Source organism: Pasteurella atlantica, assembly GCF_963693435.1.
Lineage (GTDB): Bacteria > Pseudomonadota > Gammaproteobacteria > Enterobacterales > Pasteurellaceae > Phocoenobacter > Phocoenobacter atlanticus.
This window is the reverse complement of the sequence record NZ_OY856306.1, coordinates 1326446-1441788: the sequence shown is the minus strand read 5'-3', so window position 1 is coordinate 1441788 and position 115343 is coordinate 1326446. Positions and strand designations below refer to the sequence as shown.

General features: G+C 34.1%; 102 protein-coding genes, 5 tRNA genes, 2 pseudogenes and 3 CRISPR repeat arrays (2 of these 112 running past the window's edge). Of the genes and pseudogenes, 50 read left to right on the top strand and 59 right to left on the bottom strand.

Translation table 11 applies throughout. From position 1 onward, the window contains the following. The 9 genes from leuA to leuD form a co-directional block, all read left to right on the top strand. Positions 1 to 1140 carry the 3' portion of a 2-isopropylmalate synthase gene (gene leuA / locus U9966_RS06760; RefSeq protein ID WP_306347143.1) on the top strand. The gene continues 423 nt to the left of window position 1, outside the view, so the window shows 1140 of its 1563 coding nt (coding positions 424-1563); the start codon falls outside the window, past its left edge; its stop codon occupies positions 1138 to 1140. A gap of 2 nt (positions 1141 to 1142) precedes the next feature. Then, on the top strand, positions 1143 to 2219 hold the full coding sequence (leuB, locus tag U9966_RS06755; protein WP_306347144.1) for a 3-isopropylmalate dehydrogenase: 1077 nt from the start codon (positions 1143 to 1145) through the stop codon (positions 2217 to 2219). Then, a complete protein-coding gene (locus U9966_RS06750; protein WP_306347145.1) occupies positions 2203 to 2367 on the top strand; it encodes a hypothetical protein in 165 nt (54 codons plus the stop codon). The genes leuB and U9966_RS06750 overlap by 17 nt, the downstream gene beginning before the upstream one ends. Before the next feature lie 89 nt (positions 2368 to 2456). Next, positions 2457 to 2843 (top strand): hypothetical protein, encoded by a 387-nt coding sequence (locus U9966_RS06745; RefSeq protein ID WP_306347146.1) that lies wholly within the window; start codon positions 2457 to 2459, stop codon positions 2841 to 2843. Between the two features lie 46 nt (positions 2844 to 2889). Beyond that, positions 2890 to 3603, top strand: a complete 714-nt coding sequence (locus U9966_RS06740; protein ID WP_306347147.1) for a hypothetical protein — start codon at positions 2890 to 2892, stop codon at positions 3601 to 3603. A 142-nt stretch (positions 3604 to 3745) separates the two neighbouring features. Further along, the gene (locus U9966_RS06735) at positions 3746 to 4003 is read left to right on the top strand and encodes a hypothetical protein (protein ID WP_306347148.1); all 258 of its coding nucleotides are present in this window, start codon (positions 3746 to 3748) and stop codon (positions 4001 to 4003) included. Positions 4004 to 4118: 115 nt separating this feature from the next. Next, the gene (locus U9966_RS06730; protein WP_306347149.1) at positions 4119 to 4880 is read left to right on the top strand and encodes a hypothetical protein; all 762 of its coding nucleotides are present in this window, start codon (positions 4119 to 4121) and stop codon (positions 4878 to 4880) included. A gap of 77 nt (positions 4881 to 4957) precedes the next feature. Continuing rightward, on the top strand, positions 4958 to 6376 hold the full coding sequence (gene leuC / locus U9966_RS06725; RefSeq protein ID WP_306347150.1) for a 3-isopropylmalate dehydratase large subunit: 1419 nt from the start codon (positions 4958 to 4960) through the stop codon (positions 6374 to 6376). Between the two features lie 39 nt (positions 6377 to 6415). Beyond that, on the top strand, positions 6416 to 7021 hold the full coding sequence (gene leuD, locus U9966_RS06720) for a 3-isopropylmalate dehydratase small subunit (RefSeq protein ID WP_306347151.1): 606 nt from the start codon (positions 6416 to 6418) through the stop codon (positions 7019 to 7021). Between the two features lie 201 nt (positions 7022 to 7222). After that, a CRISPR array of direct repeats spans positions 7223 to 7910; the repeat unit is 28 nt; unit sequence GTGAACCATCGTGTAGATGGCTTAGAAA. Between the two features lie 73 nt (positions 7911 to 7983). Further along, positions 7984 to 8556: a CRISPR direct-repeat array (repeat unit 28 nt; unit sequence GTGAACCATCGTGTAGATGGCTTAGAAA). A gap of 33 nt (positions 8557 to 8589) precedes the next feature. Here leuD and U9966_RS06715 read toward each other — a convergent pair. After that, entirely contained in the window at positions 8590 to 9882 is a 1293-nt protein-coding gene (locus U9966_RS06715; protein WP_211596956.1) for a citrate synthase, read from the bottom strand. A gap of 235 nt (positions 9883 to 10117) precedes the next feature. Here U9966_RS06715 and icd point away from each other — a divergent pair, with 235 nt between their 5' ends. Both icd and acnB read left to right on the top strand, forming a co-directional pair. Beyond that, positions 10118 to 11368, top strand: a complete 1251-nt coding sequence (gene icd / locus U9966_RS06710; protein ID WP_306347152.1) for an NADP-dependent isocitrate dehydrogenase — start codon at positions 10118 to 10120, stop codon at positions 11366 to 11368. A gap of 121 nt (positions 11369 to 11489) precedes the next feature. Then, complete coding sequence (acnB, locus tag U9966_RS06705; RefSeq protein WP_306347153.1) at positions 11490 to 14096, top strand: bifunctional aconitate hydratase 2/2-methylisocitrate dehydratase; 2607 nt, start codon at positions 11490 to 11492, stop codon at positions 14094 to 14096. Between the two features lie 249 nt (positions 14097 to 14345). Then, positions 14346 to 15155: direct repeats of the CRISPR family, unit length 28 nt; unit sequence GTTAACCATCGTGTAGATGGCTTAGAAA. Between the two features lie 183 nt (positions 15156 to 15338). On the opposite strand, the gene U9966_RS06700 is transcribed toward acnB, so the two are convergent. From U9966_RS06700 to aroA, 5 genes are all read right to left on the bottom strand, one after another. After that, on the bottom strand, positions 15339 to 16109 hold the full coding sequence (locus tag U9966_RS06700) for a metal-dependent hydrolase (protein WP_306347154.1): 771 nt from the start codon (positions 16107 to 16109) through the stop codon (positions 15339 to 15341). A 1-nt stretch (position 16110) separates the two neighbouring features. Next, complete coding sequence (locus tag U9966_RS06695) at positions 16111 to 16773, bottom strand: hypothetical protein (protein WP_306347155.1); 663 nt, start codon at positions 16771 to 16773, stop codon at positions 16111 to 16113. A 160-nt stretch (positions 16774 to 16933) separates the two neighbouring features. Continuing rightward, the gene (locus U9966_RS06690; RefSeq protein WP_306347156.1) at positions 16934 to 17422 is read right to left on the bottom strand and encodes a YcxB family protein; all 489 of its coding nucleotides are present in this window, start codon (positions 17420 to 17422) and stop codon (positions 16934 to 16936) included. Between the two features lie 305 nt (positions 17423 to 17727). Then, the gene (locus tag U9966_RS06685; protein ID WP_306347157.1) at positions 17728 to 18993 is read right to left on the bottom strand and encodes a hypothetical protein; all 1266 of its coding nucleotides are present in this window, start codon (positions 18991 to 18993) and stop codon (positions 17728 to 17730) included. A gap of 161 nt (positions 18994 to 19154) precedes the next feature. Further along, positions 19155 to 20447, bottom strand: a complete 1293-nt coding sequence (gene aroA / locus U9966_RS06680; RefSeq protein ID WP_306347158.1) for a 3-phosphoshikimate 1-carboxyvinyltransferase — start codon at positions 20445 to 20447, stop codon at positions 19155 to 19157. Positions 20448 to 20749: 302 nt separating this feature from the next. Between aroA and U9966_RS06675 the strand changes: the two genes are divergently transcribed. Genes U9966_RS06675 through U9966_RS06665 form a run of 3 tightly spaced genes read left to right on the top strand, consistent with a single transcriptional unit; the run spans position 20750 to position 24887 of the window. Continuing rightward, entirely contained in the window at positions 20750 to 22525 is a 1776-nt protein-coding gene (locus tag U9966_RS06675) for an ABC transporter ATP-binding protein (RefSeq protein WP_306347159.1), read from the top strand. Then, the gene (locus U9966_RS06670) at positions 22522 to 24246 is read left to right on the top strand and encodes an ABC transporter ATP-binding protein (RefSeq protein WP_306347160.1); all 1725 of its coding nucleotides are present in this window, start codon (positions 22522 to 22524) and stop codon (positions 24244 to 24246) included. The genes U9966_RS06675 and U9966_RS06670 overlap by 4 nt, the downstream gene beginning before the upstream one ends. Before the next feature lie 14 nt (positions 24247 to 24260). Further along, entirely contained in the window at positions 24261 to 24887 is a 627-nt protein-coding gene (locus tag U9966_RS06665; RefSeq protein WP_306347161.1) for a class I SAM-dependent methyltransferase, read from the top strand. Between the two features lie 165 nt (positions 24888 to 25052). On the opposite strand, the gene tsaB is transcribed toward U9966_RS06665, so the two are convergent. The 16 genes from tsaB to U9966_RS06585 all read right to left on the bottom strand — a co-directional run bounded on the left by tsaB (position 25053) and on the right by U9966_RS06585 (position 38437). Further along, complete coding sequence (gene tsaB / locus U9966_RS06660) at positions 25053 to 25751, bottom strand: tRNA (adenosine(37)-N6)-threonylcarbamoyltransferase complex dimerization subunit type 1 TsaB (protein WP_306347162.1); 699 nt, start codon at positions 25749 to 25751, stop codon at positions 25053 to 25055. 18 nt (positions 25752 to 25769) lie between these two features. Beyond that, positions 25770 to 26843: a 3-deoxy-7-phosphoheptulonate synthase AroG gene (gene aroG / locus U9966_RS06655; RefSeq protein ID WP_306347163.1), complete on the bottom strand. Its 1074-nt coding sequence runs from the start codon at positions 26841 to 26843 to the stop codon at positions 25770 to 25772. Between the two features lie 14 nt (positions 26844 to 26857). Beyond that, positions 26858 to 27796: a tRNA pseudouridine(55) synthase TruB gene (gene truB / locus U9966_RS06650; RefSeq protein WP_306347164.1), complete on the bottom strand. Its 939-nt coding sequence runs from the start codon at positions 27794 to 27796 to the stop codon at positions 26858 to 26860. A 2-nt stretch (positions 27797 to 27798) separates the two neighbouring features. After that, entirely contained in the window at positions 27799 to 28182 is a 384-nt protein-coding gene (rbfA, locus tag U9966_RS06645; protein WP_211597495.1) for a 30S ribosome-binding factor RbfA, read from the bottom strand. Positions 28183 to 28317: 135 nt separating this feature from the next. Further along, positions 28318 to 30831, bottom strand: a complete 2514-nt coding sequence (infB, locus tag U9966_RS06640; protein WP_306347165.1) for a translation initiation factor IF-2 — start codon at positions 30829 to 30831, stop codon at positions 28318 to 28320. 20 nt (positions 30832 to 30851) lie between these two features. Next, positions 30852 to 32333, bottom strand: a complete 1482-nt coding sequence (nusA, locus tag U9966_RS06635; RefSeq protein WP_211597493.1) for a transcription termination factor NusA — start codon at positions 32331 to 32333, stop codon at positions 30852 to 30854. 12 nt (positions 32334 to 32345) lie between these two features. Next, on the bottom strand, positions 32346 to 32807 hold the full coding sequence (gene rimP / locus U9966_RS06630; RefSeq protein ID WP_211597492.1) for a ribosome maturation factor RimP: 462 nt from the start codon (positions 32805 to 32807) through the stop codon (positions 32346 to 32348). Positions 32808 to 33007: 200 nt separating this feature from the next. Continuing rightward, positions 33008 to 33084, bottom strand: a tRNA-Met gene (locus tag U9966_RS06625). Positions 33085 to 33168: 84 nt separating this feature from the next. Next, a complete protein-coding gene (locus U9966_RS06620; RefSeq protein WP_306347166.1) occupies positions 33169 to 34008 on the bottom strand; it encodes a putative RNA methyltransferase in 840 nt (279 codons plus the stop codon). A gap of 275 nt (positions 34009 to 34283) precedes the next feature. Then, entirely contained in the window at positions 34284 to 34457 is a 174-nt protein-coding gene (locus U9966_RS06615) for a hypothetical protein (protein ID WP_306347167.1), read from the bottom strand. Between the two features lie 139 nt (positions 34458 to 34596). Next, positions 34597 to 35418, bottom strand: a complete 822-nt coding sequence (locus tag U9966_RS06610; protein ID WP_306347168.1) for a DUF5984 family protein — start codon at positions 35416 to 35418, stop codon at positions 34597 to 34599. Positions 35419 to 35507: 89 nt separating this feature from the next. After that, complete coding sequence (locus U9966_RS06605) at positions 35508 to 36266, bottom strand: IS5 family transposase (RefSeq protein WP_306347169.1); 759 nt, start codon at positions 36264 to 36266, stop codon at positions 35508 to 35510. A gap of 174 nt (positions 36267 to 36440) precedes the next feature. Next, complete coding sequence (locus tag U9966_RS06600) at positions 36441 to 37247, bottom strand: hypothetical protein (RefSeq protein WP_306347170.1); 807 nt, start codon at positions 37245 to 37247, stop codon at positions 36441 to 36443. Beyond that, positions 37244 to 37738 carry a hypothetical protein gene (locus U9966_RS06595; protein WP_306347171.1) on the bottom strand — a complete coding sequence of 165 codons (495 nt, stop codon included), beginning with the start codon at positions 37736 to 37738 and terminating at the stop codon, positions 37244 to 37246. Before U9966_RS06595 ends, U9966_RS06600 begins: the two co-directional genes overlap by 4 nt. 89 nt (positions 37739 to 37827) lie before the next feature. Further along, on the bottom strand, positions 37828 to 38148 hold the full coding sequence (locus tag U9966_RS06590; protein WP_306347172.1) for an EamA family transporter: 321 nt from the start codon (positions 38146 to 38148) through the stop codon (positions 37828 to 37830). Between the two features lie 64 nt (positions 38149 to 38212). Beyond that, a complete protein-coding gene (locus tag U9966_RS06585) occupies positions 38213 to 38437 on the bottom strand; it encodes a DUF2798 domain-containing protein (protein WP_090923231.1) in 225 nt (74 codons plus the stop codon). 100 nt (positions 38438 to 38537) lie between these two features. Here U9966_RS06585 and U9966_RS06580 point away from each other — a divergent pair, with 100 nt between their 5' ends. Continuing rightward, positions 38538 to 39437: a LysR family transcriptional regulator gene (locus U9966_RS06580; RefSeq protein ID WP_306347173.1), complete on the top strand. Its 900-nt coding sequence runs from the start codon at positions 38538 to 38540 to the stop codon at positions 39435 to 39437. Positions 39438 to 39488: 51 nt separating this feature from the next. On the opposite strand, the gene dapB is transcribed toward U9966_RS06580, so the two are convergent. From dapB to U9966_RS06545, 7 genes and pseudogenes are all read right to left on the bottom strand, one after another. Continuing rightward, complete coding sequence (dapB, locus tag U9966_RS06575; RefSeq protein ID WP_306347174.1) at positions 39489 to 40301, bottom strand: 4-hydroxy-tetrahydrodipicolinate reductase; 813 nt, start codon at positions 40299 to 40301, stop codon at positions 39489 to 39491. A gap of 64 nt (positions 40302 to 40365) precedes the next feature. Continuing rightward, entirely contained in the window at positions 40366 to 42804 is a 2439-nt protein-coding gene (locus U9966_RS06570; RefSeq protein WP_306347175.1) for a hypothetical protein, read from the bottom strand. Positions 42805 to 43049: 245 nt separating this feature from the next. Beyond that, complete coding sequence (locus tag U9966_RS06565) at positions 43050 to 43745, bottom strand: hypothetical protein (protein WP_306347176.1); 696 nt, start codon at positions 43743 to 43745, stop codon at positions 43050 to 43052. A 93-nt stretch (positions 43746 to 43838) separates the two neighbouring features. After that, positions 43839 to 44840 (bottom strand): hypothetical protein, encoded by a 1002-nt coding sequence (locus U9966_RS06560; RefSeq protein WP_306347177.1) that lies wholly within the window; start codon positions 44838 to 44840, stop codon positions 43839 to 43841. 86 nt (positions 44841 to 44926) lie between these two features. Further along, positions 44927 to 45841 (bottom strand): N-acetylmuramic acid 6-phosphate etherase, encoded by a 915-nt coding sequence (gene murQ, locus U9966_RS06555; protein WP_306347178.1) that lies wholly within the window; start codon positions 45839 to 45841, stop codon positions 44927 to 44929. Between the two features lie 53 nt (positions 45842 to 45894). Beyond that, positions 45895 to 46744: pseudogene (locus U9966_RS06550) on the bottom strand (BRO-N domain-containing protein). A gap of 145 nt (positions 46745 to 46889) precedes the next feature. Next, positions 46890 to 48014, bottom strand: a complete 1125-nt coding sequence (locus U9966_RS06545) for an anhydro-N-acetylmuramic acid kinase (protein WP_306347179.1) — start codon at positions 48012 to 48014, stop codon at positions 46890 to 46892. 224 nt (positions 48015 to 48238) lie between these two features. Between U9966_RS06545 and U9966_RS06540 the strand changes: the two genes are divergently transcribed. Further along, complete coding sequence (locus U9966_RS06540) at positions 48239 to 48706, top strand: Dps family protein (RefSeq protein ID WP_306347180.1); 468 nt, start codon at positions 48239 to 48241, stop codon at positions 48704 to 48706. Between the two features lie 192 nt (positions 48707 to 48898). Next, positions 48899 to 50335, top strand: a complete 1437-nt coding sequence (gene ptsG, locus U9966_RS06535; protein WP_306347181.1) for a PTS glucose transporter subunit IIBC — start codon at positions 48899 to 48901, stop codon at positions 50333 to 50335. A gap of 168 nt (positions 50336 to 50503) precedes the next feature. Here the strand turns inward: ptsG and U9966_RS06530 are convergent, their stop codons facing one another. The 6 genes from U9966_RS06530 to U9966_RS06505 form a co-directional block, all read right to left on the bottom strand. Further along, positions 50504 to 50965 (bottom strand): NTF2 fold immunity protein, encoded by a 462-nt coding sequence (locus tag U9966_RS06530; RefSeq protein ID WP_306347182.1) that lies wholly within the window; start codon positions 50963 to 50965, stop codon positions 50504 to 50506. An 86-nt stretch (positions 50966 to 51051) separates the two neighbouring features. Then, positions 51052 to 51507 (bottom strand): NTF2 fold immunity protein, encoded by a 456-nt coding sequence (locus U9966_RS06525; protein WP_306347183.1) that lies wholly within the window; start codon positions 51505 to 51507, stop codon positions 51052 to 51054. A 98-nt stretch (positions 51508 to 51605) separates the two neighbouring features. Beyond that, positions 51606 to 52055, bottom strand: coding sequence for an SMI1/KNR4 family protein (locus U9966_RS06520; protein ID WP_306347184.1), 450 nt, complete (start codon positions 52053 to 52055; stop codon positions 51606 to 51608). A gap of 3 nt (positions 52056 to 52058) precedes the next feature. Continuing rightward, a complete protein-coding gene (locus tag U9966_RS06515; RefSeq protein ID WP_306347185.1) occupies positions 52059 to 52514 on the bottom strand; it encodes a hypothetical protein in 456 nt (151 codons plus the stop codon). A 71-nt stretch (positions 52515 to 52585) separates the two neighbouring features. Then, entirely contained in the window at positions 52586 to 53086 is a 501-nt protein-coding gene (locus U9966_RS06510) for a hypothetical protein (protein ID WP_306347186.1), read from the bottom strand. Between the two features lie 214 nt (positions 53087 to 53300). Further along, positions 53301 to 55124 carry a WG repeat-containing protein gene (locus U9966_RS06505; RefSeq protein ID WP_306347187.1) on the bottom strand — a complete coding sequence of 608 codons (1824 nt, stop codon included), beginning with the start codon at positions 55122 to 55124 and terminating at the stop codon, positions 53301 to 53303. 253 nt (positions 55125 to 55377) lie between these two features. On the opposite strand from U9966_RS06505, the gene gpt reads away from it, so the two are divergent. From gpt to U9966_RS06490, 3 genes are all read left to right on the top strand, one after another. Then, complete coding sequence (gene gpt / locus U9966_RS06500) at positions 55378 to 55842, top strand: xanthine phosphoribosyltransferase (RefSeq protein WP_306347188.1); 465 nt, start codon at positions 55378 to 55380, stop codon at positions 55840 to 55842. Between the two features lie 75 nt (positions 55843 to 55917). Further along, on the top strand, positions 55918 to 56538 hold the full coding sequence (gmk, locus tag U9966_RS06495) for a guanylate kinase (RefSeq protein ID WP_306347189.1): 621 nt from the start codon (positions 55918 to 55920) through the stop codon (positions 56536 to 56538). Positions 56539 to 56575: 37 nt separating this feature from the next. Continuing rightward, positions 56576 to 57340, top strand: coding sequence for a glycosyltransferase family 2 protein (locus U9966_RS06490; protein ID WP_306347190.1), 765 nt, complete (start codon positions 56576 to 56578; stop codon positions 57338 to 57340). Positions 57341 to 57614: 274 nt separating this feature from the next. Here the strand turns inward: U9966_RS06490 and ispA are convergent, their stop codons facing one another. The 3 genes from ispA to U9966_RS06475 all read right to left on the bottom strand — a co-directional run bounded on the left by ispA (position 57615) and on the right by U9966_RS06475 (position 59277). Next, positions 57615 to 58508 carry a (2E,6E)-farnesyl diphosphate synthase gene (gene ispA, locus U9966_RS06485; RefSeq protein ID WP_306347191.1) on the bottom strand — a complete coding sequence of 298 codons (894 nt, stop codon included), beginning with the start codon at positions 58506 to 58508 and terminating at the stop codon, positions 57615 to 57617. Between the two features lie 12 nt (positions 58509 to 58520). Then, the gene (gene xseB / locus U9966_RS06480) at positions 58521 to 58745 is read right to left on the bottom strand and encodes an exodeoxyribonuclease VII small subunit (RefSeq protein ID WP_090922879.1); all 225 of its coding nucleotides are present in this window, start codon (positions 58743 to 58745) and stop codon (positions 58521 to 58523) included. An 85-nt stretch (positions 58746 to 58830) separates the two neighbouring features. Next, complete coding sequence (locus U9966_RS06475) at positions 58831 to 59277, bottom strand: Lrp/AsnC family transcriptional regulator (RefSeq protein ID WP_306347192.1); 447 nt, start codon at positions 59275 to 59277, stop codon at positions 58831 to 58833. A 184-nt stretch (positions 59278 to 59461) separates the two neighbouring features. Here U9966_RS06475 and U9966_RS06470 point away from each other — a divergent pair, with 184 nt between their 5' ends. From U9966_RS06470 to U9966_RS06440, 7 genes are all read left to right on the top strand, one after another. Then, the gene (locus U9966_RS06470; protein ID WP_306347193.1) at positions 59462 to 60385 is read left to right on the top strand and encodes a DMT family transporter; all 924 of its coding nucleotides are present in this window, start codon (positions 59462 to 59464) and stop codon (positions 60383 to 60385) included. A 228-nt stretch (positions 60386 to 60613) separates the two neighbouring features. Next, complete coding sequence (locus tag U9966_RS06465; protein WP_306347194.1) at positions 60614 to 61279, top strand: Bax inhibitor-1/YccA family protein; 666 nt, start codon at positions 60614 to 60616, stop codon at positions 61277 to 61279. A 73-nt stretch (positions 61280 to 61352) separates the two neighbouring features. Beyond that, on the top strand, positions 61353 to 61691 hold the full coding sequence (locus U9966_RS06460) for a TusE/DsrC/DsvC family sulfur relay protein (RefSeq protein ID WP_211599022.1): 339 nt from the start codon (positions 61353 to 61355) through the stop codon (positions 61689 to 61691). 10 nt (positions 61692 to 61701) lie between these two features. Continuing rightward, positions 61702 to 63690: an exodeoxyribonuclease V subunit alpha gene (gene recD / locus U9966_RS06455; protein ID WP_306347195.1), complete on the top strand. Its 1989-nt coding sequence runs from the start codon at positions 61702 to 61704 to the stop codon at positions 63688 to 63690. A 297-nt stretch (positions 63691 to 63987) separates the two neighbouring features. Then, positions 63988 to 64650 (top strand): hypothetical protein, encoded by a 663-nt coding sequence (locus U9966_RS06450; RefSeq protein WP_322631689.1) that lies wholly within the window; start codon positions 63988 to 63990, stop codon positions 64648 to 64650. A 16-nt stretch (positions 64651 to 64666) separates the two neighbouring features. Then, positions 64667 to 65173, top strand: coding sequence for a DUF2301 domain-containing membrane protein (locus tag U9966_RS06445; RefSeq protein ID WP_306347197.1), 507 nt, complete (start codon positions 64667 to 64669; stop codon positions 65171 to 65173). Positions 65174 to 65197: 24 nt separating this feature from the next. Beyond that, positions 65198 to 66550 (top strand): aldehyde dehydrogenase, encoded by a 1353-nt coding sequence (locus U9966_RS06440; protein ID WP_306347198.1) that lies wholly within the window; start codon positions 65198 to 65200, stop codon positions 66548 to 66550. Between the two features lie 59 nt (positions 66551 to 66609). On the opposite strand, the gene U9966_RS06435 is transcribed toward U9966_RS06440, so the two are convergent. Beyond that, entirely contained in the window at positions 66610 to 68004 is a 1395-nt protein-coding gene (locus U9966_RS06435) for a DASS family sodium-coupled anion symporter (RefSeq protein WP_306347199.1), read from the bottom strand. A 289-nt stretch (positions 68005 to 68293) separates the two neighbouring features. Between U9966_RS06435 and htpG the strand changes: the two genes are divergently transcribed. Further along, positions 68294 to 70180: a molecular chaperone HtpG gene (htpG, locus tag U9966_RS06430; RefSeq protein WP_306347200.1), complete on the top strand. Its 1887-nt coding sequence runs from the start codon at positions 68294 to 68296 to the stop codon at positions 70178 to 70180. 329 nt (positions 70181 to 70509) lie between these two features. On the opposite strand, the gene U9966_RS06425 is transcribed toward htpG, so the two are convergent. The 7 genes from U9966_RS06425 to mukF all read right to left on the bottom strand — a co-directional run bounded on the left by U9966_RS06425 (position 70510) and on the right by mukF (position 83052). After that, positions 70510 to 73467, bottom strand: coding sequence for a type III restriction-modification system endonuclease (locus U9966_RS06425; RefSeq protein WP_306347201.1), 2958 nt, complete (start codon positions 73465 to 73467; stop codon positions 70510 to 70512). A gap of 1 nt (position 73468) precedes the next feature. After that, positions 73469 to 75373 carry a DNA methyltransferase gene (locus tag U9966_RS06420; RefSeq protein ID WP_306347202.1) on the bottom strand — a complete coding sequence of 635 codons (1905 nt, stop codon included), beginning with the start codon at positions 75371 to 75373 and terminating at the stop codon, positions 73469 to 73471. A gap of 55 nt (positions 75374 to 75428) precedes the next feature. Continuing rightward, positions 75429 to 75671, bottom strand: a complete 243-nt coding sequence (locus tag U9966_RS06415; RefSeq protein WP_322631688.1) for a hypothetical protein — start codon at positions 75669 to 75671, stop codon at positions 75429 to 75431. A gap of 130 nt (positions 75672 to 75801) precedes the next feature. Further along, positions 75802 to 80310, bottom strand: a complete 4509-nt coding sequence (gene mukB / locus U9966_RS06410; RefSeq protein ID WP_407675168.1) for a chromosome partition protein MukB — start codon at positions 80308 to 80310, stop codon at positions 75802 to 75804. Beyond that, entirely contained in the window at positions 80310 to 81056 is a 747-nt protein-coding gene (gene mukE / locus U9966_RS06405; RefSeq protein WP_306347203.1) for a chromosome partition protein MukE, read from the bottom strand. The genes mukB and mukE overlap by 1 nt, the downstream gene beginning before the upstream one ends. Positions 81057 to 81276: 220 nt before the next feature. Beyond that, entirely contained in the window at positions 81277 to 81618 is a 342-nt protein-coding gene (locus U9966_RS06400; RefSeq protein ID WP_306347204.1) for a DUF2853 family protein, read from the bottom strand. A gap of 99 nt (positions 81619 to 81717) precedes the next feature. Then, positions 81718 to 83052 (bottom strand): chromosome partition protein MukF, encoded by a 1335-nt coding sequence (gene mukF, locus U9966_RS06395; RefSeq protein ID WP_306347205.1) that lies wholly within the window; start codon positions 83050 to 83052, stop codon positions 81718 to 81720. A 228-nt stretch (positions 83053 to 83280) separates the two neighbouring features. Between mukF and U9966_RS06390 the strand changes: the two genes are divergently transcribed. Beyond that, positions 83281 to 83643 carry a hypothetical protein gene (locus U9966_RS06390; protein ID WP_306347206.1) on the top strand — a complete coding sequence of 121 codons (363 nt, stop codon included), beginning with the start codon at positions 83281 to 83283 and terminating at the stop codon, positions 83641 to 83643. A 9-nt stretch (positions 83644 to 83652) separates the two neighbouring features. Continuing rightward, the gene (locus U9966_RS06385; protein WP_306347207.1) at positions 83653 to 83916 is read left to right on the top strand and encodes a hypothetical protein; all 264 of its coding nucleotides are present in this window, start codon (positions 83653 to 83655) and stop codon (positions 83914 to 83916) included. On the opposite strand, the gene U9966_RS06380 is transcribed toward U9966_RS06385, so the two are convergent. After that, positions 83906 to 84481 carry an IS630 family transposase gene (locus tag U9966_RS06380; protein WP_322631687.1) on the bottom strand — a complete coding sequence of 192 codons (576 nt, stop codon included), beginning with the start codon at positions 84479 to 84481 and terminating at the stop codon, positions 83906 to 83908. The two genes, U9966_RS06385 and U9966_RS06380, sit on opposite strands and share 11 nt — an antisense overlap. Continuing rightward, positions 84384 to 84746 carry an IS630 transposase-related protein gene (locus U9966_RS06375; protein WP_306347869.1) on the bottom strand — a complete coding sequence of 121 codons (363 nt, stop codon included), beginning with the start codon at positions 84744 to 84746 and terminating at the stop codon, positions 84384 to 84386. The genes U9966_RS06380 and U9966_RS06375 overlap by 98 nt, the downstream gene beginning before the upstream one ends. Before the next feature lie 130 nt (positions 84747 to 84876). On the opposite strand from U9966_RS06375, the gene U9966_RS06370 reads away from it, so the two are divergent. Continuing rightward, a complete protein-coding gene (locus U9966_RS06370; RefSeq protein WP_306347453.1) occupies positions 84877 to 85353 on the top strand; it encodes a hypothetical protein in 477 nt (158 codons plus the stop codon). A gap of 30 nt (positions 85354 to 85383) precedes the next feature. Further along, positions 85384 to 85581: a hypothetical protein gene (locus tag U9966_RS06365; RefSeq protein ID WP_306347452.1), complete on the top strand. Its 198-nt coding sequence runs from the start codon at positions 85384 to 85386 to the stop codon at positions 85579 to 85581. Positions 85582 to 86274: 693 nt separating this feature from the next. Here U9966_RS06365 and U9966_RS06360 read toward each other — a convergent pair. The 3 genes from U9966_RS06360 to U9966_RS06350 form a co-directional block, all read right to left on the bottom strand. Then, positions 86275 to 87393 (bottom strand): hypothetical protein, encoded by a 1119-nt coding sequence (locus U9966_RS06360; protein ID WP_306347451.1) that lies wholly within the window; start codon positions 87391 to 87393, stop codon positions 86275 to 86277. A 21-nt stretch (positions 87394 to 87414) separates the two neighbouring features. Then, positions 87415 to 87576 (bottom strand): hypothetical protein, encoded by a 162-nt coding sequence (locus U9966_RS06355; RefSeq protein WP_306347450.1) that lies wholly within the window; start codon positions 87574 to 87576, stop codon positions 87415 to 87417. A 78-nt stretch (positions 87577 to 87654) separates the two neighbouring features. After that, on the bottom strand, positions 87655 to 88875 hold the full coding sequence (locus U9966_RS06350) for a pyridoxal phosphate-dependent aminotransferase (protein ID WP_306347449.1): 1221 nt from the start codon (positions 88873 to 88875) through the stop codon (positions 87655 to 87657). 379 nt (positions 88876 to 89254) lie between these two features. Here U9966_RS06350 and U9966_RS06345 point away from each other — a divergent pair, with 379 nt between their 5' ends. Continuing rightward, positions 89255 to 90541, top strand: a complete 1287-nt coding sequence (locus U9966_RS06345) for an isochorismate synthase (protein WP_306347448.1) — start codon at positions 89255 to 89257, stop codon at positions 90539 to 90541. A 59-nt stretch (positions 90542 to 90600) separates the two neighbouring features. Here the strand turns inward: U9966_RS06345 and U9966_RS06340 are convergent, their stop codons facing one another. Continuing rightward, on the bottom strand, positions 90601 to 91620 hold the full coding sequence (locus U9966_RS06340; RefSeq protein ID WP_211597420.1) for a Fe(3+) ABC transporter substrate-binding protein: 1020 nt from the start codon (positions 91618 to 91620) through the stop codon (positions 90601 to 90603). 187 nt (positions 91621 to 91807) lie between these two features. Between U9966_RS06340 and menC the strand changes: the two genes are divergently transcribed. Further along, positions 91808 to 92788 (top strand): o-succinylbenzoate synthase, encoded by a 981-nt coding sequence (menC, locus tag U9966_RS06335; RefSeq protein WP_306347447.1) that lies wholly within the window; start codon positions 91808 to 91810, stop codon positions 92786 to 92788. Between the two features lie 20 nt (positions 92789 to 92808). Here the strand turns inward: menC and U9966_RS06330 are convergent, their stop codons facing one another. Both U9966_RS06330 and U9966_RS06325 read right to left on the bottom strand, forming a co-directional pair. Then, positions 92809 to 93408, bottom strand: coding sequence for an aminotransferase class IV family protein (locus U9966_RS06330; RefSeq protein ID WP_306347446.1), 600 nt, complete (start codon positions 93406 to 93408; stop codon positions 92809 to 92811). Further along, on the bottom strand, positions 93386 to 94357 hold the full coding sequence (locus tag U9966_RS06325) for an aminodeoxychorismate synthase component I (protein ID WP_306347445.1): 972 nt from the start codon (positions 94355 to 94357) through the stop codon (positions 93386 to 93388). The genes U9966_RS06330 and U9966_RS06325 overlap by 23 nt, the downstream gene beginning before the upstream one ends. 173 nt (positions 94358 to 94530) lie before the next feature. Here U9966_RS06325 and U9966_RS06320 point away from each other — a divergent pair, with 173 nt between their 5' ends. From U9966_RS06320 to U9966_RS06305, 4 genes are all read left to right on the top strand, one after another. Next, complete coding sequence (locus U9966_RS06320; RefSeq protein ID WP_306347444.1) at positions 94531 to 96468, top strand: ABC transporter ATP-binding protein; 1938 nt, start codon at positions 94531 to 94533, stop codon at positions 96466 to 96468. 53 nt (positions 96469 to 96521) lie between these two features. Beyond that, positions 96522 to 97421 carry an RHS repeat domain-containing protein gene (locus tag U9966_RS06315; protein WP_306347443.1) on the top strand — a complete coding sequence of 300 codons (900 nt, stop codon included), beginning with the start codon at positions 96522 to 96524 and terminating at the stop codon, positions 97419 to 97421. Between the two features lie 223 nt (positions 97422 to 97644). Then, positions 97645 to 99060, top strand: coding sequence for an OmpA family protein (locus U9966_RS06310; RefSeq protein WP_306347442.1), 1416 nt, complete (start codon positions 97645 to 97647; stop codon positions 99058 to 99060). Positions 99061 to 99072: 12 nt separating this feature from the next. Continuing rightward, complete coding sequence (locus tag U9966_RS06305) at positions 99073 to 99771, top strand: hypothetical protein (protein WP_306347441.1); 699 nt, start codon at positions 99073 to 99075, stop codon at positions 99769 to 99771. Positions 99772 to 100462: 691 nt separating this feature from the next. Here U9966_RS06305 and U9966_RS06300 read toward each other — a convergent pair. Continuing rightward, entirely contained in the window at positions 100463 to 102007 is a 1545-nt protein-coding gene (locus U9966_RS06300) for a BapA/Bap/LapF family prefix-like domain-containing protein (protein WP_306347440.1), read from the bottom strand. Between the two features lie 563 nt (positions 102008 to 102570). Between U9966_RS06300 and hldE the strand changes: the two genes are divergently transcribed. The 12 genes from hldE (at position 102571) to U9966_RS06240 (ending at position 109587) form a co-directional block, all read left to right on the top strand. Continuing rightward, positions 102571 to 103995, top strand: coding sequence for a bifunctional D-glycero-beta-D-manno-heptose-7-phosphate kinase/D-glycero-beta-D-manno-heptose 1-phosphate adenylyltransferase HldE (gene hldE / locus U9966_RS06295; protein WP_306347439.1), 1425 nt, complete (start codon positions 102571 to 102573; stop codon positions 103993 to 103995). Positions 103996 to 104061: 66 nt separating this feature from the next. Beyond that, positions 104062 to 104991: a peptidylprolyl isomerase gene (locus U9966_RS06290; RefSeq protein ID WP_306347454.1), complete on the top strand. Its 930-nt coding sequence runs from the start codon at positions 104062 to 104064 to the stop codon at positions 104989 to 104991. A gap of 183 nt (positions 104992 to 105174) precedes the next feature. Further along, a complete protein-coding gene (gene recA, locus U9966_RS06285) occupies positions 105175 to 106287 on the top strand; it encodes a recombinase RecA (protein WP_306347438.1) in 1113 nt (370 codons plus the stop codon). A gap of 65 nt (positions 106288 to 106352) precedes the next feature. After that, positions 106353 to 106796, top strand: a complete 444-nt coding sequence (recX, locus tag U9966_RS06280; RefSeq protein ID WP_306347437.1) for a recombination regulator RecX — start codon at positions 106353 to 106355, stop codon at positions 106794 to 106796. Beyond that, positions 106789 to 107094: a N(4)-acetylcytidine aminohydrolase gene (gene yqfB, locus U9966_RS06275; RefSeq protein ID WP_306347436.1), complete on the top strand. Its 306-nt coding sequence runs from the start codon at positions 106789 to 106791 to the stop codon at positions 107092 to 107094. Before recX ends, yqfB begins: the two co-directional genes overlap by 8 nt. Positions 107095 to 107105: 11 nt before the next feature. Then, positions 107106 to 107633 carry a DNA topoisomerase family protein gene (locus tag U9966_RS06270; RefSeq protein WP_306347435.1) on the top strand — a complete coding sequence of 176 codons (528 nt, stop codon included), beginning with the start codon at positions 107106 to 107108 and terminating at the stop codon, positions 107631 to 107633. Beyond that, positions 107633 to 108187 (top strand): L-threonylcarbamoyladenylate synthase type 1 TsaC, encoded by a 555-nt coding sequence (tsaC, locus tag U9966_RS06265; RefSeq protein ID WP_306347434.1) that lies wholly within the window; start codon positions 107633 to 107635, stop codon positions 108185 to 108187. The genes U9966_RS06270 and tsaC overlap by 1 nt, the downstream gene beginning before the upstream one ends. 3 nt (positions 108188 to 108190) lie before the next feature. Then, entirely contained in the window at positions 108191 to 109009 is an 819-nt protein-coding gene (gene aroE / locus U9966_RS06260; protein WP_306347433.1) for a shikimate dehydrogenase, read from the top strand. 164 nt (positions 109010 to 109173) lie between these two features. Continuing rightward, positions 109174 to 109250 (top strand) — tRNA-Met (locus U9966_RS06255). 18 nt (positions 109251 to 109268) lie between these two features. Further along, positions 109269 to 109353, top strand: a tRNA-Leu gene (locus U9966_RS06250). 28 nt (positions 109354 to 109381) lie between these two features. Continuing rightward, positions 109382 to 109456: transfer RNA gene (locus U9966_RS06245), tRNA-Gln, on the top strand. 56 nt (positions 109457 to 109512) lie between these two features. Next, a tRNA-Gln gene (locus U9966_RS06240) sits at positions 109513 to 109587 on the top strand. 179 nt (positions 109588 to 109766) lie between these two features. Here the strand turns inward: U9966_RS06240 and parC are convergent. The 4 genes and pseudogenes from parC to asd form a co-directional block, all read right to left on the bottom strand. Beyond that, entirely contained in the window at positions 109767 to 112016 is a 2250-nt protein-coding gene (gene parC, locus U9966_RS06235; RefSeq protein WP_306347432.1) for a DNA topoisomerase IV subunit A, read from the bottom strand. A gap of 94 nt (positions 112017 to 112110) precedes the next feature. Continuing rightward, positions 112111 to 112194: pseudogene (locus U9966_RS10245) on the bottom strand (MutS N-terminal domain-containing protein); the annotation flags it as partial. 219 nt (positions 112195 to 112413) lie between these two features. Next, entirely contained in the window at positions 112414 to 114396 is a 1983-nt protein-coding gene (locus U9966_RS06230; protein WP_306347431.1) for an exoribonuclease II, read from the bottom strand. Positions 114397 to 114870: 474 nt separating this feature from the next. After that, a protein-coding gene (gene asd, locus U9966_RS06225; protein ID WP_306347430.1) for an aspartate-semialdehyde dehydrogenase crosses the window boundary here: on the bottom strand, positions 114871 to 115343 show its end. It continues 637 nt past the right edge of the window; only the last 473 of its 1110 coding nucleotides appear in the window; its start codon lies beyond the right edge, outside the window; it ends in the stop codon at positions 114871 to 114873.

Here is a 115343-nt window from a genome sequence, read left to right as displayed (position 1 = left end):
GAAGATGCCGGTAGAACAGGGATTGATAATATTTGTCGTATTGTAGAAACTGCCATTAATGCTGGAGCGACCACTATTAATATTCCGGATACCGTTGGTTATTGTTTGCCAATGGAATATGGTGATATTATCAAAAATGTAATGAATCGTGTACCTAATATCGATAAAGCCATTATTTCAGTGCATTGTCATAATGATTTAGGTATGGGAACGGCCAATTCTTTAACGGCAGTGCAAAATGGCGCAAGGCAAATTGAATGTACTATTAATGGAATTGGGGAACGTGCCGGTAATACCGCTTTGGAAGAAGTGGTAATGGCAATTAAAACAAGACAAGAATTATTTAAAGCAGATACTCGAATAAAAACACAAGAAATTCATCGAGTTAGCCAGTTAGTCAGTCAGCTTTGTAATATGCCAATTCAACCTAATAAAGCGATTGTGGGTGAAAATGCCTTTGCACACTCCTCTGGGATCCATCAAGATGGAATGGTTAAACATAAAAATACTTATGAAATTATGTCACCACAAACCATTGGATTGAAAAAAGAAAAATTAAATTTAACGGCTCGTTCAGGCAGATCGGCGGTTAAAAATCATATGGATATAATGGGCTATAAAGAAAACGAATATGATTTAGATAAACTTTATACCGCATTCTTAAAATTAGCCGATAAAAAAGGACAAGTTTTTGATTATGATTTAGAAGCACTTGCCTTTATTGATATGCAACAAGGGGAAGAAAATCGCTTAAATTTAGATGTCATCACCTCTCAAACAATGAGCCAACTCCCCGCTTCCGCTTTTGTCCAAGTTGAATTAGATGGTAAAAAATACAGTGATGTATCTAATGGTGGTAATGGTCCTGTTGATGCAGTATTTAATACTATTTTAAAAATTACAAGGTTAGATCTCACTGTTAAAAGTTATAACCTAACCGCTAAAGGCGAAGGAGCGGAAGCCTTAGGGCAAGTGGATATTATTGCAGAATATAATAACCGCAAATTTCACGGTGTCGGTTTAGCTACGGATATTGTGGAAGCATCAGCAAGAGCATTAATTCACGCCATTAATGCCATTTACCGCTCTCAACAAGTCGCCGATTTAAAACTTGAATCCACTAAATTACAGGAGAAATAAAAATGACAAATTATAATGTTGCAATATTAAGCGGTGATGGTATCGGTCCTGAAGTGATGCAAGAAGCGATTAAAGTATTAGATACTGTTCAAAATAAATTCAACTTTAAACTAAATTATCAATATTTTGATGTAGGCGGAATTGCCATTGATAAGCACAATACCCCGTTACCTGATGAAACATTAATAGGGTGTAAAAACAGTGATGCCATTTTATTTGGTTCTGTCGGTGGTCCAAAATGGGAAAACTTACCTCCTGAACAACAACCAGAAAGAGGGGCATTACTCCCCTTGCGTAAATATTTTGAATTATTCTGTAATTTACGTCCAGCAACTTTATATAAAGGATTAGAAAACTTCTGCCCTTTACGTGCAGATATTGCACAACGAGGTTTTGATATCGTTACTGTACGAGAATTAACAGGCGGAATTTATTTCGGACAACCAAAAGGACGAGAAGGCACAGGGCAACAAGAAAAAGCCTTTGATACTGAAATTTATTACCGCTATGAAATTGAACGTATCGCCCGTATTGGATTTGAAACAGCAATGAAAAGAAAAAAGCACTTAACATCTGTTGATAAAGCCAATGTTTTGACAAGTTCTGTATTATGGCGTGACATTGTCACTGAAATATCGAAAGAATACCCTGAAGTTACCCTCGATCATATTTATATTGATAATGCCACAATGCAATTAATCAAACAGCCTGACTTTTTTGATGTACTGCTCTGCTCTAATATCTTTGGGGATATTATTTCCGATGAGTGTGCAATGATTACAGGCTCAATGGGAATGTTGCCATCAGCAAGTTTAAATGAAAAAGGTTTTGGATTATATGAACCTGCAGGTGGATCCGCTCCTGATATTGCAGGAAAAAATATTGCCAACCCTATTGCACAAATTTTATCATCAGCAATGATGTTACGTTATAGTTTCAATCTTAATGATGCTGCAACTGCGATTGAAAATGCGGTGCAAGATGTTTTACAACAAGGCTATCGTACTGCAGATTTAACGGATAATACGACTGCTATCTCGACCAGTGAAATGGGGGATCTGATTGCTGAAAATATTTAAACCAGCAATTATTAAAGAATGGATTGATGATGAAACTAAAACAGCAAGATGCCCTTACTGTGATATTGATAGTGTGATAGGAGAAAAATCAGGCTATCCTATTACAAAAGCATTTTTACAAGAAATGTATGATTATTGGTTTGTATAAAATATTACAACATATCTGCTAGATATATGTGAACTATGGAATATGAAAAACCATTATTAACAAATCTTGTTAAAATTAAAGGAAAAAATATGAAAGAATGGATAGTACATACAAAGAAAAATATACCTGAAATATTTGAATATGATAATGGGGAAATTGATAACCCTATGATGTTATGGATTGAGTTACATTGTTTATTTGATACTGCTGTCAGTACAAAGAATGAAGATTTAATAAAAAGAATTTTTCAAGAGGTGCATTATTATGAAACCTATGAAAATAATCCTAATGGTGATGATTTTAGTACAGCTGTTTGCCTAGCCTTTACCGAGCATTTATTAGATAAGGAAAATTATATTCCTTATGTTTTAAAATATATAAGCAGACAAAAATTTATTAAATATAAAGCACTTTTAACCTACCATAATGATGAAAAAAAATATTTAAACGTTTTGAAACAATATACAGGTAAGTAAAAATAAGCAATTAGATTTTTATAAAAATTTGCAAATAGGCATATAAATGAAATTAAATAATAAAAACTTAAATCAAAAATGGCTAGATTATAATAATGCTAGACTTACAGGAAACAGAAAAAAAGCAAGTGCGTTACTAAATAGTTTTATTACTACTCTTTTACAAAATGATGAAGAAGTGATTGAAAATTTTGTTCATCAAATCTGCTCTATTGTATTAAAAAATAATACTTTTTTATCTACTAATAGCATTGAGGTTGCAAGGGCTGAAGTTAGAATACAGCACCCTCTTTTTCAAAAGGTGCTTATTCCTGTATTTATAAAAAAATATAAAGAAAATGATCCATTATATATAAGATGGATTGCACAGATGGAACAGTTTTTTTATTCAGACCACAAAACAACTAACTATTTTTTAGAAGCAATTAATATTGATAGTACATTACAAGATGCAGTGATGTTTTCAAGAGAAACAAATCAGTATGAAGAAACAAAATGTAGATATTTTGAAACAGATTATTTCTTAAAAAAGTCATTTGAGCTTAAACCTGATCAAGAAGTATTAGATTTAATTTTAAAAAGAATGTTAAGAAATATTGATTACTTGACCCACGAATTACCCTATTTACTTACAGATTTAGATGATTTCATAAAAATTATCAATGAATTTAAATATTTTAGTGAACAATCAAATAGTAAAGAAAAATGGAAAAGGCAAATTGAAGAATGGGAAAATATTGCTGATAACTTGAAGACGTAGGGACAAAGCATGCCTTGTCCATGTGAACAATAATTACCATCATATCGATAAAATAGCGGTTAGATTTTTGTATAATTTTACAAATAAATTAAAATTTTTTGTATGTAAAAACTAAATAGATACTTAATAAGAATACAATAAAATGAAACTAGAAGAAATTAAAAAGAAGGCTATTGAATTAGGTAAACTTGATAAGAAAGAGTTAAATAAATATGTAGCAATACTATTTGATCAGAAAAATGTTTCATTTTTAGGGTGTATTGAGTTTGTGCGAATTAATCAAGGTATGTCTCTTTTCAATGCTAAAAAATTATTTTTTGAGTTAGACTTTTTAACAGATGATAAAAAAATACAATTAACATCTTCTCTAGAAATTATGAAAAGTGAATATAAAGAATAGTATAGTTAAATATTTAGAATAAGAACAGGGCATGCCCTGTTCCTACGAGCAATAAAACTACCTTTAGCAGTAACAAGCGGTATGATTTTTATAAAAATTTGTAAAAGGAAGGATAATGAATACAAACTATCAAGAGCAGTATATTGCAATTTCAGCTGAGTTTAGAAAAAGTAAACGATCTAATGAAAGTATAGAAAAATTGTATGATTTACTTTATGAACTTGAAAAAAGAGAAAGAAACGAACAAGAACATAAGATTTTGTCTTATATATATTCCCTTTTAGAATATCATCAATCTGCTTATGAAATATATAAACCACTAGTAGATTTAAAAGACAAAAAAGATATTGCATATTTGTATAAATTACAAAGTAAAGCAAAATCACATGGAAATAATTTTAAAATTAAAGATATTCGTAAATACAGAAGAAAAATTGAGCAAGTAAATTTATCACTTGATGATTTTAAGTTTGATTCAAAATTTACATTTCGATTTTGTGCAGATGCTAATAAATATCTAATAGTAAAAAATATTATAATTTTTAATAAGATTTTAAAGGCTAAAAACTTTGAACTTTGGGTTTATGAAAATAACACCCTTGAAAATTCAATAGAGAAAATTATTGATTATATTATTTGGCTTGGTAACTGCAAAAATGAACTAATTGATTTTTATAACTTAAAAATGGCTGAAGATACAGAACAAGCAGATAATAATTGGTTTGATACTTTAGATATTTATGGACTAAGAATTAGTTTAAGTGAAACAGGTAATATATCAGCATTTATTTCTGTTGGAGATACTTTTTTTGAAGACCATATTTTAGATATAGAAATAGATGATAAAAATATTGTAGATATGAATTATGATGGCTAATTTTTATCAACTATAAATAGCGGTTACATTTAATCAAAAATTTACAAAATACAATTAAAAGATAACAAAGGAAAAATATGACAAACACACAATATAAAACACTTTATGAAAAACTTTTTGACGCACACGTTGTGCGTGAAGTAGAGGGGGAAACGCCTTTAATTTATATTAATCGCCATTTGGTTCACGAAGTCACCAGCCCACAGGCGTTTGATGGCTTACGCTCAATGGGGCGTGAGGTTCGTCAGCCCTCTAAAACGGTGGCGACGATGGATCATAATGTGCCAACGGATAGCCGTGATTTAATGGGCAGTGGCGAAATGGGTTATCTGCAAATGATTGAGCTTGAAAAAAATAGCCAAGAATTTGGGGTGACGCTCTATGATATTAATCACCTTAATCAAGGCATTGTACACGTTATGGGACCAGAACAAGGGCTTACCCTTCCCGGAATGACGATTGTTTGTGGCGATTCTCATACCGCAACACACGGTGCATTTGGTGCATTGGCCTTTGGTATTGGTACTTCAGAAGTTGAACACGTTTTAGCGACACAAACCATTAAACAAGCCCGTGCTAAAACAATGAAAATTGAGGTTGTCGGACAGGTAAACAAAGGTATTACGGCTAAAGATATTGTACTCGCCATTATTGGAAAATTAACGATGGCTGGAGGCACTGGTTATGTAGTCGAGTTTTGTGGTGAAGCTATTGAAAGCCTTTCAATGGAAGGACGAATGACGGTGTGTAATATGGCCATTGAGTTAGGGGCAAAATCAGGCTTAATTGCGCCTGATGAAACAACCTTTAATTACTTAAAAGGTCGCCCTTCTTCACCAAAAGGCAAAGAATGGGACGAAGCGGTTGAGTATTGGAAAACATTACACAGTGATAAAGAAGCAACCTTTGATAAAGTGGTTACATTGCAAGCCAGTGATATTCAGCCACAAGTAACTTGGGGAACCAATCCAGGGCAAGTAATTGGAATTGAAGAAACCATTCCAAATCCTGCTGATGTTAATGATATTATTGAACAACAATCTGTAAAAAAAGCATTGTCCTATATGAATTTACCTCATAGCAAAAAAATGACAGAAATCAATATTGATAAAGTCTTTATCGGCTCTTGCACCAATGCTCGAATTGAAGATTTACGAGCAGCTGCTGCAGTCGCAAAAGGACGAAAAGTAGCAAATAACGTGACAGCGTTGGTCGTTCCAGGATCAGGATTAGTCAAAGCCCAAGCTCAACAAGAGGGATTAGATAAAATCTTTTTAGAAGCTGGGTTTGAATGGCGAGAACCAGGTTGTTCAATGTGTTTAGCAATGAACAATGATCGCTTAGAAGCAGGCGAACGCTGTGCCTCAACCAGTAATCGAAACTTTGAGGGACGACAAGGACGAGGTGGTCGCACCCATCTTGTTAGCCCTGCAATGGCAGCTGCGGCGGCAGTTTATGGTAAATTTGTCGATATTCGCCAAATCGAATTATTATAATAAACAAGCGATAAGTTAATAGGAAAAAGGAAAAGAATAATGACAAGAAAATTTACACAGCATACAGGTTTAGCGGTACCACTTGATATTTCAAATGTGGATACTGATGCGATTATTCCAAAACAATTTTTGCAAAGGGTTACCCGTTCAGGATTTGGTAAAAACTTATTCCACGAATGGCGTTTTTTAGATGACGAGGGATTAATCCCTAACCCTGATTTTGTACTCAACTTCCCTTGCTATAAAGGTGCATCCATATTACTTGCAAGGGAAAATTTTGGCTGTGGATCATCAAGAGAACACGCTCCTTGGGCATTAGATGATTACGGTATCCGAGCGATTATCGCCCCAAGCTTTGCCGATATTTTTTATGGAAACAGCCTAAACAATCAACTACTCCCTGTTAAATTAACCCATCAAGAAGTCGATGGTTTATTTAATTATGTGATTAAAAATGAAAATGCTCAAATTACCGTTGATCTAGAAAATCAAACCGTGACAGCAGGAACACTGCTCTATCATTTTGAAATTGACTCTTTCCACCGTAACTGTTTACTCAAAGGGTTAGATAGCATTGGTCTAACGTTACAGCATAACGATAAAATTGAAGAATATGAAAAAAATATCCCTAGTTTTTTAAGGTAATAGCAACTTAAAGTAATATTTGCAAATTTTTGATAACATCATACCGCTTGTATTTCTGATTTATCAAAATACCCTTTATTTTTAGCTATTTTAAAATCACTTTATTATCAACAAGTTACAAAAATAGCTAAAAAAAGGGTATTTTTGCTATTTTTTCACTTCAGATATTGCAAAATAAGGATTTTATGAATAAAATCTCTAGTGAACCATCGTGTAGATGGCTTAGAAAGTTTTCCGTAAAAATTGTGAACAATTTTTCCTGTGAACCATCGTGTAGATGGCTTAGAAATGATTTTTTCAAAGAAAAAAGCGGTTTATTTTGTGAACCATCGTGTAGATGGCTTAGAAATGAATATGCACAAAAAAATAGTATAAATTTAAGTGAACCATCGTGTAGATGGCTTAGAAATTTCGGACACTCTAACGTACGCACGCAAATATGTGAACCATCGTGTAGATGGCTTAGAAAACTAATTACAGCATGGTTAAATATTGCAATGCGTGAACCATCGTGTAGATGGCTTAGAAAATTTGCATATTACCCCAATTGTAATTACCTGCGTGAACCATCGTGTAGATGGCTTAGAAATTAATTCAAGTCGCAGAAACATTGGGATCCATGTGAACCATCGTGTAGATGGCTTAGAAATTCTGTTTCAAATATCATTGTTCTTTCTCTGTGTGAACCATCGTGTAGATGGCTTAGAAAAGAAGGTGAAAAATTACCTAGACCAGTTTTAGCGTGAACCATCGTGTAGATGGCTTAGAAAATTTGACTATGATGAATGGTTTGATTATTCAAGTGAACCATCGTGTAGATGGCTTAGAAAGTATTGCGATGAAAACAACACGGCTTTATCTGTGAACCATCGTGTAGATGGCTTAGAAACGAAAGGCTCGTTTGATAAAGCAGGGCGTTTTGTGAACCATCGTGTAGATGGCTTAGAAAACATACTTTGGCATGTGAACCATCGTGTAGATGGCTTAGAAAAGCTAAGCCTTGTTCCATTGCGTATTGTATTTGTGAACCATCGTGTAGATGGCTTAGAAAATACTTCGGCACTGCCACATACTTCGGCATTGGTGAACCATCGTGTAGATGGCTTAGAAATACTACCAACACCTGTCGATTTGCTTTCTGTTGTGAACCATCGTGTAGATGGCTTAGAAAGATTAAAAAAGGGGGTAAGAGAAGGTGAAAAAATGTGAACCATCGTGTAGATGGCTTAGAAATGTCGCCCAGCAAATAGCAACAGAACCAATCAGTGAACCATCGTGTAGATGGCTTAGAAATGCCCTCTTCTACTGCACGCTTATTAACTTCGTGTGAACCATCGTGTAGATGGCTTAGAAACGATAATTTCTAATGTATGGGTTTAAATTGATAGTGAACCATCGTGTAGATGGCTTAGAAATGAAGAACATAAAAGCAAGAAGCATAAAGCGTGTGAACCATCGTGTAGATGGCTTAGAAAAACGGCGGGGCGTTTATTTTAGCACCGCAGAAGTTAACCATCGTATAGATGACTTAGAAATAAAAAAGGTCGCCATTATGACGACCTTTTTTATTATTCTGTTTTATCAATTGGTGGAAAATCTCGTTGTACTTCACCTGTATAAATTTGGCGAGGACGTACAATTTTAAATCCATCTTCTTGTTTATACATTTCTTTCCAATGTGCTATCCAACCAACCGTTCTTGCTAATGCAAACATTACCGTAAACATTGAGGTTGGAATACCAATCGCTTTTAGGATAATGCCTGAATAAAAATCAACATTTGGATAAAGCTTGTGATCAACAAAATACGGATCTTCTAGGGCAATACGCTCTAATTCCATCGCAACATCTAAAATTGGTGTAGAAATATTAAGCTCACTTAACACTTCGTGACAAGTTTGACGCATTACTTTAGCTCGAGGATCATAACTCTTATACACACGATGCCCGAACCCCATCAAACGGAATGGGTCATTACGATCTTTTGCTTTGGCAATATATTCAGGAATACGATCTACAGTACCAATTTCTTCCAACATATTAATACAAGCTTCATTGGCACCGCCGTGAGCAGGCCCCCATAATGATGCAATACCTGCCGCAATACAAGCAAATGGATTTGCACCAGAAGATGCCGCTGTTCGAACAGTCGAAGTTGAGGCATTTTGTTCGTGATCGGCGTGAAGAATAAAAATACGATCTAATGCTTTTTCAAAGACAGGGTTAACTTTATATTCTTCACAAGGTGTGGCAAACATCATATGTAAAAAATTACCAGCATAAGAAAGGCTATTTTTAGGATACATAAAAGGCTGACCAATAGAGTATTTATAGCACATTGCAGATAGTGTTGGCATTTTAGCCAATAATCGAACTGCTGTTAACACTCTATGCTCCTCATCAGAAACATCCATTAATTCGTGATAGAATGCGGCTAATCCACCAACGATACCACACATAATCGCCATTGGATGAGCATCTCGACGAAATCCATTAAAAAAGCGTGAAATTTGTTCGTGAATAATATGGTGATTTTTTAATTGATCACGAAACGTAATATATTGCTCTTTAGTTGGTCGTTCACCAAATAATAATAAATAAGAAACTTCTAAATAATCCCCATTCATTGCTAATTGATCAATTGGGTAACCTCGGTGTAAAAGTACGCCATTATCACCATCAATATAAGTAATTGCAGATTTACACGATGCGGTAGACATAAAGCCTGGGTCAAAAGTAAATAGTTTATTTTTAACTAATGATTGTACATCAACTGCTTCATAACCTAATGTTCCCTTATGAATGTCTAATTCAAAACTTTTACCTTCTGGTAACGATAATACTGCTTTTTTTGTTGTCATCACTCCCCCTGTAATATGTTTACATATTGTTATTAAATTGTTGCAATATTTTTAACCTATCATTATTTGTACAAATAAAAAAGGGTTTTTTATTAAAAACTAGACATTCTTCAAAAAAATGACAAAAAAAGAGAATAAAATAAGAAAAAGTAAAGAAATAAAATGTTAAAAATGTTAAATTCAAGTTGAAATGTTTATTAATTAAACTAAATTTTATTAATGAGGACACTAAAATATGCAAACAAAAGTAATTATTCCACAAGGTGAAAAAATTCAATTAACTCCGCAAGGCAAATTACAAGTCCCTAATAATCCGATTATTCCTTTTATCGAAGGAGATGGTATTGGCGTTGATGTAACCCCTGCAATGCAAACTGTTATTGATGCGGCAGTTCAAAAGGCTTATGGTGGAGAGCGTAAGATTTCTTGGATGGAAATTTATGCAGGTGGAAAAGCAAATGAAGTTTATGGTGAAAATACTTGGTTACCAGAAGAAACATTAGATCTTATTCGTGACTATCACGTTGCCATTAAAGGTCCTTTGATGACCCCTGTGGGTGGTGGTATTCGTTCTCTAAATGTTGCAATGCGTCAAGGATTAGATTTATACAACTGCTTACGCCCTATTCGTTATTATGACGGTACACCAAGCCCTGTAAAACACCCTGAAAAAGTAGATATGGTTATCTTCCGTGAAAACTCAGAAGATATTTACGCAGGTGTTGAATGGGTAGCGGGTTCAAATGAAGCGGATAAAGTCATTAAATTCTTACAAGATGAAATGGGGGTCACCAAAATTCGTTTTACTCAAGACTGTGGCATTGGTATTAAACCCGTTTCTAAACAAGGTACACAACGTCTTGTTAAAGCCGCATTACAATATGTAATTGATAATGATCGTGATTCTTTAACCCTTGTTCACAAAGGGAATATTATGAAATTTACTGAAGGGGCATTTAAAGAGTGGGGATATGAAGTTGCGAAAGAGTTTGGTGGTGTAAAAATTGACGAAACAGGCGAATGGCAATACTTGATCAACCCTAAAACAGGTAAAAAAATTATTATTAAAGATTGTATTGCAGATGCATTTTTACAAGAAATTTTACTTCACCCAACGCAATATGATGTGATTGCTACCTTAAACTTAAACGGTGACTATATTTCCGATGCACTTGCTGCACAAGTAGGGGGGATTGGGATTTCACCAGGAGCCAACATTGGTTTTGAATCGGCGATTTTTGAAGCAACACACGGTACAGCCCCTGCCATTGCAGGACAAAACAAAGGTAATCCTGGGTCACTTATTTTAAGTGGTGAAATGATGTTACGTCATTTGGGTTGGACAGAAGCCGCGGATTTAGTCGTAAAAGCGGTATCACAAACCATTGTAAATAAAACCGTTACTTTTGATTTTGCAGAAATGCTAGAAGAGGCAACATTACGTTCAACCTCTGAATTTGCTCAAGATATTATTACTAATATGTAAGAGCTTTTTACAAGCGGCCTTTTTATAAGCGGTAAGAAATGTGGGAATTTTTGCAAAAATAATCTTACTGCTTGATTTTAATTGATTATCTATTTTTAACCCTAAAACAAGGGAGTTTTTTATGACAAATTTTTTAGACACCTATCAACAACACGTTGATGAACGAGCCGCAGAAGGTATCATTCCTCAACCCTTAAATGCGGAACAAACCGCTCAATTAGTTGAATTACTTAAACAACCGCCACAAGGCAAAGAAGAGTATTTGCTTTCACTCTTGGAAAATCGCATTCCAGCAGGGGTTGATGAAGCCGCTTATGTTAAAGCCTCTTTTCTTTCTGCTATCGTTAATAATGAAGTCTCCTCACCCCTTATTTCTACACAATATGCGGTTGAATTATTAGGTACAATGCAGGGGGGATACAATATTGAGCCATTATTAATGGCGTTAGATAATGATACATTAGCCCCTGTGGCAACAAAGGCGCTCTCCTCTACTCTTTTAATGTTTGACGCCTTTCACGATGTATCAGAGCGAGCGAAAAAAGGCAATGCCTTTGCACAACAAATTTTAGAGTCTTGGGCAAATGCAGAGTGGTTTTTATCTCGTCCTAAATTAGCCGAAAAAATTACCGTAACGGTATTTAAAGTAACAGGTGAAACCAATACCGATGATCTCTCCCCTGCTCAAGATGCGTGGTCTCGCCCTGATATTCCACTGCACGCTAAAGCAATGCTGAAAAATAGCCGTGATGGAATTGTCGCAGATAAAGAGGGTGAAATAGGTCCATTAACCTTAATCGAAGAATTAAAACAAAAAGGCTTTCCGCTGACTTATGTTGGTGATGTCGTTGGAACAGGATCTTCTCGTAAATCAGCAACCAATTCCGTATTATGGCATATGGGAGAAGATATTCCTTATATTCCAAATAAACGTGCTGGCGGTGTAGTATTAGGCGGTAAGATTGCACCTATTTTTTTCAATACCCTTGAAGATGCAGGTGCATTACCTATTGAAGTGGATGTGAGCAAATTAGCGATGGGTGATATCATTGATATTTATCCTTATGAAGGCAAAATTTGTAAACATAATAGTGATGAAGTCTTAGCTGAATTTACCTTAAAAACTCAAATTTTATTAGACGAAGTACGTGCTGGTGGACGTATTCCATTAATTATTGGACGTGGCTTAACTCATAAAGCACGTATGGAATTAGGATTACCTGAAAGCGATATATTTTTAAAACCACAAGATGTGGCAAGCAGTAAAAAAGGTTTTACCCTTGCACAAAAAATGGTAGGAAAAGCCTGTGGTGTAAAAGGTATTCGCCCTAATCAATATTGTGAACCAATGATGACTTCTGTTGGCTCTCAAGATACTACAGGACCAATGACCCGTGATGAATTAAAAGATCTTGCTTGCTTAGGCTTTTCTGCAGATTTGGTTATGCAATCTTTTTGTCATACCGCTGCCTATCCAAAACCCATTGATGTAAACACACATCATACCCTTCCTGATTTTATTATGAATCGAGGCGGTGTTTCACTTCGCCCCGGTGATGGTGTTATTCACTCGTGGTTAAACCGTATGTTACTCCCTGATACTGTCGGAACAGGCGGTGATTCACATACTCGCTTCCCTATTGGTATCTCATTTCCTGCTGGCTCTGGTTTAGTCGCTTTTGCTGCAGCAACAGGAGTAATGCCGTTAGATATGCCAGAATCTGTATTAGTACGTTTTAGTGGAGAAATGCAACAAGGCATTACATTGCGTGACCTTGTTCACGCTATTCCTTATTATGCAATTCAACAAGGATTATTAACCGTTGAAAAAGCAGGTAAGAAAAATATTTTCTCAGGGCGTATTCTGGAAATTGAAGGTTTAGAACACTTAAAAGTAGAACAAGCTTTTGAACTTTCAGATGCCTCAGCAGAACGCTCTGCAGCCGCTTGTACCATTAAACTGGATAAAGAACCAATCATTGAATACCTAAATTCAAATATTGTGTTACTCAAATGGATGATTTCAGAAGGCTATGGTGATGCGCGTACCCTTGAACGTCGTATTAAAGAAATGGAAAAATGGCTCGCTAATCCAGAATTAATGGAAGCGGATGAAGATGCAGAATATGCTGCGGTGATTGATATCGACTTAAATGAAATCAAGGAACCTATTCTCTGTGTACCTAACGATCCTGATGATGCTCGCCTACTTTCTGAAGTGCAAAATACGGGCATTGATGAAGTCTTTATCGGTTCTTGTATGACCAATATTGGACATTTCCGTGCAGCAGGTAAACTTCTTAATCAATTTGAAGATGTGATCCCAACTCGTTTATGGATTGCTCCTCCAACAAAAATGGACGCAGCTCTACTGACAGAAGAAGGCTATTACAATATTTATGGTAAGAGTGGTGCAAGAATTGAAATGCCGGGTTGTTCGCTCTGTATGGGTAACCAAGCTCGTGTAGAAGCAAAATCCACAGTCGTTTCAACCTCAACGCGTAACTTCCCTAACAGACTAGGACAAGGTGCTAATGTTTACCTCTCTTCTGCAGAACTCGCTTCTGTAGCCGCTATTTTAGGTAAATTACCAACTCCTGAAGAATATCAATCTTATGTAGCAAATTTAGATAATGATAAAGAAGATACTTATCGTTATTTAAACTTTGATAAAATAAGCAGTTATACCGATAAATCAGATACGGTTATTTTCCAATCTGAAGTATAATCTCTCTCAATAAAAGCCATATTTTTCATAAAATATGGCTTTCTATTTCAAATAGTTGCAAATTCTAAACAAAATCATACCGCTTGATCATTAAAATATTTTTATAGAACATAAAAATACCCTTTATTTTTAGCTATTTTAAAATCACTTTATTATCAATAAGTTATAAACACACTCAAAAAAAGGGTATTTTTGTTATTTTTTCACCTTAGATATTGAAAAATCAGGATTTTGCGAATAAAATCTCTAGTTAACCATCGTGTAGATGGCTTAGAAAATAAAAAGAAATAGCTGAAGCTTCATCTCTGTTGTTAACCATCGTGTAGATGGCTTAGAAATATTCCATAAATAGATAAGTATATTATAAAAAGTTAACCATCGTGTAGATGGCTTAGAAAGCTTAATTCAAGAGCATTAATTTCTAAATCTAGTTAACCATCGTGTAGATGGCTTAGAAATTTACAAAAACAGTTCCCCGAAATTGTGGATTGTTAACCATCGTGTAGATGGCTTAGAAATCTGGATGCTGGGCTGTCTGTAATTGCTAGTCGTTAACCATCGTGTAGATGGCTTAGAAAAATTGGGGCGTAAAAAAGGTACATAACTCTATGTTAACCATCGTGTAGATGGCTTAGAAAATTTCGGTAAGAAATGGTCACGTTTATAGACTGTTAACCATCGTGTAGATGGCTTAGAAATGACTGGCGTCTTCACTACGATCAGAGACATAGTTAACCATCGTGTAGATGGCTTAGAAATCTATGACACAAACAGCCGCACAATTTGAAGAGTTAACCATCGTGTAGATGGCTTAGAAAATCATTCTTGTTACGCCCAATACATCAGCCACGTTAACCATCGTGTAGATGGCTTAGAAAAGATGTAACAGAACAATTTACACGCCCTGAGCGTTAACCATCGTGTAGATGGCTTAGAAAACCAGAAGAAATAGAAGAACCTGAAAGATCTAGTTAACCATCGTGTAGATGGCTTAGAAATTGTTGTGTGTAACAAGAACAAGTATTTTTTTTGTTAACCATCGTGTAGATGGCTTAGAAACAAGAACTATTAATTCACGATCGCGTTTTCCTGTTAACCATCGTGTATCTACCGCTATAATTGTAAGTTTCTTTTGAGAACCATCGAAATATTGAAAAAAAGCACTTATGCTTCGACAGGCTCAGCAACCGTACTTCTGAACAACTCAGCAATCGTACTTTTTTATAAATTTGAAATAGCTAACTAAAAATAAATTTTCAACTGATTATCAAACCTTTCCATTATGTTATACAACCACTCCCCTAATATCTCTTTTTGAATTTGTTTCGATTTTTGTTCAAACTGAGCATAGTTTTTGGAATAACCTGAATAAGCAAAACTAACATCACGAGTTTTAACCTGAAAAATCACACAAGCAAAACCAAGTATAAAAATACTTGTAGTGACTTTTCTAAGATCAAAACGAATAAAGTTTCGGATAAAAGTAAAAAGCAGATTAAGGAGCACAATACTCAACACAATCAGAAAAAGATCGTAATTATTCCACCACCAAATATCACCTGTGCCACCAATATAATTATTTGACGGGAAAAAGAAGTTTACCCCACCCCAAGTAGAAGCAGGGGTTGGCATATCTTCAAATAAGTGCATTAAAAACGCACAGAAAAAACTGACCATTAAGAATTTACTTTTATTCAACGAACTAAAAAGTGTATTTAGTAACCCCACTATCATAGCAAACAATAAAGCCGCCATCGCACTATGCATAAAAGCGTGGTGTGAATACCAATATTTTGCGGAATAAATCACCTTGCCACTAACAGGAAGATTAAAAAACGCACCTATTGTAGAATCAAATTGCGACCATAAACTGATTACATCAGAATCAGGCAATGCTCCCGCCAACCCTGAAAGTAATACAATTCCTGTTTTGTGCTTAAATCCTTTAGGTGAAAAGCTTGATACCACTGTACCAACGGCGATACCAGATAAAGTATGAGTTAGAATATCCATTTTATTTTCTCCCTTCTGTATTTAACACTTTATAAAGAATACTAAAAGCAATTAAACACGCAAACAATGGCACACTTGCATCAGAAAGCACAACTTCCCAAATTGCTTCTTCTGAGAAAGTTGACCAACAAGCAACTCGATAAGTAAATTCATATTTGTGTATAAAAATCCAATATACCCCTAAAAAGAGAGTCAGAACATAATAGCTAAATTTAGGTTTAAAAATCCATTGCAGTAATAACACAACGATAAATTGTATCGGTAAATATAAACAAACAGCCGTAAAAATAGTGTCGCTTTTTTCTAAATCAATACAAGATAAGTTATTTGGAATAAAACCAATTATATAGATAGCCCCTATAATAAAGGTTACAAGTCCAATTTTTACTGCTCTACTTTCAGTTTTATTGGTTTTAGAATGGAGAAAAAAGCGTATGATTAAAATCAAAATTAATAGGATTAAAAGATAAAATCCATACTCGTCAAAAGGGGCTGAACTTCTCACATATTCACCTTTATGACACATAACATCTTTTATCCCTAAAAATTGCTTTAATGCACTGTTTTTACAGGCTACAAAAGGCGTAATTACAATCCATAAAACCAGAGGGATAACCAAAATGGTGAGAATTTTAGATATTAGGGTGAATATTTTTATGTGCATTGTATTTACTCCCATATTTTAAATATCTTATAAGATATCACAACTTTTAATACAACATCCAAACAATCATAAAGTTTAAAGTGTACTTTAAACTTTTTTGAATTTTTTTAAAGTCTATATAAAATAATTTATTTTCAAACATCTATTTTTTAGAAAGAAATTACAGATTATCATTATTTATTCTCTGAATGATCAAATTTAGATCTTCTGTATTTCTGAAGCAGTTTTTTTGTAGATAAATACTAATTCCATTTTCAGGTATTAGAATTAAACCTCTTTCAGTCATAACAAAATTTGAGATAAAATCCCAATTCATTTTAGCATTCCCAAATTCACTACAGGTTTCAATACCTTCATCACTGAATATAATCTGAATTGTATTATTAAGAGCTTTACTTTCTAACCTTTCTTTTAGCCATTTTTGTTTTGAAGAATAATAGTCATAAATTCTAATGATTCCAAAGATCAACAACCCAATACTGAGATAATAATATTCCTTATAAAAAATATAGGTAAGGACGCTCATTATAATTGCCATTATGCCAATTAACTGTTCATATTTTCTTAATTTACTTTTATATTTCAACCATTCTGCGTAATATTCTAAATAGTATTCCTTGTTTATATGTTGAGTTATTTGAATGTTCATATTTATGAGCCTTTGTTTATTTGCTTACTATTATCATTAATTATTTTTAAATCAATGATATATAGTACTCAATGTTTAGATTTACTCAATCTGTATTAAAGTAACAAGAATAAAAAAACAAGCGGTACGATTTTGGTTGAAAGTTTAAAATATTCTATTAAAAGCTCCTTTGGGAAATTCTTTTATGATTTGTAGTGTGTAATTATTTTGTATCTGCTATTCATTTTTTACATTTTAATAAGAAAATTCAGAGCTTATTGACGAGTAGTGAAATGAGTTCGATAAAAATATCTTATTGAAATTAACTATGGTAATCCATGCATTACTAACTCTTTATATGCAGATAAAAATGCACCTCGGTGAGAATGACTCCAACCGATTTTTGAATTTATAAAACGTTCCATCCAAACTATCCGGTTGGATATTTGATTTGATATTTTCTTAGAAAACGGAGCTGTAATTTCTGGTAATGCTCCTAGAGTTGAAACAACTCCCATTAAAGTACCTGTTGTAGGTCCTCCCAATAAAGAAAGCCCATTTGCCATTTGCCATATAGAACCCGATAGATCTTTTGACTCAAACCATTTCTTGTCTTCTTTTAACTGAGAAGTGAATTCACTCTTTAATTTGAGGGCTATTTCCACTATTTCTTCTGCATGTAGTATGAGTTTTTCGGGATCGTCAATATCCACTGACTCTTTGACCCCCTTGAGAAGAGCATCATATCCATCACAAAAGCCTATTGATAACAATTTTTCCCTAATAGTCAAAACATCCGTAAAACTCAACGAATCTAGCCTACTTTTAGATATTTTTACAGCTGAATTAATATTGCTAAAAACAGCCTCTACATACACATCCCAAAAAATAGAATCATCAGATAAAATATTATCAATACCAGATATATTTATATCAGTAATACTAGACTGAGGAAAGTGCCCCTCTGAATCAACAGTTCTAGCTCCTGACATCCTATAAACCAAATTTCCATATTCATTCAATGAGCTACCTAGTATTTTTCCATATTTTTTAGTTGCTTTAATTAGATGCTCACGACGTAAATACTGATTTATTTCTTCATGTAGTAAAAGATCTAAAAGATAGTCCTTTATCTCCGATGCCACAACATCATTAAGATGAGTACTCTTTCTCAAAACAGAATTAGATCGAACCAAAGCATCAAAAACTCTATCTGTAAACCAACTAGAATTAAAATCTATATCCCAAACCATAATTTTCGAGGTGTTTTCAATAAAAAAACCTCTATCAACTTTAGAATACTCTCTTTTGGCATTAAAAAAACCTGTAATGTCCCCATAATCATATCTTATCGCTGGGATTATAATTCCTTGATTAAGAGCATCGACTAACCCTTCATTTTTTCTGATTATATCACTCCACTCAGAATGAAAAATTGATGACGCGCCTATTACAATCCATTTTTTAGTCAACAGCTGTAGTTTCAAGCTTCTTAACGCATCCAATCTACATGTTGATTTATCTCTAGGATCTAGATCCGTAAAAAAAGACCTTGGCCCTTCAAGCATTCCTGGCGACAATATCTGATTCATAAACTTTACCTTAGCAATTTCTAACAGTTTTAGTTCTCAAACCAAGTCATAAATATAACATATTTGCTCATTTTACCCTTTAAAAAATCAAAATCAATATAACTTTTAACCTAGAAAATATACATTATTAAATATATCTACATTGACTTTTTTAAGTAAACCTAACAACAAACCCTCTTAAACTCCTCAAAAAAACTCGGAAAAGTTTTTGCCGTACAGTCAGGATCTAAAATGGTTACAGGGGTATTTGATAATGCAATCAACGAAAAACACATTGCCATTCGATGATCATCATAAGTTTCAATTTCAGCCTGTTTAAACTGCTCTAATGCTAAAGGTTGAATACGGATAAAGTCTTCGCGCTCTTCTACTTCTGCTCCTACTTTACGTAATTCTGTTGCCATTGCGGTTAAGCGGTCGGTTTCCTTAACTCGCCAATTATAAATATTACGAATAACGGTTTCCCCTTTAGCAAAAAGAGTGGTGGTTGCAATGGTCATCGCAGCATCAGGAATATGGTTCATATCCATATCAATGCCCTTTAACTCCCCTCTTTCTACTTCCACAAAATCACTTCCCCACGTGACTTTTGCCCCCATTTCTTCTAATACATCGACAAACAAGCGGTCACCTTGAATCGAATTTTTACAAATTCCAGTGACTTTAACTTTACCTTTAATGGCAGCTGCTGCTAAAAAATAAGAGGCTGAGGAAGCATCGCCTTCAACTAAATATTGGTTTGGTGAAATATAGTGCTGATTGCCTTTTATATGGAATTTTTGGTAATTATCATTTTGCACCGTTACACCAAAATCTTTCATCATTACGAGGGTAATATCAATATAAGGTTTAGAAACTAAATCACCGATAATTTCAATTTCTAAATCTCCCTCAACAAGAGGTGAAACCATTAAAAGTGCGGTTAAAAACTGACTGGAAATCGAACCGTCAATCTTAACTTTTCCACCTTGCAAACCACTATTTTGAATTGCAATAGGAGGATAGCCATCATTCTCTAAATATTCAATTTTAGCCCCAATTTGACGTAATGCATCCACTAAATGAAGAATAGGACGCTCTTTCATACGAGGTTCACCTGTTAGCACGATTTCGGCATCTTTATTGCCTTTTAGACATAGTGCAGCCGCTAATGGACGCATTGCCGTTCCTGCATTTCCCAAAAATAGCGACAAACCATTTTGTATACCAAATGCTCCACCCACACCGTGAATTTCACATACTGTTTTATCATCAGAAAGTTGGTATTTTACCCCTAACTCTTTTAACGCATTCAGCATATATCGAGTATCATCGCTGTCTAACAGATTGGTGATTTTAGTTGTTCCAGTGGCTAATGCGGAAAGTAATAACGCACGGTTAGATAGGCTCTTAGAGCCAAGTAAATTAATTTCTCCGTCTATTTTGGAGATTGGGGAAAGGGTTAGTTTTTTCATTTTTCTCTATACTATTTGATATTGTAGAGACGTAGCATGCTACGTCTCTATGCCATTTATATTTAATTTATCATTAATCCAATTTTAAAATAGGTTCTGTTATTTGATCAAAGGATTTTTCATTTCTAATGATATGTTTATGAAATCAATATTACCACAAAAATTCTAGCTTTAAGAAACTTGTTAGGTATTGCAAATAAGAATAAATATTATTTATAATAAAAAAATAAATCATTCTTATTTTTTACTGAAAAAAATTCAATCATTTTAAATAAAATCCTAAACTTGAAAATGGAGTTTTTATGAAAACAAAACCACATTTACTTAAAAGATTAACACCTTATATGGGTGAGAAAAAATATTTACTCGCCACATCTTTGGCATTATCTGCAATTTCTGCAACATTAGGTTTATTACCCTTTGTTTTTCTTTGGTTAATTGCCAAAGAGTTATTTGCCTCCCAACCTGATCTCAGTAATGTAGGTTGGTATGCTGGGGGAACATTGGGATCTGCCCTGTTGGCGATGTTACTCTATTTTTTAGCCTTAACTTCTTCACATCTTGCTGCTTTTCGTACAGAAGTCGGTATGCGAAAAATAGGTATGCAACGCATTATGAATATGCCTTTAGGCTTTTTTGATCATAATCAAAGCGGTAAAATACGTAAAATTATTGATGATAATGCCAGTCAAACTCATACTTTTTTAGCACATCAATTGCCCGATTTATCTGCAACTATTATCGCTCCTCTGCTTATGTTGTTACTAATGCTTGTAATTGATTGGCAATTGGGACTAGTTTCATTAATCCCAATTGCCTTAGGATTTATCTCAATGAGTTTTATGATGAGTAAAAGTGGAGAAGAATTTCGTCAAAAATATATGGATCACCTTGAAGAAATGAGCAGTGAATCTGTTGAATATGTACGTGGTATTCCAATAGTAAAAACATTTGGACAAAGTGTCTATGCCTTTACTCGTTTTGTAGATAGTATTACTCGCTATAAAGAAACGGTTTATACTTACACCCTTTTATTTCAAAAACAAATGGCATTTTATACTGTCATTATGCAATCTGCTGCATTTTTTCTTGTACCATTTACGCTATTTTTTATCAGCAATGACAACCTTGGACAAACACTGAGTAATATCATTTTTTACCTACTTATTGCACCTAATTTTACTTTGTTATTTATGCGTAGTATGCAGTTTCAGCATTTTACTAGTGTAACAAAACAATGTCTTGATCACTTTGATACTATTTTAGACTATCCTGAGATGACATTTGTCCCTGAAAGCGAAATGCCAAAAACGTTTGATGTAGAATTTAAAAATGTAGTGTTTGCCTATGATGGTAGCGATCGTAACGCAGTAGATGGCATCAGTTTTACTATTAATGCAGGTGAAACTGTTGCACTTATTGGTACATCAGGAGGAGGAAAAACCACTATTGCACGTTTATTAGCACGTTTTTGGGACGTAAAATCAGGGGAGATATTGATAGGTGGACAAAATATTAAGACCTTATCTCGCCAAACATTAATGAATTGTATTGCTTTTGTATTTCAAAATACGAAATTATTTAAACTATCTCTAAGGGATAATATTACCTATGGCAAAACAAATGCGAGTGAAAGTGAAATTGATCGAGCCATTGATTTATCTCAAAGTCGTGAAATTATTGATAATCTACCAGAAGGATTAGAGACTCAGGTTGGAAAAGAAGGAATTTATTTATCAGGTGGTGAACAACAACGTATCGCTTTAGCAAGAGCAATTTTAAAAGATTCACCCATTGTACTTTTAGATGAAGCTACTGCCTTTGCTGATCCTGAAAATGAACATCTTATTCAACAGGCTTTACAAGAACTCAGTAAAGGAAAAACCACATTAATGATTGCACACCGTTTAACGACTGTGCAACAGGCAGATAAAATTTTAGTGATTGATAATGGTAAAATTGTACAAAGTGGTACACATTCACAGCTTCTTACTGAAGGTGGATTATATCAACAAATGTGGAATGAATATCAACAAGCAATAGATTGGAAACTTGATAATGTAGGAGGTGCAAAATGATTAAGTTTTTCCAGAACCATTTTGCCCTTAGTGAAACAGGTGCAAAAGACTTACGTACCGCTATTTTCTGGCGTACCTTATTAAATTTAAGTATGATGTTACCTGTCGTCCTTACATTTACTTTTTTACAAGATTATTTAGGGCTACTCAAATCAGAAACGCTACCATCATACGGCATCTTATTTTATCTTATTTTTGCATTATGTGCTTTTTTAGTAATGTACAGTTTAGCTTATATTGATTACGAAAAGTGTTATACCAAAATATACAATGAAAGTGCTGACCGTCGTATTAAATTAGCCGAAACCCTACGCCAACTACCTATGGCATTTTTTGGTAAAAAAGATACCGCCGATTTAAGCTCTCTAATTATGGAAGATGCCACCCAAATAGAAATGCTGTTTTCTCACGCTGTACCTCAGATTTTTGCCGCAGCCATCAGTATGAGCGTAATGGGCTTATCAATGTTCTTTTACGATTGGCGAATGAGTTTGGCAATATTTTGGGTCGTCCCTGTCGGTTTTTTGGTATTTTATTTATCTAAACAAAAAATGCAACGCAATCACGATGTTATCTATGCTCAACGACTGCTAATAAGTGAACAAATCCAAAATGGTATGGATATGGTGCAAGAGATTAAATCTTATAACCAAGAAACCCACTATTTAGACACTCTCAATCAAACCCTAGATGAATATGAGAATAAATTGATTAATCTTGAATTGCTCGGAGGTGCTTTATTAAATATCTCTTACTCTATGCTAAAACTTGGATTACCGAGTGTCATTATCATTGGTGCGTGGCTATTTTCTCAAGATACTATCAGTCTATTCACCTATTTAGTTTTTTTAATTCTTGTTGGACGTATCTATGACCCATTTATAGATGTAATGAACCATTTTGCATTGTTACTGTATCTTAATGTTCGTATTAAGCGTATGAAAGAAATGGACGCAATGCCAAGACAAACAGGGAATAAAACATTTAATCCAACTCATTTTGATATTGAATTTAAGGCTGTTAATTTTAGCTATCAAACAGGAATGAAAACTTTACAAGATGTTAGTTTTGTCGCAAAACAAGGAGAAGTCACTGCTCTGATTGGTCCTTCAGGTGGAGGTAAAAGTACTGTTGCCAAACTTGCAGCTCGCTTTTGGGATATAGATAGTGGTGAGATCTTATTGGGTGGTCAAAATATCAGTGAGATTGAACCAGAAGTATTGCTTGCTCATTTTGCTATCGTATTTCAAGATGTTGCACTATTTAATAGTACTATAATGGAAAATATTCGTCTTGGTCGCAAAGATGCAACAGATGAAGAAGTGAAAGAGGCAGCTCGTATTGCACAATGTGTTGAATTTATTGAACGTTTACCACAAGGCTATGACACCCTTATCGGTGAAAATGGTGAAAAATTGTCAGGAGGTGAACGTCAGCGTATATCTATTGCACGTGCATTACTAAAAGATGCGCCTGTTATTTTGCTAGATGAAGCCACCGCTAGTCTTGACGCTAGAAATGAATGCAAAATTCAACAAGCTATTAGTGCGTTAATAAAAAACAAAACGGTACTTATTATTGCTCACCGTATGCGTACTGTTGTTAATGCCGATAAAATTGTGACAATTAAAGCAGGGCAAGTAGTTGAAACGGGTACACCTGAAATCTTAAAAACACAAAATGGCGTATTTTCAATGATGTTAAAAGCACAAAATAATTAAATACAGAGGTAAAAATGGAAAAAGATTGGTCTCCAATAGCAAAAAAATTTGATAAGTTTCAACACTATATTGCAGGTGAAGAAACAATCTCTCAAATTATAGCAAAACTTTCACAGCTAAAAGAATTAGGAAATGTCGTAGAATTTGGTTGTGGCACGGGTCATTACACTAAAATGTTAGCCACTAACTGTAACACAATTTTAGCCACTGATATTTCAGAACAAATGATTGAAATTGCTAAAACAAACTTAATTGAATTTGACAATATAAGTGTACAACAAACTAATTGTTACTCAACTAACCTTGCTGAAAGTAGCTACGATACGGTATTTATGGCAAATTTAATTCACGTTGTTAGCCAACCTGAAAAAGCCCTAGCCGAAGCATATCGTTTATTAAAACCAAATGGTAAATTGATTATAGTTTCATACACAACAGATGGTATGACCTATATTAACATTCTCAAAATGATCTACCGATATTTAAAAGTATTTGGCAAACCACCAAAAGGAGGAACAAAGTTTGGTTTAAATACACTTATAAATTTTGTGAATATTCACCGATTCAGTGTTGAAGAAGCTAAACTACTAGGTGATAAACAAAGTAAAGCAATGTTTGTAATAGCTAAAAAATCATCTTAATTATCTATAATAAAACCCCAAAAGTTATATTAAACTTTTGGGGTTCGTAAAATTACTCACTTCTTAATATTTATACTGTACACCTAACAATAGTTAATTTAGCTACAAAATATAGCGGTTACATTAAATCCAAAATTTGCAAATTAGACATAAAGTTAATTTACTCTACTGTTTATTAGGCAACTTCTTCCAAGTTACTTCATTCCTTAAATAAATTGGTTCAATATCTAACGCCCTTTGCGTATTTCCTTTTACTAATTCAATTTGAGCTAAAGGCAACATAAACTCAGCCTGTGGCAGAGTTATATCTGTTTCGGTTACCTCTAAATTACTCTCTTTAAACTGAGAATAAGCATTCCAGCCAGTACCCACTACCACACAATTTTGTATTTTACTTTGTTGAATTTGCTCAATGGCTTTTTCAGGGGTACAAACTTGTTCTTGAATTACCTCTTTCCAACCATTTTCTGTTTTGGTTAGCTGTGAGAAATAAACCTCGTTCATTCTTGCATCAATTAAACAAATTACATTTTTTGCACCAAGCTGTTGATAGGCTTGTTGTGCCATTGTGGTTAGGTTTGAAACAGGGATAACAGGTAAATTTGCACCAAAAGCTAAGCCTTGTGCAACACTGACACCAACGCGTACCCCCGTGAAACTACCTGGTCCACGTCCAAATGCAAGGGCATCAACTTCGGATAATTGAATATTGGCATTGTTTAATAGTTCATCAACCATAGGTAAAATGCGTTGTGTATGACTACGAGGGCTTAATTCATTCAAAGTGGTAATTTTCTCTTTATGCAACAAAGCCACAGAACAGGATTCTGTGGCAGTATCTATCACTAAAATTGTTTTCAACATTTTTTGACCTATTCTAAATTATTTTGCTCTATTTTTACGACGTATTGCAACGGCGTCTGCAAGTTGGAATAAGATTTTTTCACTGTCTTCCCAATTAATACAAGCATCTGTCACACTTTGTCCATAAGTAAGCGCTTTGCCATCAATTAAATCTTGACGCCCCTCGACTAAATGACTTTCAATCATTACACCTGAAATCAAATCAGAACCTTGTGCTATTTGATTTGCAATATCATCACTGACGGCTAATTGACGTTTAAATTGTTTTTGACTATTGGCGTGGCTAAAATCTACCATTACGTGAGGTCTAAAATTTGCTTTTTTAAGTTCATCACACGCATTTTTAATCGATTGTTCATCATAATTTGTACCATTACTTCCCCCACGTAAAATAATATGACAATCAGGGTTTCCTGCGGTCGATACAATGGCAGAATGCCCAAATTTGGTAACGGATAAAAAATGATGAGGTGCTTTTGCTGATGCAATGGCATCTAAAGCGACTTGTACTGAACCATTGGTTGCATTTTTAAAACCCACAGCACAAGATAATCCTGACGCTAATTCACGATGAACTTGTGATTCTGTGGTTCTTGCACCAATTGCTCCCCAGCTCATAAAATCGGCTAGATATTGAGGGGTTATCATATCTAAAAACTCTCCTGCAGTAGGAACTGTCATATCATTAATGTCAGAAAGTACCTTGCGAGCAATACGTAACCCATCATTTAAAGAGTAAGTTTCATTTAAATAAGGATCGTTAATCAGCCCTTTCCAACCCACAGTAGTACGAGGTTTTTCAAAATAGACTCGCATTACTAATTCTAAATGTTGGTTAATTCGTGGATTGGCTCTCATTTCTTTGATTTTTTCTGCATAATCTAATGCCAGTTGATGATGATGGATAGAACAAGGACCAATTACAACCAATAAACGATCATCATTACCTTGTATAATATTATGGATCGTATCACGTGCTTTTTCTACAGTATTTGCTGCAATATCACTTGCTGGTAAGCTTTCTAATAATGCCACTGGAGGAAGTAATTGTTCAATATTTTTTATTCTAATATCATCATTTCTGTACATCATTATGCTATCTTTCCTTATTCTTTTATATTGTGATTAATATTAACCATTCTATTTGGTCTAAGAACATTATTCTTATCTATTTCTGCTATACCTAAAAAGTAATGATTATCTGAAAATAAACGAACTAGCCCATAAATTTGCTGATCGTTCATCAATTTTAAGCGTTGTCCAAATCCAATTGCTTTAGTTTGTTCTGCATCTAAATCAATTTTTGGCAAATTCGCCACTGCACTGTCTACGGGCAATAAATGTTGATCTAAAAGAGTTAAATCATCTTGCTCGCTAAGTTGTTGTAATTCGTCCCAAGTCATCATTTTATTTTTAGGATAATTAGCAACCCCAGTTCTTCGCAACACTGTCACGTGTGCACCACAACCTAAAACTTCGCCTAAATCATCAACCAAAGTACGAATATAAGTCCCTTTTGAACAATGCACTTCTAAGGTTAAATAAGGGGCTTCATAGCTGATAAATTTTAGCTCAAAAATCGTGATTGGACGTGCTTCACGTTCAACGGTAATTCCTGCTCTGGCATATTCATACAAAGGTTTTCCATTATGTTTCAATGCTGAAAACATTGTTGGCACTTGTAAAATATCGCCTCTAAACTGTGTTAAAGCATCAATAATCTGTGATTGTTCAACATTTATCCCACGAATTTGCACAACCTCACCCTCAGCATCAGAACTATCCGTTCTTTCACCCAATTTTGCCGTGACAACGTATCGCTTATCGGAGTCTAATAAAAACTGTGAAAACTTGGTTGCTTCGCCTAAACAAATTGGTAACATACCTGTGGCTAATGGATCTAATGCCCCTGTATGCCCTGCTTTATTTGCTTTAAATAGACGTTTTACTTTTTGTAAAATATCATTAGAGCTCATTCCCTGAGGCTTATCTAATAAAAAAACACCGTGAATATCCCTGCCCTTTTTAGTTGGTCTTCTACCCACGATTATTCCTCTGTTGTGCTTTTTTGCTTATCTTTACGAATAACATCACTCACAAGGTTAGACATACGCATACCTTCAACCAACGATTGATCATAGAAGAAACGAAGCTCTGGAACAATACGTAAACGCATTGCTTTCGCAACGAGATTACGAATATAGCCTGATGCTTGATTTAAACCTTCTAAGCCACGCTCAACTACACTATCATCTTCATCAAATAAGAAAGTAACAAATATTTTTGCATAAGCAAGATCTCGACTAATTTCAACATCTGAAACAGTTACCATTCCAACTCGAGGATCTTTCACTTCTCGTTGTAAAATAATTGCCACTTCTTTTTGTAATTCCTGTGCAACTCGGTCTGATCGTGTAAACTCTTTCGCCATTTTTTTATATCCTTTTGTTAGCAAACAAGCGGTAAGATCTTATAAAAAATTTGCAAATTTTTTGATAAATCTAACCGCTTATATATTGTTAAAATATATCATAGACAAGGCGTGCCTTGTCTCTACACATATTTTTTAGATTGAACGTTGAATTTCAATAATTTCAAAGACTTCGATTTGGTCGCCAACTTTAACATCATTGTAGTTTTTCACGCCCATACCACATTCCATATTACTACGAACTTCTGCAACATCATCTTTAAAACGACGTAATGAATCTAATTCACCTTCAAAGATAACAATATTATCACGTAATACACGAATTGGATTGTTACGTTTTACAATACCTTCGGTTACCATACAACCTGCGATCGCACCAAATTTAGGGTGACGGAATACATCACGCACTTCAGCTAAACCGATAATTTCTTGTTTAAACTCAGGTGCAAGCATACCGCTCATCGCCGCTTTAATTTCATTTAATAATTCATAAATGATTGAATAATAACGTAAATCTAAGTTTTCGGTTTCAATTACACGACGAGCAGATGCATCAGCACGTACGTTAAATCCTAAGATAATTGCATTTGATGCCGCGGCAAGGGTTGCGTCTGTTTCTGTGATACCACCAACACCAGAACCAACAACTTTTACTTTCACTTCTTCCGTTGAAAGTTCAACTAATGCTTGACTAATGGCTTCAACTGAACCTTGAACATCGGCTTTAACAATAACGTTTAACTCCGCTACATCGCCTTCGGTCATATTCGTAAACATATTTTCAAGTTTTGCTTTTTGCTGACGAGCAAGTTTCACATCACGGAATTTACCTTGACGATATAAAGCCACTTCACGTGCTTTTTTCTCATCACGTACAACGGTTGCTTCATCCCCTGCTGCTGGCACGCCAGAAAGACCTAATACCTCAACTGGGATTGAAGGACCTGCAGATTCAATGGTTTTACCATTTTCATCACGCATTGCACGCACACGACCGTATTCAAAGCCACAAAGTATGATATCACCTTTGTTTAAAGTACCTGATTGAACAAGGATTGTTGCTACTGGACCACGACCTTTATCTAAGTAAGATTCAATGACCACTCCGCTTGCCATACCTTCTTTAACTGCCGTTAATTCAAGTACTTCTGATTGTAATAAAATAGCATCTAATAATGCGTCAACGCCCGTACCTTGTTTTGCTGATACGTGTACAAACTGAATATCACCACCAAATTTTTCAGAAACCACTTCATATTGTAATAATTCTTGCTCAACACGATCAGGATTTGCTTCTGGTTTATCTACTTTGTTTACTGCAACAACTAAAGGAACTTCTGCCGCTCTTGCGTGCTGAATTGCCTCAATTGTTTGTGGCATTACACCATCATCTGCAGCAACAACAAGGATAACGATATCCGTTGATTTAGCGCCACGTGCACGCATTGAAGTAAAGGCGGCGTGTCCCGGTGTATCCAAGAAAGTAACCATTTTACCGTCATCAGTTTCAACGTGATAAGCACCGATATGCTGTGTAATACCGCCAGCTTCGCCATCAGCAACTTTTGCTTTACGAATATAATCAAGTAATGAAGTTTTACCGTGATCTACGTGTCCCATAATGGTTACTACTGGTGCTCGATTTACTTTTTCAAGATTTAAATCACGATCACTCATTAACGCTTCTTCAAGTTCGTTCTCTTTACGAAGTACAACTTTGTGACCCATTTCTTCTGCAACAAGTTGTGCCGTTTCTTGGTCAATCACTTGGTTAATGGTCGCCATTGCCCCCATTTTCATCATCGTTTTAATGACTTCGGTTGCTTTGATTGCCATTTTATTTGCAAGCTCTGCAACAGTGACGGTTTCGCCAATAACCACATCACGAGTAACCGGTGCTGCAGGTTTAGTAAAGCTTTGTTGAATAGACGAATTGCCTTTTTTCACATTACGCTTACCTTTACCCAGTTTTAAATTACCTTTTTGACCACGACTTTGATTACGGCGATTTTCTTCTCGTTCATTCTTTTTAGAATCTTCATTAATGACTTTCTTCGTTTTTTTACGCCCTTTACTTTCACTTTTACGCTCTGAATCAAATTCAGCTTCACGAGCATAATCTGAAGTAAAACGAGCATCTTCAAATTCTTCTATTTTTTCTGTTTTGACTTCATCTTGAGTCATTTCGGCTAAACGACGAGCTTCCTCCGCTGCTTTTTTTGCAGCTTCTTCTGCTTTTTTAAGAGCAAGTTCTTCTTGTTTACGACGAAATTCCTCTTCTTCTTTTGATTTTGTCGTTTTTTTATCCTCTGCTTTTACCGATTTTTTAGTCTTTTTAGGCGTAGCGTCTGCGTTTACTTTTGCTTCTTTATCTGCTTTTTCTTTCTTCGCTTTAGCTTTTTCTTCCGCTTTCAATTTTGCTTCTTTTTCGGCTTTTAATTTTGCTTCTTTTTCTGCTTGTTCTTTAGCTTTTGCTTCTTCTAACTCTTTCTGTTTTGCAGCTTTAACTGCTTCTACATCAATTTTACGAGATTTACGTACTTCAACTTGAACTTTTTTGGCTTTTCCACCCGTAGTTGTCGCACTTACTGTCGTTTTAGTACGACGTTGTAAACTTAATTTTTTAGGTGCTTTTTTTTCTTCTGTCATTTTAATTCTCCTTACAGTGATTAACTAAACCAGCAAATTTCACGTGCTGCCATAATTAACTCACCTGCTTTTTCTGATGATAATTCTTCAATATCAGCTAAATCATCAGTACCCTGCTCAGCTAATTCTTCTAATGTAACAATGCCTTTTTCAGCTAGCTTAAATGCGATATGACGCTCCATACCTTCAAGATTTAATAATTTATCTTCAATATGTGCATCTTCTAACATTTTTTCTTCAAGCATTACTTGTTTAGTAATAGCTGTTTTGGCTCGCTCTTGCAACTCTTCAACCAAATCTTCATCTTCAAGCCCCTCAATTGTTGTCACTTCGTCAATAGGTACATAAGCAATTTCTTCTAGTGATGAAAAACCTTCATCAATAAGAAGTTGTGCGAAGTCATCATCAATCTCAAGTGCTTCCATAAATAGATGAAGAATTTTATCATCTTCTGCTTGATGTTTTTTATCAAGATCTTTTATGGTCATCACATTTAAAGTCCAACCGGTTAATTGTGTGGCTAAACGTACGTTTTGACCATTACGACCAATTGCTTGTGCAAGTGCTGTTTCTTCTACTGCAATATCCATTGTATGTGTATCTTCATCAACAACAATAGATGCAACATCAGCAGGAGCCATCGCATTAATCGCAAACTGTGCTGGATTGTCATCCCAAAGTACGATATCTACGCGTTCACCACCTAATTCGTTACTAATCGCTTGAACTCTTGCACCACGCATACCTACACAAGCACCAACAGGATCAATACGTTTATCATTACTCTTCACTGCGATTTTTGCACGAGATGCAGGATCACGAGCAGCACCTTTAATTTCAATTAATTCTTCACCAATTTCTGGTACTTCTAGTCTGAATAACTCTTCAAGCATTACAGGTTTTGAACGAGTAACAAATAATTGAGGTCCTTTTGAATCTGGCTTAATTTCATAAAGAACACCACGTACTCTATCTCCTGGGCGAAGATTTTCACGAGGTAACATATCTTCTCGCACAATAACCGCTTCAGCTTGATAACCTAAATCTAAAATAATTTGCTCACGGTTTACTTTTTTAACTGTACCATTAATAATTTCACCTAATTGTGAACGGAACTGTTCAATCACTTTATTGCGTTCAGCTTCACGAATTTTAGTTGTAATTACCTGACGTGCGGTTTGCATTGTAATACGATCAAATGGAATTGAATCAATTTCATCTTCCATCACATCACCTACCTGAATAGTTGGATCATCATATTGAGCTGCTTCAATACTCATTTCACGAGTTGTATTATGTACTTCTGTAACCACAGTCCAACGTCGAAATGTTTGAAAATCACCTGTTTTACGATTAATCACTACTCGGACATCAACATCTAATTCTTTTTTCTTTCTTGTTGAAATTGCCAATGCCATTTCTAAGGCTTCAAAAATTGCTTCTTTTGGTAGCAATTTTTCGTTAGAGACAGCTTCTGCTGCCAATAAAATCTCTTTACTCATTTTAAATACCTTTTAAAAATTAAAAATTGGAACTAAATTTGCTTTCTGAATGTTACCAAATGCAAAGTTTTGCATTTCATTCTCAACCTTTAATGTGACTAAATCATTCTCAACACTAACTAACTCGCCCTGCCATTTACGACGATCAAACATTGGAATACGTAGATGTATAATTACATCTCGTCCAATAAAACGTTGATAATGCTCTGGAGTAAATAGTGGACGATCCAAACCAGGAGAGGAAACCTCTAGATTATACTTATCACTAATTGGATCTTCAACATCAAAAATAGCACTTACTTGACGGCTCACACTACTACAATCTTCTACAGTTACGCCGTCTTCTTTATCAATATAAATACGAACAGTTAAAAAATGTCCTGCTCTCTGTGTTTCAATGCCTACTAACTCAAATCCCATTGCTTCAATAGAAGTTTGCGTTAGTTCTTGTAGCTTTTGCTCTAATGTAGCCAAAGATACCTCCTAATAATTAAATATAAAAAAAGAGCTATATAAGCTCCTTCTTAGAAAAATAGTCAAATATTTATTATGACCTTGTTTAATTCCTACAAAAAAGCCCCAACACATTGTTTGGGACTTTTTAAAATATGTTTTTACCTTGTTCTAATAAAAACAAAGCCCATTTTCAAACAAGAAAATGAGCTTAAAAAAGCTGGTTGCGGGGGCTGGATTTGAACCAACGACCTTCGGGTTATGAGCCCGACGAGCTACCAAGCTGCTCCACCCCGCGTCTGATAGGGAATGATTATAGTCATTTTTTTTATTAATGCAAGTATTTTATAGATATTTTAAAAAATTTATTTTCTCTCATTTTCTAAGCATTGTGTTGATAAACTCGTAACTGAACATCAACATCAATCTCCAACTCATTAAGTTGCTGAACAGCGACTTTTCCTTCGTACGTTGCTCGATACAAATGAGGCGTCATTATCATTAGTTGTGAAAGCTGAGTTTTATTAAGTAATGTATAGTAGCTTGTATAATCTTTTTTAATACAACGAAACAAAGACTCATTTAATAATGGTTTTTCACGAAAAGGTTTAATCATCGGATAGATCACTTTTCTTAAAGATAACAAGTGTTTTTCTCCTGCATCAAGGGTAACCATATAACCATTTGGTTTTAATACACGAGCAAATTCTTCAGCCACTTCAAAACCAAATGCACTAATTAAAATATCCACGCTATTATCTGCTAATGGAATATGGGCATTGCTTGCCGTAAGCCATAGTGCTGAAAAATTTGCCGATTTTGCTGCTTTTTGAACCGCAAATTTAGAAATATCCCAACCAATAAACTGACCACCATTATTATGAAAATAGTCTAAAGTAGGGAAACAAAGTCGTTGAACTTGACGCAAATAATAACCTTCACCACAACCTGCATCAACAATAACCTTCGGTTCTCCTTGTGTCAATTTCATTACTGTTTTTGCCAATAATTCAGTAATAGGTGAATAAGCTCCACTTTCTAAAAAATTATGGCGTTCATTTACCATTTCACGGCTATCACCCGGTGATTTACTACGTTTTTGATTGACTAATAATAAATTCAGATCCCCTGCTTTTCCTTGATCAAAGCAATGATTATTCTCACAACGATATGATTTTTCAGATAGGTTTAATTTAGTCTTACAATGGGGACAGATCAGCATAAAATTCTCATAGATACAATTCATAATTTAGCATTATCCTACAATTTGAAATAACTCGCTAATTTTTATTGTTATTTTTTTATATTTTAACTAGGTAAACTTAAAACCTTCATTAATGGGAAGTTCTTAAATTAAAATGCGCTTGCCCTGTTATAAAAATACGTTGTAGTGTCTAATTAACAATATTCGTTTGATATATCAACCCATATTTTGAGATGTAGAATGCTACGTTTCTACTTTATTCATCAAGCTTTATAAGTATAAATTATTGATTTTTAATCACTACTCTGTTGTTTTTTATTTATTCTTTTTCTCAAAAAATAGACCAAAACACGCAACCCAATTAATAAAGGCAATAAAGCAACAAGCACCATACTAATTAGCACAATATAAACCACAGACATTGCTGCACCTAAACCACCACCGCCTAATACAGTTTGACAGATCATAGTTTGTAATCCTAAAAAATGCCGAAGATCTGCATATTCACAAGTATAAAAATCAAATGTTTCATAGCAATAAAATAGTGTAAAAAGTATGTATAAAATAACCGCTATCTTTGAGACTATATCTAATATTTTAGTGAATTTATTCATTTTTATAGTTTTCCGCTATTTCACTTAAAACTTGTTGGTATATTTGCTCAATTTCTTCATTATTTTCCTCTATATTTTTATCCAGAAAAGCAAGATCATTTAAATAAGCTTGTTTAATATCTGGATATCTTTTTGCTAAATCTTTATTGATTTTTAAATGTCCCCAATCTGTTTTTAGTGCATTTTCAATTTGAACTTCCATTGCCTTTATAAATTTATCAAAAAATCGTTTTACTTCTTCAACAAAATCAATGTAAGGCATTTCATAAATACCACTGTCCGCTTCCCATAATGGAATACCAATTTCATTTTTAATTTCACAATCCCAAATAACTTTTATTTTATCTTTGTGTCTAAAAAAATAAAGACAAGGTGAGCCTGTTGGAGGATACTCTGATAGCATTCTGCCATAACATAAATTTGATATTTTATGATAGTATGGGATAAAAGCATTATAACGTTCTTCATTTTCATCTTCGTATATTGCAAAATACTCATTCAGTACATTGTTAAATTTTACAACATCCTCCAAATTATTAAATAAATCATACAATTTCTTTGAAAGGCTTTTGCAAATAAACTCAAATAGATTAGAGAAATATACAGTAAAAGTATCAAGTTGATAATCAACAAATTTATCATCAGTTTTCCAATGTTCCATTATGTTTTGGGAATAAATAAAAAGTCTTTTTTCATTTATTTCTATCCATAAATCACCATCGGTTAAGTCTAACCAACTAACTGTATAATTATCTAAATAAGACAAATCTTGTTTTATTTCTTCTATAGATTTTAATCTAAAATATATTCGCATATTTATTCCTAAGTGTTAGGTAACCATAATAAGTAGTCAGGACAATTGCATACTTTAACTAGGGCGTGTTGAACTTTTAAGTACATTTTTTATTCAACTATTACTTTTAACCATTTCATACAACACGCCAAAATTATTACACTCTCATAATTCCATTGCGTCTTGTCATACCTAGTTGCAACGGCTCTATAACGTTTTAAATAAGCAAAAGCATTTTCCACAAGATGGCGATATTTATATAAGCACCAATCCATATCATGATTGCCTATTTTTGAATTTTGCTTTCTTGGAATTACTGGTTTTGCCTTTTTATTTGTTTTGATAATCTCTCTTAATTCTTGGCTATCATATCCACGATCAGCAATAATATGCTCACTATCAGGAATAAGCTCTAATAAATGTACCGCTTCTTTACTATCGTGTACTTCTCCGCCTGTTAGCGTAAAATCAATAGGATTACCACAGCTATCAACTGCTAAATGTAATTTAGTTGTATTTCCTGCTACACTTTTCCCTATTGCTTGGTTACCACCCTTACCTGTTGCATCTTGATGAGCCTTAACAATACTACCATCTATAAAAACCCATTCTAAATCAAAGTGTTGATTAAAAAAAGAAAGTAATTTTTTTATAATTCCTTTTTTTGACCAAATATTAAATCGCTTAAAAACAGTATTCCATTTACCAAAGTAAGAAGGTAAATCTCGCCAAGGGATCCCTGTTCTAATTCGATATAAAATTCCTTCAACTGTTTTTCTATGTTCAGCTTTTTTATAAATTCTTCCTGTGCAAAAAAGAAAATTGTATAGCTTATTCCATTGATTATCTGTTAAAATTGTTCTAGGCAACGTAATTCTCCGTTTAGTTGATTTTAGCGAATTTATTATAACAGATTTTTACGTTGCTTGTTTTTTATACTCAAAAGTTCAACACGCCCTATTAATTTTTTAAATAATAATAACAATTCCCCCCACCCTAGCCCTCCCCCGCAAGCGGAGGAGGGAATTTTATACCCAATCTCTTTACACTACCCTTATCGTTTTAACTTTAAAATCCTCTTTCCATTTAGAATAATCAAAATTATATCTTTCTTGAAATGCTGTTGTTTCCCAATACATCATAAGTGCATAATTATGCTCCATCAATAATGATTTATGTTTATCAATCTCACTGAGTTCATCAATAATTTTTTTCATCGTATGATAGTTTGGATTTTCTTTTGTTCCCCCAAATTTAAAATCAAGATTATTTCTATGAATAATCAAAGGGTGATTTTTTATTTTCTCAAAAGGGCGGAGAGATTTGAGCATTCGAATAGCATTTTGAGATGGAAAACCAAAGCTCCAATTAGATAGTATCGAATTAATAACCGCTTGTTGATATGCTAATTCATTATCCATTCTTTTATATAATGAAGCTAACTTGCACCAAACTTCGCTAATTTCTGAACAGCTATTAACACTTTTTATATAATACTCTACAGCTTGTTTGAGCTTATTTTGTTTTAAACATTCATCACCTTTTTTCAAAAAGTAATTAATAAAGTTTTTATCCTCAATCTCCACGTCTTCCCAACCATAATCACTTATTTCCCACCATTCTAAAAATTTATCTAAATTTGAAAAAGCAGGAATAAGCTTTCCTTCATCGTGATACATCTGACAAACAATGGGTTCCTGAATGTGTTCTTTTCCATATTCCCAATACAGTCCAAAACAGTCTCCACCGCATTCGCCCTCATAAAATGTTAAAAAGCCATCTAATGGATAACAACCTGTATTTATACTTGTATCTAAACTAATTTCATTAATTCTGTTTGGTAGCTTCATTTATTTTTTCCAAATATTGAATGATTACGTTGATAAGTATCAATTAAATTTTTAGTAATAACATTTGCCATTAGCAAACCTTCCATATCCTCTGTTTCCAAAATGCTATCTTCATCATCTGAATATTTATGACAAAAATTGAGTAAATCTAAAAAATCATAGCCGTTCTTATTTTTATCTATTAAATGATTCTCAAAAAATGCTATATTTTCAATGATAATTTTATTTAACTCATTTAAAAACTGCTCTATTTCATTTTTTATCAGTATGTTAGATTGTGTGATTATTGCTATTAATTCTTTAACTAAAAAGGGGGCTAAATAGCTGACTCCCCCTTGATGTTCGATTTCCAATTTGATTTTCTCAAAAGCTTCTCTTTGTTGATTGAGGCTTCCTGTTTTCAATATATGCAAATCATTTACTACAAAATCGCCTGTGTGATACCACCCAAAAATAGAATGCCAACTGTTTGAATTTTCTATATTTTTCATTTGATTTATTCCTATTTTGATTTACCAAACAAGCGGTAAGATTTTAATCACTTTTTGCTATTTTCTAGATATTATATCGCTTAACACGATCAATATTCACGTTTTAAATTAATTCGATGTGCATTCATAAAAACAGTTAATCCCACCAAAATAATCAACATTGCAATTCCTTTATATATCCCTATCTGTTCATCAAAAAAGAAGTAAGTTGAACTAATGCCTGCGATAGGTACCAATAAAGATAGTGGGGCAACCGATGTAGCAGGGTATTTTTTCATTAAATTATTCCAAAGAATATAACTTAGAATGGCAATAATATAAGCTTGAAATAATACCGAAAACCACGCTTTACCGTCCATTGTTTGCGGTAGGCTAGTAAAAGGCTCACTACCTTTGACTAAAATAGTCATCACAAAAATAGCGGGTAATGAAAATACCGATTAATAAATCATTACGTGCAAATTTCACTAATTGCTATTCCTTAATTCCAAAGACTTTCTTGCTGAATTTCATTACAGGTGTTGCTAAAATCAGTACACAAATAAAAGCGGCAGGAAAAGCCAATCCCCACGCTTTTAACCAACGCCAAACAAAGTCATCGACAAAACCGATATTTATCCAAGTCACCCAAAAAGTCATCATCATTGATAATAAAAAAGACATTATTGCTGTATTAAATAACTTAAATTTAAGATTCATTTTTTACTCCTTTATATCCTATTATTTAATTTATCCTATCATAACATCATACAAAAATGATAGAATAGCAATAATTTAAAACTTAAATTCCATTTTTGAAATGCTTAATGATTTTTATTTATTTGTTCTTATTACCGAAGCAGGGAGTTTTCAACAAGCAGCTAAACAAGAAAATATCCCCGCTGCAACGCTTACTCGACGCTTACAAAAATTAGAAGATAAACTTGGCTGTAAATTATTACACCGTAGTCCAAGAGGGATAACATTAACCGCAGAGGGAGAGATTTATCTTGATAAATGTCAGCCTCTCATTGAAAAGTTACAGCAAAACATTCAAGATATTCAACAAAATAACAATCAAACAAAAGGTACAGTACGAGTATTAGCACCGATAAATTTATCTGTTGTATTAGCGGATTTTTGGTCTGATTTTTTAATACAATATCCTGATATTAATTTGATCTTGTCACTTAATAATCGTAATGATAACTTCTTGGAACAAAGTGCTGACATCGCTTTGCGTGTTGGTAAACAAAAAGACAGTAATCTAATACAAAAACACTTAGCAACTATGCCTATGTGTATTGTCGCCAGTGAAAAATATTTACAAAATAATCCGCGGATACAATGCCCTAATGATCTACTTAATCATCAATGGATTGCCTCCCAACCATTATCACCTATAATTGATTTAGCCCATAAACATAATAATGAAAAAACACAAATTAGCTTGCACAATATAGTTCATAATACAAATACAAGATTGCAAGTAAATGAAATTCGTTTGTGCGTATCTTTGGCAAAACGTGGTTTAGGATTAACTTATGTACCAGAAATTCTATGTAAAAAAGAGCTACAACGTGGCGAATTAGTTCGTATTTTGACTGAATGGCAACCACCCAGTCGAGATATTTATGCCGTATGGCACACGCAAAAATATCTGCCGATACGAGTACGTGTACTTATTGATGCGTTAATGGATTATTTTAATCATTTCTAACGACAATGCACGCATTGTCCGCTACAGTCGTTATGTTTTATTTTAGGTAAATTATAATTTATCTAACCCCAATACATCGGTCATATCAAACAATCCTTTTTCTTTTGTGGTAAGCCATTTGGCTGCTCGCACAGCACCATTTGCAAAAGTCATACGACTAGAGGCTTTGTGAGAAATTTCTACTCGCTCCCCTTCATCGGCAAACCAAACGCTATGCTCTCCTACAACATCACCTGCACGGATAGTCGCAAAACCAATTTCATCACGCTTACGCTCCCCTGTAATCCCTTCACGAGCAAATACACCATGCGTTTTTAAATCACGATCTAACACTTTGGCAATATGCTCGCCCATTGAAAGAGCCGTGCCTGATGGAGCATCAACTTTATGGCGATGATGGGCTTCAATCACTTCAATATCACAATAATCACCCATAACTTTGGCTGCTTTTTCCAGTAGTTTAAACACTAAATTCACCCCTACGCTATAATTTGAGGCAAATACAATTGGAATATTTTTAGCTGCATTTTCAATGGCTTGTTTACCCTCATCATCAAACCCAGTGGTACCGATCACCATTTTTTTATTATTAGCAACACAAAATGCAATATGCTCTAAAGTTCCCTCAGGGCGAGTAAAATCAATTAATAAATCAAATTTATCTGCTTGAGACTTAAGATCATCAGAAACAGCAATTCCTAACGTACCCACTCCCGCTAGTTCTCCGACATCCGTTCCAACCAATGATGAACTTTTACGTTCAAACGCTGCCCCAATAGTGACGTTGTCACCATTATTAATTGCACAAATCAGCTGACGTCCCATTCTTCCGCCAGCTCCTACTATTGCTATTCTTAATGTCATCATTTTTTCCTTAATAAATTTTGTAAATTTTTAAATAAATGTTACCGCTTATACTTAGTATAATTTATTGACTCATAAAATGCTTAAAATACGAACAGCTAGACTGTAACTGCTTAACCGTGTAGGTATCAGCATACTCTTTTTTCAAGATATTAAAATAAGTTCTAAATTTCTCATTTTTTATACGTTTAAACAGTGCTTCATCATCGGTATTTTTTTGTTTACCTTCCCACTTATAATATTTTCCCTGTTCGGCACTAGCGAGTTGGAATAATATAATGGCTTGTTGCTCTTTGTCTTTGGTTAAAGTAAGGGCTTTTTTATAATAAGTGATAGCTTTGTCAAAAGCATTTTCATCTATCTGTTTTTCCCATCTATTCCAATATCTACCATAATAATATCTTGGTTTTTCTTGCTTTTTATAAAAACCATATCGCCAATAATTACCATTAGAAAAGTTAGCAATAAATAATTGTCGGAAATAACCTAGCTTTGAGGTGTTGTATATCATATTACCGATAAGTTGGTTCGCGTGACCTGCTCTTTCATCATTGCCTTTGGCGATTTCTTGTAATTTGACTAATATTTCTGCTAACTCAACTTTATTCATCAATGGCTTGTCTTTAATAAAATCAAAATCTCGAATAAATATTGGCAAAGTCATAGTATGGGAAACACTCCCATTAAAATTCTCTACTCGATTTTGTCCAAAAATAGCATTAGAAATATTATTAAATCTGTCATATTTTTTTAAATCCATATAAGTGGACTTCATTTCCTTACCATCTTGATAATATTCATAAGTGGTTGGTACGAAACCATCGGTATTTTCTACTTGTTTATAATGTTGTAATGCTTTAGAAAAATGACCATTACGCATTGCATTATCGCCATATAAAAAATTAAATAAAGACACTGGCGAAGCAACGTCCATATTTCTCATTAAAATTTGCTGTTCAAAATCAGTTTTATCGGTTTTTTGATAAAATTTATCCACTTCTTTGGTCAGCTCATTATCCTGCACCGATAACAAATCAGAAAGTATATTTTGCATTAAGAAAGATTTACCCAATTCTCCTTGAATAAAGTATCGGTTTGCCAAAATATCCATCACAAACTCAGCTGTGCTTGGGATTTGTACATAGCCATATTCATTCTTTTTCCATTCAAAAATATCGGCATACTCATTCATTAAATGCTCTTCGAAAGACTTATTAATGACAGGTTGTGAAACAATATCATTTAACATTTTAAGTGTACTAATTTGCTGCTGATAAGCTTTGTTATCGGTTTTAATTTGATTTAATCGCTCACTTGATGACTGATATTTTTGCTGTAAAAAATCTAAATAAGCCAGTGAAATGCCCCAAAAAGCTTTATCATCAGCCATTTGATATAACTGCGCTGTCAAAGATTGTAACTCATTTAATTGCTGAACAAATTGTGAATTATGATCATCGTCCTTTAATGGCAGGCGATTATCTTTTTGCTTATTTGCTTTATTACTAGGATATTTTTCTAAAAAATGCCATTCTAATTGGAGTATTGCTCGTGCCTGCAATACCTTTAACACTTCTGAATTCGGATTGAGTGCATAGATTTTTTTCATCATTGGCAGTTGATTATTAAAAGATTGATAAGCTAATAAGAAATACACCATTTCTTTTTCAGTGTCGTTTTTGGCTTTTGCTAACAAAGTATTAAAATCGTTATCACTGCTAAATTGCATTGAGCTAAATGCACTGTCTTTGTGTTTTTTGGTATGTAAAAATACTTGAAAAAATAAGTAGTTTGCTTTGTCTTTTTGCCCTAAACCATTCAATGCTCCTGCATATTGATCAAGTGCTAAATAATAGGGTGCGGTTTTTAAATTTAGTGGTTCAACGTATTCTTCAAAGGCTTGCACCGCCTCAGTAAATTTCAAATTATAATGATGAAAACGTACTAACTGATAGCCGTAACGTAATTTAATACGATTATCATCTGCTCGTTTATACCACTTGATTAAATCTGCCACCGTTTTTTCATAATTCAAATTCTCAACGGTTTTTACATCACTCCAATCATCTCTAGTGATAAGGTGCATATAGGGTTGTAAATACTTGGCTTCAATCAAGTAATTAATGCCTGTATAGTGATCATAAATAAAATTATGATCTAATTCTTTTATCCCAAATTTTGCTAATTTCCCACTATCCTTCCAATCCTCTAAATCCTCAATCGTTGCTTTATAAACAAGATTTTTAGTTTGCTCATAAGTGAGTTTATTATCAAAATAGGCTTGCCAATCATCAATATTTTCATCAGGAATAGTGATTTTTTCATTATGATAAAAAGATGGACTTGATTCGTATAAAAATGGGGTAAATGCCTTATCGGTAATAATATCTTGGGCAAATAAATTGAAATAAAGATCATCGAAATCAATATAATTACCACCACAAGCAAGAACCTGTTGTGAGAACGCCACACCTAGTAGCAAAGAAAGGAGTTGTTTTTTCATTGTTTTTCCTTTTTCAGATTAGTTTTGTTAGTGGAGAGGATATATGCTTGCTCCCACTACATCAATATTTATCCCGTGATGACAGGGTATGCCCTGTCGCTTGTATCTTGCCAGCTTATTCAGTTAAACTAGTAAATTGGATAGGCAATGGGTAAAGTGAACTTGGCTTGTCGCTTGTATCTAGTACTAACAGAACATACTCTATCGCTATATTTTTCGTATATATAATGTATTCTCTATGAAATCTAATCTTCTAATACATCAAAATATGTATTTTCAGTACAATTTTCCAATTGATACAATTTATCTATTTTTATTTTACTCCAAATCGTTTTGGGATTATCTTCTGTATCCGAAAATTCATTTCCACCTGTTGTAATAGCTTTCTTTTTAGTCAGAAAATTAATACTCAGTTCACTTTTATTACCACTTGCTCTATGTATTTCAAAATGCTCAAAACCGATAAGTTCAAATTTTTTATTTTGGTAGCGAAATTTATATTTAGCATTATTAACATACCAAGAACCGCAAGATAGCCAATAATTAAAAGGAACTACCAGTATTCCATTATTAATTCCAATCTTATTTAGCGGATCTTCTCGGCAAGAGTTGTTAGCATCATTTTCACTTGGAACAAATCCTTTTAGATTTTTTTCAACAAGTACATATTTATTTTGCTTGTTAAAAAATATCATTATGCCTCGTGGGTTTGTATTGAGATAATCCCGACCAAATGAGGTGTTTTTTATAATTTTATTTGGATCTTTTTCCTCAATAATTAAAACCAAATCATCTGTTTTATCTTTATTTAAATCGCCCTTTACTTCTTGGATAATTTTCCAGTTTTTAGGAATAACATCTTTAATGCTGTTTTCTTGTGCCATTACAGGATAACATACAACACATAATGTAAAACATAATTTGATTATATGCTTTTTCATTTTTTATCTCCTTGTATCAGTATAGTACGAGTAAATCAAAAAATTTATGCTAACAAACTTACTAAGTCATCCATAGTAGTATTGTTCGTTTTTTCATAACGACAACTCTCTTCCATCAACAAACCTTGAATCTAAATGATAGTAAATAATATCGTATTTTCCAATTTTTTTATTTAGAAAATCAACCACTTGTTGCAATTGTTGTGGCGAGATTTCTTCTACTTTTATACGAAAACCTTTGTTTAAGAAAAAGCCAAAATAAAAGTTGTCTTGTAAGACTTCTACTTCATTATTCCCTAATTTCTTAAAGTTTTTATTTTCTAAGCTTTGTTTATTTAATGCATTGATAAGTTTATGTTTACCTAAATGGTTGGTCACAATGCCCCACGAATAAATCGGCAAAGCAACGGTGATATTTTCAATCGGATAATCATCAATATTTTTCAGGTAGTTTTTTAACAGTGCCACATCTAAAATCGAATTTTTATCGCTATTCTTTAAGGGCGATGAGGTGGAATAACACATCAAAAAGACTTTGTTCACAGGGGGAACACCTGTGTTGTCTTTGAATTTGACTTGGTGCAGTCGCAGAGTAATGGAAATTTCTTTGCCTGTGATTTTTTGTAGTATTTGCAGAAACTTAAAATAATCATCACGAGTGCCAGCCGTCCAGTCGCAATCAATTTGAATTTCATCGGCAGTGTGCAGTCCAAAACGCTGAGACTTTTTCTCAATGGTATCCGCGATTTTTTGAGCTAACTGATTAAGCTCTTTATCGGTAATATATAAAAAAGTACGATTGGTAATAAACACAACGGGAACAATTCGTTTATCGGTCACAAAACTTTGTTGCTTAACCACCGAAGCTAATGCCTGAAACTTCCCTGCTCGTTTATCCACATCAAAATAGCGAACATAGAGTTTATCGTCAGCGTTCTGCAATGCTTGATGCTCGGCATTGTTTAGAGTTAAATTTGTTCGCCAGTAGTAAAATGAATAAGGATGTGACTCTTGCTTACAAGCTGATAAACACAGCAAGCAAAAAAGAGAGAAAAATTGCCATTTTAAATGGGTTGTTATTGCTTTTTTTATCATTATTATTAGATTTATGGGTTAAATTGAGTGAATAGTATCAAAAAATAAAGTGGTAGAGTAGATAAAACACACGAATTTTTATAGTCTCAAGAAGCCATCGCTTGTCTTAACCTGCCCTGATTATTTTCTAACAATAATTTTGCTTGGTCTTTTGGTAAACCACTTAAAATTATCATAATAGCTAATTTGGAATGATTCTCTGCCTCTTTTAATACTTGTTCAGCCTGCTCTTTTTCACATTCTGTGGCTTGCATTACAATTCGTATTGCCCGTGCTCTTAATTTTTCATTGGTTGCTTTTACATCAACCATTAGATTTTGATAACATTTTCCCATTAATACCATACTGGCTGTTGTGAGCATATTTAATACTAATTTTTGTGCGGTACCTGATTTCATTCGACTAGAACCCGTTAACACTTCTGCTCCCACTATGGTTTCAATCGTAACATCAGATACTTCTGCCATTTTACTGTTTGGATTACTCACAATCGCCACTGTCGTTGCACCTAATTGTTTTGCATAGGCTAAACCACTCACCACATAAGGTGTTCGACCACTTGCGGCTATGCCAACTAGAATATCATTTGCTGAAAATTGAATATGCTGTAAATCTTCAATACTGGCTGTTTGACTATCCTCTGCTCCTTCAACTGCATTACAAATCGCACGCTCACCACCTGCAATAATTCCCTTAACCATTTCCGATGAAACCCCAAAAGTCGGCGGACATTCAGACGCATCAAGTACACCTAAACGCCCACTTGTCCCTGCACCAATATAAATTAATCGCCCTCCTTTTTGGAAAGCATTCACAATTTTTTCAACGGCTAACGCAATCTGTGGCAAAGATTTTTCTATCGCTACAGGCACTTTTTTATCTTCATTATTGATAATTGTCACAATTTCCAGTGCTGAAAGCTGGTCAATATCGTATGAATTTGGATTACGTTGCTCGGTTATCATCTGAGCCAGTGAATTTAAAAGGTTTTGTTGTGTCATTTTGTTTTCTCTATAGTAAATAAGCGGTATGATTTTATTAAGAATTTGCAATTTTATGATTTATTATCTTTGTCTGTAATTTCCACAACATCATTAATCAACTTTGCAAAATCAAGTGCATTTTTAGAGGTAATTACAGGTTTTCCACTGTCTTTTTCAATTTCTTTACGAGCATTACCTGCAATATTGCCCCCTCGTTTTGCCACTTTTTTATTTTCATCTAAACCAATAGGATTGTGGATATTAGTCAGTTCTGTCGTAGTGGCTTCTGCTAACATATTTAACACTAATTCTAAGGTCGACATATTATCTCTTAAATTTTCTTTTTTGAGATTTTTAAACTCTTTATATTCTCTTGTAGTCATTCCAGACCAAGCTTTTGAGATTTCATTTGTTAAAATTGCAAATTCCCTCCCTGCTTGAACGTTATGCTCTTGCCAAGTATCTGTTAATTCCTTTCTGACTTGTATTGCTTGAAGACGTTGATTGATCCATTCTTTTATACCCTTTTTTCAAATAGGTTTGTAATGCTCTATCTATCGCTAATTCAGGATCGATAATTTCATCAATTCTTTCTTTTCCAACCTTCGCTAGCCACATTTTAAATGGCTCTGCTTTTGGGGAAGGAATAGATTGAATGAGCCTAAAAATACCTTGCACACTAGCAGATTGAATTTTTCTTTTTTTTCCATCTAATGCTATCATCTGAAGTGGGGTACAAATTGTACCCCACTTTAAATTAAGTTCACTGTCTCTACTTCTTAGTTTTTTAATATATTGCTTTGGATCTTTACTTTCCGTTAATACCTGAACAACATCAACAATAGAAAAGAACCATTCTTCTTTTTCTTCATCCCACACTGAACGGATCTGACTGTCTTCAAATAATTTAATTTCATTCATTAATCACTTTCCTTCTATTTCTCTTTCCATAAGTTAGATCACACGTCGACAAATTGTCGACAACTCAAATTTGTTTTCATATTATAGACACAAGATCTATCAGCCCCCACATACAATACTTAAAAACTCGATCCAACTCACAAAATCACTTAGGATAAATCACCCCTAAACTCACCGCCTTTGTTGCCCCTGTTACACTTGGCATATTAGAGGGCAAATTGTGTATGCGTTGATAAGCTAACCACGCAAAAGCGACAGCTTCCACATAATCAATATCTAAACCATAATTCGTTGTCGTGCCAACATTCCATTGCGGTAATAATTCTTTAAAACCTTGCATAATAAGAGGATTTTTTGCCCCTCCTCCACACACCAATAAGCGACAGGGTAACGATTTGATTTCTAACTTTAATAATTCTTGAACGGTACTTTGAATAGTAAATTCAACTAATGTACGTTGAATATCTTGAGGTAAACAAGCGGTATGATGTTGTTCAAAATTTGCAATTTTTTGCTCTAACCATTGTAAGTTAAACTGCTCTCTCCCTGTACTTTTTGGTGGGAGTTGTTTAAAAAATGGCTCATCTAACAAAGTGGCTAACAACGATTGATTCACTTGCCCTGTTTTCGCCCATTCGCCATTCTTATCATAAGATTTATTAAAGTGCTTACCAATCCAAGCATCTAATAAAAGATTGCCTACTCCTGTATCATAACCAATCACCGCTTGATCAGGAATTAAAACAGAAATATTACTAATTCCACCAATATTTAAAACAACAGTTGCAAATTTTGGATCAAAAAAGACCGCTTGGTGAAAGGCAGGAACCAGTGGTGCACCTTGTCCACCAAATGCCATATCTTTACGTCGAAAATCAGCAATAGTCGTAATCCCTGTTTTTGCAGCAATAATATTAGCGTCACCAATTTGAGTGGTAAAAGGATAAGCGGTTTGTGGCGAATGCCAAACGGTTTGACCGTGACAACCCACGGCTTCAATCTGCTCAGCTTTCAAATGATTAAGATTTAAAAATTGATTGATTGCATCCGCATACAACATACCCAAACGATGGTCTAACTCCCCTAATTGCTGTAATGAGGTTTCTCCTTGTAAACACAAAGTTAAAAGTGACTGACGTAACGCTTCTGGCATAGTGACAAAATGACTGGCTTTTAAAACAGGCCATGAAGTAGAAAAATCGACCAATGCCAAATCCACCCCATCTAAGCTGGTACCAGACATTACACCGATATAATATTTAGGTTGCATATAGTTTTATCTCTAATATGTTTATTTTCTGAATTATAGAATAGTATGTCTTTTTTAAAAACATATTAATACCTATTGTTTTATTGATTTTAATTGCTAATAACTATTAAATTGATAGCTGGTAAATTTTAAGAGCAAATATATAATGCTCCCAACTTATCGATATTTGCCGTATGCGAATATCAATTCATTTATCAAATTAACTTTTAAATAAGGAAAAGAGTATGATTAATAATATCGGTTTAAATACCCAATCATCAAACGATATCGCCATTGAATTAAATCAACTGCTAGCGAGCTATCAAGTATTTTATACAAATGTACGTGGCTACCACTGGAATATTAAAGGCGTAAACTTTTTTGAATTACATACAAAATTTGAAGAAATTTACAGTGACTTAGTGATTAAAGTTGATGAAATTGCAGAGCGAATTTTAACTTTAGGACAAACCCCAAATAACGCATTTTCACAATATTTAAACGCGTCTCGCATTAAAGAAGATATTGCGGTAAGCGATGCAAAAGGCTGTTTAGCTGGAACATTAGTAGGTTTTCAAATTTTGTTAAAACAACAGCGTGAAGTAATGGAAATGGCAGCTCAAACGAACGATGAAGGAACTGCCTCACAAATGAGTGATTATATTAAAGAGCAAGAGAAACTCATTTGGATGCTTTCCGCTTCTGTTGCCTAATCCGTATTCAAAACCGAGATACACCACGAGCAATAAGTGTTTTTATTGCTCATTTTTCGTTTTGTTTTTATAACTACTCTTAAAAAAAACAACATCTCTTTTGCAAATCCTTTCCTTTTAACATATTATTGCGTCCTCAACAGAATGTTGAGTTATTTTTGACATTTTTTAATTTAAAACAAGGATTTTTATATGTTTAACAACCTTTTTGCCAATTTACAAAAAATTGGTAAAGCGTTAATGCTACCTGTATCAGTGTTACCTGTTGCAGGTATTTTACTCGGTGTTGGTGCAGCACACTTTTCTTGGATGCCTGAAATTGTTTCAAATCTGATGGAACAAGCGGGTGGTTCAGTATTTGGACAAATGCCACTTCTGTTTGCTATTGGTGTTGCACTTGGTTTTACTAATAATGACGGTGTAGCGGCATTAGCAGCTGTTGTCGGTTATGGTATTTATGTTGCTACCCTTAAAGTAATGGCGGGTGTTATTGGTGTTGAAGCTATTGACACAGGTATTCTTGGCGGACTTTTAGCAGGTTCAATTGCAGCTTGGTCATTTAATCGTTTCTACCGTATTCAATTACCAACTTACTTGGGTTTCTTTGCGGGTAAACGTGCTGTACCTATTATTACTGGTTTCTTAACTATTTTCTTAGGTGTTGCTCTTGCATTCATCTGGCCTCCTATCGGTAATGGAATCAAAGCATTCTCTTACTGGGCTGCGGTACAAAATCCTGAAATTGCATTCGGTATTTATGGATTGATTGAACGTGCGTTAATTCCATTTGGTTTACACCACATTTGGAACGTACCTTTCTTCTTTGAAGCGGGTACTTGTGTGGATGTAACTGGTAAAGAATTACACGGTATTGTTACTTGTTTTGTTTCAGCATCAGAAGCAAGCCGTACACCTGAAATGAACTTCTTCGGTCAAATGGCTGGTGGTTATATGTTCAAAATGTTCGGTCTTCCAGCTGCGGCAATCGCAATTTGGCACAGTGCTAAACCTGAAAACCGTATCAAAGTGGGTGGTTTAATGGTTTCTGCTGCCTTAACTTCATTCTTAACAGGCATTACAGAGCCAATTGAATTCTCATTCTTATTCGTTGCACCAATCCTTTATGTGGTTCACGCATTCTTAGCAGCAAGTGCATATTTTGTTACTAATGCACTCGGAATTGTTCACGGAATGACATTCTCACACGGTTTCATCGACTTTACGGTATTATCTTCAAACTCACACAAAATCTTATTATTAGTAGGTGTTGGTTTAATTTATGCCGCTATTTACTACACTGTATTCAGAGTATTAATCAAAGCATTAAACTTAAAAACACCTGGTCGTGAAGACGAAGCTGATGAAGCTGAAGTTGAACACGTTGAGCATTCTTTAATGGCTCAAGAGCTTGTTAAAGCCTTTGGTGGTAAAGATAATATTGCCAACCTAGATGCGTGTATTACTCGTTTACGTGTTTCTGTAAAAGATATTGAAACTGTTGATCAAGCTCGCTTAAAAGAGCTAGGTGCAGCAGGTGTTATTGTGGTTAAAGGTGGTGTTCAAGCTATCTTTGGTACAAAATCAGATATTCTTAAAACTGAAATGGATGATTGGATTAAAGCACACTAATCTCGTTCTATAATTGAAAAAGCTGATAGCTGAAAAGTTATCGGCTTTTATTGAGACTATAAAAAATGTACTTAAAAGTTCAACACGCCCTATCCTTTTGCAAATTTTTGAATAAATGTAACCGTTTTGCTTTGTTGCTGCTATTTTAACTTAGCCAAGACGCTATATTTAAAGAGACCTGCTCAACCATTTACTTTCGCTTGTAGAAAAACTCTCTTTTTTATCAAACCTCCATTCCCCTTTTTTGAATACGATGGTATAGCGGAAATTATGTTTAAATCCATCTAGTTGATTAGTATAGATATGATATTTGTTTTTATTAATTCTCTCTATTTTTTCAATAGGTTGAGTATCTATGGCATACTCAGGGGGCGTTGAGCACATTAAAGATGCCATTCTACCAGACTTCAGTTTTAATATTCTTTCTGTGCAATATTTAGAATATATAGCCTCTAAACCATTTCTTCTTACTTCTCTCGATTTTTCGATATCATCATCTGTTAAATCTTCTTTACTCGAAAGCTCATCACTAATAGCCCTATTTTTCAATTCCCATTTATTCATCTCATTAATAAATGCAATTAATTTATTTGTGATCAGTGCAACTGTTTCAGTTTCATTGTTTTCCATAAATACTCCTTATTGTTAACTCGCCAAATTAAAAATAATCTAAACCAAATTTAACGGTTAGTTATTGTTATTATCTGTACGAAGAGTTAAAAAGACGAGTTTTCCCATTTCTCTTCACCAAACCACTCTTTTTTATCTAATCGCCATTCACCTTTTTTAAATATTAATGTATAACGAAATTTAAGTTTAAACCCATCTAACTGATTAGTATAAATACGATATTTATTTTTATTCACTTGTTCAATTTCTTGAATTGGTTGAGTATCAACGGCATATTCGGGAGGGGTGCAACAATCTAAAGACGCCATTCTTCCATATTTTCTTTTAAGTTCTCGTTCCGTACAGTATTTAGAAAATATCGCCTCTAAACCATTTCTTATTACTTCTCTTGATTTTTTGACATCCTCGTCTGTTGGGTTTTCCTTACTCCAAACCTCCGCTCTAATCTCCTTATTTTTTAATTCCCATTTATTCATTTCATCAATAAATGCAATTAACTTATTTGTAATCAGTTCAACTGTTTTGGTTTCATTGTTTTCCATAAATACTCCTATTAATATTTAAAGGGTTGTTTGATTTCATCACGCCCTTCCATTCTTGCAAATTTTTGAATAAATGTGACCGCTTGTTTTTATTCATTTTAGGCTCTTAACATTGATAAAAACGCTTTAAAATTTTCTGCTACATAAACAATATAAGGTTTATCTTCATCAGACTCTTCGTGAAGCCATAATACAATTCGAGGATCATCCGTATTTTCAAAATCAAAGCATAAAAAATCCCCACCAAAACAAGCAGCAAAAGGACACAAATATTCATTTAATCTGTCAAAGATTTGATTAAAAACGATTGCGACATCATACCAGCCTAATGGATTCTCTTTATAGTCATCGACAAAAGATAAAAATCGCTCTACCACTTTTTCATTATCTCCAAGCGTAAAAAATTTCTCAATCGGTTCTCCACCATTATTTTGTGCCATAAAATCAAGGTATTCTTGAGTAAATGTGAGTTCTACCTCTTGTTCAACAAGAGCAATATGCTCTTTACTGGCAGGTTTTACCCCTGTATTTTTCTTAAAATGTATCATTTTTTAATTCTCTAATTGATATTCATATAACTCTAATGCTAGCTCCCTCACCTCATCATTGTATCCAGAATTTTGAGCAATATTTTCTAATAGTGGAAGGTATTTTTTCTTTTCGTCCACATCTAATGAATTTATATGCCGATATAGTAACAATAACGTATTTTTCGAGCCAGTTTTAGTATTAATTTCAATCAATTTTGAATCATAAATGGCATAGTCAGGTGCATCAATACTTTCTATTAAATGAATAAAAGAAAAGTTTTCTTGCATATCTGAAGGACTACGCTCAATAAAACCAAATAACGCATCAATTAAATCCTTTTTTTGCTGTTCCGTTAATGGGTCAATCTCCTCTAAATCTAGAGCAATTTCATCAAAAAATTCTGTGACATCAATATCATAGTCATCAATAGTGGTATCAATATTAAAGTTATTGATTTTTAAAAGTATTTGTTGCATTGTTTATTCACCTTACTGTGTTATTTTGCAAATTTTTGATAATATGTTACCGCTTGTTTTTTACATTAACATCAAGGACTTTGCGTAATAGCAATCTCTATTTTAAAGTCTTTGATATACTCTCGTTGCTTGATAGTTTTCCCTAAATAATCATAAATCCCTGACATATCAAAACTTAAACCTAATCCTAGATTTTTGTTATCGAGTTTATGCAATTTCTCTATTTTTTCTGCAGGGAAATCTACGCCTAAATAACTCGAAGTACTTAGCACACATAGCCCAGCGTGACACTCTTGCCATTGCATTTTAGGAATAGCATATTTCTTGGCAAAGTAATCTTCTACACTTTCTGAATCTTGTGCCTTTATTTTATAGGTTGCTCGAACGAGTTCTATTTGACCATTAACCACCTCACAACCCTCAAAATGTAATTTATTTGCAATATTTTGAGGCGTGTTTGCATATTCTTTCAGCAAATCACTACATTGGATTAGTGAGTTATCTTTATTCAAATACATTAGGCTCATTCCTAAAAATAATGTGGATAAGATTAGTACTAACGTCTTTTTCATTTTTATTTCCCCTTATTTATAGCGGGTAGATTGTGTTGAAAATTTGCAAATTTTTGAATTGATGTGACCGCTATATTTTTTATATCTATCGCTTAATATGATTGCTGAGTTTGTCAAAGTATCGAAATGTTAAGTGTTTATAGCTTCCCTAATCAGTGAGCGTTCTCTTATACTTCGATAGGTTCAATAACCGAGAACGCTTATTTACTCACAATCACTTCTCTACTTTTCTCTCATAAAGCTTCTTCCCTTTATTATCATAGACGCTCCAAATACTACCTTTATAAGCTACAAAAAAATCATTATCTAGCATTTTTAAATCATCATATTTTGGTGGTACAATTTCTTTTTTCTGGGTAAGATTTAGCACGCCTGCACCATCATTACTTCTCACAAAAAGGTACTGTTGCTCTTTTTCGGTAAAACCATTTAATAATTCATTATACTTAGGCTCAATGGCGATTTTTCCTGTTTCTTTGTCTAAAAAACCAACATTAAACGCTTTGGTAGAAATAGTAAGAAGATTATCTGGAATAAAACGTCTATTAACACTTTTATAAATAGTAAAACTTGGTTCTGTAACGACATTACCTTTAAAATCCATCACTCCCCAATCACTTACCTTTCCTAATCCAAATAAGGTTTTTTTCCTAAAAAGTAATTTATCATCAGAAAGATATCGCATACTTTCATAATCAAAATCTAATACTGTTCTTTTATTGTTATCAATTAATCCCCAGTTGCCTTTTTCTTTCTTCACAGCCAATAGATTAGAAGAAAGCACAAAACCCTTTTCATATTCAGCTAAATTTATTTTATTACCCGCTAAGTCCATTCTCCCTTTGTCTTTATCATTAAGCTCATAAAAAAACATCGGTGGAGAAAACCAGAGTCTTTTATAAATCGCTGGGGCTATTACTTTCCCCGTCGTATCATAGGCGCCATATAAGCTGTCAGCAGTAGCGACTTTAATAAAACCACCTTCCATTTTAGAAATATAAGGATATTTCACTGGAATGATTTCTTTCCCTTCTTTGGTAAACAAACCATACAACTCACCTTTCTTCACTTCTAAAAGATCTTTAAAATCATAATCACCAGCAATATCATCATAGTTATTATTAACAAATAGCTCTTTAAATTCTCTATTTATGATCTTAGTTTTACCATTTAATTTAAGCTCAACTAAGTCCTTAGTTCTATCAACCAAGCCTATATCTTGATATTTTGGAGGAATAATTTCTGTTAGATTTTTATCTAAAAATCCTTCTCGATTATCTAATCGAATAAGCGCAATATCTTTGGAAAAAGCTGAGTAATTATAATTTTTAATTTCATCATATTGTGCTTTTAAAATAATTTTACCCGTTTTATCCATTATTCCCCATAGGCGTTGTTGCGTTTCAAAGGCAATATAGCCCATATCTAAGACTCTAAAATTACTATACAAACAAGGTACTACTTCTTGTCCATTTAGATCAATAAAACCAAGTTTGTCATACCCTTTTTTTACTTCAGCTAAGTCAAATTTATTAAATTTTCTAATCTCTTTATACTTTCCAACAGGAACTAAAACTTTATTAGTTGTGGTGTCAATCAACGCATACTTATTATAGTCTTTATTTTCTATTTTCCTATTTTTATAGATCACATCGTTTTTATTAACTTCAACTTTATTACCTTTATGATCGACTAAATAATATTCCCAGTTATCATGATCTTTTAATTGCACCAATTTATCATCATAAATATCGATAAAACGATGATTAGTTTCTAATACAACCTTTCCATCATTATCAGTAAATGTAACTTTATTTTCTGTTCTACTAATAATTACATCATCAAATATGGCTATAATCTCACCATCCATCAAAGGAGTCATCAACTTACCTGCTTTATCAAGCACACCAATTTGATTGTTTTTATACACGACTAAATGATCATCAATAGAATCGATGTCCTCATAAGGTAAAAAAATCGTTGCTTGGCTAACAGAGATAGCACTCAACATTAGGGTTGTTAATAATAATTTTTTCATTTTTTAATCTCCGATTTTTATTAGCGGTGGTAACCTCATCCTTCACAACCTAATAACAAAATAACTCAAGTACATAGTTTACATTTTTTTTAAATATATACATAGTAATTCACAATAGGAATAAACAAATGATAGATAAAATAAAACTTAAAAACATCACTAGAAAAAATCTCTATTTTCAGGTATTCTTACGCCAATTTTATTTTAATGGTAGTGTTAATAAAACTACCCCTACCTACTTCTAGGAGATTTTATGAGTGAAAAGTATGTCGTCACTTGGGATATGTTCCAAATGCACGCTCGCAAGTTATCAGAAAAGTTACTCCCTGCATCACAATGGAAAGGTGTTATTGCTGTTAGTCGTGGCGGATTATTTCCTGCTGCAGTTATTTCTCGTGAGCTTGGACTTAGACACGTAGAAACAGTATGTATTGTAAGTTATGAAGATCACTATAAACAAAGTGACGAGTTAAGAGTACTACACGCACCAGAAGGTGATGGTGAGGGTTTTATTGTTGTAGATGATTTGGTTGATACTGGAAATACTGCTCGAAAAATCCGTGAAATGTATCCTAAAGCTCGCTTTGTTACTGTATTTGCAAAACCTGCAGGAGCACCTTTGGTTGACGATTATGTGATTGATATTCCTCAGAATACGTGGATTGAACAACCTTGGGATTTAGGTTTGTCTTTTGTTCCACCTTTGGCGAGAAAATAATTATTTTTTCATTTTTAATATTTTACATATAGAAACAGGGTTACCCTGTTTCTGCGTATTGAACACAAAATTATTATGACATTAGGTAACCTCTATATTGTATCTGCACCAAGTGGTGCTGGAAAATCTTCACTAATTAATGCATTACTTACTGATTTACCTCGTAGTGAAGTACAGCTTTCTGTTTCTCATACCACTCGTACTCCTCGTCCAGGTGAAGAAAACGGTATACATTACCACTTTACTACTCAAGCAGAATTTAAAAATCTCATCGAAAGACAACATTTTTTAGAATGGGCTGAAGTTTTTGGAAATTACTATGGTACTTCATTACCAATGATAGAAAAAAGCCTTGAACAAGGTATTGATGTTTTTTTAGATATCGATTGGCAAGGTGCAAAACAAATTAAGCAAAAAGTACCAAATGCGAAAACTATTTTTATCCTCCCTCCTTCAAGACAAGAATTACAAAAACGCTTAATCGCACGAGGGCAAGATTCTGAAGAAGTAATTGCTAAACGGATGGCACAAGCGGTATCGGAAATGAGCCATTACAATGAATTTGATTACGTAATTATAAATAATGACTTTCAGACTGCACTAAATGATTTGAAAAGTATTTTAACCGCAGAACGTTTACAGCAAAGCTCCCAAGCGGTACGTTATAAACAACTTCTTGCAAATTTATTGGCTTAAAACCTAAAAATAGTCAATATTAAAATAGGAATAAATTATGCCAACACTTAGCATTGCGATGATCGTAAAAAATGAACAGGAAAATTTAGCCCAATGTTTAGATAGTGTAAAAGACTGGGTGGATGAAATTGTCATTTTGGATTCAGGCAGCACCGACAAAACAGAACAAATTGCCAGTGAATATGGGGCAAGATTTTATAGCCATACGGATTGGCAAGGTTTTGGTAAGCAACGTCAGATAGCACAGCAGTATGTCACCAGCGATTATGTCTTTTGGATTGATGCTGATGAGCGAGTTACCCCAGAATTAAAACAATCTATTATTCAAGCAGTCAAAGAGAATAAACCCAATACAGTATATAAAATTGGACGTTTAAGTGAAGTATTTGGGCGTAAAATCCGTCATAGTGGTTGGTATCCTGATTATGTGGTTCGCCTATATAAAACTGATTTTGCTCATTATGGTGATGAACTTGTTCACGAAAAAGTACATTACCCTAATGATACTCAAGTAGTAAAATTAGCAGGTGATTTATTACACTTTACTTATAAAGATATTCATCATTATTTAGTAAAATCAGCAAGTTACGCCAAGGCTTGGGCAGAACAGAAAGAAAATGCAGGTAAAAAAGCGACTTTATTACAGGGTATAACACACGCCTTAGGGTGCTTTGTTAAAATGTATATTTTAAAAGCAGGTTTCTTAGATGGAAAACAAGGTTTACTACTTGCTCTGCTTTCTACTCATTCTACCTTTGTGAAATATGCCGATTTATGGGTAAGAACCAAAGAGAAAAGATAAATAATAAGTTCAAGCGGTAAGGTGCGAGCAACTTTTAAACTGTGTAACTGCACCTTAGTTAAAGATAATCAGCTAAGCGATCATCAAAATCAATCACGAACTGATTTCGTGCTAATTTACACCCCATAATTCAGTATCTCTAACTCTATTGGAGATGAGATTTTATCTTGTTTATTTTAAAGTGAAATAATAAAAATTCTTTTTTCCACGCATAAGTCTGCAAGCTCCTCTTTTTAAATCACTTTGGACTCTATTTCTCTAAAATTTATAGTTTCTAACTTTCTCTATTAACAATAAAATCAGCTAACGCCTTTAATTCCGAGGTATCAAAAGGAAGTTTATCTAACGCATTTACCCCTTGTTGATAAAGACTTTGAGCTTTAGCCTTTGCGCCATCTAAGCCTAATAATTTGGGATAGGTACTTTTATTTAACGACTCATCAGCACCAACTGTTTTTCCGATTTTATCGGTATCACCAATAATATCTAAAATATCATCTTGAACCTGAAAAGCTAAACCTATCGCCTTAGCATAGTCAATTAATGATTGCTTAATTTGTGGGTCATTAGCATACTCAGACACATTTAATCCCATTAAAATCGATGCCTCAATTAATGCCCCTGTTTTATTACGATGAATATATTTTAACGCTTCAATCTCTACACTTTTATTTTCTGCCAACAAATCCAAACTTTGCCCTAAACACATTCCTTTGGCACCTGCTGAATGAGATAAAATCTGAACTTGTGCCACCTTTTGTGATGCGGTGAGATGTGGATCTTGAGTAATCAACTCAAAAGCAAAACTTTGAAGTGCATCTCCGGCTAAAATTGCTGTCGCATTATCAAAAGCGATATGACAGGTTGCTTGCCCTCTTCTTAATTCATCATTATCCATTGCAGGTAAATCATCGTGAACTAAGGAATAGGCGTGAATAGCTTCTATCGCTGCTGCACTATGATCTAGCTTCTCTAATGACACTCCCAATAATTTACCTGTGGTATAAACTAAAAAGGGACGAATACGCTTGCCACCGAGTAATACCGCATAACTCATTGCTTCACCAAGAGGCGACTGCTCGTTTTTATAAATACTTAACTGTTTATCTAAAAACTGGTTTACTCGTTGTTGCTTTTCAATTAAATCTAAAGAAAGAGAATATTGCATCGTTCATCCATATTATTGATAGTCTGATAATTCACTATGTTCATCTTTTTGCAGTAAAATTTGAATACGTTGCTCTGCTTTTTGTAAATGCTCCTGCCCTTTTTTAACCAGTTTCACTGCAGTTTCAAATTCACTTAATGCTTCTTCAAGAGGTAAATCCCCTGCTTCTAAATGGGTCACAATATCCTCTAATTGCTTTAGGGTTGTTTCAAAATCTTGTTGTGGTTTCTTTGCCATCTTTACTACCTATTTTGATAAATTTATTTGCTAGCGGTTATTTTACTTGAGAAATTTGCAAATGTGGATTTTTTATTGGGTTAATTTAAGAAAAACTGGTTTCAATATCTAAAAATTGATTACTCACAATTGCTGATTTTATAATAGAGGTATTGGTCATCGCAATTTGTGAAATGGGTGATAAACAATCGTCCAGCTCTGTTACTGATTTAATTAGCAGTTGGCAAATAAAAGCATCATCTCCCGTCACTTTATAGCACCAACTGATATTATTCATCTCTTGAATTAAAGCTTCAACCCGTTGTAAATAACTCGGCAGTGGTCTAATACGGACAATAGCAGATAGATTATACCCCAACGACTGCCAATCTATCACTGTTGTATAATTTTGAATAGTACCGTTAGATTCCAACTTTTTGACACGTTCCGCACAAGTCGGTTGTGAGAGATGTATTTTTTGACTGATTTCTTTCACTGTTATACGTGCATTGTCGTGTAATAATCTTAAAATTTTAATATCATAATTATCCATTGTTATACCCTACCTTATTCGTATTTCTTTTTATTATCCCATAAAATTTATTTAATAAATACAAATGCACAAATTTTATTATAAAAAAAGGATTTTAACTCTAATTATGTAATTTATTGTATTCATATCTTTGTGTCTCCTGTTTATACTAATTTCTACTATTTTTTACACAATTGGAGATACAATGCAAGAATTAACCTATATAAAAAAACAACAACGTGGCTTAATCGAAATGCTACTTGCAATGATCATCTGTGGGACAATTGGTCTGACCGTCGTGTTATCAGGAGAAGAAGCGTCAAATTTGATTTTTTTCCGTTGCTTATTTGGTTCATTGGTCTTAGGTTTTATCTGTTTTTACAAAGGATTATTTCAATCGACCACATATACTAAAGTCTTTTGGGTTTCATCCTTAATCGGAGGGATTGCACTACAATTAAATTGGTATCTGCTATTTTCAGCTTATAACAATGCCTCCATCGGTGTAGCCACAACGGTTTATAATACCCAACCTTTTATGATGGTCTTTATTTGTACATTACTCTTTAAAGAAAAAATCACCAAATCTATCCTATTTTGGTTATTAGTTTCTTTTATTGGGTTATATCTTATATCGTCAACTAAAGTGGGAGTAATTGAGACTTATGATGTTTATATTGTAGGGATTTTACAAGCTTTAGGTGCAGCTACGTTATATGCAGTTGCCTCTGTTTCGGCTAAATATTTAGTTGGATTTTCGCCAATACTAATTGCATTCTTTCAAATGGCATTAGGCATCCTTGTCTTTTTTCCCTTTGCAAAATTTGAGATTTTTTCCACTTCAAATTTTCAAGAAATAACGGCAACTATCACACTCGGTGTGGTACACACAGGTTTGATGTATATTTTGCTATACGGTGCAATACAAAAATTAGAGGCATACAAAGTGGCTTCACTCTCTTTCTTATACCCTGTATTAGCCTTGTTAATTGATAGATTTTATTTTGATGTGCATTTAGTGGTCGTACAAGTTGTGGGTATTTTATTAATATTTTTAGGTGCAGCAGGGATTAATTTACGAGGTTTTATTGATACTTTTTTGAAAGATCAGAGTAAGAGCCGTTCTTGAAGCTTGTTACCCCCCCCTCCTAACCTCCCCCCGCAAGCGGAGGGAGGAATATTGTATAACCATAATATGAACTAAAAATTCCCTCCTCCGCTTGCGGGGGAGGGTTAGGGAGGGGGGGATTTGCGGTATCCCTGTTTAAATAACTAAATTGCCTCGTATTTTATTGACTTTTTACTCAATTATCGTTAACTTAACGCTAAATTTAATGTTGTAACTCAAGGAGATTTTATGCAACAAAATCGTATTGTCACTAATACAAGAGAACAATCTGTTTTAAGTACGAATAAGGTTCTACGCAACACTTACTTTTTACTCTCATTAACCCTTGCATTCTCAGCAGCAATGGCATTTGTAGCAATGGTAACCAATGCTCCAATAATGTCCCCTTGGATCTTATTAATTGGTTTTTATGGTCTACTTTTCTTAACCAATGCAACCGCTCGTAGTGGATTTGGAATTGTGAGTGTTTTTGCCTTAACAGGTTTTATGGGTTATACACTGGGTCCAATTATCAATATCTATTTAGGAGCAGGATTAGGTGACGTTGTCACACTTTCCTTCGCAGGAACTGCTGGTGTATTCTTAGCATGTTCAGGCTATGTATTAACCACTAAAAAAGATATGTCTTTCCTTTCAGGAATGATGTTTTCGCTCTTTATTGTGTTAATTATTGGAATGATTGCCAGTATCTTTATGCAAATTCCAGCATTACATTTAGCCCTTAGTGCATTATTTATCCTTTTCTCAAGCGGTGCTATTTTAATGACCACAAGTCGCATTATTCACAATGGTGAAACTAATTATATTTTAGCGACTGTTGAATTATATGTTGCTATCTATAATATTTTTGTGAGTTTGTTAAATATTCTAGGTGCATTACGTGGTGATGACTAATTATTAAGATTAGCTATCGATAATTATTGAAATATTAAGGCGAATGTTTATTCGCCTTTTTGGTTTTTAGAAAATGACAAATTTTATTGAATTTAATCAACAACAAATCCCAACAGATAATGAAGGTTACTTGAAAAATCTTTCTGATTGGTCGCCTGAATTAGCCGAAACCATTGCCCAAAATGAAGAGTTAGTTTTAACTGATGAACATTGGGAAATCATCAATGTAGTACGTGAATTTTATCAAGAGTATAATACTTCACCAGCTATTCGTATGTTGGTCAAAACCTTAGCCAATAAATTTGGACAAGAAAAAGGCAGCAGCCGTTATTTACAACGCCTATTTCCTAATGGACCTGCCAAGCAAGCCACTAAAATTGCTGGACTACCAAAACCTGCAAAATGTTTATAAGGTAAAAAGAATGTTGTGTTTATTAGAATGTTTGAAAGAACAAAAAATTATCAGTGAATTGGATTATCAGTTTGCAAAAATGATTAACCAAAAACAACAGCCTTATGGATATAGCCAACAAGTGCAAGATCTAGCTATCTTTTTGAGTGCTTTTGTTTCTTATAACGTAATGCAAGGTAATACTGCTCTAGATCTTCATTCTCCCCTAGCCAATAATCCTTTTGGTCTAAAAAACAAAAATTTAGAAGAAGACTTTTATAATCAAATTTTGCAAAAAATAGGAAATATCACACCGCTTGATTGGCAAAATATATTACAACATCATATTGCCTTTAGTGATAATCCATCAAAAGTGGCACCAATGTTGTTTCAACATAACCTACTCTATTTTTATCGCTATTGGCAATCAGAAAACCGTATTGTCAGTTATCTTAAACAAGCGGTCACTTTTGAACAAGAATTTGCAAAAAATGATCTTAATCGTACCGCTTTAACACAACTTTTTACGGAACAAACACCGCATATTGATTGGCAGAAAATTGCTGTTGCAACTGCATTAACTAAAAATTTCACCCTTATTTCAGGTGGACCAGGAACAGGAAAAACCACGACTGTGGTTAAAATTTTGCTTGCCTTACAGTTAAAACAACAGTATTCAAATTTACCCCCACTTAATATTAAACTTGCTGCCCCAACAGGAAAAGCGACCGCTCGTTTAAAAGAATCTATCAGTGCTAATTTGGCAAGATTTCCCTTTTCTGATGAGCTGAAAGCTCAAATTCCGACAAATGCATTGACACTACATCGTTTACTTGGCATTAATCCAATGAGTGATATGCCAAAATATAATCAACATAATCCATTATATTTAGATGTCCTCGTCGTGGATGAAGCCTCAATGATTGATTTATCCCTAATGGAAAAAATGATCAATGCCTTAAAACCCAATGCTCATTTAATAATGCTAGGAGATAAAGATCAGCTAGCATCTGTTGAAGCAGGAGCCATAATGGGAGAGCTTGGCACTTTTATTACCAAGGGTTATTCAGCAAAACATTGTCAATATTTAACTCAAAATACGGGTTATACATTACTTCCTCAACAGGATAATCCCCCAATTATTGGTGACTCACTGTGCCATTTAAGGCACAGTTTCCGTTTTAATCAAAATGCAGGAATTGGTGAAATTAGCCGAACAATAAACAGCCAGCAAGCGGTTACATCTTGGCAACTTTTTACAAAATTTACTGATCTTGATTTAATTGAATACCAAGCTGCCACACAGTTTAGTGAAAAATCAAAATGGATAGAACACAATGTTAAGCTAATTGTAGACAAAGCAGTGAGCTTATATGAAAGCTATTTAAAATTAGTAAAACAACGCACAGAAACCCCTTCAGCAGTTAATGTTGAAGATATTTTTAATACGTTTAATAAAATACGCTTGCTCTCAGCCCTGCGGGTGGGTGAATTTGGGGTAGAAAAATTAAATGAGCGTATCGCTCAAGCATTACTTAAAGCAGGTTTAATACATTTTCACCATAGCCGTGAAAACTATCTTGGCAAACCCATTATGATTACAGAAAATATCCCTCAGGCTCATATTTACAGTGGCGATATAGGATTAATATTAGCCGATGAAAACGGTAAGCCATATGTTTATTTTGAAACGCAAATTAACAACCAACCTCACAGTATTACCCCTAACCGCTTACCAAATTACGAAACAGCTTACGTAATGACTGTACACAAATCTCAGGGCTCTGAATTTAAGCATACTGTACTTATTTTACCGTTAAATTATTCACCAATTATCACCAAAGAATTGCTTTATACTGCGGTTACTCGTGCAAAAAAACACTTTACCCTCTTTAGCAATGAAAAAGTATGGAAACTGGGTGTGAATAGTAAAATTCAGCGACAAAGTGGTTTGGCGAAACAGCTTACCTTCCCCCCTCCTAGCCTCCCCCCGCAAGCGGAGGGAGGAATAATTACATAATTAAAATCCCCTCCGTCACAAGTGGAGGAAGAAATAAACATAACTAAAATTCCCTCCGTCACAAGTGGAGGAAGAAATAAACATAACTAAAATTCCCTCCTCCGCTTGCGGGGGAGGGCTAGGGTGGGGGGATATAAAAATTAATAGTTAAAAATATATATTCATCTTGGGAAAATAACACCATTGGTATCCTCTTGTATCTTTGGTATTATGGTAACTTCTATTCAAAATAGGTAAGAAATACAATAAAATTAGAGTGAAGAATAGTTAATACAATATATAAATAATAGGGTTAAAATGATGGAATATAAAATGACACAAGAATATCTAAAATTCAGAAAATGCTTTAATTCAGAGCAAGCAATAGAATTAAAAAACTTACTTGAACAAGAGGGAATTAATGTAACTCTTGTTGATAATCTTCCTGCAGATTTAACAGGAAACAGTTTAAATAATCAGCCAGAAATTCATTTAAAACCTATTGATTTTAAACGTGCCGAGCAAATCATAGAAAAGGATGCAGAAAGAAGAATTGAGTATATTGAAGATGATTATTACCTATTTGACTCTCCAAATGAAGAGCTCTATGAAATACTATTAAAACCTGATGAATGGAATGCATTTGACTATACATTAGCTAAAAGAATTTTAAAGGATCGAGGCAAATATATTGAACCTGAGCTGTTAATAAAATTAAAAGAAAAAAGATTAGAGGAATTAGCACAACCTAAAGAACACCAAGCCCTTCTTATTACTGTTGGTTATATCTTTGCATTTTTAGGTGGGATTTTTGGTGTATTGATAGGATATTTATTATGGAAAACCAAAAAAACATTACCAAATGGAAAAATGGTTTACATCCATTCTGAAGAAAATAGAAAACAAGGAAAACAAATATTTTATATTGGATTAGTAGTCACTATCACCGTTTGTATTTATAGAATAATACACTTCTCTTAAATTAAAAGGACATTTTATGGCAGATCCACATATCAAATCCCCAATGGATTATTTAGACTACTTAACCGTGATTGTTTATCGTTGTGGTTTTGTTTTAGCTGGGATGATGGTTTTATTACTCCCTTATCAACCCAATATTGCTCAAATAGGCATATTAGTCGCAGCTGTTTGTTGTGCGTCATCATTGCATATTTATTTAAAATCTTTTCGACTACTCTTACAATGTGCAACTTGGATTGCTTTGTTATGTCAAATTCTCGGCTTTGAAGCACTTGCTCTAGGTGGAACATTGGTCACCTTAGGAGGTTTGGCGTTTAAAGAATATTTCTGTTTTAAAGTGCCTTTGCTAAATTTACAACCTCTTTTTGTTGCATTGTTATGGTTTGCTATACAACTTAATATCTTGCTTGCTACTCAAATTATTTCAGTTATTGTCGGAGGCTTATTTATTATATTAGCCATTCAAAAATGGCGAATGCCTTTACATTTTGATATTGGAGATAAAACTAAGTATCAAATATAATAATTTATAATTGGATAATTAACTATGAATATTGCAACTATTATAGAACAACAAAAAATCTTTTTTAATTCCAATCAAACAAAAGAGATTACATTTAGAATTTCACAGTTAAAAAAATTAAAGCAGATCCTAAAACAAAATGAAGCTCAAATTTACCAAGCCCTTGAGAAAGACTTAGGTAAACCTAAATTTGAGAGCTATTTAACAGAATTATCCATACTTTACTCAGAGCTTAATTTTTTCATAAAAAATATTAAAAAATTGAGTAAACCACAGAAAGTTGCAACAAACTTAGCTAATTTCCCTGCTAAAAGTTATCGTATTCCTGAGCCATTAGGAACAATCCTTGTAATAGGTGCGTGGAACTACCCTTTACAACTCGCTTTACTGCCCGTACTCAGTGCTTTAGCAACAGGGAATACTGTTGTATTAAAACCCTCTGAATTAGCCCCTTATACGTCACAAATCATAGCTGATCTGATCAATTCAAATTTTGATAAAAACTATTTTTATGTCTATCAAGGTGGTGTAGCTGAAACAACAGAATTGCTTTCCTATCGTTTTGATAAAATTTTCTTTACTGGAAGTAGTGAAGTTGGACGAATTGTTTATCGGGCTGCGGCTAAATATTTAACTCCTGTTACTCTAGAGCTTGGAGGAAAAAGTCCTGCTTTTGTATTTGCTGATTGTGATTTAGAGGTAACCGCAAAAAGGTTAGTTTGGGCAAAATGTTTAAATGCAGGGCAAACCTGTGTTGCACCAGATTATGTGCTAGTAGAAAAATCCATCGAAACTGCTTTTTGTGAAGCAATAAAATCAGAAATGCAACAAAGATATCTCAATTCACAGGTTAAGATAATTAATGAAAAGCACTTAGAACGAGTAATCAACTTAATTGATAAAGAAAAAGTTTTTTATGGTGGAGAAATAAATAGACAAAATTGCACCATTTCACCTACCATTTTAACCAATGTGAGTTTTAATGATGAAATAATGCAGCAGGAAATTTTTGCACCTGTTTTGCCAATCATCACCTTTGAAGATTTAGATCAGACTATTACTCAAGTAAAACAATATGAAAAGCCGTTATCTTGCTATATTTTTTGCAAAAATAAGAAAATAACTACCCGCTTATTAAATGAAATTTCTTTTGGTGGCGGTGCGATTAATGATGCTTTGATGCATTTATCCAATCATCACTTACCTTTTGGAGGTGTTGGCTTTAGTGGAATGGGAAGTTATCACGGTAAAGCTGGATTTGAGTGTTTTTCTCACTATAAAAGCATTCTTGAAAAACCCTTTTGGTTTGAAAGCGATCTAAAATATCCGCCTTATACAACATTAAAACAGAAAATTTTACATTGGATTACAAAATAAATTGCAGAGGGTAATAACTACTCCTCTGCAAAAATTATTTTAAATGAAAATATGTCTAATTATAGCCAGAATAAATAAGCAACACTGGCAATAATAAAGATACACATAATATTTAACCAGAAACCAATTTTCAGCATTTCACGTTGTTTGATTAATCCTGTACCAAATACAATGGCATTTGGCGGAGTGGCGACTGGCAACATAAATGCACAAGACGCACCTAAACCGATAATTAATGATAGCCCTACAACTGGCATATTTAATGCCTGTGCAATAGAAATAAAGAGCGGTACTAATAATGCGGCACTGGCGGTATTGGAAGCTACCTCAGTTAAGAAAATAATGAAAGCAGCAACAAGTAATCCAACTAAGAAGAAATGCCCGCCTTCCATCATAAATACCACACCATCAGCCAATACTTTACTTGCTCCAGTTTTTCCTAAAACCGAACTCAGTGTAATGCCGCCACCAAAGAGCATTAATACGCCCCACTCGGTATTTTTTTGAATCTGCTCCCAAGTTGTGACTCGAGTAATACAAACCAATACTGCGGCAAAAAGTGCCACCATTCCATCAAATTTAGCAATTTTTCCTTCAATACCCAATAATCCTGAAAGTAATGGATTAAGATAACGACCAAATACCCAACATAGTGCAATCGCAACAAAAATAACTAAAGTGGTAATACGTTGACGGTTTAATTTGATTTCTTCAAATTGGTGTTCAAAGGTTTTGTTTAAATTTGGTTTTAGTAACACATAAAGCACGCCCACCATTAATGGAAGTAACATTACTACCATTGGTAAGCCGTAGCCCATCCACTCAGAGAAAGACATTTTTAATTGAGAAACCACGATTGCATTTGGAGGACTACCCACAGGTGTTCCCATTCCGCCAATACTGGCACTATAGGCGATACCAAGCAATACAAAAACATAAGTACTATGATTTTGCTCTTTATCCATTTGGCTTAAAATACCCATTGCAAGAGGCAACATCATTGCCGTTGTTGCAGTATTACTGATCCACATTGAAAGAAAAGCCGTTACACCAAATAAGTATAAAACCGCAATCAATAAATTACCTCGTGCTAAGGTCATAATTTTATTGGCAATTAAGCGATCCAATTTTTGAATATGTAACGCAGTGGCCAATGCAAAACCCCCAAAGAAGAGGAAAATGGTTGGAGATGCAAAGCTTGCTAATGCTGCTTTTGACTGGACAACACCTAAGCCCACTGCCATTATAGGCACGAGTAAGGCTGTTACTGTTACGTGTAACGCTTCTGTTAGCCATAACACCGCAATAAAAGCCAATAGTGCTAACCCTTTATTCTCTGCTGCAGAAAATGGTAAAAAATTTAAAAGTGCAAAAAATAGTACAATATCTACTAATAAAATAATCGTATTTCGCCAAGACCTTGTAGTCTCAAAATGTAATTGTGTTTTAGGCATATAATTCCCCCCTTAAGATAAAAATGCATTACCAATATTAGTAAAAATTAGTTTAAATTAAAATGAGTTTGTTGCAAAAATGTGACGTCTGTCTAATTATTGTTTTATTTTTATTCCTAAATTATTAAATTTATTAAAATATTGCAAAATACAATCTGTCATATTTTGATAAAATTTATAAAAAAAACCTTGAAACAATGACTATAATCCCCATTTACTTAATACCCAAGCGGTCACATTATTTTAATTTTTTGCAAAATTTTTCAAATATCAATTTAAGAGGATAACAATGAGTACTAATCAAGAAACTCGAGGCTTTCAATCAGAAGTTAAACAACTATTACAATTAATGATTCACTCACTTTATTCAAATAAAGAAATATTTTTACGTGAGTTGATTTCAAACGCTTCGGACGCAGCGGATAAACTGCGTTTCAAAGCCCTTTCAGATACGTCACTTTATGAAAATGACGGCGAATTGCGTGTGCGAGTGAGTGTTGATGAAACCTTAAATACTATCACCATCAGCGATAACGGAATCGGTATGAGCCGTGAGCAAGTGATCGAGCATTTAGGAACAATCGCCAAATCAGGCACCAAAGAATTTTTAAATTCACTCGGCACAGACCAAGCGAAAGATAGCCAACTTATCGGACAATTTGGGGTTGGGTTCTATTCTGCCTTTATCGTGGCGGATAAAGTCACTGTAAAAACCCGAGCAGCAGGCTTAACCGCTGAACAAGGGGTAATTTGGGAATCGGCGGGCGAAGGCGATTACACCGTTGCAGATTTAGAAAAACCAACACGTGGAACAGAGGTGATTTTACATCTACGTGAAGAAGAAAAAGAATTTTTAAACGAGTGGCGTTTGCGTAGCATTATCAGTAAATATTCGGATCACATCGGCTTACCTGTTGAAATTCAAGCGAAAGATTTTGATGATGAAGGCAATGAAAAAGGCACTAAATGGGAAAAAATCAACAAAGCCCAAGCCCTATGGACTCGTGCAAAAAGTGATGTTTCTGATGAAGAATATAAAGAATTTTACAAACATATCAGCCATGACTTTGCCGAGCCTTTGACTTGGTCACACAACAAAGTGGAAGGTAAACAAGAATATACTAGCTTGCTTTACGTTCCTTCAAAAGCCCCATTTGACCTATTCCAACGTGATCAAAAACACGGCTTAAAACTTTATGTACAACGTGTCTTTATTATGGACGATGCCGAAGTCTTTATGCCAAATTATTTACGTTTTATGCGTGGTTTATTAGATTCAAACGATCTACCATTAAACGTGTCTCGTGAAATTTTACAAGATAATAAAACCACGACTGCATTGCGTAACGCTTTAACAAAACGTACCTTGCAAATGCTTTCAAAACTGGCGAAAGACGATAAAGAGCAATATCAAACGTTCTGGAATGAATTTGGTTTAGTGTTAAAAGAAGGCGTGGGCGAAGATCAAGCAAACAAAGAAAAAGTGGCGGAATTATTGCGTTTTACTTCAACCCATTCAGATAGCAGTGTGCAAAATATTGCTCTTGCTGACTATATTGAACGAATGAAAGAAGGACAAAAAGCGATTTACTTCTTAACCGCAGATAGCTACCAAGCCGCAAAAAACAGCCCACACTTAGAGCTATTTAACAAAAAAGGCATTGAAGTGTTACTGCTTTCCGATCGTATTGATGAATGGTTAATCAGCTACTTAACCGAGTTCCAAGACAAGCCATTACAAAGCATTACCAAATCTGATTTAGACTTAGGCGACTTAGCAGATAAAGAAGACGAAGCACAACAAAAAGCCCAACAAGAAGAGTTTGGTTCATTCTTAGAAAGAGCAAAAACTTACTTAGGCGATCGTGTAAAAGATGTGGTATTAACCCACCGCTTAACCGACACACCTGCGGTTGTTTCAACAAATTCTGATGAAATGGGTACGCAAATGGCGAAACTTTTTGCTGCAATGGGACAAAAAGCACCTGAAGTTAAATATACTTTTGAGCTAAACCCAGATCACACAATGGTTAAACATATTGCAGACATTGCCGATGAAACGCAATTTAATGAATGGATTGAGTTATTATTAGAACAAGCATTATTTGCAGAACAGGGTACATTAGAAGACCCAACATCATTTATTAAACGAATGAATAAATTGTTAAGTGTTTAATTTATAAGGATTTTCGTAGGGGCGGCATTAGCAAACGTAGTTTGCGTATATCCGCCCGTTATCGCTCCTGTTCGTGATAATAAACTTGTTTCGCTCAAACAATATTTTTATACTAAAACAAGCGGTCACTTTCTTTCAAAAATTTGCAAAAAATTGGGAGAAAGTGACCGCTTTATTATTTTGCGTAAAATAGCTAAAAATCATAGTTGAATATAGCTTATTACCATTGAATTTATGTCATTACAACTACAAGCAGGCAAGCTTAATAATAGTGCAGATAAAATAACTATTGTTTTGTTGGTAATAGGTTTTATACTGTCTTGCTCTAATTAAAGTATGATCTTATCCTGTAAATAACACTTAATTAACTCAACAATTTTATCCTGATTAAACTGCGAAACAAACTTAATGTTCAGCACATTCCCAAATTGCTTAAATAATTGTTCAGCGTGTTGAATTTTCTTTGTTTCTTCTTTTCTTAAAATATCATTACTCTCCACGCCTTTACTTTCAACAACAAGATTTAAGACTTCCCCACTCTCTTTTTTGATGATATAGGCAAAATCAGGAGAATAAGTTCCGCCTCCTGCAACAGGGATTTTAATTGAATTTTTAGGAATTTTAGTAAATACCATAACCTCTTTTATTTCATCATTCACAATATTTTCTTTTTCAATCTCACTGTCATAAAAAACACGATCAAAAAGATAGCTTTCAAGCGGTGATATTTTTTCATCATTTTGCAAACCTAAATCAGCACTGCTAATTTCACTTAGCACCTGCCCTTGTTTATTCGTAAATTTTGTAGGGTGAACTTTGCTATCAATTTGATTGAAGGCAATATTAAAATCACTAAATGAGTGGAACAGTAAAAAGCGATTAAACCCTGCTTTAATACTATTTATCGTTTGAATATTTAAAAAATGGTTAATATCAATTTCATCTTTTAATTGATAAAAAGCATTATGCAAAGTTGAAATTTTGATAAAAGTAACCTGTGATAATTTTTGCAAAAATTTACCATAACTCATTTCAACAATAGGCTCAAAGTTATGCTCATAAACACTGTCATTTACCACCATTTGTGCTTGATGTTGATACATTTTAACGCTCTTTTTGGTCGTTTTAATGCCTGATTGCACGAACTTCCCTGAATGTTGTTTTAAATATGCCGTAAATAACGCCAAGAACTCATCTTCTGTTTTTATCTCATATTGCAAAATCACTTTTTCATTGATTCTTTCCCACAAGGCTTTTAATTCATCATATTTCCCTGCGCGTATGCTGACTTTATTTTTGGTTTTCTTGTTTGCAAAATCAACTTTTCCAGCTTTAAGTTTATCCATTGTTACAAAAGCTTTTGGATAAAGTTGCTTAATTTGATCAAAGCTATCTTGTTGAATAAAATCATATTTTTTATTCACAATTTCTTTTTGAATTAATTCAACTTGAATATCAAAAGGATCTTTATCAGGATAAAACTCAACAATTTTCTCGACTAGCTCATCAGATAATTTATGATAAACCGTCTCTTGTGGCATACTTTTATTGATTTCAGTAGTTAAACGCTCCACAAAATCTTTTTCAGTGTTATCAACAAAATAATTCAGTTTGAACAGGGTATCTTTAACCCGTCCGCCATATTCATTGACTGGCAAACGAAGTCCTCGCCCCACTTCTTGCAATTTACTCGTTTCACTGCCACTGGAACGCAATTTACAAATTCCAAATACATTTGGATTATCCCACCCTTCTCGTAAGGTCCATTTAGAAAAAATAAAGCGTCTTGGATTTTCAAGGGATAATAACGATTGTTTGTCGTGTAAAATTTCAAATACTTCTTGCTCGATTTTTTCATCTTTATCGCTGTTATCTTGCGAGAAATATCCTCCGTGGGTAAGCGGTAGATTTTCTAACGTTTTTTGCAAATATTGCTTATAGTCATCATCTTGCTCAATACTTAAACACTGTTCAATTTCTGCCTTTAAAAATTGCTCAAATTTTACTTTTAGACTTCCTGCTAGATGATTACCTTCACGGTAGCCCTTAATATCATCAATAAAAAACAGAGTTAATGGTTTAATTCTGCCATTTGGTCGTGTTAATAATTCTCGCTCTAATTTAAAATGTTCACGGATTGCAAGACGCATCATTTTATCGCTTAATGCCTGTGAATAGACATAAGGATTGAAACTATCACCTTTTTTCAGTTCAACACCGTTACTTAACACCACCGTTGATTTATTCATTTTATCAATAAAAAGATCGTCAATATTGTGATGAATTTTATGTAAACTGTCATTTTCGCTCACGCAAAAACTCAGCTTTTCACTCTCCTGTTTCGTTTCAAAAATCGCCTCTAAATTTTTGCCACTGCCCACAATATCTGCTAGCTTTACTCTCACACCATCATCGCCCTGCACTTCTTCCATAAACACATTCACACCCTTTACCAAATCTTGATTAAAAGCGTCGATTGCGGTTAAACGATAAAGCAAATTGCGATAATCCACCTGATTATTTTTCAAAATAGGAAAGGTTGCACCATAGCGAACAATAAATTGTGGCTTAAATTTTAGGATATTTTGCCACGTTTTATTGTTCGATTTAAACTTATGGGGTTCATCAAGAATGAGAAAAGGTTTCACACTTGCGATCGCTTCAATCGGCGTATTAAAGCTATCTTTAATCAAACGACTTCCATCATTCCCTTTGTCCGTTCCTGCCATCGTATCCGAGTTAATCATACCTTGATTGATCAGCAAAATATGGATTTTTTGACGATTTTCAGCATTGATAAAACGCACTATATCCGTTGGAATATGATGTTTTTTACTTTTAGCTTTCTGACTTTGAACCACATACAATTCAATTTCACTGCGATCGTAATCCCCTGCAAAATCTAACTGAAAATGTTTTTTAAGATCTTCACTTTGTAGAAAATTCTGTGTTCCTGCTTTAATCGACAAGGTCGGCACCACAATCACAAATTTGAACACACCTAAACATTTATGCAATTCAAACATCGTTTTGGTGTAGGTATAGGTTTTCCCTGTTCCCGTTTCCATCATAATGTCTAACACATTTGATTTATCAAAAGGCACATCAATTTGATTGCGTTTTTGAATGTAAGTTACATTTTGCGTGAAATCGTAATCATCAAGCATAACTGACGGATTTTCATCACTGCCATTTTGCTGAATTTTTGCATTTTCAAATACATTTAACACCGTTTGTATCGCATTTTCTTGGTGCGGTAGATTTTTTTCGTAATTAAAGCCTGCCATATCAATATCTCGCTAATAAACTGATCGCCAAATCTTTTTTATTTGCATAACTTTCAAGGGCTTGCTGTAATTCTTTTTGCTTACTACTTTGAATATGTTCGCCATAAAAAATAATACGGTTAGGGCTAAAATCATTCTCTTTATCTAACATTTCTATCAAGGCTTTTATCTGCTGACTTTCAAAATGTGGATAGAGTAAATACAAATTTTTACCACATAAATAAGCGGTGTAATTTTGTAGATTTTTTGTAATTATTTGATCCGTCAATTTCTCACCATCATATAATCGCCACGATGTCAGCAAGGTCTGATATTCTTGCTCGCTAAATGCTTGTTTTGGAAACATTTCTTGATTAAGTGAAAGTTCATCTTCTTTTAAACAGAAATTGTCGCAAGTTTTGTAAATTTTAAAACCTTGTACAGACAGGGCATGCCCTGTCTCTACGTTATTTTCTTGCAAGATTTTTTTGTGACTTCTGATTATTCGCTCTTTGGTAATCTCAAAAATAGTCGGCTTTTCAATGCCTAATTCATTTTTGACAAAATCGTAAGCGGTTTTATTTTTCTTTGGATCAATAAGTTCAGGTAACTGCACCAAAATAAATTTGCGATTGCCATTATCTTCCGCATTAAGTTGCATAACAGCATCTGCTGTTGTACCTGAACCTGCGAAAAAGTCTAGGATTAAGTCATTTTTGTTAGTTGCAATTTGTAAAATTCGTTTTAATAATTTTGTAGGCTTTGGAGTTTCAAAGATTCTTAAATTGTTAAATAAAGATAGAATTTCTTTTTTACCTTCTTTATTTGAAGAGGTATTGTCCCAATAATTTGTTGTTGGCTGCCCTTTACTATCGTGAGCATAAATTATTTTTTGTGGTATTCCAGAATTATTTTCTCCAAAGTAAATCAAATTATTCGCTAATAGTTTTTTATAACTTTCTTCTGGGTAAGCCCATAATCTATTGTGTTTAATTCCTGATGGTGTTTCTATTTCGTATTCGTAGCCACCCCCTGATAATCCTTTTGAAACAGTAATTGGAACAGGTCTCCATTTTCCCAAAGGAAATTTTTCATTAGGATTTTTATATGATTTATTTATATAACTCTCTGACAATGGTTCAAATTTTAGTTGTGTTATGAAAGTTTTGGAATAAGTAAGAATATGCTCTCCTTGAATAGATACATTTTTTGAATCAGATGAAACTTCTTTTTTTCTTTTCCAAGAAAAACAAGCAATAAAATTCTCTTCCCCAAACACTTCATCACAAAACAAACGTAGTTGAGCTACTTCATTATCATCAATAGAAATAAAAATCACGCCATCATCTTTCAGTAATGAGCGGGCGATATAAAGGCGTGGATACATAAAGGTTAGCCACGCACTGTGAGAGTTCGATTTCTTATCGGTAAAAGCTAAAATTCGTTGGGCTTCATCAACATCAATACCCGCTAATTCACTCAATTGCTCTTTGCTAAATTTACGATCATCTTGATACACAAAACCGTCCGAGCCTGTGTTATAAGGCGGATCGATATAAATCATTTTAACCTGCTCACTATACGCATTTTTTAAGTGTTTAAGCACCTCTAAATTGTCGCCTTGAATTAACAGATTTTCGCTGGTTTGATTTTCAGGTTTTTGATTATGTTGGCAATCTTCGGTTATCAAGGTTTCAGGCGGTAAATCTCGTAATAATTTTGCATAAGATTTTCCTAACCAATTAAGAGAATAGGCTTCTTTATTTAATGGAACATCGTTCGACTTAACAATCTCAGTCAATTTTTCAGGCAAAAATGCACCATTCTTATCAAAACATTGTGGAAAATGCTTTTTCAGAATATCAAGTTGCTCGTTTTGGGGCTTTGGTTCAGAATTGAAAAAATCTTGTTGTGAAATCTCAATCATTTTAAGCCTCCTAATAAATTAGTCGTCTCAAAATGATTGATAAATAGGCTAGCTGTTACTGTGCTGTGCTGTGCTGTGCTGTGCTGTGCTGTGCTGTGCTGTGCTGTGCTGTGCTGTGCTGTGCTGTGCTGTGCTGTGCTGTGCTGTGCTGTGCTGTGCTGTGCTGTGCTGTGCTGTGCTGTGCTGTGCTGTGCTGTGCTGTGCTGTGCTGTGCTGTGCTGTGCTGTGCTGTGCTGTGCTGTGCTGTGCTGTGCTGTGCTGTGCTGTGCTGTGCTGTGCTGTGCTGTGCTGATAGCATTTTGTTTCCCTTTGAAATTAAAGTCAATGAATTATTTCGGAGCGAATTAACAAATTTTGATTTGTTTTGCGGGCGGATATTCCATTCGCTATGCTCATTCAATCCGCCCTTACGTAAGTAATAATTAAACTTAAAATCCTTTCAATCCAACCACGTGAACATACTCTTGATTATTCGCAATTTTACGTACCAATTTATAAGTCGTTCCCTGTTCTGGGCTGATATTTTCAGGGGCGGCGATCAGTAATTGCATATCTAAACGGTCACACAATTCAAATAAGGTGTTGATAGATTTTGCGTCAAGTCGAGCCGCTTCATCTAAGAATAATAAGCGACAAGGGAGAATATCTTTGGCACGCATACGGCGAGATTCTTCTTCCCAACTTTGTACCACCATTAACAAGATTGACATACCTGTACCAATCGCCTCCCCTGTTGAAAGTGAGCTACTTTGGGCTTTCATCCAACCATCTGCACCACGATAGGTTTCAACATCAAGGTCAAGATAGTTACGGTAATCCAACAATTCTTCGCCAATCGTTTGTGCGGTGCGTTGTCCAAGTTCAAGGTGTGGATTTACACGTTTATACAACATCGCCAATGCCTCAGAGAAACCAAGTTTTTCGCTTTCAAATAAATCTTTGTGGTTCTCTTTTTCGGTCGATAATGCGTTAAGTAAAATAGCGTGGGTATCACGAATATTTACCACCAAACGCACCCCTTTAACCTGTCCAAAAGTAATATTTTGTAGCCCTTGATTAAGTTGTAAAATACGGTTTTGTTCACGTTGAATGGTTTTGCGTAAAATATTTGCCACACTTTCCGAACTGATCGCTAATTTTTTCTCACGATTTGTCAATTCACTGGTTAAACGAGAAAGTTCAATTTCCATTTGTTCAATGGCGTCAATCGGATCGTCCGTTTTGATAATATCTTGACGAATTCGCTCACGTAAATGCTGATAAACCGCAATAAAGAATGCCACTTTATTTTCAGGTTTACGATTATCTTCTGAGGCTCGCAAGCTATCACGCAGATATTCATTATCCGCCACCGCAATACGTAACGCCCCTAAGGCTTTATCCGAAATTGAACGTAATTCTTCCGATGACATATACGCCAATTCACGACGGTTCAAGCGTTTTTCAACATCACTGTTGCGAGATAAACGCATTACCACGCACCAGCTCACTTTCGCTTGCACCACTTGTTCACGCAATACTTTATAATCACGCTCAGCCTTGCGTACCGCACGATTTAGATTATCCATATCAGCCTCAATTACAGCTAATTGTTTTTCTAAATAACTCTTACGGCTACGTTGCTGACTTAAACGTTGTTGCAATTCATCACGTTGTGTTCTTGCACGAGCTTCAGCTTCTGTATCGCCTCGTAAACCTAATTCATCAATTTCACGCACTAATTCTACAAGCATTTCATTTTTCGCCTCATAAGAACTGCGTAATGACGTAAGCACTTGATTATATTGTGTATATTGTGTTTGCGCTTGTCTAAATTGTGCTTTTGCTTGTTCACGTTCACGTTGCGCATTTTCTAAACGCACACGCAACTGTTCGGTTAATTCTGAACCCTCTTGGGTTGAATCTTCATAGCTAAAATGCAAACGTCGGTTCATTACATCAGACAAACAGAACACTTGCTGTTTTCGTAATTTTTGATCAGAAACAGACCGCTTATATTCTGCTTCAAGCTGTTCAAATTTAGTCGGATCACTTTGTAAAGCGGTTGCAATCGGTTCTAATTGTGCTAAATATTGCCCAAATTGACGGATAAATTGCTCATCTTCTTGTGCCTCTAATAACTGCTCTTTGCACTCTTCTGCACGATCAATTAAAGTTTCGTCTGCTAATAATTCAACCTGTGGTAAAGCTTTATTAAGAAGTTGCAACTGCTCTTTACAATTATCACGTTTATGGCGTAATTGTTGCTCATTACCGCTGATTTGACTTAATTCACGTTCAATTTCAGCACGTTGTGTCGCAATTTCTTGCATTGCTTGTTCAGGATTAACTTCAAAGGCAAGACTTAAATGAGTCCCTACAAACTGGCTTAAATGTTGATATAAACGCTGACATTTTTGCACTTCAAAAGCACATTTTGCGTGCTGTTCGGTAATTTCTTCCTGTTCAGCTTTTAATAATTCGAGCTGTTTCTCACGGGCTGCACGTCCAAATAATGGCACTTGTGGGAATTTTGAATAACGCCATTGACGGTTTGAAACTTGCACCACCACACCATCGCCTAATTCGGTCGCTTCAAATACATCATCATCAAATGAACTTGGATCGCCCTCAATTAAATAAAGATCATCAGGGCAATCATCTAACTGCTCTAATTGTGATTTCACACTTTCTAAATCTCGCACCACGATTGCGTGACGTGCTTCGCCATAAAGGGCGGAGAAATAAGGGGCATCATCAATAGACACATCTTCGTATAATTCTGAAAGCAACACACCACCAAAACGCTCGGCAAGTTGATTTAAGCGTGGATCTTCTGAACCATCAGGCTGGCTCAAACGGGTAATTTGCCCTTCTAAACGATCTGATTTTCTGGCTAATTTATCACGCTCTAAGGTTATTTCACGCTCTGAATTTAAGGTGTCTTGCATAAAGGTCATAACCTGCTGACTTGCCTCAAATTCTCTGTCGCATTGTTCTTGTAAACGCTCTAATGCTGATTGTGCAGTATGCCACGCTGGTGCAGTTTGAGTTAGTTTTTGATATTGTTGGTTAAGTTGTTCTAACTGCTGACGTTGCGTTGAACGTACTTCCACCACTTCGCCAAGTTCCGCCTCAATATCTTCTAAGCTCGCTTGTTGCTCTTCAAAATAGCTTTCTAACTCTTCGGCTGTGGTAAAGTCTGTTTGAGCTTTGTGATTAAATTCTTTTAACAAACGCTCAGCATTTTGTTGTTGCTGTAATTTACGTTCTAATTCATTTAATTTTTGGCGTAAACTCACCGCTTGATTTGCTTGTGATTTTTGATTTGGGTAAACCGATAATAACGCTTTCGCTTCATTCCACGCTTCCGAGCGGTCAATTTTTCCTGAAATTTTACAAACCAAATCATAGGCTTTATCAAACTGCTCTTTGGCAATTTCTGACACCGATAAACGCTGTTCTAATTCAAACACTTTATCCGTTAATTCTTCCGCTTGGGCTTCAAATTCAACCGCATAATCTTGAATATTGTGTAAATCTAAATTTGGCAAGCCACACACTTGTTTTGCTTTTTCAAGGGCTTGGACTGCCTGTTGATATTGCAATGCCCGTGTTTGTTGGGCGTCTAAGGCTTGTTGATAATCAGCGAGTTGTGAGCGTAAATCTTCCACTACTTCTTCGGATTCTTCGGCTCTAAATTGCGAACTTTCCACTTGTTCAGAAAGCTCTTCCATTGCCATTTGCTGTTCTTCGATTTTCTCAACTAAATCATTGACTTCATCTTGATAGCGTTCTACTTTTTCTTGATGACGTAGTGCATTCATCACTAAATTTAGATGATCGGTCGCACTATTAAATTCTGCCTCTAAATGGCTTTCCGTTTCCGCAATTTCACTGACTTCACGGCTATATTCCACTAATTGCGTTTGTGATAACTCAATTTTCGCTTTTACTTCTTGCCAGTTTTTACGCTGTGCCAACACATTTTCAACATTACCACGACGCTCATTCGCATTACGCATATAATCCGCAGACACATAGTTGGTACTTTCTGTAATCAGTTTTTTGAACATATCACGATCAGATTGCGTTACCTTGATCGCCTCTAACGTCATACGGTTTTCACGCAATGCCGATTCCATATCTTGGAAGGCTTGGCGAACCCCTGTATTTTCAGGCAATAAATATTCACGTAATGATTTTGTAATCGCCCCTGAAATCCCACCATAAAGGGACGCCTCAATCAATTTATAGAATTTGCTACGATCCGATGCCGATCTTAAACGTTTTGGTAACACGCCTAAATCAAATAAAAAGCTGTGATAATCGGTAATTGAATTATATTGTTTGAACTGAATTTCGGTACTTTCACATTTCTCTTTTAACTCATTTAACGCTAATACTCTCGCACTACGATCAGCCACTTTTTCCGTTAAAATGCTAATAATAGACTGCTCAGTCGGTAAATTTTGCAATGAAAATGGACGAATATCCACTTTCTTATCTCGTCCAGCCACTTGTTGCAAACGCACCCCTGAAATAATACGCTGTTTGCGAGAGTTTTCACTTTCTAACACTGCATAACACACGCCTGATTTCAATTTACCGTGTAAGCCTTTATCACGAGAGCCTGCTGTTGAGCCTGCCTCTGTGGTATTACGGAAGTTTAACAAAGTTAAATCTGGAATTAACGCCGTAACAAAACCTGCCATTGTGGTGGATTTACCCGCACCGTTTCCGCCTGAAAGCGTGGTCACTAAATCATCTAAATCAAAAGTACGTGCAAAAAAACCGTTCCAGTTAATTAAGGTTAAAGAAATAAATTTTCCTCGTGCAATGCTTTCTTTTTTAGTTACGACAGGCTTATCTACAATAGGAGAAGCAAGCGGTGTGATTTCTACTGTTTTTTGCAATTCTTGTTGTTCTACTTGTAATTCAAATTGTTGTTCAGTCATTATTCTTCCTTACCTAAATCTTGTTCAATTTCATCAAACTGCTCATCTTCATCATCTGCATTTTCTTGATCAAAAACCACCGCTTGTGCTTGTTTTTCTAATTCTTGTGGGGTTGTACCTTCTCCATCACGAATTAAGCGAAGTTGTGCTTCACGTGGATCATCGCCACTGCGAACATCAGCACCAAAACGGAATACTGACTCTGAAATTACAAATTTTTTGCTATTTTGATCACCAACACGAGTAATCATTCCAATACGCATTAAACGACGTAAAGCCCCACTGACTTTTTCTAATAATTTCGCTTTATCTAAATCAGAACCTGTCGAACGTGGATTCACCGCTTTTAATAATTTTGTTTCATCTGCAAGGTTTAATAACTCATCATAAACATCATCAAAACTAAAAATCCCTTGCTGTGCCAAACGTTCAGGGCTTAGATAAAGATAACAAAGCACCTTACCCACCAGCATCTCCATTTCACTCATCACACTACGAGCAATCAAAGTTGTCGCTTTTGGACGTAAATAGAAAAAGCCCTCAGGTGCACGAATTAGCTCCACATTATAACGGCGATAAAATTGCTCTAATTCCGCTTGATAATCCATCAAAAAACTATGTTGATCTAACAAATCAATACTAATATGTCGCCCTGCTCGTAACTGGCTGTCTAGTTCAGGAAAAATAGGATTAGCAATAGCGATTGCTAACTTAGTTGAAATTACGTCTTCTATGTTTTGTGTCATTGTGGTTCTCTTTATTTATTTTGTAGAGACAGGGCATACCCTGTCTTTCATAATTCTGCATATAATACCAAAAACCTATTAAAATTTCGTGTTTTTTTGGCATTCTTTTTCAATTTGATCACAAAAACAAAAGCGGTAAGATCTTTGCAAATTTTTACAAAAATCTTACCGCTTTATAATGTATAAAAAGGAGCATTTAATATACTACTTTTTGAATGACTTACTTAAATAATGCTTCTTTACCTAATGCAACCACCATCAAATAACATACTACTGCACGATATTTTCTTGGGTTTGAACGACCGATAGTATCAAAAGCTTTATCAACGACTTTTTCAACTTCAACATCATCAGTTAAACCTAATTTTTTCTTAACAAAATTTTCTTTTAAAGTTGTTACTTCATCTTTGTCGCTCATTGCTACGATTTCGCCATCAGCGTTGTAGATTGAAGGTCCCATTGCTTTGATCACGCCTTTTAGCAATTCTTCATCAGGTGTTACATTACATTTTTCAACTAATGTTTTGCGGTATAGTTCGAATTTTTCGTCTAATTTACTCATTTTGTTACCTCTTTTGATTATGGAATAAACGCTTTTTGAATATAGCATATTATTTATTATTTCGCAAAAACAGGGTATTCCCTGTTTCTACGTTATTTGCTAATTTTTATATTCATCAATTATATTCGCTTGCACTTCTGCACCTTGATTGTTGATGGCTTGCCATTGTGGGTAAACGGCTTGTCTGTCTTCGCTTGCCATACCTAATTTAACCGCTTGATCCACAATAATTCGAGCCACATCAAAATGACGGCTTTCTGGGTATTTAGCCAATTGATCTCGTAAAATCTCACTTAAATCTAACCGCTTACCTTGCTCTCGATAAGGCATTAAGTGAGCTTGCATTAGTTCAATAATTTGCTCTTGTACGTCAGACAGCGATTCATATTCTAATTCTGTTGGTAATTCACCTACAGCATCCGCTTCATTAAAGGCGAGTTCGTCATCACGTAGATCGAGCATTGATTCTGCTTTGGCAAAATATAACATCCACGGATCATCAAAATAGCCTTGAATAGATTTGCGTAAACGTTGCCCAAACACACGATTTTTATCCATATCAATCGCTGTTCGGATAAATTTATGCACGTGGCGATCGTAACCGATCCAAAGATCGATAGATTGCTGTCCCCAACTAATAATGCGGTCTAATTTATTTTGTAAATTGACAATTAAGCTATCCACAAAATCTAAATCATTTCGTCCGATTAAACAGCTTTGAATACGTAATAACTGAGATTGTAATTTATCCCCTGCGGCATTGAGTGTATCTTGTAATTCTCGCAAGCTAACCGATGTTTCGTCTAACAGTTGTTCACAACTTGAAATCGCCTCGTGCCAATTTTGACTTAATAATTGTGCGATACGATCACGAATTTGTTGCTGATTTTCGTCCATTGCCCGCTGTGAAAGATCGATACTATCAAAAATTTCAGCAACAGAATATTTTAAAGGTGCAAAAACCTGACTACGCCAAAAACGTTCATCACCATTTTCTTCTGCTGCATTTGAAGCTCGCTCTATTTCATCCGCAACAATAGAAAGCTGGATAGATAAGCGTAAAGTTGAAAATTCTCTTTGACGTACATAATAATCTGCGACACCAACACCTAAGGGCGTTAAGCGATAAATAGATAATCCTTCCGTAAAATCACTACTAAAACGGTTTAAAAAGCGTTGTTTAACTAAATCATTGATTGCATTATTGGCACGTTGTATCAGCGTGTTTTCTGCTTGTTCAAAACTGGTAGAGACATAACGAAATAAATCAACCAAATCACTTTCAAGCATTTCACCATCTAATGACTGTTCATTATTATAAATAGAAATCGCCAAAAGAAAGGCTAATCGTTCTGTTGATAACGAAAGTGAAAATTCTCGTGATTTTGTCCAATCAATCAGTTCTGGAAGTGTCTGTGCCAATTCATTTTGCATAGGGGTTGTTCATTATTTCGTATATTATAAAAAGTGACGGTTATTGTACAATAACACAAACAAAAAAGGGAAAATTTTTGTTCTCATTTAAGAAAATTTGCAGAGCATACACTGTCTACCTAAGGAATTAAATTTGTTAATTTTCGATTTAATCTATCCGCTTGTTTTATAGGGATACAATGATAATATAGCACAATATCAAAACTAAAAATGAAAAAAGAGTTCACAATGGACAACTACAAAAAAATTACTCTCTTACTAAAAGATAAAATAAATAATACTGTATTACTTGAAAATAAAGTATTGCTAACTTCTTGTTATAAAAACTTAAACACAGAAATTCCAGAAGATAAAATTGTGATTTCAGAAGTAATTCCTGATGATGAATATGAAACAGTATTAACTAATTTTGCACCTTATATGGAAATAGACAACCTGTTACCCTTTCTTGTTGCAATGGGGGGAAATCAAGTTTTTTGTATCGGATATGGTGCAGAAAATTACGGACTAATCTATTATTATGATATGGACTTTGGTTGCTTTGAGTTAGAAGGCGATAATTTAGATAACTTTCTTTTAAAATTAGCCTAAAAAGGAAAAATGATGAAACAAAAAATCAATGGCATTACATTATATGACTTAAATACGCTTCCAATAAAAACCATTTATCAATTTGCTCGTCATTTTTTTAATCTATTCAATATCGTTCCAAATCATATTTCTTATATGCAATCTCATTCTCCAGATAGTCAAGGTGAAACAGTGTCTGAAATAGAAGCCAGTTTAGAAGAGTTGCAATATCAAATAGATAATAATCTGATTGATAATTTTAGACTATTATATAGCCAAAGTATTATAATTTGACATAGTTAAAATATTCCTGAAATAAAAAGTTAATATCATCACATCTTAACTTCTTCCTAATAGACTTGGCTTGAGCCCACTTTTTTTCAATGGGATTCAAGTCAGGACTATAAGGTGGAAGAAATTCTAAAATGACACCTTTATCTTGGATAGCTGTTATCATATCCTGACGTTTATGAAACGTCGCATTATCCATCACTAAAACAGAATCAGGCTTCACCTTAGGTAATAAATCCTGTTTTAGCCAAGCATAAAACGTGTCTGAATTAATATTGCCTTCAAATAAGGATACCGTTAGAAAAGTAAAACCTATAATTGCACCAATCACATTAATTCGCCCTTTTGCATGCCAATCTTGATGTCCATAACATCGCTGTCCTTTCCTACAATAGCCATGTGTTCTAGGCATATCTTTTGCAAAGCCACTTTCATCTAAGTAAATAATTGTTTTTCCTTGCTTAGAAAAATCATTCATTTTTTCCTGAAATTTGATACGAGCATCTTCGTTTGCTTTGGGATGTTTTAGTGTTTTTTTTATAGCTAATACCCAATCGTTTAAGGGCAAAACCAATTGCCCTTTGAGTTACACCAAAACGTTCCGCTCTTTCATACTGATAAGCATCAGGATATAACTCAACATCTTTGAGTAATGCGTCCATATCAATCTTTGTTGCAGGCTTATTACGAGTTGTACAAGGCTCAATTTTCTTTTTCCAACGGAACAACGTTCTGATACCAATATTAAAATATTGACTTGTTTCTTCAAAGGTTAAACCTTTCTTCGCCTTTATTTCAAATACTTTTCGGCGGAAATCTAATGAATAGCTCATATTTTATACCTTAAACAGTTGGTAGTTTATATTATGCCATATAATTTTACTTTTGCTATATTCTTCAACCGATAGATTATGGGATGTGGGATTTGCGTTTTTTGACAAACAATCCGAGGTTGGGGAAGAGATGAATTATATCGAAATTCAGTTTCTTGATAATATCTCAACCCTAGAAAGTGAAAAGATAATTCATTTTTTAACCACTATTTCAGATAAAACCCATATTGTATATGGTATTGGTTACCAATTGTATGGCAGTATGTCTGAGGTTTTTAGCTACGCTTTAGGGCTAGGTGTTGAAACCCTATATAACAATGAATCACCTTATGAATGGGGCGATCAACTCCCCTCTCGCACTGATGAAACGCCGTTATATTTCAATCAATTAAGAATGGTGTATCCTATAAATATATTAAACGATAATCATCTGATTTTTCCTCTTTCTCAACTCACATTAAAAGCATGGATTTTATCCGATAACAAAAATGGAAAAATCACAAATTTAGATAATCAAAACTATTTATGGCTTGTTGAATCATCAGAACTAGAGCGAATTAATGCGGTTTTAAGTAAGGAAGGGATATTGATTTCTGCCAATTTATAAAATTAAGGCATATTAAAAAGAAAATAAATTATGAATAAATTAATCAAAATTTTACCTATTCCCAATAATCCTGTTGAAAATATCAAGATGGATATAAATATAAACTTACCCAATGATTATATTGAATTTATTTCTATTTATGGTTCTGGGCAAATTGATTTTTTCTTAAGTATTTTTAATTATGCTTCTAAAAATGATTTCACTCCACGAGATTTAATATCTCGATGATTTACAGTCTATCAAAATTGAGCAACCTGACTATTGTAATTTTAATGTATATCCTGAAAAGAATGGGTTATATCCTTTTGGACAAACAGATAATGGCGATTACTTACTTTGGAAAACGGCTGGAAATATCAATGATTGGACAGTTTCTATAATAGAATGCCGCTCTCTAGAAGCACAACATACGCCCTATAATTTTGTCGATTTTTTATATTTGTTACTGAGTAAAGAAGTTCGCTATGATGCCTTTCCAGAAGACTTTCCATCTGAAAAGATTGAATTTCAACCCGCTTGGAGAATATAATTCTGACAAGTTTTCGTAGTATAAAAGCTGTTAATAAAAGATATATTAGCAAAGATGATATGCCAGCAATACATTTAATCTTGGTTTAACTTAAATATTTTGTGTAGAGGTGTAGTATGCTACACCTCTACAAATTTCATCAAAAAATCAGTATGTTATATAAAAAAAGTAATTAAAACAAAACCCCGAACTTTACAAAAAGGAAATAAATGATGACAAAAACGCTTGAAGAAATTTTGGGATTTGATCCTCTTACTTATGTGAATGAAATTCCTGGTAAAATTAAATGTGATTTCAGGGAGTTTTGGTACGTGGAAGACAATGAGGGAATCTTTCAAAAAAAATTATTTAGTAAATTAGTCGATGCAGTTAATTTAAATAAGATTTTATTCTTACTCAAACTGCTCTTTCCATTTTTGAGCATAATTACCCACAGCAAATTCAGACATAATTATATTGTTAAAATTTATTTTTTGAGAAGCTAAAATTTGATTAGACTTGATGTCCTTTACAACTAACCTTTTATTTTTATCTATTATAATATAAGTAGATTGATCAGGTGAATTAAAGAGCCATAAATCATCGGTTTGATTCCATTGTGGAGGGGTGAGTTTTAAAGCTTTATGTATCTTGGTTTTATAAAAATCTTTTTTACTATATAAAGACAAAGGTTGAGTGGGAGCTAAAAAGCGTCGAGAGGAATTACCATTAAGTAATACCATTGGTACGACATACACGCCATTATTACCAATCTGTAAATCAAAATAAACCTCTTTATGGTTATCAATACTTCCCGCCCAAGGTAATACATAATCTTTGGTGATGTCTGTCTCAATAGACTCATAAGCTCCTTGAGAGATCGCTCTTATCACAACATTATTTTTTGTATTGTTATCAACATAGTCCAATAATTCATTGGATAATTTCCCTTGCCAATCCAAAGGATAAATCGCTGTTTTTTCCATAGCATTAAACCAAGAAGCACTACCATTCACTTCTGATTCAAACCCTGTGGTTAGATAAAAATTAGCATTAAGGTAGGAGATTTTCTCAAAATCTATACTGATCGCATCTTGAAAAGTGGGCATTTGTTTTTGCATAAAAGTAAGGAGTTGTTTTTTATTTTTAAAGAATTTAGGTTTAGTGATAGAAGAACCCAGTTGATACTCTTTTAATGCATCTTCAGATAAATACTCCTCATAATCAGCTGGATTTATTTTTGTTTCCTCTACTCCCATTGTTGCGTATAAAAACCCTTTTTTAGTCGGTACTAATAAATAATCTAAACTAAAAATCTGTACCTTATTATCCTTGCGATAAATACCCAATGTTTTAAGTGGCACATAAGATTTTACTTTTTGTTTATCATCATTCGTATTGTCATACATCACACTATAACTGCCTTCACTAAAACCCGAGTTGTCTGTCTCCAATCCAATTAACTGGATAAACTCTTGGGCATAGGCTGTTTGTATCAATACTGATAACAATAAAATAGCTATTTTTTTCATTTGGTTATTCTCTTTAATAAATTATTGGTATATTCCTTGCACAAATTTTACTACTGAATTTTTGAAGTCAATTTGTGTTTTCTCTTCACATTTATCTTTCGTTTTATCTTGATACCACATTCTATTGGTAATTTTATTTTTAACTAAAATATCAAAATAACCATTTGTTATGTATTTATTCATAAAAACAAAACAACAGTCACTTTTCCTTAATTTTTGCAAATTTTAATAAACAAGTGACCGCTATTCTCAATATTATATTTACGACTGACGATAAGTTTTCAAAAATCGCTCTAATCGTCCAATCGCTTCTTCTAATTGATACACATAAGGCAAGGTTACAATACGGAAATGGTCAGGTTTATGCCAATTGAAACCTGTACCTTGTACTAGAAGTACTTTTTCTTGCTTTAATAAATCCAATACAAATTTCTGATCATCTTTAATATTGTACATTTCGGTATCAATTTTAGGGAATAAATACATTGCACCCTTTGGCTTAACACAGCTGATTCCCGGTATTTGAGTTACTAAATTATATGCCACATCACGTTGTTCTAATAAACGCCCACCTGGAATAATAAATTCATTAATACTTTGATAACCACCTAGTGCAGTTTGAATACCGTGTTGCATTGGCGTGTTGGCACATAAACGCATAGAAGAAAGCATATCTAATCCTTCAATATAGCCTTCTGCTTGATATTTTGCTCCACCACTTAATACCATCCAACCTTGACGAAATCCTGCGACTCGATATGCCTTTGACAAGCCATTTAAGGTAATTGTGAAAAGATCAGGGGCTAATGCAGCGATATGATAATGAACAGCATCGTCATATAGAATTTTGTCATAAATTTCATCGGCAAATACAATCAAGTTATGCTCACGTGCCACTTGTGCTATTTCTAATAAAATCTCACGGCTATACACCACACCAGTCGGATTATTAGGATTAATCACCACAATGGCTTTGGTTTTCTCGGTAATTTTAGATTTAATATCTGCAATATCTGGAAACCAATCATTCTCTTCATCACACAAATAATGTTTAACGTTACCCCCTGAAAGAGTGGCAGCAGCCGTCCAAAGAGGATAATCAGGCATTGGAATAAGGATTTCATCGCCTTCATTTAATAATGCTTGCATTGATATTGTGATCAATTCAGATACACCATTACCAATATAGACATCATTGACATCAATATCTAATAATCCTTTAGATTGATAATATTGCACAATGGCCTTTCGAGCTGAATATAAGCCTTTTGAATCACCATAACCCTGTGCTGTCGGTAAGTTATGAATAATGTCAACCAATACTTCATCAGGGGCTTCAAAACCAAATGGTGCAGGATTGCCAATATTTAATTTAAGTAATTTATGCCCTTCCTCTTCCAATCGCATTGCTTCTTTATGGACAGGACCTCGAATGTCATAACAAACATTATCTAACTTGCTGGATTTTGGAAAACTTTTCATATTTTTACCTATTTTAACTTTTGTCACTTTTCATTAAAAAATTGAGTTCAAACAACTTTACCTTAACTTATTCAGAATTTAAAGAAAAAATAGGTTAAAATATAAGAAATTATCAGGGAAACCGCATACTTTTCCCCCTCCCTAACCCTCCCCCGCAAGCGGAGGAGGGAATTTGGAGCTTATACAATTATTCCTCCCTCCGTTTGCGGGGAGAGGTTAGGGCAGGAATTATGGAGATCTTGTCTATGTGTAATTATTCCTCCCTTCGTTTACGGGGGGAGGTTAGGAGGGGGGAAATGATAAATTAAAAGTACGCTCTACCCTAAAGAAATTATTAACCATACACTACTTACATTTACTCAACATTATAAATCTGCCAATGACATTATTTAACCAATTAAAAAATCAACTTAAAATTCAATTAGATCAAATTATCGAACATAAAAATGTCAATAATGGATTAATAATACTCCACGCTGAGCAATCTTGTTCTATTGAGAATAAATCACTATTAAGTTGGCTAAAAGCACAAAATAGCTACCCTAAGTACTATTGGCAAAATCGTATTAATACATTGACTTTAACGGCTATTGGTTCCGTAAAATCTTTTAATAATATTCAACAAGCACAACAATTTAGCCACAAAAATCACTGCACTCTTGTTGGTGGAATACCCTTTTCAGGGGAAGCTTGTTTTATTCTACCTCGTTTACTACTTGCAAAAAAAGAACAAAAAGTCACCGCTTGCTTAGTGATTGATGGTAATCATTTAATACAAGAAAAAACAATTATCGACACTCTTTTTGAAAATTTTGAACAATTCGCTGAATTAGAAAAAATACAATGTAATCTATTAAAAAGTATGCCCTATACCAATTTTGAACAATGGTCTAAAAATATTCAAAATGCCATTCAACATATTGAAAAAGGAACATTTAACAAAGTTGTATTAGCTAATGCCACTGATTTTATTTGTGAAAATTCTATCTCTGCCTACGATCTTTTAGCATTGAGTCAACAGAAAAATAAACATTGTTTCCATTTCTTATGGCAAGAAACGAATGAAAAAGCCTTTATGGGATCTAGTCCTGAACGACTTTATAAAAGAGAACAACAACAATTTTATACAGAAGCACTAGCTGGGACTGTTGCAGTTACAGATCACCAAAAACAGACCAAAGAAAATGCAAGATGGTTATTATGCGACCCTAAAAATAATTTGGAAAATCAATATGTTGTTGATGATATTAGTGAAAACTTAAACGCTTATTCTCATCATATCACTATTGGTGAACCACATCTCAAACGTTTACCAAATGTTCAACACCTTCGTCGCTTAATTGAAATGGAATTAAAAGAAAATATCAGTGATACTGAATGTTTACAACAAATTCACCCAACCGCCGCAGTGGCTGGATATCCTAGAAATACCGCTATCCCTTTTATTCTCCAAACTGAAAATTTTGAACGAAATTGGTACTCTGGCACACTTGGATTTTTAAATACTGAACAAGCCGAATTTTGTGTTACATTACGTTCTGCTCTTATTCAACAAAACAAAATAACCGTCTATGCTGGAGCAGGAATTATGAGAAATTCTACCCCTGAATCGGAATGGCAAGAAATTCAGCATAAAGCGTTAGCGATGATTAAATTATTAAAATAACCATCCATATAAAAAAAGGGCGAATTTAATTCGCCCTTAAATCACAATATAATCAAAAACTATTTTTCAATATCAAATTGTACTTCATCCACTAATTGAAGAGCTTGTTTATAATGCTCTGCAATTTTTTCTAATTGAAGTTTATCAGCGGTGAACTCACCCCAACTTGCTACTAATTTAGAACGTTTAACACCATTTTTCACAGGGAATTCGTGGTTTAATTCAGCATACAATTTTTGTGCAGTATTTTTAGATAAATACTCCATTAATTTAATTGCATTTTCTTTATTTGGTGCATATTTGCTCAATGCCATACCACTAATATTTAAGTGAGTACCATATTTTCCTGTAGGGAAATTGATAATGGCTTTTTCCGCTTGTGCTTTTTGTTTTTCATCTGTAAGCATTTTGCCAAAGTAGTAGCTATTTGCGATGGCATAATCACATTCACCTGCTGCGATCCCTTTGATTTGAGCTCGGTCATTACCTTGTGGTTTACGAGCAAGATTTGCTTTTAAGCCTTTCAAGAAACCACGAGTAACATCAACGCCATAATGCTCAATTAAAGAGGCAAAGAGTGATACATTGTAAGCATTTTTACCAGAACGGATACAAATTTTACCTTTATATTCAGGTTTTGCTAAATCAATATAATCAAAGCCAGCAGGTAATTTTCCTACACGATCTTTTGAGGTATAAATTGCTCTTGCACGAGTGGTTAATGCAAACCAATCACCATCTGAATCACGGAATTGATATGGAATATTTTTTTCTAGAACTTTAGATTTAACTTTTTGTGCAAAACCAGAGTCTACTAATTCCATTACACGAGAAATATCTACTGTCAATAACACATCTGCAGGGCTAAGATCTTTTTCTTCTTGAATACGCTTAATTAAACCTTTACCAGAGAAAAGCACGTTTACTTTAATTCCAGTGTCTTTTTCAAACTGTTTAAGCATTGGGTTAATTAAGTGAGGCTGACGATATGAATAAACATTCACTTCATTTTTTGCAAATGCAGAAGTAGATAAAACGATTGGTAGTGCTAAAGCACAAGTTGATAAAATTTTTTTCATCATAGTTTCCTTTATTTTTTGGACAAAAAAGAGAATAAAACCTATTATTTTTTATATAGGAATTGAGCAAATAATAGTTCTTAAACCCAATAATGTCAATGAGAATTATTATTGATAATTTTTTAGACGATTTTATAGGATATATCATTTATAATAATTAAAACTTAAAAAAGATAACCAATATTCAATGCAATTTAAACTTTATCGCTACCATTTACCCATTACAACAGAGCTTATATTAAGAGGTCAAACACTTAATATACGGCAGGGATTGATTGTGCAATTAACAAAAAAAGGAAAAGTAGGTATAGGTGAAATTGCACCTTTGCCTTCTTTTAGTGTAGAAACACTACCGCAAGCAGAAAAGCAAGTTAGAGAAGTTTTGAAGCGGTTACATTATAATCAAAATTTGCAGTTAGAGAAATGCTACCCTAGTGTTGCCTTTGGATTAAGTTGTGCATTTGCAGAGTTAAATAATGAGCTAAGCACAGAAAAAATAAAGACACAAACCGCCCCCTTATTTAAAGGAAATAAAACAGAATTTATTACTCAGCTTGCTCAGATGGAAACCAAAATAGCGAAAGTAAAAATTGCTATTCAGCCACCAGAACGAGAAGCAGAGGCAATTAATCAACTTCTTGTAGAAATACCAAATTTAACTCTACGCTTAGATGCAAACCGTAAATGGGATTGGCAACAAGCGGTCACATTTGGTAAAAAATTTGCAAAATGTCACCGCTCAAGATTGGAATTTATTGAAGACCCCTGCCAAACAGCAACACTTTCACAACAATTTGCGGAGAAATTTCAACTCCCTATTGCGTGGGATGAAACTTCACGAGAACCTGATTTTTTTGTAAAAAAACAACCTAATGTAACCGCTATAATTATTAAACCGACCTTAACAGGTTCACTTGAGAAATGTAAAAAACTGGTTGAACAAACACATCAACAAGGTTTGCAGGCAGTGATTAGTTCAAGTATTGAATCTAGTCTTGGGCTTTCTCAATTGGCTCATTTTTCCTCTCAATATACGCCAAATTCTATTGCAGGTTTAGATACGTTGAACTTAATGCAACAGCAACTTGTAAGACCCTTTGGAAGTTCTACATTACCTTTAGTCAATCTCAATAGTGAATTTGTTGAAGAGTTAGTTATTACTATATAAAAATACTATATAAAAAAGATTTAAATTTTAATACAGTTTATAGTCATCGTATTATTTTCATCAAATGGATTAAGTGCATTGATCATCATAATTTTTTCAAATTCAGCTATTTTTTCAACTGGAATATCAATAAGTTGTACTTTTTGTTGATCCACTAAATAACTTAGTTGCGTTCCTTTTAATAAATAATGATTTGAGCTATACCATTGATTTTGTTTTAGAAAAATCAAATTTCCAATAGTGCAATCCGTCACAAAGCCGTTATTGATAATAATCACTTCATCACTATTTTGTCTTTTTAAATTGTCTAATTTTTCACGATTAGCATATTTAAATTGATAATCTAAATTTTGTGTGTAAACACATTGAAAAGAGTCAATTTTTTTAGGTGTATAGAAAGAAAATCGGCAATTAAAATCTGTCGCATTATAATCAATACGACAACGTACTTGCCCTTGTTGAAACTTATTAGGAATTGTAAATTCTGAAAAAAATCTCACCGCTTGTTTGCTGTTAAAATAATATTTTATTGCATAATCAACACGTTGCTGATGATATTTAAGATTTTGGATCTTTCCATCTACAATGGAAAGTGTTTCAAAGAGAGGAAATTGGCACATAAATTTTCTCTAAAATTTCATTATATTCATCATCAATATTGCTTTGTGACGTAATTCCCCCGCCACTACGAAATATTAATTTTGTACCTTGTTTTTCTATATAGCGAATGGCGACGGCACTGTCTAAATACTCACCATCAAAATAACCAAAAACGCCAGTATAATAGCCTCTAGATTGTTTTTCTGCCTGTTGAATAATCTGAACCGTTTTTTCTTTTGGTGCGCCACTAACTGAACCCGCAGGTAATAATTTTGCTAGAATTGTTCCAATTTCATTTTGCCAATTAGTTGATAATTCCCCACAAATTTCAGAACTGGTTTGATAAATTGCACCTTTGTAAGTGTTTAATTTTTCAAGGTAACGGTATTTTGTAACTTCAATATTTTTTGCCACAATGGATAAATCATTACGAATTAAATCCACAATAGTATTATGCTCTGCAATCTCTTTTTTACAATTTAGCAAAGTATGTTTTGCATTTGGGAGATTGGCATTAATAGTGCCTTTCATCGGGTAAGAGTAAATTTTATTATTCTCAATGCGGACAAAGGTTTCTGGTGAAAAACAGACAAACTGTTCTTTAAGTAACAATTTATATTTTGCTTTTGCAGAAAAAAATAGTTCTTCTAAATTATAATTTGTATTGATTTGTGTAGGATAGGTTAAATTAAGTAAATAGCTGTTACCTGCTTGAATATGATTTTTAACCAATTCAAACCCTTTTTTATACTTTGCATATTCCATCGGAATAAATGAAAATTCAAAAGGTTTAGTAATGATTGGTTTCTTATTTAGGTTATTTTTGCAAAAAAACTCAAACATCATACCGCTTGTATCAACCTCTGTAATAGGTACTATTAATGGTTTTTGTTGTTCAAAATCAATAATAAACAAAAAAGGAACTTTTTGTTTACCAAGTTGATTTGCTATTTGAATAAAATTTTGCATTGGATTATTTAAAGAAATATTTGCTATAAGAGTAATCTACTGGTTTAAATCATACCTCAAGTTATCAGTGATGACTAAATAATTTTTCAATAAATACATTCAAACATTAATAATTATGATTAGATCTGTTAAAATCACTCTAATTATCTTTTCAATTATGCCTTAAGGAAAATATGGCTTTATTAAATCTCTCTAATGCGTGCTTAGGTTTTGGTGATCAACCTTTATTAGATCACAGTGAATTACATATTGAACCAAACGAACGAGTATGTTTGGTTGGAAGAAATGGTGCGGGTAAATCCACCTTAATGAAAGTACTTGCGGGTGAAATAAAACTGGATGATGGTTCATTAATTGTTGAAAAAGGGATTGTTATTGCGAGGTTGGAACAAGATCCACCACGTCATATTCAAGATACTGTGTTTGACTATGTCGCAGAAGGTGTGGCTCATTTGGCGGATTTATTAAAAGAATATCATCATATCCTCACTCAAATGCAAACGGACTATTCTGACCAGCTGATGAATGAATTATCACAGGTGCAGGCTAAATTAGAACACAGTGATGGATGGCGATTTGAAAATAAAATTCAAGATACTTTAAAAATATTAGAGCTAAATCCTGATATGCGTTTATGTGAGCTTTCGGGTGGTTGGGTACGTCGTGCTGCTTTAGCTCGTGCATTAGTTGCAGATCCAGATATTTTATTATTAGACGAACCAACCAACCATTTGGATATTGAAGCGATTGCGTGGTTAGAAAATCTGCTACTCGAATTTAAAGGCAGTATTATTTTTATTTCCCACGACCGTAGTTTTATTCGTAAAATGGCAACACGAATTGTGGATCTGGATCGTGGTAAATTGATCTCTTATTCTGGAAATTATGATACTTATCTTGAAACCAAAGAAGAAGACCTTCGAGTTGAAGCCCTTCAAAATGATCTATTTGATAAAAAACTCGCTCAAGAAGAAGTTTGGATCCGTCAAGGGATTAAAGCAAGACGTACTCGTAATGAAGGACGTGTTAGAGCATTAAAATCATTACGTCAAGAAAGACAACAACGTCGAGAAGTACAAGGTAATGTAAAAGTCACCGTTGATAATCGTATCCGTTCAGGAAAAATTGTCTTTGAAATGGAAAATGTGAGTTATAGTGTTGAAGACAAACTTTTATTAAAAGATTTCAGCACCGTTATTCAGCGTGGTGACAAGATTGCCTTAGTGGGTGCAAATGGTTGTGGTAAAACCACTTTTATCAAATTATTACTTGATCAACTCCAACCAACATCTGGTACGGTACATTGTGGCACTAAATTAGACGTCGCTTATTTTGACCAACACCGTGCGGAATTAGACTTAGAAAAAACCGTAATGGATAATGTCGCAGACGGTAAACAAGACGTGGAAGTGAATGGTGTAAAACGCCATATTTTAGGCTATTTGCAAGACTTCCTATTCCCACCACAACGTGCCAGAACACCAGTTAAAGCATTATCAGGGGGCGAGAAAAACCGTCTATTATTAGCAAAATTATTATTAAAACCCAATAATTTACTGATTCTGGATGAGCCTACCAATGACCTTGATGTGGAAACCTTGGAGCTTTTGGAAGAAATGCTGACTAATTATCAAGGTACATTAATTATCGTGAGCCACGATCGTCAATTTATTGATAACACCGCAACGGAGTGCTATTTCTTTGAAGGTAATGGCGTGGTAAATAAATATGTGGGTGGTTATTTTGATGCAAAACAGCAACAAGATAATGTATTTGCAACCTATGAAAAATCACAAAAAACAGTTAAGAAGACACCGCTTACGACAGAGCCAAAAGAAGTAAAACAAGCGGTCACATCCACACCAAAAAATGTAAAAAAAGTAAAACTTTCTTACAAAGAAAATTTAGAACTTGAAGGTTTACCACAAAAAATGGAACAGCTTGAAGCCGAGATAGAAACCTTACAACAAGAAGTAAACTCAGCTGAATTTTTTGTAAAAGAAGCAAGCTATACTAATGCTCAGTTACAAAAATTAGCCGACAAAGAGCAAGAGCTAGAACAAGCTTTTGAGCGTTGGGAAGAGTTGGAAAAAATGAGGAATGGGATTTAAAATTATTGTAGGGATGTTACTTTTGCATCCCTCCATATTATCAAGGTAGTAAAATGACATATTTTAAATCAATATTAATTTCCTTTTTATCTGTGATTTTATTCGTCAGTTCTGCTACAGCAAAGGAAAAGAATGATTGGGAAAAAGAGAGATTAAAAGACAAAGTCAAATCTTACACTGAGAATTCGTACGTAGTCAAAAACCAAACAAAGAAAATTCTATATAGTTCAGTACAGGTCAAATATGATCATAGAGGATACTTGGTTGAAAAAAATGATCCCAATTTCAGAAGTTATAAATGGGACTATAAATATGATAATCAAGGTAATAAAATTGAAGAAAATCAACATATCTATTCAGATGATATCGATATTAAAGAATATTCAACTTATAAATACGATACTAAAGGTAACAAGATTGAATACAGGTTTTATAATACTGATGGAACAAGCTATAATAAAATTAATTATAAACATGACAATCAAGATAATTTAATTAAAGAACTGAAATATGATCGCTCTGAGGTTCTTTATGGGAATATTACCTATAAGTATGATGCTCAAAATAATTTGATAGAAAGCATTGAACAAACTGATAGTATAAAGGATCCATATAATAAAATGACATATCAATATGATGACAAAGGAAATAAAGTTGAAATGAAGTTTTATTCTGGTGATGATAAAAATTTACAATTTAAAAAAACGTTCCAATATGATGATAAAAATAATTTAAAAATAGAAAGTCATTATAATTTTGAGGGTAAATTAGAGTATCAGTGGGTTTATCGTTATGATGATAGAGGTAATAAAATACAAGTCCTTAAATCTGGTGGTTTCAAGGATAAACAAATTTACAAATATGATAATAAAAACAATTGGATACAACTATTTTATTATAGAGGAAAAAATTTGCTGGGAATAGTTGAAAGAGAATATATCTACTATGACTAACATTGACAACAACACTCAAGGCTTTGGTATTTGCCATATTTATCCGCTATAAAGACAGAAAAATCATCTTTATCAATATGGAATAAATCTGCTCCTTATAAATCTTCCTTAAAAAACAACATTTTTTGCTTGTTTTTTGTACAAAACGAGCTTTATCTTGTAATTATCTTATTTATTCCATAGAATAGACGAAATTATATTCACTTATGGAGATATTGTTTTGATGAAAAAATCAAATAAAAAATATTTAATTTTACTACCAATTCTTTGGATTATTGGTTGTATTTTTCAGTACTTTTTTTGTTGCGAAAAAACAACTATAGATAGCAAAAATGTGGTAGCGAGTACTGTGACAGGAAATGTCCCTCCCTCTATTGCTGTAGATAATAAGAGTGTCACTAAAGAAATTATTCCAACAAATACAGGATTTGCTGTAGTATCGGATAATGTTAACCTAAAAGGTAAACACGGCTTTGATTTTGCAGTTGATTCAGCAGAACCACTTCAACCTTATGCAACTGATTTAGATGATAATATCTCTAAAACAGTACAATATTTAAAAGATAATTCAAATAAACAGTTAACTGTTATTGGTCGCTATCATTCTGATGAAAAAAATAATACTGGATTTACAGATCTTGGTTTAGCTCGTGCTGACAAAATTAAAGCACAGTTAACTAAATTAGGTGTAAATACTGATCAAATTATCACTGAGAGTAAAGTTTATCCAGAAGCAATTGCAAATAAAGATAAACAATATTTAGGTATGATCAACTTAGATATAGTAGATCGTCCTTTACCTGTGGTAGAACCGAAAGTAGAAGAACCAACAGTTGTTGAAGTTCCAAAAGCAACAAATTCAGGTTTCTCTATTGTTGGTGAAGGTTTAAATTTCCAATCAACAAATGGATTTGATTTTGCTAGTAATTCGGCTGAGCCAATTCAACCTTATATGGCTGATCTAGATCAAAATATAGCTAAAGCGGTACAATATTTCAAAGATCATTCAGATAAACAATTAACTGTTGTTGGTCGTTATCACGCAGAGGAAGAAAATAGTACACCATTCCCTAATCTTGGATTAGCTCGTGCGCAACGAGTGAAAGATCAGTTGATCTCTTTAGGCACAAATAGTCAGCAAATCATAACAGAAGGTAAATTGGATACTAAAGCTGTTGCTAATGAGAAAAATCAATATTTAGGAATGATAGATTTTTCTGTCAAAACATTAGATAACGAAGCGGTTAATGTTCGTCATCAAAAAATGGATACTTTGTTATCAAACTTGAATGCAAATCCATTAACCTTATATTTCAAAACTGGATCTGCACACATTCAATTATCCACTACACAGAAGGAACGTTTAGTTCAAATTATAAGCTATTTGGATTATAATCCTTCTGCTAAAGCTGTAATTACGGGTCATACTGATAATACAGGTTCTCGTAATACAAATATCACCATTGCTAAAAAACGAGCTAAATTTGTAGCTGATTATTTTGCTAACAATGGTTTAAACAACAGTCAATTTATTATTGCTTCAAAAGGTTCAGATATGCCTATTGCAGATAATTCGACATCGGAAGGACGAGCAAAAAATCGTCGTGTAACTATTACTATTGATAAAAACCCAAAATAAAGGAGAAAGATTATGTTTTGTTGGATTATTCCATTAATTGTAGGTATCTTAAGTGCATTACTAGGCTATTTAATTGGTCGTAATAAACATACCGATTGTAACAAAAAAATTGCAGAGCTATCTGAAAAAAATGATGAACTAAGTAAACAACTTAAAAATTGTAAAGAAGATTTAGAAAAAAGTAAGCAAGAATTAGTGAGAACGAAATCTCAATTAAATAGTAATAACCAAGCAAACTTTTCTGCAAAATCAAGTTTTTCAGAAAAGAAAGATAAAGAAAATGTAACTGGATTTTTTGCACGAACAGTCGCTGCAGGTACTAGCGTATTTGAGGCAACAAAAACGAAGGCAGAAGAGAAAATTTCTGATATTTCTTCAAAAATAAATAATGAAGAAAAAGAAAGTGTATCTAATCAAGAAGCACAAACAATATTTGGTCGTGTAATTGAACAAGATGACTTAACCATTATTGAAGGAATTGGTCCTCGAGCAGTTGAATTCTTTGGTGAAGAAGGTATTACAACTTGGAAACAAATTAGTGAAATGACACCTGAAGCCTGTAAAAAAATTCTTGTAAAAGCAGGTGGACGCTTTGCTAAACAAGATCCAACAACTTGGCCAGAGCAAGCAAAACTTGCCGTAAATGGAGAATGGAAAAAACTATTTGATTGGCAAGAAATACTTGATGCAGGGGAAATTCCTAAAAAATAAGATAAGGTAAAATAAATTTTTTACTCTATAAAAGTATGTAAGTTAAAAATAAGGGCTGAATTTCAGCCCTAAATTAATTTATCTTTCAATGAAAGATAAAAATATGGTATCAAATAACTTTAAAAAATAAGCTTGATGTTAATTCTAATCACAATAAAGCTCCAAATTGTAAAAATAGCGACCAACTAACTAGTCACTTATTTCAATACTGAAAATAACCTTTTATTTACAGCAGTGCAAGATCATACTTTAATTAGAGCAAGATAGTGTTTAAAATCTAATAAAGCAACGGATTACGAATTACGAATTACGAATTACGAATTACGAATTACGAATTACGAATTACGAATTACGAATTACGAATTACGAATTACGAATTACGAATTACGAATTAATCTAGGGTGAATATATAAACCGTAACGTCAAGGCATGCCTTGACGAATGGATATTGTATATGGATTGGTATTCAAAAATTTGGGATAAATGTAACGATATTATAATTGTGTAAAATATATAAAAAAACAGGGCATGCCCTGTTTCTACGTATATCGAGGGAATATATAAACCGTAGCGTCAAGGCATGCCTTGACGAATAAATATTCGTAATAGATTGGTATTCAGAAATGTGGAATAAATGCAGAAATAAAAAGATGGGCATCAATCCCATCTTTTTTATTAGTGCTAAATGATACTAGATTACTGAAATAATATCAGGATCAATAATCAACGAATAATTAGTAGTGGTATCATATATGTTAGTTGTTTTTTCTATTACTTCAGGAATAGGATCTTCACAAATCACAAAATCTTCTACTCCAGTAGTATCATATACGTTAGTTGTTTTTTCTATTACCTCAGGAATAGGATCTTCACAAATAATAAAATCTTCTACTCCAGTAGTATCATATACGTTAGTTGTTTTTTCTATTACCTCAGGAATGGGATCTTCACAAATAATAAAATCATCCACTCCAGTAGTATCATATACGTTAGTTGTTTTTTCTATTATCTCAGGAATGGGATCTTCACAAATAATAAAATCATCTACTCCAGTAGTATCATATACGTTAGTTGTTTTTTCTATTACCTCCAGAATAGGATCTTCACAAATAATAACATCTTTTTTGAACTCTTCCGCTTTAGGTTCTTCTACTTTAGGCTCCTCTGCCTTAGGCTCTTCTGTCTTAGGTTCTTCTGCTTTAGGATCTTCTACCTTAGGCTCTTCTGCTTTAGGCTCCTCTGCTTTAGGCTCTTCTACCTTAGGTTCTTCTGTCTTAGGCTCTTCTTCCTTAGGCTCTTCTTCCTTAGGCTCTTCTTCCTTAGGCTCTTCTTCCTTAGGCTCTTCTGCTTTAGGTTCTTCTGCTTTAGGTTCTTCTGCTTTAGGTTCTTCTACCTTAGGTTCTTCTACCTTAGGTTCTTCTGCCTTAGGTTCTTCTGCCTTAGGTTCTTCTACCTTAGGTTCTTCTGCCTTAGGCTCTTCTGCTTTAGGCTCTTCTGCTTTAGGCTCTTCTGCTTTAGGCTCTTCTACCTTAGGATCTTCTGCTTTAGGCTCTTCTACCTTAGGATCTTCAGCCTTAAGTTCTTCTGCTTTAGGCTCTTCTACCTTAGGATCTTCAGCCTTAGGTTCTTCTGCTTTAGGCTCTTCTGCTTTAGGATCTTCAGCCTTAGGTTCTTCTGCTTTAGGCTCTGCTACCTTAGGCTCTTCTGCTTTAGGATCTTCAGCCTTAGGTTCTTCTGCTTTAGGCTCTTCTACTTTAGATTCTTCCGCTTTAGGCACTTCAGTTTTTGAGTCATTATTAATGAATGAAAATGCACCGAATGTTGCACCTAGACCTAAGACTGTACTACCGATCACACCCGTGCTTAATACACTATTTTCACCCATTGTTTCAGCTATATTTGAACCATTTAATAGTGCGACACTTTCAGATGTTTGTGAACTCAACACACTTAGATCGCTACCTAATAGTTCAGATGCTTCTGCACTCTCAAGTGTTTTTGTACCAATAATATGTCCCGAAGTAGGATCAATTTCAAGTAACTGAATAGATTTTCCTTGCTGTGAATTTAAGAGTAAATGACGCGGTGTATCAAAATAATCTTCCACAGTCACCACTTTTCCATTATTTAATTTAATATGTAAATCATTATTGATTTTATTCATTGATAAGATATTCTGTTTATCAAAAGGAAGAGAAACATACTTTGTCTGTCCTAAATTTTTAATTATTTGCATAAGATACCCTCTTTTTTAATTGAACTTTACAATAGTGCATTTATTATACACTCATTGTGCAAAAAAAAAACGATTTTATTTTTTGTTTCATATTAATGATAATTTTGTATATATCTGCCCGCCTGTATATAAAAAACAGGGTATGCCCTGTTTATACGTATATCGGGTAAACACACAACCGTAGCGTCAAGGCATGCCTTGACGAATAAATATTCGTAATAGATTGGTATTCAGAAATATGGAATAAATGTAACGATATTATAATTGTGTAAAATATATAAAAAAACAGGGCATGCCCTGTTTCTACGCATATTGGGTGAACACAAAAACGTAGCGTCAAAGCATGCCTTGACGAATAAATATTGTAATGGATTGGTATTTAGAAATTTGGGATAAATGTAACGATATTGCAATTGTGCAAAATATATAAAAAACAGGGCATGCCCTACTTCTTGTTTACAGCTTTTTGTAAATTTTTAGAAACATCTTACCGCTTATTTCCACAATATAATTTAATATGATAAAATCAGAAAACCATTTTAGTTTAAAAATAGATAGTTATTATGATGCAATATTCTTCTCAGTTTAAAAATGCTAAGGTCTTAGTGCTTGGTGATGTAATGTTAGATCGCTATTGGTTTGGTGCAACAAATCGTATTTCTCCTGAAGCGCCTGTTCCAGTGGTCAAAGTTCAAGATATTGAAGAACGCGCAGGTGGTGCAGCGAATGTGGCAATGAATATTGCGGCATTAAATGTTCCTGTTACTTTGCACGGTTTAATTGGTCAAGATGATGCTGGAAATGCTTTAGATAAATTATTAAATGCACATCATATTCAAAACAATTGTGTTGCTTTGGCAACGCACCCAACCATTACAAAACTAAGAGTACTTTCTCGCCATCAGCAATTGCTTCGTTTAGATTTTGAAGAAAATTTTTATCATACAGCAAGCCAATCTTTATTAGAAAAATTAACCAATGAAGTTGCTCAATATGGGGCATTGGTTTTATCTGATTATGGCAAAGGGACTTTAGATGCAGTGCAAGATATGATAAAAATTGCTCGTAAAGTGAATGTACCTGTATTAATAGATCCAAAAGGCACTGATTTTGAGCGTTATCGTGGCGCCACTCTTTTAACCCCTAATATGACTGAATTTGAAGCCGTTGTTGGTAGTTGTAAAAACGATAATGATATCATTGAAAAAGGCTTAAAATTAATGGCTGATTATGACTTCTCTGCTCTATTGGTCACACGTTCTGAAAAAGGAATGACATTGTTACGTCCTAATCAAGAAGCTTACCATTTACCTACTTTAGCAAAAGAAGTTTTTGATGTAACAGGTGCTGGCGATACGGTAATTAGTGTGTTAGCAACCGCATTAGCTGATGGTCGAGGTTATGAAGAAGCTTGCTATCTTGCAAATGCCGCAGCAGGGGTTGTTGTGGGTAAATTAGGAACTTCAACATTAACACCAACGGAGCTTGAAAATGCCATTCATCAACGTGCCGAAACAGGATTTGGTATTGTCTCTGAAGAAGAATTAAAAGCTGTAATGAAAAAATCAAAACAATCAGGTGAAAAAGTTGTAATGACAAATGGTTGTTTTGATATTATCCATCCTGGACACGTGTCTTATTTAGAAAACGCAAGAAAACTGGGGGATCGTTTGATTGTTGCAGTAAACAGTGATAATTCAGTTAAACGTTTAAAAGGAGAAACTCGCCCTATTAATGATTTAAATTCAAGAATGACGGTTTTAGCAGGACTTTCTTCTGTCGACTGGGTCGTTGCCTTTGAAGAAGATACCCCTCAACGTCTTATTAGTGAAATATTACCAGATCTATTGGTTAAAGGAGGCGATTACTGCCCTGAAGATATTGCAGGTGCTAAAGAGGTATGGAACAACGGTGGCGATGTAAAAGTGCTTAACTTTGAAAATGGTTGTTCAACATCTAATATTATTAAAAAAATTCAAACATCTTAAAAATGAATGAACTTTTTTGCGCTCTATTACTCAAACAACCTATACTATACAATTAAAGGAATTATGATGAAATTTAACTTTATAAAATCATCTTTTATTACATTTATCGCATTAATAACAATGAGCCAATTCACTATTGCAAAAGAACGTGTCGTTGCATTAGTCGATGGCAATATGATTATGGAAAGCCAAGTTAAACATAACTTAAACAAACACACTAACTATAAAAAAGCCCTTGAAAAAACCATTGATGATTATCTTATTCAAAAAGCTATTCAAGATGCAAATATTAGAATTGATTATGCTCAAGTTTATAAAGTGATTGAAAATATTGCAGCTCAAAATGGCATCACTTATGGTCAACTTCTTGATGCATTGGATTATCAAGGTATTACATTAGATCAATATGCACAACAAATAGCAGAACAGATGAAAATGGAACAAGTGCGTCAGATCTCTATTGGTAAATCAATTCAAGTAGATCCTAAAGAAGTTCAGGCATTAGGCAAGAAGATGCTTGCAGAAGATCGGGCAAAAGGAAAAGTAAAAGAAGCAACAACAAAGCAGTACCGTGTTAGCCACATTTTAATTAAAACAAATCCCATTTTAAATGATAGACAGGCGAAACAAAAATTAACTCAAATTGTTGCAGATATTAAAGCAGGTAATATCACCTTTGAGAAAGCAGCTGAAAAAAACTCTCTTGATTATATTTCCGCTGCAGATGGTGGTGATTTAGGTTGGAATTTCCCTGAAGCTTACGATCCTCGTTTTGCAAAACGCATTACTTCAACAAAGGTCGGTGTCATTTCTGCGCCATTCCAATCTAAATTTGGTTGGCATATATTAAAAGTTACAGATATTCGTCAAAAAAATACCACTGAAAATGCTTATTTACAAAAAGCATATAAAAAACTGGTTGATCAACAAGCTAGACGAGTATCGAAAGACTGGGTAAAAGCATTACGAAAAAATGCTGAAATTGAATATAAGTAGTTTAATTTTTTAAATACTCTTCCTCCCTCACCAATTAAAACGTGAGGGATTTTTTATATAAAAACCGTGCTAAATTTAAATTTTTCGATAAAGATCGTAAAAATAAAAAAAACTATTGCACTGTATATCCAAACAGTATATTATTCTCTTCAACAAATTAGATTACATTAACAAGGATCAATTATGGCTGAGAAAAAACCATCAAAAAATACTAAAGTTCAAGTTAACAAAACATCAGAAGATAAAAGTAAAGCACTAGAAGCAGCACTTGCTCAAATTGAAAAACAATTTGGCAAAGGTACAGTAATGCGTTTAGGAGAAAATAAAAAACTGGATATTGAAGCAGTTTCAACAGGTTCATTAGGTCTTGATATCGCTTTAGGTATTGGTGGCTTACCAATGGGGCGTATTGTTGAAATTTATGGTCCCGAGTCTTCTGGTAAAACAACGCTTACCCTTTCTGCTATTGCACAAGCACAAAAATTAGGAAAAACTTGTGCTTTTATTGATGCAGAACACGCATTAGATCCTGTATATGCAACAAAACTAGGCGTAGATACTAAAGAATTATTAATTTCACAACCTGATCACGGAGAACAAGCATTAGATATTTGTGATGCTTTAGTTCGCTCAGGAGCTGTTGATGTGATTGTTGTCGATTCTGTTGCTGCTCTAACACCAAAAGCTGAAATTGAAGGTGATATGGGTGACTCTCATATGGGATTACAAGCACGTTTAATGTCTCAAGCATTACGTAAACTAACTGGAAATATCAAGAATGCTAACTGTCTTGTTATCTTTATTAACCAAATTCGTATGAAAATTGGTGTAATGTTTGGCAATCCTGAAACAACAACAGGGGGTAACGCACTTAAATTCTATGCTTCAGTTCGTTTAGATATCCGTCGTTCTACGCCAATCAAAAATGGTGATGAAATCATCGGGAATGAAACAAAAGTAAAAGTAGTTAAAAATAAAGTAGCCCCACCATTCCGTGAAGCGTTCTTTGATATTATGTATGGCGAAGGTATCTCAAAAACAGGCGAATTATTAACACTCGCTGTAAACCACAAAATGATCAATAAAGCAGGGGCTTGGTTCTCTTATGAAGGAGAAAAAATTGGTCAAGGAAAAGCAAATGCCATTAAATGGTTAACGGAAAACCCTGAAATAACGGATAAAATTGAAGCAAATATTCGTGATTTGCTAATGAATAAAAAAGAAGCAGATTTTATTGAAGAAATAAAATTAGAAAAAATAAAAGAAGAAATAGAAGCCTCTGAAGAAGAATTTTAATTTTATCCTCTCTTTCCCTCACTCAATTTTTATGAGGGAAAGAGCCATCTACCTTAAAGTAATTTATGTCAAAATACACAGCTATTCAATATCTTGTTTATCTTCTTTCTCGTCGTGATTATAGCGAACAAGAATTACGTCTCAAAATGAGACAAAAATCCTATTCTGAGAATGAAATAGAACAAGCGATATTTGAAGCTCAAACCCATCATTGGCAAAGTGATCAACGTTTTTGTGAAAGTTATATTCGTTATCGCTCTTCAGCTGGTTTTGGTGCAAAGAAAATTCAACAGGAACTTCAACTTAAAGGTGTAGAAAATAAAATTATTACCCAAAAACTTGCCGAAAGTGAAATTGATTGGTATAACTTAGCAAAGAATGTATTTAATAAGAAAAAACCATTACATTGGGATTTAAAAGCAAAACACAAAATGTGGCGTTTTATGTTAGGACGTGGCTTTGATATTGAATATTTTAATGACTTAATCAATGGAGATTACAATGAATAAAATTACTTTTTTTAGCCGATTTGAACAAGATATCCTAAGTGGTAAGAAAACCATTACTATTCGAGACAAATCAGAATCTTATTTTGAACCAGATCAAATATTAGATGTTTTTACCAACGAAACAGATCGTTTTTTTGCAAAAATTCAAGTTATTTCAGTAACCCCTGTTTTATTTGAACAATTGAATGAAGAACACGCTATTCAAGAAAATATGACATTAGAGCAACTAAAATCAGTTATTCAAGATATTTATCCAAACGATAATCAATTTTTTGTTATCAAATATAAATTACTCTAACTTAAATTAAGATGAGCCTTTTTGAACCTAAAAAACAGACCGAACTTTGTCCTCAGTGCAATGCTCCTTTACACATAAAAAAAGGCAAGCAAGGATTATTCTTAGGTTGCTCTACTTACCCTAACTGTGATTATTTAAAACCATTACATCAAAGCAATCATATTATTAAAACACTAGAAGAACTTTGTCCTGAATGTAATCACCCTTTACAGTTAAAACAGGGTTATTATGGTATTTTTATTGGATGTAGTCACTACCCGACTTGTCATTTTACTGTTCACGAAGAACCTCAAGAAATTGAATTTGATTGCCCTGAATGTAAAAAAGAAAAATTAGTTGCCCGACAAGGACGAGCAGGTAAAACTTTTTATGGTTGTTCTGGCTTTCCTCAATGTAAATTCACATTACCTAGCAAACCGATATTAAAACAATGTCCACAATGCGGTGGTGAATTAGTCATAGAAAAAAAACAGCGGGGACAGATAATGTACCTTTGTGCAAAAACAAATTGCCAGTACTTATTTAACAAGGAAGATTAATGTACTCTTTTGAACAAATTATTGAACAATTTAACCAAAATAAGGTGATCGCCTACCCTACAGAAGCCGTTTTTGGCTTAGGTTGTAATCCAAACAGCGAACAGGCTATTAGAGCATTACTAAAATTAAAAAATCGTCCAGAAGAAAAAGGATTAATTTTACTTGCCTCTGATCCTAAATTTTTAGTGCCTTATATTGACGAAACAAAACTCACCAAGATTGAATGGCAACGTTTTTATCATATAGATGAACAACCCATTACTTGGATAATGCCTGCGAAATCAAGTGTTCCACACTATTTAACAGGCAAATTTGATACTATAGCGGTAAGATTATGCAAACTTTTTGCAATTTCTGAACTTTGCAATGCGACTCAAAGTGCAATTACTTCAACCAGTGCCAATTTATCAGAAATGCCACCTTGCCGAACAATTAATGAAGTACAACAACAATTTGGTAAACAATTTCCCATTTTAAATGCACCAACAGGAGGGAAAACGAATCCTTCTGAAATTCGAGATATTTTTACGCAATATATTTTTAGACGAGGATAAATAATGAACCAATACGCTGTTTGGGGAAATCCTATTGAACATAGCCTATCACCTAGAATTCATCAACTTTTTGCGGAACAAACCAATAAAAAAATTTCATACACGGCTATCTCTACAAATAAAGAGGAATTTAAAGCACAAATTTTTAATTTTCTAAAAAAACCAGGGACAAAAGGAGCAAATGTTACTGCTCCATTTAAAGAACTTGCGATGGAAGTGGCAGAAGAACATAGTGTTCCTTGCCTTATTGCAGGTTCTTGCAATACCTTAGCGATTTTGGATAAAGGCATTTTGGTTGCAGATAATACTGATGGCATTGGATTAGTTACCGATCTCACTCGACTAGATTGGTTACAACCCAATCAGAAAATCCTTATTTTAGGAGCTGGAGGTGCAACAAAAGGTGTGCTATATCCTCTTCTAACAGCAAAACAAAACATCACAATTTATAATAGAACCAGTGAGAAAGCGGTGACATTATCTCAAAAATTTGCAAAATATGGTGAAATTAATAGTACGACTCTTGATGAATTACATAATCAATCTTTTGATCTTATCATCAATGCTACATCCGCAGGACTAACAGGACAGCATATAAATATCCCCGAAACCCTTTTTAAAAATACTAACGTTTATGATATGCAATATGCTTCAAATATGAATACGCCTTTTTTAAATTATGCAAAACAAAATGGTGCAAATTGTTGTCAAGATGGTTTAGGAATGTTAGTTGCTCAAGCTGCTTATTCATTTTATAAATGGGAAAAAGTAATGCCTCAAATAGAGCCTGTTTTAAAGCAATTAAGAACTGAAATAAAGTGAACAATTTTATTACAATGGTGGATTTAAAAACAAACTGTTGATTTTACATTCAAACAATAAAAAAATAGCCTTTTTTAATAAAAAAGTATTTGACGAGTTCTATCAAAATCAGCATAATACACCCCGCAAAGCCGATATGGTAATGTGATTTAAAAATAAAAAATGGCTATGTAGCTCAGCTGGTTAGAGCACAACACTCATAATGTTGGGGTCACAAGTTCGAATCTCGTCATAGCCACCATTTTTTTATTTTCAAGTTGCGGAAGTGGCGAAATTGGTAGACGCACCAGATTTAGGTTCTGGCGCCGCGAGGTGTGTGGGTTCAAGTCCCTCCTTCCGCACCATTTTTTCGGTTTGTGTTTTTAAGATTATTGGGGTATCGCCAAGCGGTAAGGCACTGGGTTTTGATCTCAGCATACCTAGGTTCGAATCCTAGTACCCCAGCCATCTTAATTTTAGTAAAAGATTCAAGTAAAGCTAACTTTGGTTAGTTTTTTTCATTTTGGGGTATCGCCAAGCGGTAAGGCACTGGGTTTTGATCTCAGCATACCTAGGTTCGAATCCTAGTACCCCAGCCATTTTATTTCTAAGTTATCCAGCCTTTTATACTCAAATAATTTGTAAATTCTTATAAGAATCTAACCGCTTAATTTACTCTTTTCGACAATTACTTAAGCAAATAAAAAAGCGTGCTGCTTTTAACAACACACTTTTTTCTAACCAAATAATTAAATCAATATCGTTACACTACTACATATTATTCATCCACAATCTCAACGGCTACATCAGCACTCAAGCCTCTTACAAGCTGTGAGCCTTTTCTTGCACGCTCTCCTCGATAAGTATCAATATCTGCAGGTTTTAACTTAATCTTACGTTTACCAGATAAAAATACTAAGGTGCTAGTTGGTTTAATTAATAATACACGTGCTAATAACTCACTACGCTCTTTCGCTGCTTTTGCAGAAATATTGATAATTTTATTTCCTTTACCCTTTGAAAGCGTTGGTAAATCACTTAATGGGAATACCAGCATTCGCCCTACACTGCTCATTGCCACTATCGATAATTCTTCTTCATTTTCAATTAGTTGAGGTGATAACATTTTTGCATTTTCTGATAAGGAAATCACCGCTTTACCTGCTTTATTACGAGACACTAAGTCCTCAAACTTACAAATAAAACCATAACCAGAATCTGATGTCATCAATACTTTTGTTTCGGGGCCAGCCATTAATACTTGCTCAATAACCGCACCATCTGGCAAGGTAATCTTTCCTGTAATCGGTTCACCTTGAGAACGTGCTGATGGCAATGACAAAGGATCAACGGCATAAGAACGTCCAGTGCTATCAATAAAGACAACAGGTTGATTACTCTTACCATAAGCGTGAGATAAATAACCATCTCCTGCTTTATAGTTTAAACCCTGTACATCAATATCGTGTCCTTTTGCACAACGCACCCAACCTCGCTCTGATAAAATCACCGTCACAGGTTCAGTTGGTACTAAATCACTTTCTGAAATTGCTTTTGCTTCTTCACGTACCACAATAGGACTACGGCGAGGACTTGCAAAAGTTTTCGCATCTGCTTGAATTTCTTTTTTAATTAAGGTACTTAAACGTCGCTCTGAACCTAAAATTAACTGTAAATGATCCCGCTCTTCTTCTAATTTTGATTTTTCAGATTGTAACTCGTGCTCTTCCAATTTTGCTAAATTACGTAAACGTAAATTTAAAATTGCTTCTGCTTGAATATCCGTTAAGTTAAAGCGTTTCATTAACTCTACTTTCGGTTCATCTTCATTACGAATAATGGCTATCACTTCATCGATATTCAAATAAGCAACTAACAAACCGTCTAAAATATGCAAACGTTTTAAGATTTTATCCAAACGATAATTTAAACGGCGAGTAACCGTAGTTCGACGGAATGCTAACCACTCAGTTAAAATCGTATCTAAACTTTTAACCGCGGGTTTACCGTCTAAACCAATCATATTCATATTCACACGATAGCTTTTTTCCAAATCTGTGGTCGCAAATAAATGCCCCATTAAACCGTCAAAATCAACACGATTTGATCTTGGTACGATCACAAGACGAATTGGATTTTGGTGATCAGATTCATCACGAATATCATCAACCATTGGCAATTTCTTATTTCGCATTTGATTGGCGATCTGCTCAATAATTTTTGAAGGCGAAGCTTGATGAGGAATACCAGTAATCACAATCTCACCGTCCTCTTTTTCCCATACTGCTCGCATTTTTATTGAACCACGTCCTTGCTCATATATTTTTTTGATGTCAGCTTTAGGTGTAATAATTTCTGCTTTTGTTGGATAATCAGGACCTTGCACCACCGTCAATAAATCCTCAAGGGTTGATTTCGGACTATCCAATAACATCACACAGGCTTCTGCTAATTCATTAATATTATGAGGCGGAATATCAGTTGCCATACCGACTGCTATCCCCGTCGTACCATTTAATAAAATATGTGGCAAACGAGCAGGTAAATATTTTGGTTCTTCTAAGGTACCGTCAAAATTTGGTTGATAATCAACGGTTCCCTGTCCTAATTCACCTAATAACAGTTCTGAAATTTTAGATAATTTCGATTCCGTATAACGCATTGCAGCAAAAGATTTTGGATCATCTGGAGCTCCCCAGTTTCCTTGTCCATCAACCAATGGATAACGATAAGAAAAAGGCTGTGCCATTAATACCATTGCTTCATAACAGGCACTATCACCGTGTGGGTGGAATTTACCTAACACATCCCCAACTGTTCTCGCTGATTTTTTATATTTTGCAGATGCATTTAGCCCTAATTCAGACATCGCATATATAATACGGCGTTGCACAGGTTTTAGACCGTCACCAATAAAAGGTAAGGCACGATCCATAATTACATACATTGAATAATTTAAATACGCCTCTTCAGTAAAGCGTTTAATTGGCATTTGTTCAATGCCTTCGTAGTTAATTTCTGTTGTCATTTTATTTTTCTGTAAATTTAAAGTGAAATTTTGTGGCTAAGTATAGCAATTTTTTAATGTAAATTCTGTTTATATAGTGACAACTTATTAAATCATCACCCCTGAACAACTCATAAAAATCCCCCATCCGATAAAATAATAGTACTTCAGGATCTTCTGCTTTTAATGTGAGGTATTTGTTCCATCAGGTGTATGATGTGTCTAAATTTGTCATTGTGAGAATTAATTTATAATTAAACCTATTTAATTCAATAGGTTAATATTTTTTATTTTGTAAATTATGTGAAAAATTAGATCGTTATGATAGCATATAAGACAGGGCATACCCTGCCTCTACGATCGTAGATTAAATTTGCAAATTTTTATTAGAATGTAACCGCTTATTTTTATAAATCATTTATTCCACAATATTTCCAATAATACTTCTGGTTTCCATACGTACTTGGGTTAATTTTACTTTAACACTCTGTCCAACTTGATAGGCTTTTTCATCTTTGATATAAAGAGCTAATTCTTCTTGTCGGAAGTTCATTTCATCTTTATTTGGATGCAATGTGGAGTTTGGCACAAAAATCATTGCACCATTTTCAATGACTTTAACACGTAATCCACCACGAGAAACATCTACGATTTCTGCATCAAATTCCATATTTTTCTCAACCATTGGCTCAAGATAACGGGCATATAACCAATCTGAAATATCTCGCTCTACCATTCGGTTTTGTTTACGGGCTTCTTGTAAACGAGCCAAAATATCTTCTTCTACAGGTTGTGTCGGCTGTTGTGCTAGTGTTTGTTTGATTAAACGATGATTTACCATATCGCCGTATTTTCTGATTGGTGATGTCCAAGTCGCATAATGGGTAATCCCTAAACCAAAATGTGGTGCAGCTTGATTTTTAAATTCTGCAAAAGTGAGATAACGGCGTAAGCGTAGTTCTAAAAAGCTCTCATCGTGTTGGTCAATATCACGACGCATTTCACAATAACCTTCAAGCGTCGCTAAACGCTCAACACTATAACGTGCTTCTAATTCTTCACTGTTTTCAGGCGTACCTAAGGTGGCGATTAAAAACTCTTTGGCAAGTTTGTAATTTTTAGGATCAAAACCTAAATGGGTGTTGAAAATCCCTGTTTTTGCATTTTTTTCTAAATATTTACCCGCTTCAATATTGGCGATAATCATCGCTTCTTCAATCATTTGATTTGCTATGCGACGAGGTTCAAGATGAATATCAACCACATCTCCCTGCTCATTTAATTCAAAGGCATAATCACCCTGCTCTTTGAAAATCAAGGCATTTTTTTCACGCCACTGCATTCTTGCTTGGGTAAATTGGTGTAACCAATCAATTTGTTGTTTAATCACTTCATTTTCAGGTTGCCACGCATTTTCTTGCTGTTCTAAATAATCAGATACGTTGTCATAAGCCAATTTAGCTTTTGATTTCACCCACGCAAGGGTAAAGACGGTTTCTGCTGTGACATTCCCTTCTAAATCAGTAATAATTTCGCCCACTAATGCAGGACGTTTTTCATCCGCAACCAATGAACATAAATCATCAGAAAGTTCACGAGGTAGCATTGGAATATTAAAACCCGGTAAATAATTGGTAAAACAACGTTGGCGAGCTTCTTTTTCAAGGCTTGAATTTTGTGGGATATAAGCAGTTGGATCGGCAATCGCCACCATTAAACGCCATCCTGTTTGAGTGTTATTTTCAAGGATTGGCTCAATACACAACGCATCGTCCATATCTTTGGTTGTTCCTGAATCAATCGTGGTAAAATTTAAATCCGTTAAATCTTTACGTTCAATTTCATCTTGCAACTCATAACTTTCTAACCCTTTTACTGCTTCACGGGGTTGTTCGTGACGAATAAGACTCACCCACCAAGGTGCATAATGATCTTCTGCTTCGCAAATAAATTGGGTGACTTGAGCAAATAAAAAACGATCATCTCGTAAAGGATGTGTTTTTAATTCTGCCACAACCCAGTCATTTTCCTGTAATTTTTGCGTGACTTTTTTATTGTTTACGTTAGCAGAAATTAGCGGTTTAATATTTGGATGATCGACCGCAAGTTGTAAACGCCCCTCACGATTAAATTTAACCCTTGCCACAAAACGTGTCAGCATAGGTTCAATCAGCTCTTCAATATCTACTCGTTCCTTTTCACCATCAACGACAACAGAGGCTTTTACTTTATCACCGTGCATTACTTTTTTCATTTCTTGGGGTGGGATAAAGTAACTTTTTTTATCGCATTCTAAAAAACCATAGCTTTTATCAGTGGCTTTTACAAAACCTTCAACGAAAGTTTTATTAGAGTGCATTTGTTGTTTAAGTTGTGCTAACAGAGGGTTATCTTGGAACATAAGTTTCCTTTAAATATAATAATATAACGAAAAGACAAGGCATGCCTTGTCTCTACAAATGGTAAAATTGATGTTTATAAAAACTCAACTATCTTAATTGATCTAATTCTATCACTATTAGAATAAAAAATATATTTCTCTATTTTTGACTGTATTCGTTGGCATAAAAAAACACCTCAATGTTGAGGTGTAATTAAATTTGCAAATTTTAAATAGAATGTTACCGCTTAAACAAGGCAAGATTGGACTTGAAGTTCATTCCCCCCCTCCTAACCTCCCCCCGCAAGCGGAGGGAGGAATGATTACATAAGATAAAATTCGCTCCTCCGCTTACTAGGAGGAATGGCTACATAAACTAAAAATTCCCTCCTCCGCTTGCGGGGGAGGGCTAGGGAGGGGGAAAGATTACTAAAAAAATCAATAGTTCAAAATATGCTGTCTCTTTAACCGCTTAAACATCATCATTTACACTTTTTAAACCAACTGCATCAATACTCTACGCACAGGCTCTGCGGCACCCCATAATAATTGGTCACCGACTGTGAAAGCAGATAAATACTCACCACCCATATTTAATTTACGTAAACGTCCTACAGGAATGCTCAACGTTCCTGTAACTTTCGCTGGGGTAAGTTCTTTTAAGGTTGCTTCTTTTTCATTTGGAATGACTTTTACCCATTCATTGTGGCTTGCTAAAATTTCTTCAATTTCAGCTAATGGCAAATCTTTTTTCATTTTGATGGTAAAAGCCTGACTATGACAACGCAATGCACCAATTCGCACACATAAGCCATCAATCGCAATTGGATCATCACTTAACCCTAGAATTTTATTGGTTTCGACATAGCCTTTCCACTCTTCTTTAGTTTGACCATTATCTAACAAAGCATCGATCCACGGAATTAAACTGCCACCTAAAGGAGCACCAAAGTTCTCAGTAGGGAAAC

Bases quoted from the DNA above. Each gene is read 5' to 3' on its own strand.
- leuB (WP_306347144.1), top strand. From the start codon at position 1,143: ATGACAAATTATAATGTTGCAATATTAAGCGGTGATGGTATCGGTCCT.
- U9966_RS06745 (WP_306347146.1), top strand. From the start codon at position 2,457: ATGAAAGAATGGATAGTACATACAAAGAAAAATATACCTGAAATATTT.
- U9966_RS06740 (WP_306347147.1), top strand. From the start codon at position 2,890: ATGAAATTAAATAATAAAAACTTAAATCAAAAATGGCTAGATTATAAT.
- U9966_RS06735 (WP_306347148.1), top strand. From the start codon at position 3,746: ATGAAACTAGAAGAAATTAAAAAGAAGGCTATTGAATTAGGTAAACTT.
- U9966_RS06730 (WP_306347149.1), top strand. From the start codon at position 4,119: ATGAATACAAACTATCAAGAGCAGTATATTGCAATTTCAGCTGAGTTT.
- leuC (WP_306347150.1), top strand. From the start codon at position 4,958: ATGACAAACACACAATATAAAACACTTTATGAAAAACTTTTTGACGCA.
- leuD (WP_306347151.1), top strand. From the start codon at position 6,416: ATGACAAGAAAATTTACACAGCATACAGGTTTAGCGGTACCACTTGAT.
- U9966_RS06715 (WP_211596956.1), bottom strand. From the start codon at position 9,882: ATGACAACAAAAAAAGCAGTATTATCGTTACCAGAAGGTAAAAGTTTT.
- icd (WP_306347152.1), top strand. From the start codon at position 10,118: ATGCAAACAAAAGTAATTATTCCACAAGGTGAAAAAATTCAATTAACT.
- acnB (WP_306347153.1), top strand. From the start codon at position 11,490: ATGACAAATTTTTTAGACACCTATCAACAACACGTTGATGAACGAGCC.
- U9966_RS06700 (WP_306347154.1), bottom strand. From the start codon at position 16,109: ATGGATATTCTAACTCATACTTTATCTGGTATCGCCGTTGGTACAGTG.
- U9966_RS06695 (WP_306347155.1), bottom strand. From the start codon at position 16,773: ATGCACATAAAAATATTCACCCTAATATCTAAAATTCTCACCATTTTG.
- U9966_RS06690 (WP_306347156.1), bottom strand. From the start codon at position 17,422: ATGAACATTCAAATAACTCAACATATAAACAAGGAATACTATTTAGAA.
- U9966_RS06685 (WP_306347157.1), bottom strand. From the start codon at position 18,993: ATGAATCAGATATTGTCGCCAGGAATGCTTGAAGGGCCAAGGTCTTTT.
- aroA (WP_306347158.1), bottom strand. From the start codon at position 20,447: ATGAAAAAACTAACCCTTTCCCCAATCTCCAAAATAGACGGAGAAATT.
- U9966_RS06675 (WP_306347159.1), top strand. From the start codon at position 20,750: ATGAAAACAAAACCACATTTACTTAAAAGATTAACACCTTATATGGGT.
- U9966_RS06670 (WP_306347160.1), top strand. From the start codon at position 22,522: ATGATTAAGTTTTTCCAGAACCATTTTGCCCTTAGTGAAACAGGTGCA.
- U9966_RS06665 (WP_306347161.1), top strand. From the start codon at position 24,261: ATGGAAAAAGATTGGTCTCCAATAGCAAAAAAATTTGATAAGTTTCAA.
- tsaB (WP_306347162.1), bottom strand. From the start codon at position 25,751: ATGTTGAAAACAATTTTAGTGATAGATACTGCCACAGAATCCTGTTCT.
- aroG (WP_306347163.1), bottom strand. From the start codon at position 26,843: ATGATGTACAGAAATGATGATATTAGAATAAAAAATATTGAACAATTA.
- rbfA (WP_211597495.1), bottom strand. From the start codon at position 28,182: ATGGCGAAAGAGTTTACACGATCAGACCGAGTTGCACAGGAATTACAA.
- infB (WP_306347165.1), bottom strand. From the start codon at position 30,831: ATGACAGAAGAAAAAAAAGCACCTAAAAAATTAAGTTTACAACGTCGT.
- nusA (WP_211597493.1), bottom strand. From the start codon at position 32,333: ATGAGTAAAGAGATTTTATTGGCAGCAGAAGCTGTCTCTAACGAAAAA.
- U9966_RS06620 (WP_306347166.1), bottom strand. From the start codon at position 34,008: ATGCTGATCTGTCCCCATTGTAAGACTAAATTAAACCTATCTGAAAAA.
- U9966_RS06615 (WP_306347167.1), bottom strand. From the start codon at position 34,457: ATGATCTGTCAAACTGTATTAGGCGGTGGTGGTTTAGGTGCAGCAATG.
- U9966_RS06610 (WP_306347168.1), bottom strand. From the start codon at position 35,418: ATGCGAATATATTTTAGATTAAAATCTATAGAAGAAATAAAACAAGAT.
- U9966_RS06600 (WP_306347170.1), bottom strand. From the start codon at position 37,247: ATGAAGCTACCAAACAGAATTAATGAAATTAGTTTAGATACAAGTATA.
- U9966_RS06595 (WP_306347171.1), bottom strand. From the start codon at position 37,738: ATGAAAAATATAGAAAATTCAAACAGTTGGCATTCTATTTTTGGGTGG.
- U9966_RS06590 (WP_306347172.1), bottom strand. From the start codon at position 38,148: ATGACTATTTTAGTCAAAGGTAGTGAGCCTTTTACTAGCCTACCGCAA.
- U9966_RS06585 (WP_090923231.1), bottom strand. From the start codon at position 38,437: ATGAATCTTAAATTTAAGTTATTTAATACAGCAATAATGTCTTTTTTA.
- U9966_RS06580 (WP_306347173.1), top strand. From the start codon at position 38,538: ATGCTTAATGATTTTTATTTATTTGTTCTTATTACCGAAGCAGGGAGT.
- dapB (WP_306347174.1), bottom strand. From the start codon at position 40,301: ATGACATTAAGAATAGCAATAGTAGGAGCTGGCGGAAGAATGGGACGT.
- U9966_RS06570 (WP_306347175.1), bottom strand. From the start codon at position 42,804: ATGAAAAAACAACTCCTTTCTTTGCTACTAGGTGTGGCGTTCTCACAA.
- U9966_RS06565 (WP_306347176.1), bottom strand. From the start codon at position 43,745: ATGAAAAAGCATATAATCAAATTATGTTTTACATTATGTGTTGTATGT.
- U9966_RS06560 (WP_306347177.1), bottom strand. From the start codon at position 44,840: ATGATAAAAAAAGCAATAACAACCCATTTAAAATGGCAATTTTTCTCT.
- murQ (WP_306347178.1), bottom strand. From the start codon at position 45,841: ATGACACAACAAAACCTTTTAAATTCACTGGCTCAGATGATAACCGAG.
- U9966_RS06545 (WP_306347179.1), bottom strand. From the start codon at position 48,014: ATGCAACCTAAATATTATATCGGTGTAATGTCTGGTACCAGCTTAGAT.
- U9966_RS06540 (WP_306347180.1), top strand. From the start codon at position 48,239: ATGATTAATAATATCGGTTTAAATACCCAATCATCAAACGATATCGCC.
- ptsG (WP_306347181.1), top strand. From the start codon at position 48,899: ATGTTTAACAACCTTTTTGCCAATTTACAAAAAATTGGTAAAGCGTTA.
- U9966_RS06530 (WP_306347182.1), bottom strand. From the start codon at position 50,965: ATGGAAAACAATGAAACTGAAACAGTTGCACTGATCACAAATAAATTA.
- U9966_RS06525 (WP_306347183.1), bottom strand. From the start codon at position 51,507: ATGGAAAACAATGAAACCAAAACAGTTGAACTGATTACAAATAAGTTA.
- U9966_RS06520 (WP_306347184.1), bottom strand. From the start codon at position 52,055: ATGATACATTTTAAGAAAAATACAGGGGTAAAACCTGCCAGTAAAGAG.
- U9966_RS06515 (WP_306347185.1), bottom strand. From the start codon at position 52,514: ATGCAACAAATACTTTTAAAAATCAATAACTTTAATATTGATACCACT.
- U9966_RS06510 (WP_306347186.1), bottom strand. From the start codon at position 53,086: ATGAAAAAGACGTTAGTACTAATCTTATCCACATTATTTTTAGGAATG.
- U9966_RS06505 (WP_306347187.1), bottom strand. From the start codon at position 55,124: ATGAAAAAATTATTATTAACAACCCTAATGTTGAGTGCTATCTCTGTT.
- gpt (WP_306347188.1), top strand. From the start codon at position 55,378: ATGAGTGAAAAGTATGTCGTCACTTGGGATATGTTCCAAATGCACGCT.
- gmk (WP_306347189.1), top strand. From the start codon at position 55,918: ATGACATTAGGTAACCTCTATATTGTATCTGCACCAAGTGGTGCTGGA.
- U9966_RS06490 (WP_306347190.1), top strand. From the start codon at position 56,576: ATGCCAACACTTAGCATTGCGATGATCGTAAAAAATGAACAGGAAAAT.
- ispA (WP_306347191.1), bottom strand. From the start codon at position 58,508: ATGCAATATTCTCTTTCTTTAGATTTAATTGAAAAGCAACAACGAGTA.
- xseB (WP_090922879.1), bottom strand. From the start codon at position 58,745: ATGGCAAAGAAACCACAACAAGATTTTGAAACAACCCTAAAGCAATTA.
- U9966_RS06475 (WP_306347192.1), bottom strand. From the start codon at position 59,277: ATGGATAATTATGATATTAAAATTTTAAGATTATTACACGACAATGCA.
- U9966_RS06470 (WP_306347193.1), top strand. From the start codon at position 59,462: ATGCAAGAATTAACCTATATAAAAAAACAACAACGTGGCTTAATCGAA.
- U9966_RS06465 (WP_306347194.1), top strand. From the start codon at position 60,614: ATGCAACAAAATCGTATTGTCACTAATACAAGAGAACAATCTGTTTTA.
- U9966_RS06460 (WP_211599022.1), top strand. From the start codon at position 61,353: ATGACAAATTTTATTGAATTTAATCAACAACAAATCCCAACAGATAAT.
- recD (WP_306347195.1), top strand. From the start codon at position 61,702: ATGTTGTGTTTATTAGAATGTTTGAAAGAACAAAAAATTATCAGTGAA.
- U9966_RS06450 (WP_322631689.1), top strand. From the start codon at position 63,988: ATGATGGAATATAAAATGACACAAGAATATCTAAAATTCAGAAAATGC.
- U9966_RS06445 (WP_306347197.1), top strand. From the start codon at position 64,667: ATGGCAGATCCACATATCAAATCCCCAATGGATTATTTAGACTACTTA.
- U9966_RS06440 (WP_306347198.1), top strand. From the start codon at position 65,198: ATGAATATTGCAACTATTATAGAACAACAAAAAATCTTTTTTAATTCC.
- U9966_RS06435 (WP_306347199.1), bottom strand. From the start codon at position 68,004: ATGCCTAAAACACAATTACATTTTGAGACTACAAGGTCTTGGCGAAAT.
- htpG (WP_306347200.1), top strand. From the start codon at position 68,294: ATGAGTACTAATCAAGAAACTCGAGGCTTTCAATCAGAAGTTAAACAA.
- U9966_RS06425 (WP_306347201.1), bottom strand. From the start codon at position 73,467: ATGGCAGGCTTTAATTACGAAAAAAATCTACCGCACCAAGAAAATGCG.
- U9966_RS06420 (WP_306347202.1), bottom strand. From the start codon at position 75,373: ATGATTGAGATTTCACAACAAGATTTTTTCAATTCTGAACCAAAGCCC.
- U9966_RS06415 (WP_322631688.1), bottom strand. From the start codon at position 75,671: ATGCTATCAGCACAGCACAGCACAGCACAGCACAGCACAGCACAGCAC.
- mukB (WP_407675168.1), bottom strand. From the start codon at position 80,310: ATGACTGAACAACAATTTGAATTACAAGTAGAACAACAAGAATTGCAA.
- mukE (WP_306347203.1), bottom strand. From the start codon at position 81,056: ATGACACAAAACATAGAAGACGTAATTTCAACTAAGTTAGCAATCGCT.
- U9966_RS06400 (WP_306347204.1), bottom strand. From the start codon at position 81,618: ATGAGTAAATTAGACGAAAAATTCGAACTATACCGCAAAACATTAGTT.
- mukF (WP_306347205.1), bottom strand. From the start codon at position 83,052: ATGCAAAATGAATTGGCACAGACACTTCCAGAACTGATTGATTGGACA.
- U9966_RS06390 (WP_306347206.1), top strand. From the start codon at position 83,281: ATGGACAACTACAAAAAAATTACTCTCTTACTAAAAGATAAAATAAAT.
- U9966_RS06385 (WP_306347207.1), top strand. From the start codon at position 83,653: ATGATGAAACAAAAAATCAATGGCATTACATTATATGACTTAAATACG.
- U9966_RS06375 (WP_306347869.1), bottom strand. From the start codon at position 84,746: ATGAGCTATTCATTAGATTTCCGCCGAAAAGTATTTGAAATAAAGGCG.
- U9966_RS06370 (WP_306347453.1), top strand. From the start codon at position 84,877: ATGAATTATATCGAAATTCAGTTTCTTGATAATATCTCAACCCTAGAA.
- U9966_RS06365 (WP_306347452.1), top strand. From the start codon at position 85,384: ATGAATAAATTAATCAAAATTTTACCTATTCCCAATAATCCTGTTGAA.
- U9966_RS06360 (WP_306347451.1), bottom strand. From the start codon at position 87,393: ATGAAAAAAATAGCTATTTTATTGTTATCAGTATTGATACAAACAGCC.
- U9966_RS06355 (WP_306347450.1), bottom strand. From the start codon at position 87,576: ATGAATAAATACATAACAAATGGTTATTTTGATATTTTAGTTAAAAAT.
- U9966_RS06350 (WP_306347449.1), bottom strand. From the start codon at position 88,875: ATGAAAAGTTTTCCAAAATCCAGCAAGTTAGATAATGTTTGTTATGAC.
- U9966_RS06345 (WP_306347448.1), top strand. From the start codon at position 89,255: ATGACATTATTTAACCAATTAAAAAATCAACTTAAAATTCAATTAGAT.
- U9966_RS06340 (WP_211597420.1), bottom strand. From the start codon at position 91,620: ATGAAAAAAATTTTATCAACTTGTGCTTTAGCACTACCAATCGTTTTA.
- menC (WP_306347447.1), top strand. From the start codon at position 91,808: ATGCAATTTAAACTTTATCGCTACCATTTACCCATTACAACAGAGCTT.
- U9966_RS06330 (WP_306347446.1), bottom strand. From the start codon at position 93,408: ATGTGCCAATTTCCTCTCTTTGAAACACTTTCCATTGTAGATGGAAAG.
- U9966_RS06325 (WP_306347445.1), bottom strand. From the start codon at position 94,357: ATGCAAAATTTTATTCAAATAGCAAATCAACTTGGTAAACAAAAAGTT.
- U9966_RS06320 (WP_306347444.1), top strand. From the start codon at position 94,531: ATGGCTTTATTAAATCTCTCTAATGCGTGCTTAGGTTTTGGTGATCAA.
- U9966_RS06315 (WP_306347443.1), top strand. From the start codon at position 96,522: ATGACATATTTTAAATCAATATTAATTTCCTTTTTATCTGTGATTTTA.
- U9966_RS06310 (WP_306347442.1), top strand. From the start codon at position 97,645: ATGAAAAAATCAAATAAAAAATATTTAATTTTACTACCAATTCTTTGG.
- U9966_RS06305 (WP_306347441.1), top strand. From the start codon at position 99,073: ATGTTTTGTTGGATTATTCCATTAATTGTAGGTATCTTAAGTGCATTA.
- U9966_RS06300 (WP_306347440.1), bottom strand. From the start codon at position 102,007: ATGCAAATAATTAAAAATTTAGGACAGACAAAGTATGTTTCTCTTCCT.
- hldE (WP_306347439.1), top strand. From the start codon at position 102,571: ATGATGCAATATTCTTCTCAGTTTAAAAATGCTAAGGTCTTAGTGCTT.
- U9966_RS06290 (WP_306347454.1), top strand. From the start codon at position 104,062: ATGAAATTTAACTTTATAAAATCATCTTTTATTACATTTATCGCATTA.
- recA (WP_306347438.1), top strand. From the start codon at position 105,175: ATGGCTGAGAAAAAACCATCAAAAAATACTAAAGTTCAAGTTAACAAA.
- recX (WP_306347437.1), top strand. From the start codon at position 106,353: ATGTCAAAATACACAGCTATTCAATATCTTGTTTATCTTCTTTCTCGT.
- yqfB (WP_306347436.1), top strand. From the start codon at position 106,789: ATGAATAAAATTACTTTTTTTAGCCGATTTGAACAAGATATCCTAAGT.
- U9966_RS06270 (WP_306347435.1), top strand. From the start codon at position 107,106: ATGAGCCTTTTTGAACCTAAAAAACAGACCGAACTTTGTCCTCAGTGC.
- tsaC (WP_306347434.1), top strand. From the start codon at position 107,633: ATGTACTCTTTTGAACAAATTATTGAACAATTTAACCAAAATAAGGTG.
- aroE (WP_306347433.1), top strand. From the start codon at position 108,191: ATGAACCAATACGCTGTTTGGGGAAATCCTATTGAACATAGCCTATCA.
- parC (WP_306347432.1), bottom strand. From the start codon at position 112,016: ATGACAACAGAAATTAACTACGAAGGCATTGAACAAATGCCAATTAAA.
- U9966_RS06230 (WP_306347431.1), bottom strand. From the start codon at position 114,396: ATGTTCCAAGATAACCCTCTGTTAGCACAACTTAAACAACAAATGCAC.